This is a genomic window from Variovorax sp. Soil_C_26, from assembly GCF_057657075.1.
Genome location: NZ_JBDGJC010000001.1, coordinates 558995 through 666619, shown reverse-complemented (window position 1 = coordinate 666619; position 107625 = coordinate 558995). Strand labels below are relative to the sequence as shown.

Here is a 107625-nt window from a genome sequence, read left to right as displayed (position 1 = left end):
GTAGCCCACGAAGGCCAGGCTGTACTTGTACTCGGGGTTCTCCGAGGTGCGCAGCAGGTTCATGCCGAGGACCTTGGTATAGAAGTCGATAGATCGCTGCAGGTTGCCGACGCGCAGCATGGTGTGGAGAAGTCGCATCTCGTGGGTTCTCTCTCTGTGTCGTTGTGGGGGAAGGCGTCTATTCTCGGCCTTCGGCCAGGGTGAGCAAGTGCGCCTCGTGCTTGCGCAGGAATTCGCGCAGGTGCGCCGGGTATTCGGGCACCACTGCATGGCGCACGCTGGGCCGCGCGGCCAGCGCATGGCGCCAGGCAACGACCTTGGGCAGCGCATCGAACAGGTGCGAGTCACTGATGGCGTCGAACACCTCGAAGTAGCGGAAGACCGGTGCGAACACCGCATCGACCAGGCTGAAGTCCTGGCCTGCGAAGTAGGGGCCCGCGCCGAGCGCGGCCTCGACGCGCGCGAACTTGGCCGCGAGCGCTTGCCGCTTCTGCGCGAACACCTCGGCGTCGCGCGTGGTCTCGTAGCCCCACAGGTCGGCGAGGATCGCCGAGCCGAACTCCATCCATGCGCGGTGTTCGGCGCGTGCGAGTGGGTCCTGCGGATGCAGGCGCGGGCCCGGCTGCGTCTCTTCGAGGTATTCGCAAATCACGTTGCTCTCGAACAGAACGGCTTCGCCGCTACCGTCGCTGCGCTCGACTTTCAGCAGCGGCACCTTGCCGAGCGGCGAGATGTCCAGGAACCACTGCGGCTTGTTCGCAAGATCGATGACGATGCGTTCGAAGGGCTCGTTCTTCTCGAGCAGCGCGATGGCGGCACGCTGCACGTAGGGGCACAGCAGGTGGCTGACGAGGGTGAGGGACTGTGGCATGGCTTTGCGTTCTCGCTCGGGGTTGTGGTCGGTCGGCCGCGATTCTTGCGGCTTGCGAAAACCTTTTCCCGAAAAGCCCATCCGCCTTTTGGGCGGCTTGTGCTAAGGCGCGGCCGTGTCGAGCCAGTGCGTGATGCGCCCGCCATGCATCACGCCGATGCGGTCGGCCATCGCGTGGGCTTCGGCTTCGTTGTGCGTGACGAGGATGGCGGTCTGGCCGGCGCGCTTGAGGATGCCGCGCACCTCCTGCGTCAGGCGCTCGCGCGTGCCACCGTCGAGGTTGGAGAAGGGCTCGTCGAGCAGCAGCAGCGCGGGCGAAGGCGCCAGGGCGCGCGCGAGCGCGATGCGCTGCTGCTGGCCGCCCGAGAGTTCGTGCGGAAAGCGCTCGTCCGCATCGGCCAGGCCCACGAGCGCCAGCATCTCCGACACGCGCGCCTGCTGCTGCGCGCGCGCCAGCCGGCGCAGGCCGAAGGCCACGTTGCGGCCGGCCGAAAGGTGCGGAAACAGCGCGTACTCCTGGAACATCATGCCCACGTGCCGCTCTTCGGGCGGCAGGTGCACCTGGGGCGACGAGAGCAGCACCTCGCCGAGCCGGATGCTGCCCGCGCGTACGGGCTCGAAGCCCGCGATCGCGCGCAGCACCGTGGTCTTGCCGCAGCCCGACGGACCGAACAGGCAGGCGATGCCGCCGGCCGGCAGGTCCAGCGAGAAGTCGCTCACCACGGTGTGCAGGCCGCTTTTCGGCGTTTCGTACGCGAGCTGGATCGCTTCGATGGAAAGGGGAACGCTCATGGGGAATCCGGGGGCGGCAGCGCCGAAGGCGTGCCGAGTTGATGGCGGGCGAGCAGCACCACGGGCAGCAGGCCGGCCACCACGATGGCCAGCGCGGCGATCGCTCCTTCTTCGTAGGTGCCGCGCGCGGCCTCGGCATAGAGCCAGGTGGCGAGCGTGTCGAAGTTGGCCGGCCGCAGCAGCAGCGTGGCGGGCAGTTCCTTCATCGCATCGACGAACACCAGCAGTGCGCCCGTGGCGATGGCCGGCTGCAGCAGCGGCAGGTGCACGCGGCGCAGCGTGCCGCCCGTGGTTTCGCCGAGAAGGCGCGACGCCTGTTCGATCGCGGGCGGGATGCGCGCGAGACCGGCCTCGATGCCGCCGACCGGCATGGCCAGAAAGCGTATCGCGCAGGCCACCACCAGCACCACGCCCGCGGCCATCAGCGGCAGGCCCGGCAGGCCGAGCAGACCGGCCAGCGCGGCGTCGAAGGCGAGGGCGGGCGTGAGCAGTCCGATCGCGAGCACCGTGCCCGGCAGCGCATAGCCCAGCGTGGCCGCGCGGGCCTGCCAGCGCGCACGGTTGGGGCGCGTGCCCTGGCTGCGCGTGGCCCATGCCACGACGAGTCCGGCCGCCACCGCCACCACCGTGACGCCAGCGGCCAGCGTGATCGTGTTGCCGAGGCTGGCCAGCAGGCCCTGCGAGATGCCGCTGCCCTGGTGCAGCCGCTTGGCGCTTTCCCAGACCAGGTAGAGCGCGGGCGCCACGAAGCCGATCAGCACCGGCAGCGCAGCCGTGGCCGTGGCCAACCACGCGGCGCTGCCGTGCAGCCGCCGCGGCTGGATGGCGCGCATGCGCTGCGCCGAGCCGAAGCGCTGGTGGCGCCGGCCGTTGCGTTCGAGCCAGACCAGCGCCACCACCACGAGCAGCATGGCGCAGGCGATCTGCGCCGCGCCCGCGAGGTCGGAACGCGTGATCCAGGTGGTGTAGACCGCCACCGTGAGCGTGTTGACGCCGAGGAATTCCGAAGCGCCGATGTCGTTGAGCGTCTCGAGCAGCGCCAGGCTCAAGCCCACGGCGAGCGCGGGCCGTGCGAGCGGCAGCGCCACGCGGAAGAACGCGCCGCGCCGGCTTTCGCCCAGCGTGCGCGCGGCCTCCAGCAGGTGCGCGGGCTGCGTCATGAACATGGCGCGCGCGGTCATGTAGACGTAGGGGTACAGCACGAAGCCGAGTACGAAGATCGCCCCTGGCATCGAGCGCAGGTCGGGCAGGCGAAATTGCCTTGGGCTCTCGAAGCCCAGCATCCAGCGGATCGCGCCCTGCACCGGCCCGATGGGGTGCAGCAGGTCGAGGTAGGCGAAGGCGACGATGTAGGTCGGCATCGCGAGCGGCAGCAGCAGTGCCCAATGCAGGACGCGCCGGCCCGGGAAGTCGCAGGCCGTGACCAGCCAGGCGCAGCCGGTGCCGATGACCAGCACCAGCGTGCCGACGCCCGCCAGCAGCACGGCCGTGTTCAGTGCTGCGCTGGGCAGGACGTGCGCGAACAGCGGCCCCCAATGCGCCAGCCCGCCGCCCAGCGCGAGCCAGGCAAGCCCCGCCACCGGTGCAAGCACCCCGAGCGCGATGGCCAGCGAAGCCAGGCGCCAGGCCGGGCCCGCGGCCTGCAGCCCGCTGGACCCCATGAGACGCACAGCCTTCACAGGTATTCCGCTCCTTCGCGGAACACCGCGGAACCGGCTTTGCCGGGCCGCTGGTGTTGCCCCCTTGAGGGGGAGGCGGCTACACGAAGTGAGCCGCTTCGGGGGTGGGTCACTACTTATCGAAACCGACCTTGTCGACCAGCGCGCTGGCCTGCTTGCGGTGCTTGGCGATCTCCGTCAGCGGCAGCGGATCGACCTTCAGCTCGCCGATGGTCTGCCCGATGATGGGATCGAGCGCCACGCCCTTGCGCACCGGGTATTCGTAGTTGGCCTGCGCGTAGAGCGCCTGCGCCGGTTCGGACACCAGGAACTCGAGCAGCTTGACCGCGTTCTCGCGCTGGGGCGCGTTCTTCGCCACGGCCGCGCCGCTGATGTTGACGTGCGTGCCGCCGCTCTTGGCGCTGGCGAAGGTCGGGCGCACCACCTTGATGGCATCGCCCCACTTGCGCGCGTCGGTGCCTTCCTTGGCGCTCTTCATCTGGCCGACGTAGTACGAGTTGGCCAGGCCGACGTCGCAGATGCCGCCGAGGATGTCGCGCGCCACGTCGCGGTCGCCGCCCGTGGCCTTGCGCGCGAGGTTGGCCTTCACGCCGCGCAGCCACTGCTCGGTCTTGGCTTCGCCGTCGTGCGCGATCATGGCCGCGATCAGCGCCGTGTTGTAGGGGTGCTGGCCGGCGCGGATGCAGACCTTGCCCTTGTACTTGGGGTTCGCCAGGTCTTCATAGCGGAAGCTGGTGATCGGCTGGGTCTTGTCGGCGTAGAGCACGCGCGCGCGCAGCGAGAGCGCGAACCATTGGCCGTCGGCGCCGCGCAGGTTGGCCGGCACAGCCGATTCGAGCGCGGTCGACTTCACGGGCTGCGTCACACCGCCGTCGACCAGGTCGATGAGGTTGCCGATGTCCACCGTCATCAGCACGTCGGCCGGCGAGCGCGCGCCCTCGGCCTTGACGCGTTCGAGCAGGCCGTCCTTCACGAAGACCGTGTTCACCTTGATCTTGCTCTGGGCGCTGAAGGCCGAGATCAGCGGCTGGATCAAACCGGGCTCGCGCGTCGTGTAGAGCGTGAGCTCGTCGTTGGCGGCATGGGCGGGCAGCGCGGCAACTGCCAGCCAGGCGGCGCTCACGCCGATCAGTGCGCGTGCGGCGCGGCCTTGAATGCCGAAGCGGTCGGTCATGAAGGAATCCTCCTGTGCGGGTGTGTGTTTTGGAAACCATCGCCACAAATCGCTGACGATGCGAATCATTATCACTGCGTACGACGGGAATCGACTGCCTTGGACTTAAATGGCAGTGGGCTACTCGACCCAGCGACAGGCCTCGGCCGGCGCGGCGCGCGAAGTTCGGAAGCCATTGGCCGGATGTGACGGATCCTCGAAGCCGAACGCGATGCCGCACACCACCTGGCGGTCGTCGGGAATGTCGAACCAGCGGCGCAGGAAGCGGGCGCGCGAGGCGACGGCGGCCTGGGCGATGCTCGCGACGCCCAGGCTGCGCGCGGCCAGCATGAAGTTGTGCACGTAGGCGCCGCAATCGAGCACGCCGTAGATGCCGAGCGCGGCCTCGGTGGTGACGAGCGCCAGGTGGGGCGCGCCGAAGAACTTGAAGTTCTGCTGCGCCTGACGCTGCGAGGCTTCGCGGTCGCCGCGCGCGACGCCGACGCTCTCATAGAGCTGGAAGCCGCACTCGCGGCGGCGCGCCTGGTACACGCCGCGGTATTCCGCAGGCGGCGCGATGTCGTAACCGACCTCGGCCGCGGCTTCGGGTGTATCGAAGGCCTGGCGCAAGCGCTCGGTGGCCGCGGCGCTGGTCACGATCACCTGCCACGGTTGCGAATTGCACCAGGACGCGGTGCGCTGCGCCGCTTGAAGGATCGCGTCGATGGTGTCGCGCGGCACCGGCTGCGGCAGGTACCCGCGGCAGCTGTAGCGCTCGGCGAGCAGCGCCTGCAGCACGGCGGCGGGCGAGGGCGCCGGCCCGGGGCTGGACGGCATGGCGGAGTCCGGGCTCATGGTTTGGCCGGCGGCGCTTCGAATACCAGGCAGGTCGTGGTGGCGTGCGCATACAACGTGCCGTCGGGCCCGACGAGCCGTGCCTCGGCGGTGGCGAGCTGCCGGCCGCAGTGGATCACCTTGCCCTCGGCGCGCACGCGTTGCACCTTGGGCGTGAGGCCCTTGACGTAGTTCACGCTGAGTTCGGCGGTGGTGTAGCCGCGCCCGGGCGGCATCATGGTGTGGACCGAGCAGCCCAGCGCAGAGTCGAGCAGCGTGGCGGCCCAGCCGCCATGGATGGTGCCGAGCGGGTTCAGGTGCTGCGCGAGCGGTGTGCCCTGGAACACCGCAAGGCCGGGGCCCACCGACAGCAGCATGAAGTCGAGCGTCTTCGCGATGGCGGCAAACGGGATCTCGCCGTTCAGCATCGCCTGCATCGTCTCGAGCCCGGTCTTGCCGGCGATCTGCTCGGGGCGGGCCAGGCCCGGGCCGGGGCCGTTCTCGATCCGTTCGGCGACCTGCCGCTCTTCGGCGATCCATGCATCGAGTTGGGATGTGGTTGTCATTCCTGAGTCTCTCCTGTGGTCATTGTCGCGCATGGTGGCTTGCATATGCAACGGTTGTACCTACAATCGCGCTCCATGGACACCCCAACCAAGCCTCGCGGCTGCACCAGCTTCAAGGTGCGGCAGCTCACGCGCCGCCTTTCGCAGTACTACGACGCCGAGGTTTCGAAGAGCGGCCTCAAGACGACGCAATACTCGCTGCTGTCGAACCTGCGGCGGCTGGGCCCGGTGCGGCCGGTCGACTTTGCGGCCGAGCTCAAGATGACGGCTTCGACGCTGAGCCGCAACCTGCAGCCGCTGATCGCCGCAGGCTGGGTGGAGCAGGGTGCGGGCGCCGATGCACGCAGCCGTCTGCTGGTGCTCACGCCCGAAGGCGACACCAAGTGGCGCGAGGCGCAGCAGCACTGGAAGACCGCGCAGCAGAACCTGAATGCCCTGCTCGGCCTGGAGCGCGTGCTGGCGCTGCACCAGCTGATCGACGAGTCGCTCGACCTGCTGGGCGCCGATGGCGCGCCGGACCTGCCGGACTGAAGCCACGGCACACGCGCCCGTTTCGCTTCGATCCATTCCCACGACAAGCAGAAGAAGAGGTTCCATGTTCGCCCACACCGTTTCCGCCTGGCTGCAGCGCCGTGGCATCCACTATGGCTGGGTCGTCGCCGCAGTCACCTTCCTGACCATGCTGACGATGTCGGCCGCGCTGGGCCTGCCGGGCGCGATGCTGCAGCCGCTGGGCAAGGAATTCGGCTGGAGCACCGAGCAGATTTCCTCGGCACTCGCACTGCGCTTTGCGCTGTTCGGACTCATGGGCCCGTTCGCCGCCGTGCTGATGGAGCGCTATGGCCTGCGCGCGGTGATGTGCAGCGGGCTGGCGCTGGTCGGGCTGGGCATGGCGCTGGTCACGACGGCTTCGCAGCTGTGGCAGCTGTTCGTGCTCTGGAGCCTGATGCTGGGGCTCGGCACCGGCCTCACGGCGCTGGTGCTCGGCGCGGTGGTGGCCAACCGCTGGTTCGTCGCGCGGCGCGGGCTGGTGATCGGCATGCTCACGGCCAGTGCAGCGACCGGGCAGCTGGCCTTTCTGCCGTTCGCGGCCTGGATGATCGAGCACTGGGGCTGGCGCTCGGCCATCGTTCCGGTCGTGATCGGCAGCGCGCTGATCGGCGTGCTGGCGCTGTGCCTGGTGCGCAACCGGCCTTCGGACGTGGGCCTGCTCCCCTATGGCGAGAAGGCCGTGCCCGGCAGCGCGCCGCCCGCAGCGGCACCCGCGGCGACGATGAACTTCGCCACGCCGTTCCGCGTGCTGAAGGAGGTCTCGACCAACCGCACCTTCCTGATCCTGGCGGGCACCTTCTTCATCTGCGGCCTGAGCACCAACGGCCTGGTGCAGACGCACTTCATCTCGCTGTGCAGCGACTTCGGCATGGCTGCGGTGCCGGCCGCTTCGGTGCTCGCGATGATGGGGGCCTTCGACTTCGTGGGCACCATCCTGTCGGGCTGGCTCTCGGACCGCTACGACAACCGCAAGCTGCTCTTCTGGTACTACGGCCTGCGCGGGCTGTCGCTCTTCTGGCTGCCGCATTCCGAGTTCACGATCTACGGCCTGGGGCTGTTCGCGATGTTCTACGGGCTCGACTGGATCGCCACTGTGCCGCCGACCGTCAAGCTCGCGGGCGCCGAGTTCGGTCCGGCGAAGGTCGGCATGGTGTTCGGCTGGATCTTCGCGGCCCACCAACTGGGCGCCGCCACAGCCGCCTATGGCGCGGGCTTCGTGCGCACGCTGCTGCTCACCTACACGCCGGCGCTGTACGCGGCGGGCGCGGCCTGCCTGGTCGCCGCGGTGGTGGTGCTGGCGATTCGCCGGCCGGCAAAGGCGGTCGGCGGTCCGGCAACGGCCGCGGCACGGGCCTGACCGGCCGCAGGAGACGCACCATGAACAACAGCCCGCTCCAGGCCGAACAACTCGATCCGCGCACGCGCCGCCTGCTCGAGGCGCCGATCGTGCCCACGCTGCTGCGCCTTGCCGCGCCCAATGTGCTCGTGATGGTGGCGCAGGCGGCGGTCGGCCTGATCGAGACCTACTTCGTGGGCAAGCTCGGCACCGATGCGCTCGCGGGCATGGCGCTGGTGTTCCCGATCGTCATGCTGATGCAGATGACGTCGGCCGGCGCGATGGGCGGCGGCATCGCCTCGTCGATCGCACGCGCGCTCGGGGCGCGCCGGCGCGGCGATGCCGATGCGCTCGTGTGGCATGCGGTGGTCATCGCCATCGGCTTCGGGCTTTGCTTCACGCTGGCGCTGCTGGCGGGCGGACGCTGGCTCTACGGGGTGATGGGCGGCAGCGGTGCCGCGCTCGATGCGGCGCTGACGTACTCGAACTGGGTGTTCGCGGGCGCGGTGCTGGTGTGGCTCTTCAACTCGCTCTCGGCCGTGATCCGCGGCACCGGCAACATGGCGGTGCCGGCCCGGGTGACGGTGGCAGGCGTGTTCTTCCTGGTGCCCGCCTCGCCGCTGTTGATCTTCGGCTGGGGGCCGCTGCCGGGCATGGGCATCGCGGGCGGCGCGATGGCGCTGCTGCTGTATTACCTGCTGGGTTCGATCGCGCTCATCGTCTACCTGCGCTCGCCGAAGAGCCTGCTGCGCCCCAGGCTGGCGGCCATGCAGTTCCGCTGGCCATTCTTTCGCGACATCCTGCGCATCGGGCTGGTGGCGGCGATCGCCACGGTGGCCACCAACCTGTCGATCGGCATCGCCACCGCGCTGTCCGGGCACTTCGGCACGGGTGCGCTCGCCGGCTACGGCACCGCGTCGCGGCTCGAGTACCTGCTGGTGCCGCTGGTCTTTGGGCTCGGCGCGCCGCTGGTCGCGATGGTGGGCACCTGCATGGGTGCGGGCCAGCGCGAGCGCGCGCTGCGTGCCACCTGGGCCGGGGCGGGGCTGGCCTTCGCATTGACCGAGGCCATCGGCCTCGCGGCGGCCCTGTTTCCACGCCCCTGGCTGCTGCTGTTCGGCAGCGATCCCGCCATGCTCGAGACCGGCGCCCAGTACCTGCGCCTGGTCGGACCGTTCTACGGTTTCTTCGGTGTCGGGCTGGCGCTGTACTTCGCTTCGCAGGGGGCGGGTCGCCTGCTGTGGCCGGTGCTCGGCAATGTGGCGCGCCTTGTGGTCGCCGGGCTCGGCGGCTGGCTGGTGCTGCACTGGGGCGGCGGGCTCGCGAGCGTGTTCGCGGTGCAGGGCGCGGCGCTCGTGGTGTACGGCATTTTGATCGCCTCGGCGATCGCCGGCGGCGCATGGTTCGGCCGCGTCGGCTGGCCGCGCACGCCGGGCGGCCTGCTGCGGCGCATGGCGCAGGCCTGAACCATTGTTCTAAAACCGGGACCCTGGTCCCTGAAAGGCGCTCCATGCAAATCAAGGACTCGGTTGTCTTCATCACCGGCGCCAACCGCGGGCTCGGCCTCGCGTTCGCCAAGGCGGCGCTCGCGGCAGGGGCGCGCAAGGTCTATGCGGCCGCGCGAGATGCGAAACAGGTCGCGCTGCCCGGCGTGGTGCCGGTCACGCTCGATGTGACGCAGCCCGCGCAGGTCGAGGCGGCCGTGCGCGGCTGCGGCGATGTCACGCTGCTGGTCAACAACGCAGGCATCTCGCGCGGCAGCACCCTGCTGGGCGACGGTTCGATGGAAGCGGCGCGCGAGGAATTCGAAACCAATTTCTTCGGCGTGTGGGCGCTGGCCAAGGCCTTCGCGCCGGTGCTCGCGGCGAATGGCGGCGGTGCGATGGTGAACGTGCTGTCGGCGCTGAGTTGGACCACGTTCCCGGCCGTGGCGACCTACAGTGCCACCAAGTCGGCTGCATGGTCGCTGAGCAATGGGCTGCGCAACGGATTGGCGGGGCAGGGCACGCAGGTCACGAGCGTGCACGTGGCCTTCATGGACACCGACATGGCCACGCACGTGCCGGGCCCCAAGGCGTCGCCCGATGAGGTGGCCGCGCAGGCACTCGCGGCGGTGGAACAGGGCTTGCCCGAAGTGCTGGCCGACGCGGTCACGCGCCAGCTTAAGCAAAGCCTGTCGAGCGACGCGCCGGGCTACGCCGCGGTGCGCCTCGCCGCGTAGGTGTTACCGGCACGCGCGGCGCGGTCAGTAGCGGTACGGATTGTTGGGGCGGCGGTCGTAGCGGTTGGGTACGCCGTCGCCGTCGCGGTCCCGGCGGCCGTAACGGCGGTTGTCACCATGGCGATGCCGATGGTGGTAGCCGTGGTTGCGGTAGTAGCCCGGTCCGTAATGATGACGCGGCGGCGGCGGCGCATGGTAGCGGTGGCGCGGCGGCGCGGCGGGGACCACGTACACCTGGGCCTGGATGATGGGGCCGCCGGCACGGGCCTGGGCGGGCGCGGTGAGCGCGGCGAGCGAGAGCAGCGCGGCGGCACCGAGGGCGAACGAGAGCTTTTTCATGGCGACTCCGATGGAGTGGTTGGAAGCCCTATCGTCGGGGCGCCATGTGAACGCTTTGTAAGGCTGGAGCGAAATCCCATGAAGAGCTGTAAGCCGCAGCACCGTCCGGAATTCAGCGCGGCGCGGGAAGCAGGCGCCGCAGCGCCTCGAAAAACAGGTCGGACTGCTCGCGCTCGCCCTGGATCTGCTTGGACACATGCGCGGCCATTGCGGGATCGACCGGAACCAGCGGCCGGCCCGTGGACTGCGCGATCACCTGGTGCAGGCAGGCGCGTTCCAGGTAGTAGAGATCGTCATAGGCATGGGCGATCGTGGCGCCGGCCACGACCACGCCATGGTTCGCGAGAAAGGCCACGTCCTTGCCCGTCATGGCGCGCGCAATGCGCTCGCCCTCGGCATCGTCGAGCGCGAGGCCGTTGTACACCGCGTCGATCGCGATGCGGTTCATGTAGCGCATCGCGTTCTGGCTCAGGGTCGGGTCGAGCGCGCGGTCGGCCGTCAGCGTGAGCGCGGTGGCATAGGGCATGTGGCAATGCAGCACCACCGCATGGCCGGTCAGCCGGTGCACCGCGCCATGGATGAACAGCGCGGTCGGCTCGACGCGGTGGCGGCCGGCCAGCACCTCGCCATGCACGTCGATCAGCACGATGTCGTCGGGCCCGACCTCGCTCCAGTGCAGGCCGCGCGGGTTGATGAGGTAGCGGTCCTGGGCGCCCGGCAGCATGACGCTGAAATGGTTGCACACCCCTTCGGACAGGCCGTGGTGGGCGGCAGCGCGCAGTGCGAGCGCAAGGTCTTCGCGCAGGGTGCGCACGGCGGGGCTGGCGTATTGCTGATCTGCGGACATCGCGCTTTCCTCTTGGACGTGAATGAATGGATGAAGCGAAGGGTGTTCAGGCGCGGGTCGCGCCCGTGTATGCGGCGACGAAGCGCTCGGCATCGGCACGCACCTGCGCTGCCGACTTGCCAGGCTTGTAGAGCGCGGAGCCGATGCCGAAGCCGGCCGCGCCGGCCGCGCGCCATTCGCCCATGTTGGCCGGCGTGATGCCGCCCACGGGCATCAACGGCGTGCCCGGCGGCAGCACAGCGAGCAGGGCCTTGACCACCGCCGGCGACGCGAGTTCGGCCGGAAACAGCTTGAGCCCGGTCGCGCCCGCCGCCAGCGCGCCGAAGGCCTCGGTCGGCGTCATCACGCCGGGCAGGCAGACCATGCCGAGCCGCACGGCCTCGGCGATCACGTCGGCATTGAAGTTGGGCGCCACCACCAGTTCGCCGCCGGCGTCGTGCACATGGCGCACCTGCTGCACGTCGAGCACGGTGCCGGCGCCCACGAGCGCGGCCGGAAAGCGCGCGCGCATCAGCGCGATGCTGGCGTAGGGATCGGGCGAATTGAGCGGCACCTCGAGCAGCCCGAAACCCGACGCGACGATCGCATCGCCGATGTCGGCGGCTTCGGGCGGCGTGAGGCCGCGCAATATCGCGACGAGCGGCAGCGCGCGCATCGCTGTATCGAATTTTTCGCGGGGCGTGGTTGTCATGACGTCGAGCTCCTGTCTGCGTCGAGAAAGCCGGACAGCGCGTGCAGTCCGGCCCATGTGGCTTCGGCACCGAGCGTGCGCGTGGCGACGCCCGTGGTGCGCAGTGCGAGGGCATAGCGCTCGGTCAGCGCCGGCGCGCCGATCAGCACCACCTCGCCGAAGGCGTGCAGCGATTGCGTGCGCAGCTCTTCGCCGATCAGCAGGCCCGACAGATAGCTCGAGACCTCCTGCGCGGGCAGGCGGTCGAACAGCGCAAGCGTGCGTGCGCCGAAGGCGTTGTGCAGCAGGCCTTGGCCGTTGTCGGCGCGCGCCACGCCTTGCGCGAACGCGGCCTCGTCGAGCGGCGCATCGGCCCGGAGCGTGCGCGCGAGGATCGAATGCTGGCTCAGCAGCGCATAGAACTCGCCCGTCATGAAGGTGCGAAAGCCCGTCACGCGGCCTTTCTTGACCGTGGCCCACTTGTTGTGCGTGCCGGGCAGCACGAAGACGCCTTCGTCCACGCCCATGAGCGCCACCGCGCCGAGGATTTGCACTTCCTCGCCGCGCATCACGTCGGGCACGCCGTCGTGCGCGTCGCTGAGGCCCGGCACGATGGCGACGCGCGCACCAGGCAGGCCAGCATCGATGTCGATGATGCTGCGCCCGATCTCGACCCGGCCCGCCGGACACGCGCAGTAGGGCGCCTCGACCCATCCCTGCTTGCTGCCGGCCATGCCGGAGATCAGGCAGCGCGTGCCGGCCGGCTGCATCCAGTCGGCGAACAGGGATTCGAACACCGCGGCAAAGCCGCCCGCAGGCACTTTGAGGATGCCGCGCGGATCGCTGCGCTCTTCGAGCACCTTGCCGCCGGCATCGAGCAATGCGCCGCGCAGCGAGCTCGTGCCCCAGTCGATCGCGACCAGCCTCTTTTCCATTCAGTGCCCCATGGCACGACGCGCCACCCGCATCGCATCAAACCCGACAGGCGCAAGCCAGTGCACCCGCGGAACTGGCTTTGCCAGGCCGCTGGGTGCGCCCCCCAGTGGGGGGAGGCGCCGCAGGCGCTTCGGGGGGCGTTCCATCCTAGTGGTTGTCGCGTGGCACGAAGGGGCCGCGCCGGCCACGCAGGAACGCGAGGTCGGCGCCCTGGTCCGCCTGCAGCACCGTGTCGACATAGAGCTTCCAGTAGCCCGAATCGAGCGGCGCCTTGGGCGCAACCCATTTCTCGCGCCGCTTCGCGAGCTCTTCGTCGCTGACGTGCAGATGCAAACGGCGGTTCGGCACGTCGAGCTCGACGATGTCGCCGTCCTGCACAAGCGCCAGCGGCCCGCCCGCCGCGGCCTCGGGCGCCGTGTGCAGCACCACGGTGCCGTAGGCGGTGCCGCTCATGCGTGCGTCGCTGATGCGGACCATGTCGGTGATGCCTTTGCGCAGCACCTTCGGCGGCAGCGGCATGTTGCCGGCCTCGGCCATGCCGGGGTAGCCCTTGGGGCCGCAGTTCTTGAGCACCATGATGCAGTGCTCGTCGATGTCGAGGGCCTCGTCGTCGATGCGCTTGTGCAGGTCGTCGGCGCTCTCGAACACCACCGCGCGGCCCTTGTGCACCAGCAGCCCGGGCGTGGCCGCGCTCGGCTTGATGATCGCGCCGTTGGGCGCGAGGTTGCCGCGCAGCACGCAGATGCCGGCCTTGTCCTTGAAGGGCTCGGCCAGCGGGCGGATGACCTGGGCGTTGTAGTTCTCGGCGTCCTTCACGTTCTCCCAGAGCGTCTGCCCGTTCGCGGTGATCACGTCCTTGTGCAGGAGGTCGGCGATTTCCTTCATCACCACCGGCAGGCCGCCGGCGTAGCAGAAGTCCTCCATCAGGAACTGGCCCGAGGGCTGCAGGTTCACCAGGCAGGGCAGCTCGGAGGCGAGGCGGTCGAAGTCGTCGAGTGTGAGTTCCACGCCGATGCGGCCCGCGATGGCGAGCAGGTGGATCACGAAGTTGGTCGAGCCGCCGATGGCCGCGTTGACCTTGATCGCGTTCTCGATCGCCTGGCGCGTGAGGATCTTCGACATGTGGAGGTCTTCATGGACCATGTCGACGATGCGCCGGCCCGCCATGCGCGCAAGCACGTTGCGGCGGCCGTCGACGGCGGGGTAGGCCGCATTGCCCGGCAGCCCGATGCCCAGCGACTCGACCATGCTCGCCATGGTGCTGGCGGTGCCCATGGTCATGCAGTGGCCGTGGCTGCGGTGCATGCAGCTCTCGGCCTCGAAGAAGTCCTGCAGCTTGAGCGTGCCCGCACGCACCTGCTCGCTCATCTGCCATACGCCGGTGCCAGAGCCGAGTTCCTGGCCGCGCCACTTGCCCGAGAGCATCGGGCCACCCGAGACGCCGATGGTCGGCAGGTCGACGCTGGCGGCGCCCATCATGAGCGCGGGCGTGGTCTTGTCGCAGCCCATGAGCAGCACCACGCCGTCGAGCGGATTGCCGCGGATGCTCTCTTCCACGTCCATGCTCGCGAGGTTGCGGTACAGCATGGCGGTGGGACGCAGCAGCGTCTCGCCGAGCGACATCACCGGAAACTCGAGCGGGAAGCCGCCGGCCTCGTAGACGCCGATCTTGACCTGCTCGGCGAGCGTGCGGAAATGCGAGTTGCAGGGCGTGAGTTCGCTGAAGGTGTTGCAGATGCCGATCACCGGGCGGCCGTCGAACTGGTCGTGCGGCACGCCCTTGCCCTTGACCCAGCTGCGGTAGATGAACCCGTCACGGTCGGTGCGGCCGAACCATTGCTGGCTGCGCAGTTCTTCGGGTTTCTTCTTCTTCGGTGGCGTGCTCATCGTTGTCTCCGTGGCTGGAAGGAATGCCGGCAGGTCAGGGTTTTTCCTGCCGTTAACAATTTTCAATCATCATATGATAAGCGCGACACGCCATCCGCCGTTCAGGGTTTCCGAGCGGCCGGACCAGGGACCGGACAACAACCACAACGCACGCAGGCATGATCAAGAACGTCCACGGCAACACGGTCGACCGCATCGGCAGCGACATCGTTGCGGGTCGCTATGCGCCCGGCGCGTCGATCCCGCCGGAGCCGCTCTTGTGCGAGGCGCTCGGCGTGAGCCGCACCGTGGTGCGCGAGTCGATCAAGTCGCTGATCGCCAAGGGGCTCGTGACCAGCGGCCCGAAGGTGGGCACGCGCGTGCAGCCGTCGGACCAGTGGAACTGGTTCGACGCCGACGTGATCGTCTGGCAGACGCAGGCCGGCCTCTCGGCTGAGTTCCTGCGCGACCTGCAGGACCTGCGCCGTGTGGTCGAGCCTGCCGCGGTCGGGCTGGCCGCGCTGCGCGCCACGGCCGCGGACATCGCCGAGATGGAAGACGCCTACGCGGGCATGAAGCGCGCCATCGAGTTCGGCGGCGACTACATCACGCCCGACCTGCGCTTTCACCAGGGACTTATCCGCTCCAGCCACAACCGCATGCTGGTGCAGATGAGCCGTGCGCTGGGCGCGCTGCTGCGCACCAGCTTCGAGATCTCCACCAGCCGAAAAGACGGGCCTGCCACGTCGCTGCCGCTGCACCGCGCAGTGCTCGACGCCGTGATCGCGCGCGAATCGGCCCGCGCCGAGAAGGCCGTTCTGGTTCTGATTGACGGCGCGCGCCATGACATCGAGCAGGTGCTGGCGTCGCGCAAGAAGCTGCCGCGCATCAGCCGGCCGGCCACGCAGCTCAAGGCCTTTCCGCTCTAGCGAGCGGACGGCGACCCATTCCATAACAACACCGCAAGACAGGAGAGAAGGTGATGAAGAGCGCAGTCGACGGTTTTTTTCGCGTGCTGGAGTTCCTCGTGGTCGCGTGCATGGTGGCGATGGTCATCATGGTGTTCGGCAACGTGGTGCTGCGCTACGGATTCAACTCCGGCATCTCGGTGTCGGACGAGATGTCGCGCTACTGCTTCATCTGGCTCACGTACATCGGCGCCATGGTGGCCATGCGCGAGGGCGCGCATCTCGGGGTCGACACGCTCATCAAGCACCTGCCGCGCGGCGGCAAGAAGCTCTGCTTCTTCCTGAGCCAGGCGCTCATGCTGTTCTGCAACGTGCTGTTCTTCATGGGCACCTACCAGATGCACGAACTGCAGGTGACCAACATCTCGCCCGTGGTCGGCATTTCGATGATCTGGATCTACGGCATCGGCTACATCGTGTCGGTAGTGATGGCGCTCTTCAACATCGACAAGCTCTGGCGGCTCTTCAGGGGCCGCGTGCCCGACCATGAATTGATTCAGGTCAGGGAATCCGAAGACCAGGTGCTCGATGCCCCGGCGCAAGCAAAGGTGGCGCCATGACGGTCACGATCTTCATCGTCTCGTTGCTCGGCGCCATGGCGCTGGGCATCCCGATCTCGTACTCGCTGCTGGTGTGCGGCGTCTCGCTGATGGCATGGCTCGCCGCCACCGGCGGCCTGCCGGCCTTCGACAGTCAGATCATCGCGCAGCGCTTCGTCGACGGCGCCGACAACTTTCCGCTGCTTGCAGTGCCGTTCTTCCTCCTGGCCGGCGAGTTCATGAATGCCGGCGGCCTGAGCCGGCGGATCGTGAACCTCGCGATGGCCTGGGTCGGGCACTACCGCGGCGGCATGGGCTACGTGGCAGTGCTGGCGGCGATCATCATGGCCTCGCTTTCGGGCTCGGCCGTCGCCGACACCGCGGCCCTGGCCGCACTGCTGATCCCGATGATGAAGGCCGCCGGCTACCAGCTGAACCGCTCGGCCGGCCTCATCGCCGCGGGCGGCATCATCGCGCCGGTGATTCCGCCGTCGATCGGCCTCATCGTGTTCGGCGTGGCCGGCAACGTGTCGATCACCAAGCTGTTCCTCGCGGGCATCGTGCCCGGCATCCTGATGGGGCTGGCGGTCGGCGTCGCCTGGTGGATCGTGGCCAAGAAGGAGAACGTGCGTTCGTCGCCGCGCGTGCCATGGGGCGAACGGCTCAAGGTCACGGCGCAGGGCAGCCTCGCGCTGGCGCTGCCGGTCATCATCATCGGTGGCATGAAGTTCGGCGTGTTCACGCCCACCGAGGCGGCCGTGGTGGCCGCGGTGTACTCGCTTCTCGTCGGCGTTTTCGTTTACGGTGAACTGAAGGTGCGCGACCTCTACCGCCTGACGCTCGCGGCCGGCAAGACGACGGCAGTGGTGATGTTCCTCGTCGCGGCCGCGATGGTCAGCGCCTGGCTGATCACGGTGGCGAACATTCCCGCCGAGGTGGTTTCGCTGCTCGAGCCGTTCCTGGACAACAAGATCCTGCTGATGTTCATGATGATGGTGCTGATCGTCATCGTGGGCACCGCACTCGACTTCACGCCGACCGTGCTGATTCTCACGCCGGTGCTGATGCCGGTGGTGCTCAAGGCCGGCATCGACCCGGTGTACTTCGGCGTGATGTTCATCATGAACAACGCCATCGGCCTGATCACGCCGCCTGTTGGTACGGTGCTCAACGTGGTGAGCGGCGTGGCGCGCATCTCGATGGATGATGCCTTCAAGGGCGTGATGCCGTTCTTCATCGCGCACCTGGTCGTGCTGTTCGCGCTGGTGTTCTTCCCGCAACTCGTGACCGTGCCGCTCCAGTGGTGGATGGGGCGCTAGTTTTTATCCTTTCTCTGTCAGTCCATTCAATCAACCAACCCTTGCAATCGAAGGAGACAAGCATGCTGTTTCGCAGAACCCTAATGACCGCCGCCCTCGTGGCCGGCGGCCTGCTCGCATCGACCGGTGCCATCGCCCAATTTGCCGAACGCACGATCAAGTTCACCAACGGCGTGAACGAGGACCACCCGGTGGGCGTGGGCGTGAAGAAGATGCAGGAAGTGCTGGCCGCCAAGACTGGCGGCAAGATGAAGATCGTCGCCTTCTGGGGCGGTGCGGCGGGCGGCGACCTGCCGGCCACGCAGGCGTTGCGTGCGGGCACGCAGGAGATGGTGTGCACCTCGAGCTCGCCGCTGGTGGGCATCGTGAAGGAGCTCGGCGCCTTCGACCTGCCGTTCCTGTTCGCCAGCGAGAAGGAGGCCGACGCGGTGCTCGATGGTCCCGCGGGCGAGTACTTCAACAAGAAGCTCGAGGCCGCCGGCCTCGTGAACCTGGCCTACTGGGAGAACGGATTCCGCAATCTCACCAACAGCAAAAAGCCGGTCGCGAAGGCCGAGGACTTCGAAGGCGTGAAGCTGCGCGTGATGCAGAACAACATCTTCCTCGACTCGTTCAAGACGCTGGGCGCCAACGCCGTGCCGATGGCCTTCGGCGAGGTGTTCACCGCGCTCGAGACCCGCACCATCGACGGCCAGGAAAACCCCTTCGTGACGATCGAGACCTCGAAGTTCAGCGAAGTGCAGAAGTACCTGAGCGTCACGCGGCACGCCTATACGCCGTTCCTGATCCTCTACAGCAAGAAGCTGTGGGACCAGCTCAACCCGCAGGAGCAGGCCGTGCTGCGCGAAGCCGCCAAGGAAGGCCAGAAGGTCCAGCGCGAAGCCAATCGCGCGCTCAACGAGAAGTCGCTCGCGAACCTGCGCAAGACGATGACGGTCAACGAGGTCTCGGCCGCCGAGCAGAAGCGCATGCTCGAGAAGGTCAAGCCGGTGTATGACAAGAACGTGCCGACCATCGGCGCCGAGGCCGTGGGCGTCGTGACGGACGCTCTCAAGAAGGCACGCGGAGGCTGAGGCTTCCCGGCATGGCCTGAGTCCCCTGTGAAAGCCGCGCGGTGCGAGCCGCTGCGGCTTTTTCTTTTTTTGGACCCTCTTCATGAAAATCACGAAAGTCGAAACCATCCGCCTCGGCGAGTTCCCGAACATCCTGTGGGTGCGGCTGCACACCGACGAGGGACTGGTCGGCCTCGGCGAAACCTTCATGGGTGCAGAGGCCGTCGAGGCCTACCTGCACGAGTGGGCGGCGCACAAGCTGCTGGGCACCGATCCGCTGCAGATCGAGGCGCGCAACCGCGACATCACGGGCTACCTCGGATGGCGCGGATCGGGCGTGGAGACGCGCGGCAACTCGGCGGTGGACATCGCGCTCTGGGACCTGTTCGGCAAAGCCGCCAACATGCCGGTGCACACGGCGCTCGGCGGCAAGAGCCGCGACGCCATCCGCATCTACAACACCTGCGCGGGCTACCAATACATCCGTAGCGCCACCAACCAGACCAGTTCGAACTGGGGGCTCGCCAACAACAACGGCCCCTACGAAGACCTGCAGGGCTTCCTGCACCATGCGGACGAGCTGGCCGAATCGCTGCTGTCCGAAGGCATCACGGCGATGAAGATCTGGCCCTTCGACCCGGCCGCGGAGAAGAGCCATGGCCAGTACATCAGCAACGGAGACCTCGATGCCGCGCTGGAACCGTTCCGCAAGATCCGCAAGGCCGTGGGCGGCAAGATGGACATCATGGTCGAGTTCCACAGCCTGTGGCGATTGCCGATGGCGCAGAAGATCGCGCGGGCGCTGCAGGAGTTCGACACCTTCTGGCACGAGGATGCCATCCGCATGGACAGCCTCGACCTGCTCACGCAGTACGCAAGGGACTGCAAGGCGCTCGTCTGCGCGAGCGAGACGCTGAGCTACAAGTGGGGCTTCAAGGACTATCTGCAGACCGGCGTGGCCGGCGTGGCGATGCTCGACCTGAGCTGGTGCGGCGGCCTGACCGAAGCGCGGAAGATCGCCGCCATGGCCGACGCCTGGCAGCTGCCCGTGGCGCCGCACGACTGCACCGGGCCAGTGGTCTGGGCCGCCTCCACGCACCTGAGCCTGCATGCGCCCAATGCGCTGGTTCAGGAGAGCGTGCGCGCCTTCTTCACGGGCTGGTACCGGGAGCTCGTCACCGAGCTGCCGAAGGTCGAGAACGGCATGATCAGCCTCAACGACAAGCCGGGCCTTGGCCTCGAGCTGTTGCCCGACCTGCACAAGCGCGCCGATGCGATGGTGCGGGTGTCGAAGGCCTGAAGGCCGGGAAAGGGCGACCCGTCAGTCCGTGCGCAGCCGCAGCAGCGCACGCACGAAGCCGTGGTCCGAACGCGAGCGGTCGCGGCCTTCGTGCAGGTGATCGTTGAAGTAATCGACCCGGCGCACGTCGCCCAGGCTGTTGCGGCTCGTGGCGACGAATTCCTCGCTCACGAAGATCTGGTCGAGCACGGCCGGAAAGCCCTGGTGGATGTGCGAATAGGCCACGTCCTTCTTGAGCGCCGATTCGCCCTGCATCTCGTAGGCGTTGAAGAGCGCAACGTCGCGCGCCCCCTTGTCGTAGGCGACCTCGGCGGTGGCGGCCACCAGCTGGGTGGTCACGCTGTGCGGGTCGTCGTTGAAGTCGCCCATCACCACCAGCGGCACCCGGGTGTTCGCCAGCAGGTCGATCACGATGCAGCGCAGCGCGGCTGCCTCGGCGCCGCGCATCAGCAGCGAGCGCAGCGATGCCATCGCGCCGACCTTGCGGTCGTCGCGGTCCTCGAGTGGCTGGCCCGCTGCATCGAGCAGGAACTTCGGCCGCTTCGACTTCAGGTGCACCGTCAGCACGTGCACCGGCTGGCCATGCTTCATGCGCACCGTGACGAGGAACGGCGGGCGTTCGAATCGCGTGTGCTGCCCCAGCCCCGGCACCTCGACGCCGAAGCCCGGCGGGAAGTCGACGAACGACTGGGCATGCTCGACGCGAAGCCGCGTCGCGATGCCCACCCGCGGCGTGCCCTGTGCGCCGTTCAGCGGCGGCGTGTTCTCCGCGCCCGGCACCGAGACGAAGTCGTAGCGCAGGCCGCTGCGCGCGATGGCGGCCTTCAGCGCGGCCTCGTCCCAGACCTCCTGCACCGCGAGCACGTCGGCATTGAGCGTGCGGAAGCGTTCGCCCGTCCATTCGATCTTGCGCTCGTGGTCGCGTTCGTCGTAGGGCTCCTGGTTCTCGTAGAAGACCCGGTGCGGGTTGGCGAGATTCAGCAGGTTGCAGGTGGCGACGAAGAGGGTGGCGTAGTTGGGCGGGATGTGGGCCATGGCGTGCGATTGTGTCTTGTCGTCGTGCGGCCTGCCTGACGCCGATGCAAGGAAAAAAGGGCACCGAGAGGTGCCCTTTGTTGGTGTGAAGCGCGGGTGTTCGGCCCGCGCCTCGGCTCAGCGCCCGAACGAACGGCCGCCGCCGCCGCCCGAACGGTTTCCACCGCCACCACCACCGCCGCCACCGCCGTAGCCACCGCCACCACCCGAACGGCCACCGCCGCCCGAGCGGCTGCCGCCGTAGCCGCCGCCGCCACCCGGACGCCCGCCGCGTCCGCGGCCGCCGCCCATGTGGTCGACGCTCGTGCGCAGCGGATCGGGCTGGCCTGCCGCGCCTTCCACCGCTTCGGCGCGCAGGTGCGCCACCTGGTTGGCCTGCGTGGGGCTGTGGCTGTTGCCATGATGGCGCGGTTGGCGCTCTTCATGCGGCAGATGCTGGTGCGGCGCGTGCTGGTGCGGTGCGCTGCGCGCCGGCGCCTGGGGGCCGCGGCCCTGCGGCGGGCGGGCGCCCTGGCCGCGCGGACCCTGGCCTTGTCCCTGGCCGCCGGCATTGCGGCCTTGACCGCCACCGCCACCGCCTCCAGCACCGCGGCGCTGTCCGCCGCCATTGCCGGCACCGGCGTTGCCGCCACCGCCCTGGCCGGCCTTGTTCTCGCGGACCCGTTGCAGCATCTCGGTGCGGGCAGCCTTGGCGGCCGCCTGCATGACGTCGCGGCTCGGCGGACGGCCTGCGCCGCCCCAGATGGTCTGGCGGCCCATGGCGATCGGTTCGGCGCGTTCGCCTTCCTCGGGGCCGAAGCCTTCGATGAACTGCACCGGGATCGTCTGCTTCGTGAAGCGCTCGATCTCCTGCATGAAGCCTTCTTCGTCCATGCAGACGAAGCTCACGGCCTCGCCGCTCGAACCGGCGCGGCCGGTGCGGCCAATGCGGTGGACGTAGTCTTCGCTGACGTTCGGGATCTCGTAGTTCACGACGTGCGGCAGCTCGTCGATGTCGATGCCGCGGGCTGCGATGTCGGTGGCCACCAGCGCGCGGATGTCGCCGCTCTTGAAGCCGGCCAGCGCCTGCGTGCGCGCGCTCTGGCTCTTGTTGCCGTGCAGCGCCATGGCCTGGATGCCGTTCTTGGTGAGGAATTCGGCCACGCTGTTGGCACCGAACTTGGTGCGCGTGAACACGAGCACCTGGCTCCACTTGTTCTCGTTGATGATGTGCGCGAGCAGCGCCTTCTTCTTGCCGCGGCCCACGGGGTGGATCACCTGCGTGATGCGCTGCACGGTGGTGTTGCGCGGCGTGACCTGGATGCTCTGCGGATTCTTGAGCAGCGTGGCCGCGAGGTCGCGGATCTCGTCGCTGAAGGTGGCCGAGAACAGCAGGCTCTGCTTTTGCTTGGGCACCAGCGCGAGGATCTTCTTCACGTCGTGGATGAAGCCCATGTCGAGCATGCGGTCGGCTTCGTCGAGGATCAGGATCTCGACCTGGCCCAGGTCGAGCATGCCCTGCTGCTGCAGGTCGAGCAGGCGGCCCGGCGTGGCCACGAGGATGTCGACGCCCTTCTTGAGCTTGCTGATCTGCGGGTTCATGCCCACGCCGCCGAAGATCACGGTCGAATCGAGTTCGAGGTACTTGCCGTAGGTGCGCACCGATTCCTCGACCTGGGCGGCGAGTTCGCGCGTCGGCGTGAGCACGAGGGCGCGCACGCCGATGCCGCCGAACTTGTTGGTGGCGCGCGTGCTGGTGCTGAGCTTGTGCAGCATCGGCAGCGTGAAGGCGGCCGTCTTGCCGGTGCCGGTCTGGGCGCCGCCGAGCAGGTCGTGGCCCTCGAGAACGGCCGGGATGGCCTGTGCCTGAATGGGGGTGGGGGTGTCGTAACCGTGCTCGTGCACAGCCTTCAAGATGGCAGGGGCCAGCTTCAGTTCGTCAAAATTCATTGGAAACAATAAGCGCCATACACGGCGCAGTGACATCGGCCCGCTTGGCGTCATGGTGACGCCGAGCCAGTCAAGGCAGATGAAGGTCAGGGGTGGGAGCCGGAAAGTCCACCCTCGCAAGAGGGTTGATGGCGCTTGGGGTTGCCAAGGCTGGATGGGCTTTCTTCGTCCCCGGCAGAGAGCCGGCGTTGCGGGCAACTGGACCCGGCAACAGCGCTATTGTCGCATGAGTCGGCGTTTGGGGCGCCCATTACCTGCAATCGGTCACGCGTTCGAGCGTGGTGAGCAGCTTCCGGAACAGCCGGTCGCTGTAGGCCCGGCTCGGATGGATGCCGTCCTGCAGGTCGTCGGGACCATCGAAACGCACCGCGCCCCAATCGACGAAGGCCACTTTCCTGTCGAGTGCCACCAGGCGCGTGAGCTCGTCGTAGCGGGCACGCCGGATCAACTGGGGTTTGCGGATGTGCAGCGCGGGCATTTCGATCTGGCGCGAGAAGCCGGTGAGGATCGGCTCGCGGCCCTCCGCACGCAAGCCGTCGATGATGTCTTGCAGCGCCTGGACGTAGAGCGCGGGCTTCACATTGCGCCACGCGTCGATCACGCCGCTCTCGATCACGACCCAGCGGCCGCTGCGCGGCAGCTCGTCGAAGCGGCGCGCAAGGTCGGTCAACAGCACCTCGGGGGCCGAGTGATCGACGAAGGTCAGGGCCGGGTACTGTTTCTGAAGGGAGGCGATCGGACGTTCCTGCGTGCCGTTGTTGGCCATGATGCTGTCCGCGTAGACATCCACGGTACAGCGCAACGGCGCCGTGACTGACCGCGGCGCCCGCGGCCCGGCGGCGGGGACATGGGCGACGCTTCGGACGACGGGCGCCGCAGGTTGGCTGGTGGGGAGGCGGTTGGCGCTACCGCAGCCGGTCAGCACGATGAAGCCGGCGCAGAGCAGAACGCCCGACCAAGGTGGCGCGCTCCGGAGCGCGCGCGACAACGACTGCGACTTGCGCAGCCAGGCGTGTGTGAACATTGGTTTCCTGCTGAGCGATCGACGCGCCGGAAATTCGGCACCTCATCGGCCGCGCTTGGTGCGCGCGGCGATCTCTGTGACCTGAGCCTACCCATGCCTTTCGGGCGCGGCGGCCAGCAGAAGCAGGGGAATCGGGGGTTTTTCACGAATGCCTTTGCGAAAATGCAAAGGTGCTGCCATCAGCAGTCAGGTTTTTTCAATTGCGGCCAAATCAGGGCTGCACGGCGGGGCCGCCGGGGCCTCCAGCAGGCGCCCGGCATAATTTGCCCCAAGCTCCAACCGATTTTTCACCACACACACCATGGCTCAATACGTCTATTCGATGAACCGTGTCAGCAAGACCGTGCCGCCAAAGCGGCAGCTCTTGAAAGACATTTCCCTTTCCTTCTTCCCCGGCGCCAAGATCGGCGTGCTCGGCCTGAACGGCTCGGGCAAGTCCACGCTGCTCAAGATCATGGCGGGCGTCGACAAGGAGTTCGAGGGCGAGGCACTGCCCATGCCGGGGATGACGATCGGCTATCTGGAACAGGAACCCAAGCTCAACCACGAGCACACGGTGCGCGAATCGGTTGAAGAGTCGATGGGCGCAGTCTTTGCGGCCAAGGCGCGCCTCGAAGAGGTGTACATCGCCTACGGTGCCGAAGACGCCGACTTCGATGCGCTGGCGGCCGAGCAGGCTGAACTCGAAGCCATCATCGCGACCGCTGGCACCGATTCCGAACATCAACTGGAAATCGCCGCCGACGCGTTGCGCCTGCCGCCGTGGGACGCCAAGATCGGCCTGCTGTCGGGCGGTGAAAAGCGCCGCGTGGCACTGTGCCGCCTGCTGCTGTCCAAGCCCGACATGCTGCTGCTCGACGAACCGACCAACCACCTGGACGCCGAATCGGTCGAGTGGCTCGAAGTGTTCCTGCAGCGCTTCACGGGCACCGTGGTGGCCATCACCCACGATCGCTATTTCCTGGACAACGCGGCCGAGTGGATCCTGGAAATGGACCGCGGTCGCGGCATTCCGTGGAAGGGAAACTACAGCACCTGGCTCGAGCAGAAGGGCGAACGCCTGGCGCAGGAGCAGAAGAGCGAAGAAGCCCACGCCAAGGCCCTGAAGAAGGAACTCGAGTGGTCGCGCCAGAACCCGAAGGCACGTCAGGCCAAGAGCAAATCGCGCCTCGCCCGCTTCGAGGAGCTGAGCGACATGGAATACCAGAAGCGCAACGAGACCCAGGAAATCTTCATTCCGGTGGCGGAACGCCTGGGCCAGCAGGTGTTCGAGTTCCACAACGTCAGCAAGTCCTTCGGCGACCGCATGCTGATCGACAATCTGAGCTTCACCGTGCCGCCGGGCGCGATCGTCGGCATCATCGGCCCGAACGGCGCCGGCAAGTCGACGCTGTTCAAGCTGCTCGCGGGCAAGGAAAAACCGGATTCGGGCGAGGTCGTCATCGGCCAGACCGTGAAGATGGCCTTCGTCGACCAGCACCGCGACGAACTCGCCAACAACAAGACCGTGTGGGAAGACATCTCGAACGGCCTGGACATCATCAACGTCGGCAAGTTCCAGATGGCCAGCCGCGCGTACGCGGGCCGCTTCAACTTCAACGGCGCCGACCAGCAGAAGAAGGTCGGCACGCTGTCGGGCGGTGAACGCGGCCGGCTGCACCTGGCCAAGACGCTGATCGCGGGCGGCAACGTGCTGCTGCTCGACGAACCGTCGAACGACCTCGACGTGGAAACGCTGCGCGCGCTGGAAGACGCGCTGCTCGAGTTTGCCGGCACGGTCATGGTCATCAGCCACGACCGCTGGTTCCTCGACCGCATCGCCACCCACATCCTCGCGGCCGAGGGCGACAGCCAGTGGACCTTCTTCGACGGCAACTACCAGGAGTACGAAGCCGACAAGAAGAAGCGCCTGGGCGAAGAAGGCGCCAAGCCCAAGCGCATGCGCTACAAGGCCCTCAAGTAGCTCGTGCGCGGCCGCTTGCCTTTGCGAGCGGCCGAGGAGGGGACGCTGGGCGCCGTTGCGCGTACCGCGAGCAGTCCTCGCATCGCGTGGTGAGGTCGTGCCGGCAACTTCTTACGTGCGAGAGGAACGCCTGCGCGGCGTCCAGTTCCTGCTTCTGCCGCCGGATCGCCTGCAGCCTCCTGTCGATCACCTGCGCGCGCTCATGCTCGCCGCGGTGAAGAATACTGCGGATTTCGGCAAGGCTGAGGCCCACTTCCTGGCAGGCGCACACGATGCGCAGGCGCTGCAGGTGTTCATCGCCGTAGTCGCGATGGCCTGCGTCGGTGCGGGCCGGGACCACAACACCCTCGTCTTCCCAATGGCGAAGCACGTGGGCGGCGACGCCGATTTCTCTTGCGGCTAGACCGATCTTCATCGGCCGATGGTACCGCTTGACTTCAGGTCGACCTGAAGTTCCAGAATTGGTGCCATGCATCACACCCATGACCTCACGCTCCCTCGGTCCATGCCGGTCGAGATCGACGATGCGATCGTCGCCACCTATGTCGTCGCGCCGCGAGCAGGGGCCCTGGGCGATGTCGTGATCTGCCACGGCACGCCGTTCTCCGCGGCCGTCATGATGCCTGCCGCCCGACTTCTCATGGCCGCCGGCTATCGCGTCTTTCTTTGGGACATGCCCGGCTACGGCGCTTCCATCGGTCCTGCCGGCCAGATGGCCGATCTTCGGCGCCAGGGGCGTCGCCTTGCCGCGCTTCTGGATCACTGGGGGCTTGCCGAACCGCATGTCATTGCGCACGACGTCGGCGGTGCCGTGGCGCTCGGCGCACACCTCCTGGCGCAGCGTGATTTCGCGTCGCTGTACCTGTTGGATGCCGTCACGCTGGACCCTTGGGGTTCGCCGTTGTTCCGGCTCCTGGCGCAGAACCAGAACGTCTTCGCCGCACTGCCGCCGCGCTTTCACACCGCCATCGTGCGCGAATACATCGCGGGGGCGAGCGCCGCCTCGCGCGGCGCTGCGGATTGGGTCGATGCGCTCAGCCGTCCGTGGACGACCGAGGCAGGGCAGGCCGCGTTCTATCGTCAGATGGCACAGCTGACGCCCGAACACACCAGGCCCTTGGCCGCTCGACTGGGTGAGGTTCGTTGCGCGACACGCATCGGCTGGGGCGAGGATGATCCATGGCTGCCCGCTGCACAGGCCGCCGAACTGGCGTCGAGGCTGCCGGGTGACGTTGCGGTCACCGTGTTTCCAGGCGCCGGACACCTGGTCCCGCTGGAAGCCCCTGAAGCCTTGGTCGATGACTTCCTGGCGTCGCTGCCGGCCGCTCCAGCCGGAAGGCCGCGTTCGTCCCCCACGTGGCGACCAGCAGATGGCCGTCGGGCGTGCGGGTGAGCCCTACCGGGCTCGCGAGGCCGTCCGCCAGCACGGTGCGGCGGCCCTCGCGGTCGATGCGGCTCACCGTCGTGCCGCCATAGTCGACCACGTACGCGGCGTCGCTTTCTCGGTCTGCGACGATGCCGGGCCCCGGACTGCGCAGCCCATCATGGATGGTTCGTGCGCTTGCGCGTGCGCCGGGTCCGGCCAGCGAGATGCCGCCCGCGATGTTGCTGACCATCAACTCGCCGCTCGGCAGCTCGACCGCGCCGACCGGCGTCTGCAAGCCTTCGGCGACGACGTCGATCGTGCCGTCGGGATGCGCCGCGAGGATCTGGTGGGTGCGGCGGTTCGCGATCAGCAGCCGGCCCTTGCTGTCGAAGCTCAGGCCCGCCGGTGTCGCCAGGCCGCGCACGAACACGCTCTGCCTGCCGCCAGGCGTGAAGCGCCACACCAGGTCCTCGTTGTAGGAGGCCACGAAGATGTCGCCGGAAGGGCCGATGGCCAGCCCGCTCGGTCCGCTCAGGCCCGATGCGAACACCTTGCGGGTGCCGTCTGGTGCGAAGCGCAGCACGGTGCCGGCCGACCAGTTCGCGACATGCAGATGGCCTGCCGCGTCGTAGGCCATGCCGACCGGGGATGCCAGACCGGCATGCAGAGGCCGTGGCGCGAGCGTCCAGGCCGGCAGGGCGGGCGCCTCCATTGCGGGCCCAAGCAGCGCCAGACCGAGCAGCGGCAGGCGCACGCGGAAATCACGGTGCTTCATGCAGCCTCCTCCAGTTCGGTCTGCGCGGCGAACACCTCGCGCGCGGCTGCCAGCCCGTTCAAGGCGGCCGGAAAGCCCGCGTACACCGCCATTTGCATGATGGTCTCGATCACTTCGGTGCGCGTGACGCCGACATTGAGCGCACCCTGGATATGCACCCGGAGCTGCGGCGCGGCATTGCCCATGGCGGTGAGCGCGGCCACCACGGCGATCTCGCGCGAGCGCAGGTCGAGGCCGGGGCGCGAATAGATGTCGCCGAACGGAAACTCGATCAAGAGGCGAGCGAAGTCGGGTGCAATGCCGGCCAGGCTCTCGACGACCTTGACGCCGCCCTCACCGTCGATTTCGTGGAGCTTCGCCAGTCCGCGCCGGTAGCGCAGGTTGTCGTGGCCGTCGTGGTTCGCGTCGCTGGATTGAATGTCTGTCATCGCTCGTCTTTCCTTCGGGCGCGGTGCCCGGTGACGAGGGACGCTTCCTGTCGATGGCGCGGTAGTGCGCGATCTTGAGCGACAGCGCCTGTGTCGATTGCTGCAGCGCCGCCACCTTGGCCTGGACCTCGGCAAGATGCCGTTCGAGCATCTCGCGCCGTTCCCCGACACTGGCGTCCCCCTGGCTTCGAAGCCTGGCGAAGGCCCGCATGCCCTGGATGGACATGCCGGTCTCGCGCAGGCGCAACAGGAAAGCCAGCCAGTCGAGGTCGGCGCTCGCATAGCGGCGCTGGCCACCCGGTGCGCGGGGCACCGCGGCGATCAGTCCGATTCGCTCGTAGTAGCGCAGCGTGTGGGCCGTGAGGCCGGTGCGCTGTGCGACTTCCGCAATGGTCAGGCTGGCTTCCATGGCGGGAATTCTCGAAGTTCGAGCGCGCTCGAAGTCAAGCGCTTTCTGCAGGCCCTGCGGCCGCTGCCGCGCGCGGCGCGAAGTCGCCCGGCTGCGGCCAGCGCATCTGCACCCGCTTGCGCACCGTGTGGATGTTGTTGCGCAGCGCATAGAGCTCGTCGGCGTACGAGAGCGGAACGGCCACCTTGTTGACGACGCGGTCGAGCTCCTCGAGTTCTTCGAGCAATTCCTCGCGCTCGCCCTGGCGCGTGTCGACCTTGGTCTCGATGTCGCGCAGGCGCGCATACCAGCGGAACACGCGCCGCCTGACGCGGAACTGGTAGAGCGGCGGCACGACCCGGCTCAGCGGCAGCATCAGTACCAGCAGGCCGCCGAGCACGAGCCACATGCGCTCGATCAGGTTGCTGGCCCAGAAGGGCAGGTAGCGCTGCCAGAACGGCGGCGTGCCATTGATGGCGCGGTCGCCCTCGGGGCTCACCGGCAGTTCGCTGGTGCGCGTGTTCGGAAAATCGCGCGCGCGGTTGAACCAGCCGGCGTCGCTGTGCACGCCCTGCGCGGCTTCGGCGAACAGCTGCCGCAGGGCGGAATGGGTTTCCTCGCGCGATAGCAGCGAGGTGGTGGCGGCCAGCAGTGTCACGTCCGAGGGCGGCAGTTCGCGCGCGAGATCGACCACGCCGCGCGGCAGCGTGACCGCCGAGAGAAACGGAAAGCGCCGCGAGTAGGCGTCGGCCTGGCCGAAGTCCATCAGCTTGATGTCGCTCGCGCGCAGCAGCCGCTGCACCTGCGGCGATTCGGGCGCCGAGGCGAGCACGATGACGTCGAGCAGCCCGGCCTGGAGCGCCTCGGTGGCGGCGGCCTGTTCGAGGTTCGACAGCTGCAGCGCGTCGGCCTCGACGTGGTTGGCCCTGAAGAGTCGCTCCATGATCTCGGGCAGGCCGCTGCCCGCCATGTCGACGTTCACGCGCAGGCCGCGCAGCTGCGCGAGCGAGGTCAGCGTGCCGGTCTTGCGGTCGACCTTCTGCGCGGAGTCGGCGCGGTAGAAGAGCCAGATCGGTTCGAAGAACAGGCTGCCGAGCGAGGTGAGCCCGGCTTCCTCGTCGGCCACCGGATCGGCGCTCCCGCCGCGCACGAAAGCCACGTCGGCACCACCGTTGCGCAGCAGGTCGAGGTTCTCCGATGAGCCCGAGGTCGCCTTGAGCTCGACCTCGATGCCGCTCGCCTTGAGCGCCTCGGCATAGCGCTTGCCGAACTGCGAATAGGCGCTGCCGCTCGGCCCGGTGGCCAGCGTCACATGCCGCGGCGGCTGCGGATCGAGCCACCAGTAGGCGGCGATCAGCACGCCGATCACGAGGAAGACGACGGGACCGGCGGAGGCGACCAGGTCGCGGATCGACAGCAGGATCAGCTTCAATGTCTTGGGCATGGCCATGGCGGGATCAGTCTTTCGTTGCGGCCGCAAGGTCGGCTGCGGAAGGGAAGTGCAGCGCGCCGACCGTGACCGCGCGCGCAGCCAGCACGGCGCGCAGGGTGGCGCGCGCCACGACTTCGGCGGCCATGGTGCCGAGCACCGTCATGCCGGGCCGGGTACCGGCATCGGGTCCGTCGATGGGCACGCGGCCGGTGGCAAGCGCGAACAGCGTGTCGCCGTCGCTCATGGTGTGCACCGGGTTGATGGCGCGCGCCAGGCCGTCGTGCGCCACGCTGGCCAGGCGGTTCGCCTGCACCTTCGTGAGCACCGCATCGGTCGCGACCACGCCGATCGTGGTGTTGGTGCCGGCGAGCAGCGGCCGTGGCAGCTCGCCGCGCAGCAGGGCGCGGCGGGTGTCGCGCAGTGCATGGCCGTCTTCGGTGCGCGCGCCGGCCACCGGCTGCGCGGTGTCGGGGTCGATCACGTCGCCGAGCGCGTTCACCGCGATCAGCGCGCCCACCGTCACACCGCCCACCGTGACCGAGGCCGTGCCGATGCCGCCCTTCATGGCGCTCTGCAAACCGAACAGCTTGCCGACCAGGGCACCGCTGCCGGCGCCCACGTTGCCTTCGGCCGGCGCCGTGCGGCTTGCCGCCTCGCACGCGGCGTAGCCCGCCTCGGCATCGGGGCGGATGCGCGCATCGCCGAGCGGCAGGTCGAACAGCACCGCGGCGGGCACGATGGGCAGCGTGCCGAAACGCACGTCCAGCCCGACCCCACGTTCCTCGAGCCAGCGCATCGCGCCGTCGGCCGCGGCCAGGCCCCAGGCGCTGCCGCCTGCAAGCACGATGCCGTGCACCTGCTGCACCAGGTTGCCGGGCGAGAGCAGGTCGGTCTCGCGCGTGCCGGGCGCGGCCCCGCGCACGTCGACACCGGCCACGGCGCCTTCGCGCGCGAGGACCACGGTGCAGCCGGTGGGGCGGCGGGTGTCCGAGAAGTGGCCGACCTCGATGCCGGCGACATCGGTGATGGCGCCGGAGGACGGCGCAGCCGGCGAGGAGTGTGCGGGGGACGGAACGGGCATGGCGGCCGATTATGGGCTGCACACCCTCTACGATCAGCGTCATGACAGTTGCAAGAAGTTTCTCCACGCCCGCCGTCCTGCGCCATGCCGTCGTGATCGGCGCCGGCGCGGTTGGCAGCGCCACCGCCATCGAGGCCCTGCGCGCGGGGCTGCGCGTGACCGTGATCGAGCCTGGCGAACCCGGCGGTCCCCACGCGACGAGCTACGGCAACGCGGGCTGGCTGTCGTCGCATTCGGTGGTGCCGCCCGCGCTGCCCGGTGCCTGGCGCAAGGTGCCGGGCTGGCTCGCCGATCCGCTCGGGCCGCTGGCCGTGCGCTGGCGCCACCTGCCGCGCGCCTTGCCATGGCTGCTGCGCTATCTCGCCTCGGGCTGGACCGAGCCGCGCGTGCAGCGCACCGCCGACGCATTGCGCACGCTGCTGGCCGACGCTCCGGCCCTGCATGCACAACTGGCCGCCGAGGCCGGCGTGCCGCAGCTCATCGAGCAGCGCGGCCTGCTGCATGCCTACCGCTCGCGCGAGGAGTTCGAAAGCGATGCGCTCGCCTGGCGCGTGCGTGCGCGTACGGGCGTGCAATGGGAGGAATGGCCAGCGGCGGAACTGCGGCAGCGCGAGCCCGACCTCGCCGAGCGCTACACGCTCGGCATCTTCGTGCCCGAGGGGGGACACTGCCGCGATCCGGGTGCCTACGTGGCCGCGCTCGCGCGCCATGCGCAAGCCGCAGGTGCCGAGCGCGCCGCCACGCGTGCCACGGGTTTCCGCATCGAGGGCGGGCGCCTGCGCGCGGTGCAGACCGAGGCCGGCGAGATCGAATGCGACGCTGCGGCCATCTGCGCCGGCGCGCGCTCGGGGCCGCTTGCGGCGGCCGCGGGCTCGGCGGTGCCGCTCGAATCGGAGCGCGGCTACCACGTGGTCATCGAAGGCGCCACTGCCGGCCCGCGCACGCCCACGATGGCGGCCGACGGCAAGCTCATTGCGCACTGGATGGACGGCGGCCTGCGCGCTGCCGGCCAGGTCGAGATCGGCGGGCTCGAGGCCGCGCCCGACTGGCGCCGGGCCGAGATCCTGCGTCGCCACCTGCTGTCGATGTTTCCCGCGGCGGCGGCGCAGGCTGGTGATGTCGCGGTGACGCACTGGCTCGGCCATCGGCCCAGCCTGCCCGATGGCCTGCCGTGCATCGGGCCTGCGGCGGCCAGCCGCGATGTGGTGCTCGCCTTCGGGCATGGCCACGTCGGCCTGTGCGGCTCGGCGCGCACCGGCCGGCTGGCGGCGCAACTGCTGGCGGGTGTTGCGCCAGAGATAGCGCTCGACGCCTTCAGCCCGGCGCGCTTCGGCTGACCGGTGCCGCTGGATCAGCGGTAAGTCTGGTAGACCCGGCTGCGTCCGTCGGCCTGCACCAGCAGCACCTCGTAGGCATCGCGCCGGCCGCCATAGGCCGGGCCGTCCATTCCTGGCGAACCGATCGGCATGCCGGGCACCGCAAGGCCGATCGCCTTCGGTTTCTCCTGCAGCAGCCGGCGCACCTCGCGGGCCGGCACATGGCCTTCGAGCGCGTAGCCGCCGACCCGGCCGGTGTGGCACGAACCGAGCGCCGTCGGAATGCCGAGCCGTGCGCGCGCGGCGCCATTGCCGTCGTCGTGCACGCGGGTCGCGAAGCCGTTCGCCTCGAGGTGCGCAACCCAGTCCTGGCAGCAGCCGCAGTTCGGGTCTTTCCATATCTCGATCATTGGCGCGGCGGCCGCGGCGGAAAGCGGCCAGGTGGCGGTGGCGCCCAGCGCGAGCACAGGGGCGGCGCGCAGCAAGAGGGTGCGTCGTTGCATGGCAGGTTCTTTCGGAAACATCAGTCGATGAGTTGCGCGCGGGCCTTGTCGACCCACACCTGCAGGTTGTCGAGCAGGTCCTTCTGGCTGAAGGAGCAGCTTTCCTCGCTGAACAGCGCGCTCGATTCGAGCCTGTCGAGCAGGTTCAGCAGCACGTCGCCATAGCGCGGCGGCAGGCCCGCGAGCAGCTCGGTGCTGGCGCGGGCTTCGCCCGAGAACGCGGCGACCGAGCCGCCGCTGCCCTTGCGCAGCGCCTCGACCTGCGCGGCGATCGCGCCGAGCTGCCGTACTGCCTCGGCGTTCACGAAGCGGCCTTTCCGGGCGGCGGCAGCGACAGGCCGCGCTCGCGCATCAGGTCGCGCAGCACGTTGGGGTAGTCGGTGATGATGCCGTCCACGCCCCAGTCCATGAGCCGCAGCATGTCGGCCCGCTGGTTCACGGTCCAGGGCAGCACCTTCATGCCGAGGCCCTGCGCTTCGCGGACCGCCGCGGCCGTGAGGTCGGCGTGCGCCGGCGACCAGCTCACGGGCCCCGGCGAGGCGCCCGCCGCGGCCTTCACGAGCTGCGGCGTCGAGGCGAACGCCGCGGCATCGAGCCCGGCCGTCCAGCGGCGGTCCTTGAGCGTGCGCGCGGAGCTCAGATAGGCGCGCGGCAATTGGGGCGCAAGCTGTCCAACCAGCGCGAGCGTGCGCCAGTCGAAGCTCTGGACCGTCACGCGGCCGCCCATCTGCGCCTTGTCGATCTCCGCAAGCAACGCGCGCACCATCGGTTCCGGGGCGGCGGTCTCGTCGGGCCGTGTCGGATCGATCTTGGTCTCGATGTTGAAGCGCACCGTGGCGGCATGCGCGCCGCGCGCACGCACCAGGTCGAACACCGCGGCCAGCGTCGGAATGCGCTCGCCGTCGCGCGGCAGCTGCAGCGCGAACTGCTTGCCGTAGTTGCTCGCCGGGTTGAGGCGGCCCACGTCGTAGGCCTGCAGTTGCGCGGCCGTGAGCGCGCGGACCGCGGGCCCGCTCTTCGGCGCGAGCCAGGCGCCGTTCGCGTCGCGCGTGTGGTCGGGGTTGAGGCGGGTGTCGTGCGAAACCACGACCACGCCGTCGGCGGTGAGGCCGATGTCGAGTTCGAGCGTGGTCACGCCGAGGTCGAGTGCGTTCGAGAACGCGGCCAGCGTGTTCTCGGGTGCCAGGCCGCGGCCGCCGCGGTGGGCCTGCAGGTCGAAGTGCTGCTTGGCGTGGGGCATGATCGCCGCGCAGCCCGCGGCCAGCATCGCGCCGGCCAGGCAGGCCGCGACGATGGCACGCGGCTGGAAGAAAAGGGATGTCATTTGAGCTGTACCTTGATGCCGTCGTCCTGGACCGTGATGTCGCCGACCTCGTAGGTCTTGCGCCCGACCGTGAGCTCTTCGGCCGTGAAGCTGCGCAGCACCTGTCCGTGGAGCAGCTCCTGCGCCACCAGCGCTCCGATCTTCTGCAGCCGTTCCGCATCGCGGCCTTGCACGCCCTGCAATTCCAGACGTTCGGCCTTGGGCTGGTCGAGTCGCAGGGCGCGCGCCGCCGCGTCGTAGCGCAAGGCGCTGCTGACCGACACCAGGCCCTGCACCGGCGAGGCCGCCAGCAGCGGGCTCGCGATCGTCAACATCGCCGTGATGGCGGCGCGGTTGCTGCGTGCATCCAGGCCCAGCTGCGGATCGCGCAGGCCGACCATGAAGATCTCGGCATAGCGTTCGGCCACCGGAAAGCGCTTCGCGATCTGCGCCTGAAGCTCGTCGCGGGTCGCGGTGTATTCGCTCGTGAAGAAATTGAAGCCGGCCAGCGCCGAGAGCGGCAGCGGCAGGGCCGCGGCGGCACCCAGGACGCGCAGCAGCCGGCGCCGGGATGGGGAATGCCGAAGAGAAGAAGGAGGGGTCTGCATACGTTCCGGAGCTTGCCACAGGCTGTGCGGTTCCTGCGATTGTCGCGGCCGCCGGGCGGCCGGCCTGGCGACAGGGCATCTTCCTACGTGCACCCGCCGCCAGCCGAACGACAACGGCGAACCATGCAAGGCGAGACGCGGATCGGGATTTCGGGCTGGCGCTATGCGCCGTGGCGCGGCCGTTTCTACCCCGAGGGCCTGGCCCAGCGGCAGGAGCTCGAGTTCGCCTCGCGCATGCTGCCCACGATCGAGATCAACGGCTCGTTCTATTCGCTGCAGCGCCCCGCGTCTTACCGGGCATGGCATGACGCAACCCCCGACGGCTTCGTGTTCGCGGTGAAGGGGCCGCGCTACCTCACGCACATCCTGCGCCTTAAGGATGTGCGCACGCCGCTCGCCAACTTCCTGGCGTCGGGCGTGTTCGCGCTCGGGGCCAAGCTGGGGCCGATGCTGTGGCAGCTGCCGCCAACGTTCTCGTTCGACGCAGAGCGGCTCGACGACTTCTTCTCGCTGCTGCCGCGCAACGGCCGCTCGGCGCTCGCATTGGCGCGGCAGCACGACGACAAGGTCGAGGGTCGCGCCTTCCTCGAGGTGCCTGCGCGGCTGCGCCTGCGGCATGCGGTCGAGGTGCGGCATGCGAGTTTCGAGAACCCCGAGTTCATCGCGATGCTGCGCCGGCACGGCGTGGCGCTGGTGGTGGCCGACACGGCGGGGCGCTGGCCCCTGCTCGAAGACCTGTGCACCGATTTCGTCTACATGCGGCTGCATGGCGACAAGGAGCTCTACGCCAGCGGCTACGACGACGCGGCACTCGACCGCTGGGCTGCGCGCATCGATGCCTGGCGCCAAGGTCGCCAGGTGAAGGACGCACGGCTCGCGGGCCCGCGCCGCGGCGCGGGACGGAAGCCGCGCGACGTGTACTGCTACTTCGACAACGACGTGAAGGTGCATGCACCCTACGACGCCGCGCACCTCGCGGCACGCCTCGGCGTCGCGACCGGCCTCGGCGACGCGGCAATCAGGCCGAAAGCGTCGCCTTCAACGTGATCTCGGGCACGCTCGCGAGCGCCTTCGACAGCGGGCAGCCGGTCTTTGCTGCGGCGGCGATCTGCTGGAACTTCGCCTCGTCGAGCTGGGGCACGGCCGCGTCGAGCTCGAGCGCGATGCGATCGATCTTGAAGCCTTCGCCGTCCTTGGCCAGTCGCACGGCGGCGCGCGTGTCGATGCGGGTGGCCGTGAGCCCCTCTTTCTCGAGCGCGAAGGCAAAGGCCATCGTGAAGCACGCCGCGTGCGCCGCGCCGACGATTTCCTCGGGGTTGGTGCCGCGCCGGTCGTCCTCGAAGCGGCTCGCGAAGCCGTAGGGATAGTCCTTGAGTGCACCGGTCTCGGTGCTGATCTGGCCCTTGCCGGTCTTGCCGGCGCCTTCCCAGCGGACGCTCGCGTGCTTTTCTGCTGCCATGGGGTTCCTCTGATTCGAAGTTGAGAAGGCTCCTGTATCGCTCGAACAGCCCCGGCTGTCTGTAGTCGCGCATCTGGCCCGATCTCGGCCGATCGACCGGACTCATGCGCCCGAGGGTTTCTCCCAGGCTTGCAGACGCCCGCGGGCGCGATGTACTATTTATCAAACGATCATTTAAGACAATGGCTTACGGCTCCGCATGCGCTGAACCATTCTCGTAGATGACAATTTATTGATTGATCATTTGTATTGGAGCCCTATGCCCGTTAGAAAACTGGGTCACTACTCGGTCAGAACATCGAAGCTCGAAGCCTCGAAGAAGTTCTATGTCGAGATCCTTGGCCTGCGCGAGGGTTATCGACCCCGCCTCGACTTTCCCGGTGCCTGGCTCTACCAGGATGAAGATGAACAGGACCATGGCGTCGTGCATCTGATCGGCACCGCCGGCGACGGGAGTGGCCTTGCCGCCTACCTGGGCGCGAGGAAAGATGACGAACTTGGCACGGGCGTGATCGACCACCTTGCCTTTCTCGCCGACGGCCTTGAGGAATTCCGGGAAAGGCTGGAGGCTGGCGACATCAGCTACCGCGAACGAGCGGTGCCGGGCCTGGGCCTGCACCAGATGTTTCTCGAAGATCCGTCGGGCATCACGATCGAACTGAACTTCCCCGTCGAAACCCTCGAGTCGACCCGATCCTTTCCTGACCCCGCAACCACCCAGCCATCTTGAGCAAGGAGAAAGTGCAATGGACTACCCGGTAAAGAACGCGAGCAGCCATCTCGAAGGCGCCGAACTGGTGGCGAGGGCGCGGGAGATGATCCCGTTCCTGCGCGAGATGGCGCCGATGACCGACGCGATGCGCCGACCGCCCGAAGAGACGCGGCTGCGGCTCAAGTCTTCGGGGGTGGCCCGCCTGTGGCAGCCCAGGCGCTATGGCGGGGCCGAAGGTGGCTTGGTCGAAGGCGCCGACATCTTGCGGGAGGTTGGCCACGGTTGCGGTTCGACGGCGTGGATCCTGGCGCAGAACCTGCAGCACAACCTGATGCTCGCGAATTGGCCAGAGCAGGCCCAGGAAGAGGTCTGGGGCTCGGCGCCCGACGCGCTCCTGAGCGGCATCCTGATTCCCGGCATCGGCAAGGCGGTGAAGGTCGACGGCGGCTACCGGCTGACGGGGCGCTGGCCCTTCGTGAGCGGGGCCGAGATCGCCGACTGGGTGATCTTCACCGGCGACTGCATGGTGGACGATTCGGGCAAGCCGAAGGAACTGCATTTCGTCGTGCCGCGCAACGAGATCACGGTCCTGGACACCTGGTACACGATCGGGCTGCGTGGTTCGTCGAGCCATGACGTCACCTTCTCCGATGTCTTCGTGCCCGAGCACAGGGCGGTCGGCATGGACGACCTCAAGGGAGACGGCCGCAGCCCCGGTTCGAAGCTCAACACGAGCTGGCTGTACAAGGCGCCGCCGTACGCGATGTTCGGCTGCTTCATCGGATGCGCCCCGCTCGGCATCGCGGAAGCAGCGGTCGAGTACTACCTCGAGAACGCACGCAAGCGCGCTTCCACCATGTCGGGCAGCAATGTCGCGAGCTTCACGACACAGCAGGTCAAGGTGGCGCAAGCCAGGACCGAGGTGCTGGCCGCGCGCCAGCTCATCTACTCGGTGCTGGCGGAAATCGAAGTGCTCTACAAGGGCGGCGGCAGCGCGAGCGTCGAGGACAGGACGCGGTACCGGGCCATTGCCACCTACGCCGGAAAGCTCGCAGCATCGGCGGTGAACCTCGTGCTCGAAGCCGGCGGCGGCGGCGTGATCTACGAGCGCAACCCGATATCGCGCTGCGCAGTGGACATGACGGTGGCCAATCGCCACATCACGCAGAACTGGGATGTCAACGCGTCGACGTACGGCCGCGTCCTGCTCGGTCTCCCGTGCGGTGTCGAGGCGCTCGACGACTAACGGAAGGAAGATCAAATGCTTCAGACATTCCCGTCCCGGACCGCGTGCGAGGTGCCTTGCGCGCGGGATGCAGAGCCGGTCTCCAAGGAATCGTTCCTGTCGGCCATGCGCCAGGCAGCGTCGCCGGTCTGCGTGGTCACGACGATGGCCGACGGCCAGCGCATGGCACTGACGGTCAGCTCGTTCCTGTCCGTTTCCGCCGATCCGCCTTTGGTGTCGGTGTGCATCAACCGGAACAGCCGCATGTGCAGCGCCATGACGGCGACCGGATCATTTGCCGTGCACATCCTCGCCGACGACCAGGCGCACATTGCCGACATGTTCGCGGGACGGCCGCGATCGGGCGAACCCTACGATTTCTCTTGCGTCGAATGGATCAGCCAGGGCGCGGGGCGTGAGCCGCTGATGGCCGGTGGCGCCATCTCCGCCGAGTGCTCGGTGGTGTCGACCACCGATGCCGGGTCGCACCGGCTCTTCATAGCGGCGGTGAAGAACCTGTTGACCAGCGAGAGAAGGCCGCTCCTCTTCTGGAACAGGCTCTACACATCGCCGTCCGCGGTCGCAGGCGCCTGACCTGAACCGCGCGGCCCGGCGCTTCGATGCCGGAATGCCGCAATAACGCTTCAGCCCTTTGCAGGCGCACTCGTGGCGCCTGCAGGGCCGAGCCATGCCTGAATCTTCAACAACGGCGAGAGAGCATCATGAAAAATCGTTGGGCCGCACTGGCAATCATCTTCATTGCGTTCCTGCAGTTCACGCTGAACTGGTTCTGCATCGTTCCGGCGTTCGGCGAGATCGCGAAAGAGATGCAGCTGTCGTTTGCGCAGGTGGGCGTCATCGTGGGCACCTTCATCGCGGGATACGGCATTGCGCACATTCCCGGCGGCTGGCTGGCGGAGCGCTATGGGATGCGCAACGCGATGCTCTTCGGGATCGTGGTCGAGACGATCGGCGCGGCCGTCTCGGCCTGGGCGCCGTCCTACGAGATCCTTCTGGCGGGGAGGCTGCTTTGCGGCGTCGGCGGCTCGGTCTTCATCGGCAGCGCCATCGGTCTTACCGCCGCCTGGTTTCGCGGCAAGGAGCTCGCCACGGCCAACGGTGTGATCCAGGGCGGGGCCTTCACCCTGGGCGCCGCCATCGGCCTGTTCGGCTGGGGCCCGGTCGTTGCATCGCTCGGTTGGCGGGAGGGGTTGGCGATCGGGGCAGGCATCGGCCTGGCGACGCTGGTCTTCGTGCTGGCACTCTTTCCCACGCCACCGAGCGGGAGCGGCGATGTGCTCGAGGGCCATCACCTGGGCAAGAACTCGCTGCGCCGCGTCTTCGGCAATCCGACGCTCTGGGTCATGGGGTTGGCACTGCTGGGCGCGTACGGCAGCTACTTCAGCGCTGCGCAGCTGTTGCCGCACTACGCGCAGACGACGCTGAACGTCGACGCCTCCGTGGCCGAAGGCATCGGTGCCATCCTGATGTTCAGCGGCATCGCGGGTGGGTTCATCGGGGGGTGGCTGTCCGACCGCGCATTCGGGCTGCTTCCCACCTTCGTGGGCGCCTGCGCGGTCGAAGCGCTCATGTTTTTCCTGATCCCTCACCTGGACCTGCTGGGCCTCCAGATCGCTGCCGCTGTCATCGGGGCTTCACTTATCGCCGCATTCGTGCCGTGGGTGTCCATTCCGGGTGAGCGCGACAGCGGCTTCCTGATCTCCGATGTACCGACGGCGATCGGGCTGATGCTGAGCATCGTTGCCGTCGGTGGCGCCACCGTCCCGCCGTTGTTCACCATGATCGCGGACGGCTGGGGGTTCGACACCGCCTGGGCCTTCCAGGGCGCCATCACGATCGGCTTTGCATTCCTGGCTTTTCTGTCCAGGCCCAAGCGGGCGGTTCGGATCAAGCCGGCCTGAGCGCCAGGATCAGCGCTTGCCGGTGTCGGAGCCGGCAAGCGCTGCGGCGCGACCGGTCGTGGAAGAGGGGTGATCTCTCCCGATCTCGCGTGAGCGCTTCAGCACCTGCGGTGCGCCCAGCAGGAAGCTGTCGACGCGCATGTCGATCACCCGATCGATGCTCTTGGGCACCGGAAGCGCATAGATCCACTTGCGCACGCCGATGTAGAACACCCCCGAATGCATGGACCAGATCAGGTCGATCTCGTCCTCCAGCTCTTCCTCGCTGGTGGGCTCCGGGATGCCGTATTCCTTGCGCATCTCGCGCGCGATCACCAGGAAGTGTCGCTCCCGCAGGCGAGAGACATAGCGCTGGTTGATGCCTTCGCGCGAGAGGCCCGCCGAAATGAAAATGCGGACCCAGTCGCTCTTCAACACGAAGCGCGCATAGTCCTTCAGGTAGCGCTTGAGCCTGGCGGCCAGCGGTTGCGTGCTGTCGGACAGCCAGTCTTCCCAGACCGGATCCCATCTGCGCACGAACACTTCGTCGTAGACGCGCTCGACCAGCGCTTCCTTGGTCGGAAAGTAGTTGTAGAGCAGCGGCTGGGTGATGCCGAGCGCGCGCGCGATCTCGTGCGTGCTCGCGCTGAAGCCGCGTTCCGCGAAAACCTGGATCGCCTTCTGCACGATCTGCTGCTCGCGCGCCTCTTTCGAAAGGCGAGGCGTGCCGGTCCCCTTCTTGCCATCCGCGGGGATCTTGCGCGGGCTTTTTTTGGCGGGGGAGGTCGGTCCTGCTTCGTTTGCTTTCATTCCAGTCTCTGTAGGGCGCGTGCCGCTGCGGCCGGTCCGGTTCTAAGTCCTTTTTCGCAGTGTAGCGGCGCACTTGCGCCATGCCGGAAACGCGACGGCGTCGCCAAGGTGACGCCCCCGGGGGCTTCCCCGATGGGAGCGGCGCGCGGCTCGGCTTAGGCTGCGGCCTGCCTTTTTTCCTTGTCTTCTTTTCCCCGCCCGACCGACCATGCAAACACGCCCGCACCACGCGTTCTGGCCCAAGCGCCTGCCGCATTCGATCACCGTGCCCGCCACCTCGCTGTGGCACAACCTGGCGACTTCGGCGGCGCGCTACCCGGACAAGGCGGCGCTGGTGTTCTTCGGCCGGGTGACGTCGTACCGCGAGCTGGCCGACCAGGTCGAGCGCCTGGCCGGTGCGCTGCATGCGCTGGGCGTGAACCGCGGCGACCGCGTGGTGCTCGACATGCAGAACTGCCCACAGCTCGTGGTGGCGCACTTCGCGATCCTGCGCGCCAACGCGGTGGTGGTGCCGGTCAATCCGATGAACCGCGCCGAGGAACTCAAGCATTACATCGTCGATCCCGACGCCAAGGTGGCCATCACCACCGGCGATCTCGCGGGCGAATTGGCGAAGGCGAGCAATGCGCTGCCGCCTGAGGAGCGGCTGGCTCACCTTGTGGTGACGCAGTTCACCGATGCCTTCGACGCCGACGCGGGCGGCGACGACGCGCCCGCGCCGGCCTGGAAGGACTGGCTCTGCACGCGCCATGCGCTGCCCGAACTCGACGGCGGCCAGGTCACGGCCTGGACCGATGCGCTCGCGGCCGGCCATGCCGCGCCCGCGCACGTGGTGGGCGCCGACGACATGGCGCTGCTGCCCTACACCAGCGGCACCACGGGGCTGCCCAAGGGCTGCGTGCACCACCACTCGAACCTGATGCACAACGCGGTGGCGGGCCAGCTCTGGGGCCAGGCGACCTCCGAGGCGGTGGTGCTAGCGGTGGTGCCGATGTTCCACATCACGGGCGTGGTGAGCATGATGCACACCGCGATCCTCGCTGGAGCCACGCTGGTCGTCATGCCGCGCTGGGATCGCGAGGTGGCCGGGCGCCTGATCTCGCGCTGGAAGGTCACGAGCTGGACCAACATCCCGACCATGGTGATCGACCTCATGGCCAGTCCCAATTTCGCAGGCTACGACCTCTCGAGCATGAACTACATCGGCGGCGGCGGTGCCGCGATGCCGCAGGCCGTGGCGCAGCGCCTGTTCGAGCAGTACGGGCTCAAGTACCAGGAAGGCTACGGCCTCACCGAAACCGCCGCGCCCTCGCATACCAATCCGTCGGACCATCCCAAGCAGCAGTGCCTGGGCATTCCGTTCATGAGCACCGATGCGCGCGTGGTCGACCCCGACACGCTGGCGGAACTTCCGGTCGGCGAATCGGGCGAGATCATCATCCGTGGGCCGCAGGTGTTCCAGGGATACTGGAAGCGCCCCGACGCAACGCGGGCGACGTTCGTGGAGTTCGAGGGCAAGCGCTTCTTCCGCTCGGGCGACATGGGCCGCATGGACGAGGACGGCTACTTCTTCATCACCGACCGGCTCAAGCGCATGATCAATGCGAGCGGCTTCAAGGTCTGGCCGGCCGAGGTGGAACTGCTGATGTTCCGTCATCCGGCGATCCAGGAAGCCTGCGTGATCTCCACCAAGGACAGCTACCGCGGCGAGTCGGTGAAAGCGGTGGTGGTGCTGCGCCCCACGCACAAGGACACCACCGAGCAGGAGATCATCGACTGGTGCCGCGAGAACATGGCGGTCTACAAGATCCCGCGCAAGGTGCAGTTCGTCGACGCGCTGCCCAAGAGCGGCAGCGGCAAGGTGATGTGGCGGCTGCTCCAAGAGGACGAGAACGCCTCGGCCACACCCGCCGCCGCCGCGTAACAGGCGGTTCGCAGGCGCGGCCCCGGGCGCTTCGCGCGGAGAATCCGTGGCTTTCGCCGCCACGGTCTTCTCTTCATCGCCTGCCATGCCCCTGCGCCTCTTTCGCCATCTGCTCGCCTGCTGTGTCCTGGTGGCCCTGCCGCTCGCGTCGCAGGCCGCTGCGCGGACTTGCCTCGTGGTCGGCATCAGCGATGGCGATACGCTCACGGCGCGCTGCGGGCGCATCGGGTCGTACGAGGAGGTCCGGGTGCGCATCACGGCCATCGACGCGCCCGAATTCTCGCAACCCTACGGACGGCGCAGCAGGCAGGCGCTGAGCCGGCTGTGCTACCTCGAGCAGGCACTCATCACCGAGCGCGACACCGACCGTTACGGCCGCACCGTGGCCGACGTGCGCTGCGACGGCCAGGACGCCGCCACCTGGATGGTGACGGAAGGCTGGGCCTGGGTGTACGACTTCCATGGCAGCGCCGCGCGGCACGGCGGCAAGCTGGACGAGTTGCAGCGCAGCGCGCGCAAAAAGCGCGTGGGGCTGTGGGCTGGCGCCAGGCCCACGCCGCCTTGGAAGTGGCGCCAGCGCCAGCGCGAGAGCCGGTCCGAGGGCTTTGCGCCGTTCTGAGCTGCCGCGCTCAGCAGGCGCCGCCGTAGAGGCAGCGCAGCGACGGCACGAAGAGCCCCGCGACAAAGCTCACCGCACACACCACGAGCATCAGCAGCGCGAACATGCGCAGGCCTTCGGCGCTCCAGCGCGGCGCGAAGATGCTGACCAGGAAGCCGGAGGCAAAGGTGCCCTCGAGCCAGGCCGCGCCGCCCCAGCGCAGCACCCAGAGCCAGAACGCCGCATCGAGCGCATGCAACGCGATCCAGAAGGCCAGCGACATCTCAGGATTCGCTGCGGCCCTGCACGTCGGCGACCACGCGTGCATTGCGCTGGAAGCTCCAGTAGGCGCCCGCCCAGTCCATCATCACGACGATGCGGTTTCGAAAGCCGATCAGGAAGTAGGCATGCGCAAACAGCCAGAAGAGCCACGCGAGCCGGCCGCTGAATCGCAGCGGACCAAACGGCGTGCCGAGGTCCACCACTGCTGAATTGCGGCCGATGGTGGCGAGGTTGCCGTAGTCGCGGTAGCGAAAGGGCACGGTGGGCTCGCCGGCAATGCGGCGCAGGATGTTTGCGGCCGCCGCGCGGCCCATCTGCTTGGCGGCAGGCGACACGCCGGGCACGGGCTTCGGCACCTGGCCGGGCGCGTGGCTCAGCGCCGCCGCGAGGTCTCCGACCACGCTGATCTCGGGATGCCCGGCCAGGCTCAGGTCGGGCTCGACCTTGACGCGTCCCGCGCGGTCGCATTCGGCGCCGGTCACCTCGCCGAGCATGCGGCCGAGCGGCGAGGCCGCCACGCCCGCGGCCCACACCACGCAGCTGCTGTCGACGCGATAGCTGCTGGGCGGCGCGCCATCGGCGCCGCCGCCTCCGGACTGCACTTCGAGGCCATCGGCATCGATGGCCGTCACGCGCGCATTGAGCCGCACGTCGACGCCGAGCCGCTCGAGCTGCTCGAGCGCCTTCTGGCTCAGGCTCTCGGGCATCGCCTGCAAGACACGCGGGCCGCCTTCGATGAGCAGCACCTGCGCGCTGCCCGGATCGATGTGGCGGAATTCGCCCGCGAGCGTGTGGCGCGCGATCTCGGCCAGCGTGCCGGCCATTTCGACGCCGGTCGGTCCGGCGCCGATCACCGCGAAGGTCAGCCGTGCGCGGCGGCGCTGCGGATCGGTCTCGATCTCGGCCGCCTCGAACGACATCAGCACGCGGCGGCGGATCTCGAAGGCATCGGCCAGCGTCTTGAGGCCTGGCGCGAGCGGTGCCCATTCGTCATGGCCGAAGTAGCTGTGCGTGGCGCCTGCGGCCACGATGAGGTGGTCGTAGGCCACGCGGCTGCCGTCGGCCAGATGCACCGCACGTGCCGCCGGATCGATCGCGCCGACATCGCCGAGCAGCGTGGTGATGCGCGGCTGCCGGCGGAACAACGCGCGCACCGGGGCTGCGATCGACGGTGCCGCAAGGCCGGCCGTGGCCACCTGGTAGAGCAGCGGCTGGAACAGGTGATGGTTGGTCTTCTCGATCACCGTCACGTCCACATCGGCGCGTTCGAGCTTGCGGGCGGCTTCGAGCCCGCCGAAACCGCAGCCGACGATGACCACGTGCGCACGGGCGGGGGCATTGGGGCTTTGCATATCGAACGGATGATACGCAGCCGCCGTGCACGCCGCCGCGTCTTGTGCCAAAGTGGCCGTCCCTTGGCCGATCGCCGGACGTTGACATTCTTCCGGGCGAGCGAGCGAGTGCGCGAACTTGTCCTACGCGCCGCCGTCACGCCGATCGGCTACAACTTCCGGCTGACCCGACTGGAGACACCATGACGCTTTCCCGGCCGATCACCCCGGCGGCGAGCGCACTGCGCGACAGGTTTCGCGAGGTGCGGGCCGCCAGCCTGGCGCTCGCCGCGCCGCTCTCGGCCGAAGACCAGTGCATCCAATCGATGCCGGACGCGAGCCCGACCAAGTGGCACCTCGCGCACACCACTTGGTTCTTCGAGACTGTGCTGCTTCAACCGCATGCCGTGGGCTACACGCCGTTCGACACGCGCCTGCACTACCTCTTCAATTCGTACTACGAGGCGCTTGGCCCGCGCCATCCGCGCCCGCAGCGCGGGCTGCTCACGCGGCCTTCGGTCGACGAGGTGCGGGCCTACCGGCGCCATGTCGACGAGGCGGTGCTCGCATGGCTCGACAGCGACATCGGCGCGCAGGACTGGGCAACCATCGAGCCGATCCTGACGCTCGGCCTGCACCACGAGCAGCAGCACCAGGAGCTGCTGCTCACCGACATCCTCCATGCGCTGTCGTGCAACCCGCTGCTGCCGGCCTACAAGCCCGCCGCAGGCCCGGCCCTGCGGCTCGCGGCCGTGCCTGTGCCCATGCGCTGGCTGTCGCGGCCGGGCGGCGTGGTGCAGGTGGGCCATGAAGGCCCGCAGCGGGGTTTTGCCTTCGACAACGAGACGCCGCGCCACGCAGCGCTGCTGCAGCCGCATGCCATCGCCGACCGGCTCGTGAATTGCGGCGAGTACGCGCAGTTCATCGCCGACGGCGGCTACCGGCGTCCCGAGCTCTGGCTCTCCGACGGCTGGGCCGCGGTGCAGTCGCTGGGCTGGCGGCATCCGGCCTATTGGCTCGATGCCGACGACCCGCGGCTCGGCGCGACGGCGCAGCAGCACCAGGCCGGCTGGCATGTGTTCGGGCTACACGGCGTGCGGCCGATGGAGCCCGATGCGCCCGTGTCGCAGCTGAGCTTCTACGAGGCCGCGGCGTATGCCGAATGGGCCGGCGCGCGGCTGCCGACCGAGTTCGAATGGGAGGCCGCCTTCGACACGCCCGGCATCTCGCAGATGACCGGCCATGTCTGGCAGTGGACGCGCTCCTCCTACGACCCGTACCCCGGGTTCAAGCCCATGCCCGGCATCGCGGCCGAATACAACGGCAAGTTCATGGTCGGCCAGCTGGTGCTGCGCGGTGGCAGCCTCGCGACCCCAGCCGGGCACACGCGGCCCAGCTACCGCAACTTCTTCCCGCCGGCCGCGCGCTGGCAGTTTTCCGGGCTGCGGCTCGCCAAAGACCTTTGAATCATGCGCAATCCCTCCAGCTCGTCGTCTTCCTTGTCGTTCGCCACGGCGCAGCAGCAGCGCCAGCCTTCTACCGATGCCCCGCTGTCGGAATTCGGCCGCGCGATGCTCGCGGGGCTGTCGCGCCGCCCGCGCAGCATCTCACCCAAGTTCTTCTATGACGCCGCGGGCTCGCAGCTGTTCGACCGGATCTGCGATCTGCCCGAGTACTACCCCACGCGTACCGAGCTGCGCATCCTCGGCGAATGCGCAGCGGAGATCGCCGAGCAGGCCGGTCCGGGCGCCGAGATCGTCGAGTTCGGCGCGGGATCGCTGACCAAGGTGCGGCTGCTGCTCGATGCGCTCGAAGCGCCGAAGCGCTACCTGCCGATCGACATCTCGGGCGAGCACCTCGAAGCTGCCGCAGAACGTTTGAAGGCCGACTATCCCGCGCTGGCCGTGCAGCCGATCGCGGCCGACTACACGATGCCGCTGGTGCTGCCCGCGCCGCTGCCGGGTGCGGGCAAGCGCGTGGGCTTCTTTCCCGGCTCGACGATCGGGAATTTCGAGCCCGACGATGCGCTGGCCTTCCTGCAGCTCGCGGCGCGCATGCTGCGCGGCGGCGGGCTCCTGATCGGCGTCGACCTCGTGAAGGCCCCCGACCGGCTGCATGCGGCCTACAACGACGCGCAAGGCGTGACCGCGGCGTTCAACCTCAACCTGCTGCAGCGCGCCAATGCCGAGCTCGATGCCGACTTCGACATCGACGCTTTCGCGCATTCGGCGTTCTACAACGCGCCGAAGCAGCGCATCGAGATGCATCTGGTGAGCCGGCGGGCGCAGAGCGTGTCGCTGTGCGGCGAGCGCTTCGGCTTCGAGGAAGGCGAGACGATCCACACCGAGTACTCGCACAAGTTCACTGTCGACGGGCTGCGGACGCTGGCGGTGAAGGCGGGGTTTCGGCCGGGGAGGGTATGGACGGATCCGGAGAGGCTGTTCAGCGTGCATTGGCTGGGGGCTTGAGTTTTTCCGAGGCGCCGGGTCTCGTCCGGGCCTCCATTCGCGCCCGGCTGTTCTTGCTCCCTCTCCCTCCGGGAGAGGGCAAAAGAGGGCCGACCTGTAGCTCGCCCGCCGGGGCGAGACCCGACCCCGAAAAACAAGCCAGTCCGCGGATGCACAATACCCCCTCGCGGGCCAAAAAAGCCAAACACAGAAGCACCCGCACCCTGGAGAGCAGAACATGAAAGCAACCTGGAACGGCGTGACCATCGCCGAGAGCGACGACACCGTGCTCGTCGAAGGCAACCACTATTTCCCGATGGACTCGCTCCACCGCGAACACGTCACCTTCAGCAACCACAAGACCACCTGCCCCTGGAAGGGCATGGCCAGCTACTACTCGCTGCTGGTCAACGGCGAACTCCTCACGGATGCCGCCTGGTACTACACCGACCCCAAGCCCGAAGCCGATCAGATCCGCGACCGCGTGGCATTCTGGAAGGACGTGAAAGTCACTGCATCGTGACCACGGCCGCCTTCGCGCCGCCGTTCGTCGCGCCCGCCGAACTCACGGCCGCGCTGCGCGAGCAGGGCTATGCGGTGCTGAGCCCGCAGGCGGTGAGCGAATGGCTCGGCATGCCGCTCGACGCACTCGAGGCGCTGCATGCCGACTGGAGCGACCTTCCGCCCGACGAATACCTGAAGGACGGCGGCCGCTACCGCACGCGGCGCCACGCATGCTTCACGGTCGAGGGCGATGCGGTGGCGCAGGTGCCGCACCGCGCGCACTGGCAGCCGGTCGAATACAACGCGCTGCATGGCGGCATGCAGCGCTGGTTCGCGCCGATGCACGAGGCGACCATCGTGCAGCCGGCGTGGCAGCGGCTGATGCAGCGCCTCGCCGAGGCCGCGAGCGGCATGCGCGGCCATGCCGCGCGGCCCTGGTTCGTCGAGGCGCACCAGTTCCGCATCGACACAGCGGGCGGCATCGGCCGGCCCACGCCCGAGGGCGCGCACCGCGATGGGGTCGATCTCGTTGCGGTGGCGCTGGTGGGCCGCAGCGGCATCAAGGGCGGCGAGACGCGCGTCTTCGAGGCCAATGGACGGCGCGGGGAGCGCTTCACCATGACCGAGCCATGGACGCTGCTCCTGCTCGACGACGCGCGCGTGATCCACGAATCCACGCCGATCCAGCCGCTCGACGAGGGCAGCGCCGGCTGGCGCGACACGCTCGTCGTCACCTGCCGCGCTGAGGGTTTCCAGGGGGATTGATCCCGCTGGTCCGAGTCCTACAGTGTCTGCCCCGGCACAGGGGTTAAATTCGAGGGCCGGCTCCGCGCGAGCCGCGCCTGTCTGTATGCGAACGAAAGTGAGGTCCGCCAATGTTCAATCACATCCTGGTTCCGATCGACGGCTCCGAAACTTCCATGCTCGCCGTCAGCAAGGCCAGCGGCCTGGCATTGGCTTTCGGAAGTCGGATCACGCTGATCCACGTGATCGACAACTACCCCTTCATCGGCGTGGGCGCCGACTATGCGCTCGGCCAGAACGAATACCTTGCCGCCGCCACGGCCAGCGCCAATGCGGCGTTGGCGCGCGGCGTGGCCGCGCTCGCGGCCGAGGGCCTGCACAGCGACCAGCGCGTGATCGACGGCCATGTGGTGCATGAAGGCATCGTCGACACCGCGATCGCCATCGCGGCCGACCTGATCGTGATGGGCTCGCACGGCCGCAGCGGCATCGAGAAGCTGCTGCTCGGCAGCGTCACGCAGCGTGTGCTGCAGGACGCGCCGATGCCCGTGCTCGTGGTCAAGGGCGGGCTGTAGCAGGCCCGCAGAGCGCGGCGAGCGTGAAGTCCGGCGCACTGCGAAAGCGCACCGGCTGCTGCGTCGCCGGATGCACGAAGCCCAGTTCGCTCGCATGCAGCAGCAGCCGTGGGGCGCGTGCACGGACCTCGTCGCTGCCGTAGAGCGCATCGCCGAGGATCGGATGGCCGATCGACAGCAGATGCACGCGCAGCTGGTGCGAACGTCCAGTCAGCGGCTCGAGCAGCACATGGGTGGCCATCATCGCCGCGCCATCTGAAGAAGAACTCACAGCGGCCGAGCCGAGCTCACGCCAGCGCGTGAGGCTGGGCTTGCCCGCCGGGTCCACCTTCTGCAGCGGACGCCGCGGCCAGTCGGCCATCAGGGGCGCATCGATGACCGACCACGCCTGCTCCTTCTCGTGTTGTACCGGCATCGCGCCGTCGACAATGGCTTCGTAGCGCTTGTGCACGAGGCGGTCCGCAAAGGCATCGCCGAGCGCGCGCTGCACCGCGGGGCTGCGCGCCAGCAGCACGAGCCCGCTGGTCGCCATGTCGAGGCGGTGCACGATCAGCGCGTCGGGCCAGCGCCGCAGGGCGCGCGCGCTCAGGCAGTCCTGCTTGTCCTCGCCACGCCCGGGCACGCAGAGCAGGCCGGCGGGCTTGTCGAGCACCAGCAGGTGGGCGTCTTCGTGGACGAGGGTGATCGCATCGAGGTCGGTCATGGCTGCGCCGGAGTGTAGAGACCTGGCGCTCGGCTATCCTCAAACGAATGTCCGGCCCCGCCCCCGCTTCTTCTTCCGCACCCAGCTTTGCCGACCTCCGGCGCGAACGGCCCTTCATGCGGCTCTGGGTGGCGCGGCTCTTCGGCACCGCAGCCTCGCAGATGCTGATGGTGGCCATCGGCTGGCACATGTACGAGCTCACCGGCAGCGCCTGGGACCTCGGGCTCGTCGGCCTCTACCAGTTCGTTCCCGCGCTGCTGCTGGCGCTGCTGGCCGGTCACGTGGTCGACCGGCACCACCGCGGCCGCATCGTGGCGGCCTGTTTCGCGGTGCAGGGCATCGTGGCGCTGGCGTTGCTGGCCGCGGTGCTGCGTCAGGGTGACTCGCGCGGCCTGTTGCTCGGCCTGTCGCTGGTGCTCGGGGCGGTGCGCGCGTTCCAGATGCCGGCGCAGCAGGCGCTCACGCCGCTGCTGGTGCCGCCCACCATGCTGCCGCGTGCGATGGCCTTCAGCTCGGCCGGCATGCAGGGCGCGATCATCGGCGGGCCCGCGCTCGGCGGGCTGCTGTTCGTGGCGGGCATGGCGGTGGTGTACGGCGCGACGGTACTGTGCTTCGCGGTGGCCTGCACGCTCGTGCTGCGGCTGCGCTATGCCCACACGCCGGCCGCGCGCGAGCCGGTCACGCTCGCCACGGTGTTTGCGGGCGTCGACTTCATCTGGAAGCGCAAGCCCGTGCTGGGTGCGGTCTCGCTCGATCTTTTCGCGGTGCTGCTGGGCGGCGCGGTGGCGCTGCTGCCGATCTATGCCAAGGACATCCTGCACACGGGGCCGTGGGGGCTCGGGCTGCTGCGCAGCGCGCCGGCGGTGGGGGCGCTGGTGATGTCGATCGCGCTCACGCGCCGACCGATCGAGCGGAACGTCGGCCGCACGCTGCTGATGGCGGTCGGTCTGTTCGGGCTCTGCATGGTGGTGTTCGGCATCTCGCGCAGCTTTATCGTGTCGCTGATCGCGCTCGCGGTCTCGGGCGGTGCCGACATGGTCAACGTGGTGATCCGGCAGACGCTGGTTCAGCTGGAGACGCCCGATGCCATGCGCGGCCGGGTGAGCGCCGTGAATTCGATCTTCATCGGCGCCAGCAACCAGCTCGGCGAGTTCGAATCGGGCGCCACGGCGGCGCTGCTCGGGCCTGTGGGCTCGGTGGTGCTCGGCGGCGTGGGCACCATGCTGGTGGCGCTCGGATGGTTCCGGCTCTTTCCCTCGCTGGCGCAGCGCGACCGGCTGGTGGTGGCGTTGCAGCCGGTCGTGCGCAGGTAGCCGCGCCAGCGTTTCAGAAGTGCGAGAACGCCGCGGGCGCGTGGAGCGTGAGATCGCCCTGCGCCTCGGCCACGCAGGGCAGGATCCAGCCCTCGGCCTTTTCCTCGGCGCTCAGCCCGGGCCATTCGATGGTGTGGCGCGTGCGGCCCGAGACCACCTGGCAGATGCAGGTGCGGCAGGTGCCGTTGCGGCACGAGCTGGACATCTCGATGCCGGCCGCCGCGGCGGCTTTCAGCAGCGTGGTACCGGCCTCGGCGTCGAAGACCAGGCCCGACGGTTCGAGCCGGACCTTCACCGCGCGGGCCGCGCCTGGTGCTGCTGCTCGCGGCGTTGCTCGCGCAGCATGAAGAGGTACAGGCTCTCGACCTTCTCGCGCGCCCACGGCGTCTTGCGCAGGAACTTGAGGCTCGATGCCACGCTCGGGTCGGTCGTGAAGCAGCGCACCGGGACCATCTCGCCCAGGCGCTGCCAGCCATAGTGCGCGGCCAGCGCGCTGACGATGGCTTCGAGCGTGAGCCCGTGCAGCGGGTTGCGCGGTTGCGCCGGCGGCGGGGGCGCCACCGGGGTGCCGGGCGCTGGCGCGTCGCTCACTTGTTCTTGAGCTTGCCGCGCGGGATCACCGCGGTGGTGAGGGTGCGCACCGGCTCGATGCCGCCGCCCACCGGTTTCGGCGGCGCGTTGTCCTTCTTCGGTTTCTTGGCTTCCTTGCTCGTGCGTTGCTGACCTTTGGCCATATGGCGTCCTTCCGATGCCGCGTGCGGCGTTGATCAGCAGGCAGTTTAGCTGTGCGGCGACAATACGCGGTTCCATCCGATTCCCCAGCATCCATGTCCGATTACGAAGTTCGCCCCGCCACCATGCGCGACGCCAAGGCTGTCGCCGAGATCCACGCCGTGGCCGCCAAGGCTGCCTACGAAGGTATCCTGCCCGAAGAAGAGTTGCGCGCGCTGACGCCCGCCACGCGCGAAGCCAAGTGGCGCGAGGCCATCGAGTTCAGCGAACCGCAGGTTCAGGTGGCGGTGCACGACGGCGAAGTCGTCGGCTTCGTCGGCTTCGACCGCTCGCGCGACCCCAAGACGCCGTCCACCACGGGCGAGATCTGGGCCATCTACGTCAAACCCGAGCACTGGGGCAAGGGCGTCGGCGTCGCGCTCTGGGACGCCGCACGCGAAGGCCTCGAGGAAGAGGGCTGCACCACCGTCACCATCTGGGTCCCGATCCGCAATGAGCGCGCCATGCGCTTCCACGAGCTCGCAGGCTTCAAGCGCGAGATGAAGACCGCCAAGACCACCGCGCTCGGCACGGTGCGCATCGAAGAAATCCGGCTCAAGCGCAGCGTCGTCTGAGCGGCTTGCGGATAAGCTCTCCGCTTCCCTGTTCAACTTCCGACTCTCTCCATGGCCTCCAGCCTGCTTCTGCTGCTTGACGATATCGCGACCGTCCTCGACGACGTCTCGGTCCTCACCAAGGTCGCTGCCAAGAAGACAGCCGGCGTGCTCGGCGACGACCTCGCGCTGAACGCGCAGCAGGTCTCGGGCGTCAAGGCCGAGCGCGAGCTGCCGGTGGTCTGGGCCGTGTGCAAGGGCTCGCTCGTCAACAAGGCCATCCTCGTGCCCGCCGCCCTGGCGATCGGGACCTGGCTGCCATGGCTGGTGACGCCGCTGCTCATGGTCGGCGGCGCCTTCCTGTGCTTCGAAGGCTGCGAAAAGCTCGCCCACAAGTTCCTGCACAAGGAAGAGCACGCGGCCGACACCGCGCGCCACGAGCAGGCGGTGGCCGACGAAGCCGTCGATGTGGTCGCAGTCGAGAAGGACAAGATCAAGGGCGCTGTGCGCACCGACTTCATCCTGTCGGCCGAGATCATCGCCATCACGCTCGGCACCGTGCAGGGCCAGCCGTTCACCACCCAGCTCAGCGTGCTGGTCGGCATCGCGATGATCATGACGGTCGGCGTCTACGGCCTTGTCGCCGGCATCGTGAAGCTCGACGACGCGGGCCTGCACCTGAGCAAGAGCACGAGCGCGGCGGCGCGCGGCCTGGGACGCGGCATCCTGGCGGCGGCCCCCTGGCTCATGAAGGGGCTCTCGATCGCCGGCACGGCGGCCATGTTCCTCGTGGGCGGCGGCATCCTGGTGCACGGCGTGCCGAAGCTCGGCCATGCGGTCGAGGCCTGGGCCGAAGCCGCGGGCGGCGTGTTCGGCACGCTCGGCTCGATGGCGGCCAATGCGGCGGTCGGCCTCGTGGCCGGCGCCGTGGTGCTCGCGGTGGTCGAGCTCGTCAAGAAGCTCCGCCGCTGAGCCTCAGCGCCGCCCCTTGGCGCGCTGCACCAGGTCGACGACCACCAGCGCCACGCCGAGCACCAGCGCGAACCAGCCGACGAGGTAGGCGCCCGCGATCATCTCGAACCACCGTGTGCCTTGCAGGAAGCGCGGCGCCAGCAGCACGGCGGCGCCGATCACGATGCAGAGGATGCCGCGGTCGCGTGTGCGGAGTTGTTTGGAGGCCATGGTTGTTTCGGGCGAAAGCGGTGTGGGTGTGGAACGGGAGGTGCACCATTGTCGCAAGGAGAGGCCGGGCAGAATCGACAGCCCGCAGACATCGAAAAGCCGCCGCCATGACCCTCGAAATTCCGAAGGACGCCCGCCCGCAGGCCATTGCCTCCATCGAACGCTACGTTCGCGAGAACATGGACGAGCCGATCGGCAATGTCGCGGCAGGGGCGCTGCTGGGCTTCTTCCTGGAAGAGATCGGCCCCATCGTCTACAACAAGGCCGTGGCCGACGTGCAGGAGCGATTGCAAGCCCGGGTGTCCGAAGTGGACCTCGAGGTGCACGAGGACGAATTCCAGTACTGGCGCAAGTTCGATCGCCAAAAAAAGAGCCGGTAAGCCATTGGGGCGCCCTTGGCGATGCGTCCAGACGTTGCAGAATCACGGGCCATGCACCACCACCGCCGCCAGCCGTCCATCCTTTCTTCCCCCGTGCTGCGCCGAACGCTCGCCGCCTTGCCGCTCGTGCTGGCGGCCTCGCTGGCCAGCGCGCAGCAGCAGAGCCCTGCCGCCTTCCCGCTCGAAGCGGTCGGCTACCTCAACGAGGAACTGCCGCGCATGGAGGCGGCCGTGGCCGCCAGGGACCGCGGCTTCTTTCACGGCGCGATCGCCCGGACCGTCGAGTTCTCGGAGCGCTGGGGCTTCAAGGTAACCGCCAACCCCGAGCTTGCGCCCTACGCGATGTGCACCTCGGCGGTGATGGACTACACGGTGGTCGGCATGTGCCGGCTCATGCCCAACGACGACGCCTGCGAGCCGGGCCTTGCATCGCGCTTCGAGGCCGAGCTGCAGCGCTGCCGCGACATCGCGGCGGCGAAGAAGTAACACCGCCCCTTCGTGGGCATCGACGGAGACATGCCATGGACTACGCGCGCTACCAGACCCTTTCCATCACCCGCCGCGGCGCCAACGGTGCAGTGCTCGACATCCAGATGCGCGCCGCCAACGGCAAGCTGCCGACTGCCGGCCACGACGGCCACCGCGAGCTGGCCGAGATCTGGCGCGACGTGGCGGCCGACGACAGCGTGCGCTGTGCGGTGCTGCGCGGCGAGGGGCAGGGCTTCTCGGGCGGCGGCGACCTTGCGATGGTGCAGGACATGACCACCGACGACGTGGTGCGCCAGCGCGTGTGGAAAGAAGCGCGCGACCTGGTCTACAACATCATCAACTGCGACAAGCCGATCGTGAGCGCCATGCACGGCCCGGCGGTGGGCGCGGGGCTCGTGGCGGGGCTCCTGGCGGACATTTCGATCGCGGCGAAGAACGCGAAGATCGTCGACGGCCACACGCGCCTCGGCGTGGCCGCGGGCGACCATGCGGCCATCGTCTGGCCGCTGCTGTGCGGCATGGCCAAGGCCAAGTACCACCTGCTGCTGTGCGAGCCAGTGAGCGGCGAGGAAGCCGAACGGATCGGGCTGGTGTCGCTCGCGGTGGACGAGGCCGACCTGCTCGCGCGCGCCTACGAGGTCGCCGACCGGCTCGCGGCCGGCAGCCAGAGCGCGATCCGCTTCACCAAGTACGCGCTCAACAACTGGCTGCGCCAGGCGGGGCCGACCTTCGACGCCTCGCTCGCGCTCGAGTTCATGGGCTTCGCGGGCGCCGACGTGCGCGAGGGCGTGGCGTCGCTGCGCGAGCGGCGGGCGCCGAACTTCGGCTGAAAGAACTCGGCTGAGGAAGGCCGCCCGATGCGGGCCTTCAGGCCGCGCGCAGCCCCTGCAGCGTCTGCAGCAGCACCACGCGCGTTTGCCCGAGCACCATGCCCTTCCATTCGTCGTTGTCGCAGTAGAACGCGTCGCGCAGCTGGCGGCGGATCTCGCGCTGCTGCGATGCGGGCGCCTCGGGGTGGCGGCGCAGCCAGGTGTCGGCGCGCAGGCGCGTGAGCACCTCCAGGTCGGGCAGGGTGCCGAACTCCAGCCCCATGGGCGCGATGCGCGCGCCGGGGCACTCGTCGTAGGCGATGGACACCACCGGCCCCGACACGTCGGCCGACGCCGAGTCGCCCGCGAACGGCGCGAACACGTCGGCGCCCCACCAGGCGTGCGCCAGCGCGAGGTCTTCGGGCGTGTTGCGCCCCGGGTAGATCTTCTCGCCGTGGCCGTAGGGGCCGAGCCCGGTGTGGATGTCGATCCATCCGATGTGCGTGGCCGCGGCCGCGTAGCTGCGCAGGATCGCGCGCATCGTGCGGTTGCTCCACGACGGCGCGGTGCCGCCGTAGAAGAGCCCGTCGGGCGAGGTGTACTGGCCTTTGGTGACGGCTTCGCGGAAGGCGCGCATGCCGTGCTGCGCGATGTAGGCGGAAAGCGCCGCCTCGTCGGCGGGCGTCGGCGGCCAGCTGGCCGGCAGCACCAGCGGCTCGACCTCGGCATAGCCCGCGTTCACCGGCAGCGGCGCGCCGAAGTCGATGTGGTTGCGGTTGAGGTCGATGTTGTCTTCATTGGTGCGGTGCAGGTGCGAGAAGCCGTGCGGGTTCACCGCATGCACCAGCAGCAGCGCCACGCCGGCCTGCGCGAGGCGGCCCAGCAGGTCCGCGTCGTCGAGCGTGGCGACCTGCGCGCCCGAGCCGCAGAAGCCCTCGGGCCCATGCGTGCCGGAGGTCACGAGCAGCAGCTTCTTCGCGTCCTTCGCGCCGATGAGTGCCAGGTCGGTGGCCAATTCCTCGCCGAGCGCACCGCGGTGCGCGGGGTGCACGAAGCTCTCGATCGCTGCGCCGCGCGCGGAGGCTGCGTCGAGGAACTTGGCGCGGGCTTCGGCATAGGTGCCCGAGAAGTGGCGGGCGCTGCCGCCGGCGGATGTCTGCATGGGAGGAACTCCTGTTGTCGTGCGCGAATCATGGTGGAAAGACGATCCCGGGCGCGCCGGCTTGCCAAGGCGCATGCCTGTGCATGGCGCGCTCGAACAGCGCCGACGCGGTCCAGCCCGCCAGCCAGCGGTGCAGGTGCGGCCACGGCTGCATGCCGAACCATGCGGCATCGACCATCGCGAACTGCCGCACGAAAGGCATGACGGCGGCGTCGGCCAGCGCCGGCGCTGCACCGAAGAGCTGCCCCGCCGGCGCCAGCAGGGCGTCGAGCCGCAGCAGGAACTGCGCGCCGCGCTCGCGCGCATCGGGGGCCGCGTCCTCGAAGCGCTGCGGGTACTTGTAGCGGTCGAGCTGCGGCTTGAAGCCGTTGTCGCACTCGGCCACCAGCGCGAGCATGTCGCCGAGCGAGCCCGTGGCCGGCGCCAGCCAGTGCATCGGGTCGCTGCGCCCGAGCGCCCAGTGCATGATGTCCAGGCTCTGGTCGATCACCGTGCCGTCGGGCAGCACGAGCACCGGCACCGTGCCCTTGGGCGAGGCGGCGAGCATGTCGGCCGGCTTGTGCTTCAGCACCACTTCGCGCAGTTCGCAGCACTGGCCGCTTGCGAGCAGCGCAAGGCGCGCGCGCATCGCATACGGGCAGCGGCGAAAACTGTAGAGGACGGGCAGCGGCGGCTGTGGCATCACGCGTTCAGCCGCTGCATTCGCCGCAGGTGCCGTGCAGCGTGAACGCGGTCCGGCGGGCGTCGATGCCGTGCTTGCGCAGTTCCCGGCCCAGCCGACTCATGACCTTGGGCAGCTCGGGATCGGCGGGCAGTGCGAGCACCTTGTGGCACTGATCGCATTCGAAGCGGTGGCCCGATGCGGCGTCCACGTGGCGCGAGAAGCGGTTGGTGCGGTCGGCACCGACGCGGCGATCGCACAGGCCGGCCTCGACCAGGCGGTCGAGCACGCGATAGACGGTCACGCGGTCGGGCCGCGTGCCGGCTGCGGCGGTGTAGGCGGCGACCAGGTCGTCGTGCGTGAGTGGCTGGGAGGCCTGCGCCAGCAGCGCCAGCACCGTCTGCGCCGCGCGCGTCACGCGCAGGCCGGCGGCGCGCAGCAGGGCCTCGCTGTCGAACGGTGCGGCGGACGGGGAGGGCTTTGGGGGCGGGCGCATGGTTTTCTCGGAACGCCATTGTGTTGCATTCTGCGGGGTCCCGGACTGGCCGGTCCGAATGCGCTAAGGTCTGGTTCCTTGAGTCCTTTCGAATACCTTTTTGCCGACGACCATGTCCCGTCCCTCCATCGAAATAGAAACCGCACCTCATCCCACCGCCGCAGTCATCGTGATGCACGGCCTGGGTGCCGACGGCAACGACTTCGTGCCGATCGCGAACGAACTCGACCTGTCGTCCGTGGGCCCCGTGCGCTTCGTGTTTCCGAACGCGCCGATGATCCCGGTCACCATCAACGGCGGCTACCAGATGCCGGCCTGGTACGACATCGTGATGTCCGACCTCGGCAAGCGCGAGGACGAGGCCGGCCTGCGTCGCTCGCAGGCAACGATTGAGGCGCTGATTGCGAACGAGAAGGCGCGCGGCATCGCGGCGGTCCGCATCGTGGTGGCGGGCTTCTCGCAGGGCTGCGCGATGGCGTTGATGACCGGGCTGCGCCACACCGAGCGGCTGGCGGGCATCGTCGGTCTCTCGGGCTACCTGCCGATCGCCGCCACGACGGCGGCCGAACGCCATGCCGCCAACCACGAGACCCCGGTGTTCCTTGCCCATGGCCGGCAGGACCCGGTGGTGCCGCTGGCGCGGGCGCTGCAGTCGCGCGACGCGCTCGCCGCGCTGGGCCACGCGGTCGAGTGGCACGAGTACCCGATGGCGCATTCGGTCTGCATGGAGGAGATCGCCGACCTGAACCGCTTCCTGCTGCGCGTGCTCGCCTGAAGCCATGGTCCCAGCTATCGAAAATGTAGCGGGCGCGCAGCATAGCGGAAGCCGGGTTTCCCTGCACGAGCAGTGCCCGGGCGGCCGTGCTACCTTCCAGCCCCTCAGGAATTGACGGGCATAACAATATGAGCAGCAGATTGCAGGAGAGGCTGGGTGCGCTCTCGGCCGCGCGGTTGAAGGGGATGCGGCGCGGCATCGAGAAGGAGAGCCTGCGCGCGCTGCCCGACGGCAAGCTCGCGCTGACGCCGCATCCGGCTGCGCTCGGGGCGGCGCTGACCCACCCGCACATCACCACCGATTTCAGCGAATCGCAGCTGGAGCTCATCACGGGCGTGCATGCCGACGTCGAGGCGGCGGTCGACGAGCTGACCCGCGTGCACCAGTTCACCTACCGCGTGCTTGATTCGCTGGGCGACGAGCGGCTCTGGGTGTCGAGCATGCCCTGCGGCCTGCCGACCGACGAAACCATCCCGATCGGGCGCTACGGTTCGTCGAACGTGGGGCGCGCCAAGAGCGTCTACCGCATGGGGCTGAGCCACCGCTACGGCCGCCGCATGCAGACCATCTCGGGCATCCACTACAACTGGTCGCTGCCCGACGTGACGAGCGACCAGTACTTCGCGTTGATCCGAAACTTCCGCCGCCACGCCTTCCTGCTGTTGTACCTGTTCGGCGCCTCGCCCGCGCTGTGTTCGAGCTTCGTGGCGGGTCGCCCCCACGAGCTGCAGCCGCTCGGCGACGGCAGCATGTTCATGCCGCACGGCACCTCGCTGCGCATGGGGCGCCTGGGCTACCAGAGCGACGCGCAGGCCTCGCTCGCGGTGAGCTACAACAGCCTCGACGGCTACGGTGCCTCGCTGCAGGACGCCCTCACGCGGCCCTGGCCCGGCTACGAGGCGATCGGCATCCGCAACCTCGGCGGCGACTACAACCAGCTGGCCACGAGCCTGCTGCAGATCGAGAACGAGTTCTACGGCACCATCCGCCCGAAGCGCGTCATCCACCCCGGCGAGCGTCCGTTGCATGCGCTGCGCGAGCGCGGCGTCGAGTACGTCGAGGTGCGGCTGATGGACCTCGACCCGTTCGAGCCCGTCGGCATCAACGCGCAGACGATGCGCTTCATCGACGTGTTCCTGCTGCAGTGCCTGCTCGCCGACAGCCCCGACGACACGCCGCAGGAAATCGCCGAACTGGCCCACAACCAGCACCTCACCGCCGCGCGCGGGCGCGAGCCGGGCCTGCGCCTGCTGCGCGGGGGCCGCGAGGTGGCGCTGGCCGACTGGGGCGTCGAGCTGGTCGAACAGTGCCTGCCGATCGCCGGGGCGCTCGACGCCGCCCACGGCGACACGCAGCACGCCGAGGCGGTGCGCGCCGCGCTGGCGGCGCTGCAGGCACCAGACAGCCTGCCATCGGCCCGCGTGCTGGCGGCCGTCGAATCGCAGTACGGCAACTCCTTCATCGGCTTCGTGCGCGACCGCTCGGAAGCCGCGCGCGCCGCGATGCTCGCGCTGCCGTTCCCGCCCGAGCAGCAGGCCGGGTTCGAGCGCATGACCGAGGCCTCGATCCAGGAACAGAAGCGCATCGAGGCCGCCGACACAATGCCGTTCGAGATCTATCGCGAGCAGTACGTGTCGCCGGCGCGGCTGGGCATCGGCCACGCGAAGCTGCCCGTCGCGGCCTGAGGCCTCAGCCGCCCAGCACCCGCTCCGTGTCCTGGCCCAGGTTGGGCGCGGGCCGGTGGATCGCGGTAGGGGTCGCGGAGAACAGGGCGGTCGGCCGCGTCACCACCGTCGCGCCTTCCGTCGGATGCGCCACGGTCTGGAACAGGCCGGTGCTCTTTGCCTGGGGATGCGTCTTGATGTTGTGGATCGAGTAGAGCTCGGCCACGGGAATGTCCATCTCGCTGCAGACGTCCATCAACTCACGCGTCGTGTGCTGTGCGGTGATGTTGCGCAGTTCCGCGTAGATGGCCTGGATGTTCCTGTTGCGATCGGTGCGGCTCGCGATGTTGAACTGGTCGATGAACTCGCCGCGTCCGAAGTGGTGGAAGAAAGCCTTCCAGTGCTGCTCCGTGTAGGGCAGCAGGGCGATGTGCCCGTCCTTGGTGGGCGAGGGCTTGCGGCCGCCCTTGAGCAGCCGTGCGTAACCCGCTTCGGCGATCGGCGGCTCGAAGCCCTGGCCACCCAGGTGTTCCGTCATGGTGAAGGCGACCATGGTCTCGAACATCGGCACCTCCACGTACTGGCCTTCGCCGCTGCGCGCCTGGTGCACCAGCGCACCGAGGATGGCGTTGGCCGTGGCCAGGCCGGCGATCTTGTCGGCCAGCAGCGTCGGTGCGTATTCGGGCGCACCGCTCTCGTGGCCCATCAGGTGCGCCAGGCCGCAGGCGCCCTGGATGATGTCGTCGAACGCGGGCTGGCCCGCGAACGCACCGCCTTCGCCGAAGCCGGTGGCGGCGCAATAGACGATGCGCGGGTTGATCCGCCGCACTGCTTCGTAGCCGAAGCCCAGCCGCTCGATCGCCCTGACGCGGATGTTGTGCACCAGCACGTCGCACCGAGCGACGAGCCCGCGTAGCTGCGCGTTGCCCGCCTCGGTCTTCAGATCGATGCACACCGAACTCTTGTTGCGGTTGATGTTCATGAAGGTCGAGCTCATGCCGGGCGAGCGGCCCACGCCATTGGCACGCATCAGGTCGCCCTCGGGCGGCTCCACCTTGATCACGTCGGCCCCGTAGTCGGCCAGCACCTGCGTGGCCACGGGGCCGAGCACCACGGCGGTCAGGTCCAGCACCCGGATGCCATCGAGGGGGCCGCGGCGCGGGGGCCTGGCCGCGGGTGCCGCGTCGGTGGGTGTCGTCTCGTTCATGGCAGGGCCTCGCGTCTCATCGTTACTACCTACAGCGGAATGCTGATGATGAATATAGATTATTGCTTGATCGCAAGCAACTTAGGAAAAACATGGATGCATTGCGCATTTCGGTCGAAGACCTGCCCGCGGAATGCGAAGCGCTTCGACAGGAAGTCAGGGCCTTCGCCCAGGAGAACATGGCCCGGTACTCGAAAGCCCAGCGGGCGCAGAACTGGTCCGGCCGCGACCCGGCGTTCACGAAAAAGATGGCGGAGCAGGGCTGGCTCGGCATGACTTGGCCGACCGACATCGGCGGCGGCGGCAAGACCATGCTCGAACGCTACGTGATGCTCGAGGAACTGCTGGCCGTGGGCGCACCGATGGGCGCGCACTGGGCCTCCGACCGCCAGATGGGCCCGCTGCTCATCCGCTACAGCCGCGACAAGCTGGCGCCCAAGGTGGTGCCCGAGATCATCCGCGGCGAGGCCTTCATCTGCATCGGAATGAGCGAGCCCGACGCGGGCTCCGACCTGGCATCCATCCGCACCCGCGGCACCAAGGTGGACGGCGGCTGGAAGATCAACGGCCGCAAGGTCTGGACCTCGGGGGCGCATCACGCGCACTACATGGTCGCCCTGGTGCGCACCAGCGACCGCGGCGACGACCGCCACGCCGGCATGAGCCAGATCTTCATCGAGATGGACCGCCCGGGCGTCACCGTGCGGCCGATCGTCTCGCAGCTGGGCACGCGCATCTTCAACGAGGTCACGCTGGACGACGTGTTCGTCCCCGACGACCACCTGGTGGGCGAGGAGGGCAAGGGCTGGCGCCAGGTGATCAACGAGCTCAAGTTCGAGCGTTCGGGCGCCGAACGCTTCCTGAGCAGCACCCAGCTGCTGCTCGAAATGCTCGACGAGGCCGACGCCGGCAACCCGCAGCAGAGCGTGGCCATCGGCAAGGTGATTGCGCGCTACGCCAGCCTGCGCCAGATGTCGCAAGGCATCGCGCTGATGATGTCCAAGGGCGAAGACCCTTCGCTGGCCGCGTCGATCGTCAAGGACCAGGGCGCGCTGCTCGAGCAGTCGCTGCCCGACATCGCCTACGAGATATTTCCCGACAAGCTGGGTGACGGCAGCGCGTTCGACCAGGTGCTGAACTTCCTCACGCTGGCGGCGCCGTCCTTCTCGCTGCGCGGCGGCACGCGGGAGATCCTGCGCGGGATCATCGCCAAGGAACTGGGGCTGCGATGAACGACGACATGATCGGCCAGACCGTGCAGCGGCTGCTGTCCAACGAAGTGACGCGCGAGCGCCTGATCGCCGTGGAAGCCGGCGCCTTTGCCGACGACCTCTGGCGCACCATCACCGATGCGGGCATGACCAAGATCCTCTGCCGCGAGGCGCATGGCGGCATCGAAGCGTCGTGGGCCGACGCCATGCCGCTGTTCCACCAGGTGGGCTACACGCAGGCGCCGGTGCCGCTCGCGCAGGCGGTGGTGGGCCAGTACTTCGCGTCGCGCTGCGGCCTCGACCTGCCGGCCGAGAGCATCGTGGCCCTCGCCGCGGGCCTGCAGACCCGGGACCTGGCGCTCGCCCGCGGCGCAGAGGGGGCGCCGAGCAGCCTCACTGGCCGCATCAAGGCAGTGAAATGGGCGCGCCACGCCCAATGGCTGCTCGTGGAGCTGGCCGATGGCATCGGCCTGGTCGACGCCAAGGGGCCCTGTGTGGAGGTGGCGCATGGTGTGGACGCCGCCTCGCTCCCGGCCGACGCGGTGATGCTCTCGCAAGCGCCCGTGGCCCACATGCTCCCGGTGCGCATCGACGGACTCGCGCAACCGCTGGAGGCAGCCTATGCCGCCGTGATCGCGACGCAACTGACCGGCGCACTCGAATATGCGCTCGACCTGGCCGTGCAGTACGTGAAGGACCGCGTGCAGTTCGGCAAGCCCATCGGACGGAACCAGGCCATCCAGCAACAGCTGGCGGTCCTGGCGGGCGAGGTGGCATGCAGCCATGCGGCCAGCGCCACGGCCCTGAGGGATCTACCCGCCCTGGCGGACAGCGAGGCTCCGCGCGCCGAGTTCAGCGCCGCGGTGGCCAAGGTGACCGCGAGCGACGCGGTGAAGACCGGCGCGTCGATCGCTCATCAGGTGCATGGCGCCATCGGCTTCACGCACGAGTACCCGCTCAACTTCGCAACCCGCAGGCTCTGGGCCTGGCGCGCCGAGGCCGGCAGCAGCTCCGAATGGGCAGAGCGGCTGGGCCGCGCCTTCATCGCAGGCGGCGCGGTTGCGTTCTGGCCGCACCTGACTGCGCGCACCTTGCCGTCGCAGGCAGCAGCACCCCCCCTCAAACCCGAAAGGACCACCGGACATGCCTGACGCCGACACCTCCCAATCCGCCATCCTGAGCAGCCGCGACGGCCACGTGGCCGTGATCGAGTTGAACCGCCCGCCGCACAATTTCTTCGACGTGGAGATGATCGCCCGCATCGGCGACGAACTCGACCAGCTGCAAGCGGACAAGGCTTGCCGCGTCGTGCTGCTGCGCGCAGGTGGCAGCGCCTTCTGCGCCGGCGCGGATTTCGCGAGGCGAGAGGGCGCGAGCGTGCCGCGCAGCGCCTCGCGCATCAACCCGATCTACCAGGAGGCGCTGCGCATCTTCAGCTTCGGCAAGCCGATCGTCGCCGCCATCGAGGGCGCTGCGATCGGGGGCGGCCTGGGCCTGGCGCTGAGTGCGGATTTCCGTGTGTCGTGCGCCGAGGCCCGCTTCTGCGCCAACTTCAACCGGCTGGGCTTCCATCCCGGCTTTGCGCTGTCGCACACCTTGCCCGCACTCGTCGGCAAGCAGAAGGCGGCATGGATGCTCTACACCGGCGCGCGCGTCGGCGGCGAGCAGGCCAAGGCCATCGGACTGGTGGACTTCCTCGTTTCCAAGCCCGACGTGCGCACCGCCGCCATGAACCTCGCGCGGGAGATCGCCGTCTCCTCGCCGCGCGCCGTGCAATCCACGCGCCGGAGCGTCCAGGGCGATTCGCTCCACCACATCCTCAGCGCGCTCTCGCGCGAGAGCGCGGCGCAGTCCGAGCAGTTCGCCGGCCCCGACCTGGCCGAGGGCGTGCAGGCGATGGCGCAGCGGCGACCGCCCGTTTTCGAAGACTGATCAGCAAGTTCACAACAGGAGGCAAGAGATATGCAACGCAGACAATTCGGCGCCAGCGTGCTGGCGGGCGCATCGGCGCTGGCCTTTCCCTCGATCGCGCTCGCGCAGCCGCCAGCGATTCGCATCGTCGTTCCCTTTACCGCGGGAAGCGGTTCCGACGAGGGCGCGCGCTTCTATGCCGAGCAGTTGTCGCGAAAGATCAACCGCCCGGTCATCGTCGAGAACAAACCCGGTGCCAGCGGCGTGATCGCCGTGCGCACGGTGCTGGCGGAACCGGCCGACGGCAACACCATCCTGCTCGGCAGCAACTCTCTGATCGCGGTGAACCCGGTGATGGTGAAGGACCTGGGCTACGACCCCTTCAAGGACCTGGCACCGCTGCATGGACTGGGCATCTCGGCCGCGGCCTTCATCACCAGCAACGACTCACCCTACAACAGCATCGCCGACGTGGCGGCGGGATATAAGGCGAAGGGCCAGCCCATTTCGGTGGGCAACTATTCCGAAGGCTATCGCCTGGTCGGCGAGTGGCTGGCCCAGGAACTCGCGATCAAGATCACGCCCGTACGCTACAAGGGCGGTGCGCCCATGGTGACCGATGTGATCGGCAACCGGCTCGACGTCGCGCTCAACGACATCACCGGCATCGCCGCGATGCAAAGGGCCAGGAAGCTGCGCGTGCTGGCCATCACCGGCGCCGAGCGCGACAGGCTGCTGCCCGACACCCCGACGATGAAGGAACTGGGGCACACCGAGTTCGAGACCTATGTCTGGTCGTCGCTGTCGATGAAAGCCGGCACGCCCGCAGACAAGATGAAGGCGTTGGCCGAGGCGATCACCGCTGTGCAGGGCACCGAGGCCGCCAAGGCGTACCAGTCGGCCCGGGCTGGTACATTCCTGTCCAAGTCACTGGCGGAGCTGGGCGAGTTCCAGCGCTCGGAATATCTGCGATTCAAACGCGTGGCCGAGCGGGCTCACATCGTCCCGTCCTGACGTTCCAAACGAAATCGGCTCGCGGGCCGATTTTTTCATGGCATCCGCCATGGCCGAGATCTGCAACGCAACACGACATCTGCTGCCCATGAAGGAAACCACAGGCCGTACGCAGGAGCAGCGCCGCGAGGAATCGGTGAACGGCATGGTGCAGGCCGCCATCGAACTGATCGCCGAAAAAGGCGTGAGCGGGCTCACCATGGCCGAAGTCGGCATCAAGGCCGGCTACAGCCGCGGGCTGGCGCACCTGCACTTCGGTTCCAAGGACAAGCTGCTGTCGCAGTGCCTCGAATACCTCTGGCGCGACTTCAACACCCAGCGCAAGAAGGGCGGCGCCGACACCACCGGCCTCGCCGGCATCTATTCGCTGGTCGACGCCTACACCCAGCGCGCGGAAGATGCCGTGAAGAGCATCCGTGCCATGTTCTTCATCGTGCTGGATTCATCGGTGGCCGATTCGTCGCTGTACGGCTTCGTGCACGACTACAACGAGAAGATCGTGGCCTATGCCGAGTTCAAGCTGAACGAGGCCAAGGCACTGGGCCAGATCGAGCAGGACGTCGATACGCAGTCGGCCGCCTTCATCATCATGAGCCTGCTTCGTGGTATTTCCGTGCATCGCCTGAACAACGCGACCATGGACGCGGGGCGGGTAAAAGACGAGATCCTGCGGATGGTGGGGAGGTGGCTGGTGCGATAGCCTATCGGCCGCCGCGGCTGTCCTCCGCTTCCCACTGGGCCCGCGCAACCATGACGACAGGCGCGGGCGCCAATCGCCTACAGGCATTGGCCTGCATCGCTCACCGTGGCTGCGCGCACCGCGGCGACCATGGAGCCATGCAGCTTCCAAGATCCCGCAATCCACACTTCAGGCGCCTGGCCGTGCCGGAGATGCCGGCATGACTGTCAAGGCCTACCTCGTCGAGGACAGTGCCCTCATCCGCGACAACCTCGTCGGGTTCCTCCATGACGTGGCCGATGCGGACGTGGTGGCCTGCGCCAGCACCGAGGAGGAGGCCGTCAACTGGCTCGACACCCACCACGACGACTGGGACCTGACCATCGTCGACCTGTTCCTCGAGCGCGGCAACGGCCTCGGGGTGGTGCGGGCCTGCCGCAATCGCCGCGCCAGGCAGAAGGTGGTGGTGCTCAGCAACTACGCGACGGCCGACATGCGCAGGCGCTCGGCCCAGCTCGGCGCCGACGCCTTCTTCGACAAGTCGGCCGAACTCGACCAGCTGGTGGCCTACTGCGACACCCTGCGTCACGCGCGCGACTGAAGGGGCGGGCGGCCGCTCGTGCCGCTGCGCTTTTCTGGGGTAAAAGAGCGACCCATGAGCAACAGTACCATCGACTTCCACGGCCGCGTGGCCATCGTGACGGGCGCCGGCGGCGGCCTGGGCCGCCAGCATGCGCTGGCGCTTGCGGCGCGCGGCGCCAAGGTTGTGGTCAACGACCTGGGCAGCGCCGCCGACGGTTCTGGCGGCTCGTCGAGCGCCGCCGAAAGCGTGGTCGCCGAGATTCGCGCAGCGGGCGGCGAGGCCATCGCCAACGGTGCTTCGGTGACGGACTTCGCCGCGGTGCAGGCGATGGTGCAGCAGGCAGTGGATGCCTGGGGCCGCGTCGACATCCTGGTGAACAACGCCGGCATCCTGCGCGACAGGAGCTTCGCCAAGATGGACCTCGCCGACTTCAGGCTGGTGCTCGACGTGCACCTGATGGGCGCGGTGAATTGCACCAAGGCCGTCTGGGCGCTCATGAACGAGCAGAAGTACGGCCGCATCGTCATGACCACCTCGTCCTCGGGGCTCTACGGCAACTTCGGCCAGAGCAACTACGGCGCCGCCAAGCTCGCGCTCGTGGGGCTGATGCAGACGCTGAGCATCGAGGGCGCGAAGAACGACATCCGGGTCAACTGCCTCGCGCCCACCGCCGCCACGCGCATGACCGAAGGCCTGATGCCGCAAGAAGTGCTCGATGCGCTCAAGCCCGAGGCGGTGGTGCCGGCCATGCTGGTGCTGGCCTCGGCGGACGCACCGAACCGCACCATCCTCTGCGCGGGCGCCGGCACTTTCGAGGCTGCGTACATCACGCTGACGCAGGGCGCCTGGCTCGGCATTGGCACCGACACGCCCGAGCAGTTGGCCGAGCGGCTCGCCGACGTGATCTCGCGCGAGGGAGAGACCGTGCCGCAAAGCGGTGCCGCGCAAGGCACCAACGAGGTTGGCAAGGCAATGAAGGCGAACGCGGCGCGGGGCTGAGCCGCTGCCGGGGCCGCGCTGCCGTTACTCGGCGATGAAACCCGGATCCTTGCGAATCGATTCGCGGTCGCGGTGGCTGTGCAGCCGCCCCAGCGTGTGGTCGAGCAGGCGTTTGAGCTTCTCGGTCGCACCGCGGAAGGCCTCGTCGAGCCCGGCGGCATGCTGGGTCACGGCCAGCGGCTGGTGGTGCGCGAGGCGCGCTTCCATCGTGCAGCACTTGTCGGCTGCGCCAGCCTTGTCGTGGTTCTCGTCGCTCAGGTGCACCTCGACGCGTGTCACCTCTCCCGCGAAGCGGCTCAGCTGTTGCTTTATCTCGGTATCGGCCCAACGCTCCAGCGTTTCCTTGTTGTCCACGCCATTGCTCGTGTTGACCTGAATCTGCATGCGAAAACTCCCTGCTCGGATGAATTGGACGAAGGCCCACTTTGCACCCGGATCGGTGCCGTCCGGCGTAGGCGTGTGCCCCTACCTGGGGACAGGCGGTGTTCAGCTCTGGATATAGGTTGTGAGCTGCGCGATGGTTTCCTCGTGGTCGGAAATGATGTCGTCCATCAGATCCTGGATCGAGATCATGCCCACCACCTTGTCGCCGTCGACCACCGGCAGGTGGCGGAACTTGCGCTGGCTCATCAGCGCCATGCAGGCACGGGTGCGGGTCTGTGGTGTCACGGTCATCACGTCGGGCGTCATGATCTCGGAGACCTTCACTTCCTTGGAATTCTTGCCCTGCAGCGCCACCTTGCGGGTGTAGTCGCGCTCGGACAGGAAGCCCACGAGCTTCTCGCCGTCCATCACCATGAGCGCGCCGACCTCGAAGCGCGCCAAGGTCTCGAGCGCGTCGAACACGCTGGCATCGGGCGAGGTGCGCCATGCGGCGGACTGGTGGCGCTTGAGCAGTTCGGAGACCGGTTTCATCGCTTGCACTCCATCTATCAAGAATTCTGGCTCGACCGACGCACCGATGCGCCGCCCTCGAGCAAATGATAGGCGCGGAAGCGCGCACGGCGATGTAAAAAACTTCTGCGCACGGCGGGGCGCGCTTGCTGCGAACTAAGGTGTCGGTTGCCTGCCCGCAAAGGCCTGCACGATCCCGGGCCACAATGCAGCCCCCGTACCTCAAGGAAAGAACACCCACCGATGGCGATCCAGTGGTTCCCCGGTCACATGCACCTGACCCAGAAGGCCATCACCGAGCGCGTGAAGGACATCGACGTGGTCATCGAGCTGCTCGATGCGCGCCTGCCGGGCTCCAGCGCCAATCCGATGCTTGCCGAGCTCACGGCCGGCCGGCCCGCGCTGAAGGTGCTCAACAAGCAGGACCTGGCCGACCCGGCGCGCACCGCCGCCTGGCTGGCGCACTACAACGCGCTGCCCGCCACGCGCGCGATCGCGCTGGACGCGAGCCTGACCACGCCCGCGCAGGCGATCGTGCGCGCCTGCCACGAGCTCGCGCCCAACCGCGGCGGCATGGCCAAGCCGATGCGCGTGCTGATCTGCGGCATTCCCAACGTCGGCAAGTCGACGCTCATCAACACGCTCACGGGCAGCCGCAAGGCCAAGACCGGCGACGAGGCCGGCATCACCAAGCTGGAGCAGCGCATCACGCTGGCCGACGACTTCTACCTGTGGGACACGCCGGGCATGCTGTGGCCGCGCATCGTGGTGCCCAAGAGCGGCTACAACCTCGCCGCCAGTGGCGCGGTGGGCCGCAATGCCTTCGACGAGGAAGAGGTCGCGCTCGAACTGCTCGGCTACCTGAAGGCGCACTATGCCGGCGGCATCGGCGTGCGCTTCAAGCTCGAAGACGACGCCGCCAGCCTCGCCGCCATGACGGACGAGGAACTGCTCGAGGCCATCGGCCGCAAGCGCGGTGCGCTGCTCGGCAAGGGGCGCGTCAACCTGCAGAAGGCAGCCGAGATCGTGATGCACGAATTCCGCGCGGGCAATCTCGGGCGCATCACGCTCGAGACGCCCGAGGAGTTCGCGGCCTGGCTGGCCGAGGGCCAGCGCATCGACGCCGAGCGCGCCGCGAAGAAGGCGGCGCGGGGCAAGCGCGGCAAGGCCGGTCCGCAAGCCACGGCAACGCCGGACGCCTGACCGGAGCAGGCCGGTGTCTTCTGAACCCGCGGATTGCAACTGGATGCAGGCGCTGGTGCGGCGCTTTCCCGAACTCGACGCTTGCGCGCTGGCCGCTCTGGCGGGCCAGGCGCAGCGCACCACGCTCGCGCCGCATGCCACGCTGCTCCCGGCGGGCGCGCCGTGGCAGCATGCTTTCTGGGTCGAACGTGGGATCCTGCGGTTGTTCTACATCGACCGCGAAGGCCGCGAGTCGAACAAGAACTTTCATGCGGAGGATGCCTTCATCTGGCCCGTGACCGATGCGCTGCGTCGCGAGCCGGCGGCCTTCTTCATTGCGGCACTGGAGCCGTCGGCCGTGCGGTGCCTGCCGTTCCCCGCGCTCGAAGCGGCCGTGGCCGGCCTGCCGTCGTGGACCGCGGTGCGGCTGCAGGCGCTCGCGGGCCTGCTCGACGACAAGATGCGGCGCGAGCAGGCCTTCCTGCAATGCACGGCGCGCGAGCGCTACGAGGCACTGCTGCGCGAGCGCCCCGAATGGACCGGGCGCATCCCGCTGAGGCATCTGGCCTCGTACCTGGGCATGACGGACGTCTCGTTGTCGCGGCTGCGCGCGTCCATGGGTCTTATCGGCGGTTAAGGCGCCGCGGCGGCGACGCTGCGACAGTGGCGCTTTTTATTCGACGAGGCACCCCATGTTCCGTTTTCCGCCGATGTCCGTGCAGCTCGGGCTGCACGCGCTCGCCGTCTTCTGCCTGGGCGTGATGGCCGGCTTCTTCTGGACCTACAGCGCCAACGTCAACTTCGCGACGCTGCAGATGGACGGCAACACCTATGCGCAGGTGCAGTCCAGTCTCAACCGAAACGTGCGCCATGCGATGTTCTTCGGCTTCTTTTTCGGTCCGCCGCTGCTGTGCGCGTTGGCGGTGCTGGCGGCATGGCCGGCATGGCGGGAGCGCTGGTTCTGGTGCCTGGCGGCTGCGGGGTTGCTGTATGCGCTGGGCATCGTGCTCTTCACCGCGCGCGTGAACCTGCCGCTCAATGCCTATACCGAGTCGTGGGACCCGCTGGCGCTGCCGTCCGATTGGGCGCAGGTGCGCGAGCGCTGGAATGCCGCGAACCTGTGGCGCGCCTGGGCCGGTTCGACGGCCTTCGGTTTGGCGCTTGCGGCGCTTTGCTTGCGCGGTCCTGTCGCCAAGGCAACTCCTCGCACCGGATCCGTCGCGGGCGCGACCGCAGGCCAAGGCTGCCGTTCGTAGAGTGGCTCCATCCACTTTTCGAAAGCGAGACCGCCATGCTCGACACCATCCAGGCCATCAACAAGATGGCTGCCTTCAACCGCTGGGCCGGCTTCGAGGTCACGCGTGCCGAAGCCGGCGAAGCCGAGCTGCGCATGGCGTGGCGCGAGGAAGACATGGGCCAGTACGCCGGCTTCCTGCATGCCGGGATGATCGGCGCGCTGCTCGACACCGCCTGCGGCTTCGCGGCCTCCACGGTGTCGGGGCGGGTGCTGGCGTCGCAGTTCTCGGTCAACTGCCTCTCACCCGCGATCGGCCGCGTCTTCGTGGCGCGCGGCAAGGTGGTGAAGGCCGGGCGCAAGCAGGTGTTTGCCGCGGCCGAACTCTATGGCCAGGGCGAAGGCGACAGCCTCAAGCTCGTGGCGACCGGGAACGCCATCCTGGTGCCGGTGGCGCCGGAGCAAGCGGCGCCGCAGCAGCCCCGCGCCGGCGCTTGAGGCCGAACAGCGGCCGAAGCCAGCCGAGGCGGCGGATCAGCCCGTCGGTCAGCAGCCAGCAGCCGCCGAAGGTCAGCGCCACGAGCAGCGTCGGCTCCAGCATCGGGCCCAGCGCCAGCGGCGCCAGCAGCACGATGCCCGCCACGATCAGCGTCTGGTGCAGCATGTACCAGGGAAAGACCGATTCGTTGGCCCAGCGCAGCCACGCCCAGGGCCGGTTCAGGTGGCGGTATGCATGGCCGAGGATCGTGGCGAGCGCAGACCACAGGTAGAGCATGCGCAGCAGATCGATCACCGCGGGCGGCGGCGTCCCGGTGCGGAGCCTTAGCAGGACGAAAGCACCGAAGGCCGCGGCCGCGAGCGCAAGCGAGGCCCAGCGCAGGCGCTCCAGCTCGCGCCAGATGCCGCTCGCCATCTCTGTGCCCATCCACCAGCCATACAGGAACACCGTGAAGTAGATGCCGTGCAGGTAGACGTCGTGCACGAGGTCGTGCGTGGGTGGAAAGTGCCGGGCCAGCAGCATCGTCCACGCCACCAGCGGCAGGGCCGGCAAGAGCATCAGCTTCGCACCGCGCAGCCCGTTGAAGCCGTCGCCGAGCCGGCGCCCCGCGCGCGAACGCCAGAGCGGCAGCGTCAGCGCGACCAGCGCGGTGTAGGCGAACAGATAGGGCAGGTACCAGAGATGGTTCCAGGTGATGCCGAACGCCGCACCCGTGAAGGCGTCGGGCGGCCAGGGATCGTTCATCGGCAGGTAGCGCAGCAGGAAGGCGCCGAAGCCCGGCGCGACCAGGCCCCTGGCCATGCCTTCCGCATAGGCCTGGTACGGCACCACTACCGCCATGCCGAAGGCCAGCGGCAGCATCAGCCGCAATCCGCGGCCCCGCAGCAGCTGCCAGGTGCCCTGGCCGCGACACAGGAAAGCCAGCGACACGCCAGAGATCAGGAACACCAGGTCCATGCGCCAGATGTTGAGCGCGCGCATCGGCCACTGCAGCCATTCGGCCGCGTGCGGGCTCTTGAGGTGCCAGGGCCAGTCGGCCACGTAGTACATCGCCACGTGGTAGAGGATCACGAGCCCGAAGGCGAGTGCACGCAGCGCATCGATGTCGTGGCGGCGCGAGGGCGGGGCGGGGTTCGGATTCATGCGCTGCATGGTGGCGCCTCCCCGCCCGCTGCGGGCTGCCCGGTGACGAAGCGGCGGGCTTTTGTGACGAGCGGTGGCCAGCGAGGGACGGAATTCACCGGCCCCGTAGCCCGAAGGTCGCGAGAATGCCGGCCATGAGCGATGCCTCCCGCAACCTGTACGAGCGCTACGAACCCGTCCGACGGCGCGTCGAGGTGGGTTTCTGGATCGTCTTCATGGCGCTGCAGGCGCTTTTCAACACCACAGTGGCGCTGGTCGACGCGCGCGACCGCTCAGTGCCGCGCGCGGGTTGGGAGATCGTGACCTGGGAGGTCTCGAGCCATCTGGTGCTGTTGGCGCTGGTGCCGGCCGTGGTCGCGCTCCAGCGCCGGCTTGCGCCGCTCGCGCGCAACCGGCTGCTGCACTACCTGGCCTGGCACCTGGCCGGCAGCGTGGTGTTCAGCCTGGTGCACGTGGCCGCGATGTTCGCGCTGCGGGCCCTGGTCTATGCGGCCGCCGGCGAACGCTACGACTTCGCTGGCTGGACCGGCCGCTGGGGCTACGAATACCTCAAGGACGTGCGCGCCTACCTGGCGATGGTGTTCGGAATCTGGGTGTACGGCGTCTTCATGCTGCGGCTGCAGGGCGAGGCGCGCGTGCTCGATGCGCCGGAGCCGGCGCCATCGACAGCGCCCGAGGAAAGGCCAGCTTCGGCGGCACCGCCGCCACCAGCGCGGCCGGAGCGCTTCCTGGTGCGCAAGCTGCGGCGCGAATTCCTGATCGCCGCGGGCGACATCGACTGGCTCCAGGCCCAGGGCAACTACGTCGGCCTGCACGTCAACGGCCACGACTACCTGCTGCGCGCCACGCTGACCGACTTTCTGGGCCAGCTCGATCCGGCGCTCTTCGTGCGCGTGCACCGCAGCCATGCGGTGAACGTCTCGCGCGTGAAGGAGATCGAGCCGCTCGACGGCGGCGATGCGCGGCTGCACATGCACGACGGCAGCACCGTGCCCTGCAGCCGCCGCTACCGCGAAGCGTTGCGCGGCACGGCCGCCTGAAAACCGGATGCGGGCGCACCGCGATGCGGCGCCCGTTTCGGTGCGCGCGCACCACAGAGACGCTCTTTGGGCACCGTTTTTGCTTCTGCGGTCCGCCGTGCTGCCGAATGGTGGCGCGGCGCACCAAATCCAACCACAACAAGGCAAGAAGCTCCAATGGACGCACTCAAACAGGGCGCAGACGCGCTGTTCATCCTTCTCGGCGCGATCATGGTCCTGGCCATGCACGCGGGCTTTGCCTTTCTGGAACTCGGCACCGTGCGCAAGAAGAACCAGGTCAACGCGCTCGTGAAGATCCTGGTCGACTTCTCGGTGTCGACCCTCGTCTACTTTCTCGTGGGCTACGGCGTCGCCTACGGTGCCCATTTCTTCGTGGGCGCGACCGAACTGGCGGCAAAGAGCGGCTTCGAGCTCGTGAAGTTCTTCTTCCTGCTGACCTTCGCGGCGGCCATCCCGGCCATCATCTCGGGCGGCATCGCTGAGCGCGCCAAGTTCTGGCCGCAGCTCATCGCCACCGCCGTCATCGTGGGCCTGGTGTATCCGTTCTTCGAGGGCATCGCCTGGAACAAGCATTTCGGCATCCAGGCATGGATCGCCGCCGTCACCGGCCATGAATTCCACGACTTCGCCGGGTCGGTGGTGGTGCATGCGATGGGCGGCTGGCTCGCGCTGCCGGCGGTCATGCTGCTCGGCGCCCGCCGCAACCGCTACCGGGGCGACGGCTCGCTCTCGGCGCACCCGCCGTCGAACATCCCGTTCCTCGCGCTCGGCGCCTGGGTGCTCTGCGTGGGCTGGTTCGGCTTCAACGTGATGAGCGCGCAGACCATCGACAAGATCTCGGGCCTGGTCGCCGTCAACTCGCTGATGGCAATGGCTGGCGGCACGCTGGTGGCGCTGGCCATGGGCCGCAACGACCCCGGCTTCGTCTACAACGGCCCGCTCGCGGGACTGGTCGCGGTGTGTGCGGGCTCCGACCTGATGCATCCGCTCGGCGCGCTGGTGGTCGGTGGCGTGGCGGGCGCGATCTTCGTCGCCATGTTCACGCTCACCCAGAACAAATGGAAGATCGACGACGTGCTCGGCGTCTGGCCGCTGCACGGCCTGTGCGGCACCTGGGGTGGCATCGCGGCCGGCATCTTCGGCACGCAGGCGCTCGGCGGCATCGGGGGCGTGAACGTGGGCGCGCAGCTCATCGGCACCGCGATGGGTGTCGCCTGGGCCCTGGTGGGCGGCTTCGCGGTGTACGGCGTGCTCAAGGCGACCATGGGGCTGCGGCTCACGCAGGAAGAGGAATACGACGGCGCCGACCTGTCGATCCACCACATCTCGGCCACGCCGGAGCGCGAAGTCAACTGGTGAGGCTCATCAGCACTTCTGGAAGCGCTTGCACTCCGCCGCGGCGCGCAGGGCGACCACGGTGTTCTCGCCGTCGATGCGGCGCGCGACGAACTCCACGGGCGAGCCATCGGGGATGCCATCCAGCAGCGCGCGATCGGCGAGCCTGAAGGTCTGCGTGGAAAACGGCAGCTTGGCGCGCGGCAGCAGCGTGAGGCGGACGTAGGGCTTGCCGGCGTCCTCGTGCGCGGCGACGAAGCGCGCGCGCGTGAACACCGGTTGCTGCTGTGTTTCGGCCGCGGGCGGGTCCGGTCGCCGAGCGGCGTCCTGCGCGTTGGTGGCCGTGGCCAGCACCAGGCTGAGCCAGGCAATCGACAGGTGGCGGGGCGACGGGAACGGCATGCGCGGGCTCCGTGGTGTTGCGGGCATCGCATTGTCGATCGTGCAAGCTTCGGCAAAGCCAAAGCCAAAGACGCAGGGCGGCGGCTGTAGCAAACTCGCGCCACATCCGCTCCTTCACCACCGGCCGCCATGACCCAGACCCCGCCCACCTTTGAAGTCCTCCCGCGCGATCTTTCCGCCTACCGCGAGGGCAATGTCGGCATCGACTACGTGCACCGCTTCGAATCGGGCCGACCCGGCCCGCACGTGCTCATCAACGCGCTCACCCACGGCAACGAGATCTGCGGCATGACGGCCGCCACGCACCTGCTCGACAACGCGGTGCGACCGAAGATCGGCACGCTCACGGTGAGCTTCGCGAACATCGACGCCTACGAATCGTTCCAGGAAGCGTCGCCCTACGACAGCCGCCAGATCGTGCACAACCTCAATCGCGTCTGGTCGCCCGAGTGGCTCGACGGCGCCGAAGACAGCCCGGAACTGCGCCGCGCGCGCATCCTGCGGCCCGTGGTGGAGGCGGCCGACCACATTCTCGACATCCATTCGACGAGCCAGCCCGTGGTGCCGTTCTGGGTCTACCCGGCCTTCGAGCGCAACGCCAGGGTCGCGATGGCGATCGGCCACCCGCCGGTGCACCTCGTGATGCCCGACGGCCTGGGCTCGGGCACGCCGCTGATCCAGTACGGCCGCCATGGCGGACCCGACGGCGAGGGCGTGGCGATGGTGGTCGAGTGCGGCCAGCATTTCCTACGTTCCGCATCGGACCTGGCCACCGAGGTCGCCCATGACTTCCTGGCCTTCTTCGGCCTCATCGACCCGCGCCCCGACACCCCCGCACCGGGGCCGCAGCGGCGCTTCCAGCTGCTGCAGACGCATGTGATCCAGAGCGAGGACTTCGCCTTCGTGCGTCCGCTGATCGGCTTCGAGACCTTCGCCAAGGGAGAGCTGATCGCCACCAATGGGCCCGAGGAGATCCGCGCGCCCGTGGACGACTGCACGGTGTTCATGCCCGCGCAGAAGGTGATCGTGGGACGCGAGGCGGTGTATCTGACGAAGCCGATCTGAGCGGCGGGCACGAGGCGCAGTCTCGTGCGGTCTCGTCAGCCCCCAATGAACAGCGCCGGGTCCACCATCGCCCGGTTCAGCATCACCGACCAGTGCAGGTGCGGCCCCGTCACGCGGCCGGTCGCGCCGACCGCGGCGAGCTGTTCGCCGGTCTTGAGCAGGTCGCCCACCTTCACGTCGATGCGGCTCAGGTGGCAGTACATGGTCAGGAGGCCGCCGCCATGGTCGAGCCAGACGGTGCCGCCGTTGAAGAAGTAGTCGCCGGTGTCGATCACGCGGCCGGCGAGCGGCGCGACGACGGGCGTGCCGGTGGCGGCGGCGATGTCCATGCCGCTGTGCGGATTGCGCGGCTGGCCGTTGAACACGCGGCGCAGGCCGAACGAGCCCGAGCGCCGGCCGGGCACGGGCACGCGCATCTGCAGCGCGGCGTCGGGGCGCAGCGCGGTGCGGGTCGCGGTCACGGTGGCGAGGTGGTCGCGCTCGCGCTCGAAGCGCGCCTGGTCCTCGGCCGAGAGGTCGACGGTGCGCGGCGCCACGTTCAGGCGCTGTTCCCGATATCGCTTGTCGGCCACGGTGTAGGCGACCTGCCGGTCGCTGCCGTGGTCGGTGCGCACCGTGATGTGCGCCTCGCCGGGCGTGGCCGCGAGGGGAATGCCGACGATGGCGGTCCATTCGATCGCGTCGCCCAACACGAGCAGCGGCTGCTCGCCCGAGAAGGCCGCCGGCCGCTCGGTGGCGGGTCCGAGCGACAGGCGCGCCACGCCGCCGGGCACCTGGCTGGGCTGTGGCCAGACGCCGGCGTGCGCCGGCTGTTGCCTTGCCGGCGCGGCTGCGGAGGCTGCGGGGACGGCGAACAGGCCCAACGCGCCGAGCAATGCCAGGCGGCGGGTCAGTGCGGGGGCGAGAAGGTCGGGGGCGGTGTGGGGTCGGATGTCGTGCATGGAGATCGAATAAAAAAACTGCTGCAACCTGCAACGCATTGCCGCCTGCCGCGCTACGCGCGCCAGGCGCCCGGCGCCAGGCCCTCGAGCGTGTGCGGCCCGATGGCCACGCGAACCAGGCGAAGCGTGGGCAGGCCCACGGCGGCGGTCATGCGCCGTACCTGCCGATTGCGGCCTTCGCTGATCGCAAGTTCCAGCCAGGTCGTCGGAATGTTCTTTCGCTCCCGAATGGGCGGCTGGCGCGGCCATACGTCGGGGGTGGTGTCGAGCACGCGGGCGCGGGCCGGCCGCGTAGGACCGTCGTTGAGCTGCACGCCGTCGCGCAGCGCGGCCAATGCGGCGTCGGTTGGCATGCCTTCAACCTGCACCCAGTAGGTTTTCTCCAGCTTGAAGCGCGGATCGGCGATGCGCGCCTGGAGCCGGCCATCGTCGGTGAGCAGCAGCAGGCCTTCGCTGTCGGCGTCGAGGCGGCCGGCCACGTACACACCCGGCACCTCGATGAACTCTTTCAACCCCCGCCAGCGGCCCTCGGGCGTGAACTGGCTGAGCACGCCGTAGGGCTTGTTGAAGCGTATGAGCAAGGTCGCTTTCTGTCTTGCCTACTTGCTCCAGCCGTCCCGCATGCCGGCCGCCCGGTTGAACACCCGCTTGCCTGCCGCATCGGCCTTGCTGTCGGCCACGAAATAGCCATGACGCTCGAACTGGATGGCCACGCCGGGCTCGGCCGTCGCCAGCGAAGGCTCCACGTATGCCGGGCAAACCTGCAGGCTCTGCTTGTTGAGCTCGTCGAGCAGTTCGCCGCTGCCCGGATTCGCCGCGGCGAAGAGCCGCTCGTACAGCCGCACCTCGGCCTGCAGCGCATCGGCCGCGGCCACCCAGGTGATGTTGCCCTTGACCTTGACCGCGTCGGCGCCCGGCGTGCCGCTCTTGGTGTCGGGCACCAGCGTGGCCTGCACCTCGACGAGCCGGCCTTCGGCGTCGCGCGTGCCGCCGGTGCATTCGATGACGTGGCCGTACTTGAGCCGGACCTTGTTGCCGGGGAACAGCCGGAAGAAGCCCTTGGGTTGCACGTCCTCGTAGTCGGTGCGCTCGATCCAGACCTCGCGGCCGAGCTTGAACGCGCGCTTGCCCATTTCGGGATGGTGCGGGTGCACGGGCGCCGAGCACTCGTCGAACACCTCGTCGCCCCCCATCAGTTCGCCCCAGTTGGTGATGACGAGCTTGACCGGGTCGAGCACCGCCATGGCACGCGGGGCTATCGGGTCGAGCGTGTCGCGCAGCGCGGCTTCGAGGCTCGCATAGTCGATCCAGCCGCCCGACTTGGTGGTGCCGCTGCGTTCGCAGAACAGGCGCAGCGCCTCGGGGGTGTAGCCGCGGCGGCGCAGGCCCGCGAGCGTGGGCATGCGCGGATCGTCCCAGCCGTCCACGTGCTTCTCTTCGACCAGCTGGCGCAGCTTGCGCTTGCTCGTGAGCACATGCGTGACGTTGAGCCGCGCGAACTCGTACTGGCGCGGATGCGGGCTCGCGATCAGGCCGCCTTCGGCCAGGCGGTCGAGCAGCCAGTCGTAGAAGGGGCGCTGGTCCTCGAACTCGAGCGTGCAGATCGAATGGGTAATCTGTTCGAGCGCATCCTCGATCGGGTGCGCATAGGTGTACATCGGGTAGATGCACCACTTGTCGCCGGTGTTGTGGTGCGTGGCGCGGCGGATGCGGTAGAGCGCCGGATCGCGCATGTTGATGTTGGGGCTCGCCATGTCGACCTTCGCGCGCAGCGTGGCGGCGCCGTCGGCCAGCTTGCCGTCGCGCATCTCGCGAAAGCGCGCCAGGTTCTCTTCGGGCGTGCGGTCGCGGAACGGGCTGTTCCTGCCGGGTGTGTTGAAGTCGCCGCGGCTCGCGCGCATCTCGTCGATGCTCTGCTCGTCGACGTAGGCCAGGCCGGCGCCGATCAGGTATTCGGCCGCGCGGTACATGAAGTCGAAGTAGTCGCTCGCGAAGTACTCGTGCGGCTGCAGCGTGCCGGGCGCGCTCGGGCGGTCGGCGAGCAAGGTTTCGTAGCCCAGCCACTGGACCGCATCGCGGATCGCGTCGACGTATTCCTGCTCTTCCTTCTCCGGGTTGGTGTCGTCGAAGCGCAGGTGGCAGACGCCGCCGTATTCGCGGGCCAGTTCGAAGTTGAGCCAGATGCTCTTGGCGTGGCCGATGTGGAGGTAGCCGTTGGGTTCGGGCGGAAAGCGCATGCGGACCTTGGCCGGGTCGGGCATGCCGTCGGCATGATGGGCGGCGTCACCGGGCGAGCCGCCCCATTGGCGGCCGGAATAAGCCCCCTGCGCGAGGTCGTTCTCGATCACGTGGCGCAGGAAATTGCTCGGGGCAGCGGCGGTTTTCGCGCTGTCTTTGTCGGTCGGGGAGGTCATTGCGGCATTCTAGATTGCGCTCTTTTGCCGTTACCTTTGGCAACGTTCTTCACATTCGCGCGGGCAACCGGTTTGCATTTGGCGCGTTCAATACCTACATGGGCGGCAACGCCCCAACCAGGAGTTCCAGATCATGAGCCTCACACGTTCAACCTTCTTCAAATGGACCGGCGCAGGTCTCGTGGCCTTCGGCGCCTTGTTTGCGGCCACTTCGGCCAGCGCCCGCGGCGACGTGAGCTGGTCGATCGGCGTGGGCATCCCGGGCGTGGCCGTGGGTGTGGGCGCCCCGGCCTACTACCCGCCGCCGGCGCCCGTGTACTACGCGCCGCCCCCGCCGGTGTACTACCGCCCGCCGCCGCCGGTCTATTACCGTCCGGCCCCGGTGTACTACGCGCCGCCGGCCTACTACGCACCGCGCGGCCACTACCGCCATCATCGCCACCACCGCCATCAGCACTGGCGTTGAGCGGTGCGGCATCGCCAGACGGTGCCTTCCCGCAAGATCAGAAAGCCGGTCCCTCGACGGGGCCGGCTTTTTTCATGGCCGTTTCACATGGCGCGAAACAGATGGGCATAGAGCCGGCTGACGGGGATCTTCTCGGGCCGGCCGCGCAGCGCGAGATTCAGCTTGCCGGCCTCGTCGCGGTGCACTGCCTCGATGGCGGCGCTGCGCACGACCACGGCGCGGTGCACCTGCCAGAAGGCCTGCGCATCGAGCTGGGGCAGCAGCTGCTTGAGTGGGGTGCGGATGAGGTATTCATGGCGCTCGGTGAGCACGCGCACGTACTTGTCCGCGGCCTCGAAATACAGCACCTCGTCGACCGGCACCATGCGCACGGTGGCGCCGCCGGTCTCGCTCGCCGCGATCATCCGCAGCGGCGCCGCGACGGGTGACTGCGCGGGGGGGCCACCGGCACCGGCACCGGCGGCGAGCAGCCGCCGCCACTGCGCGAGCGTCTGCTCGAGCGTTTCGTCGCTGGCGGTGGCGGTAGGGCGCTGGGTGTCGAGCGCCAGCCGCAACCGCTGCACGGTCTTCTGCAGCCGCGCGGGCTGCACGGGCTTGAGCACGTAGTCGATGGCCTGGGTCTCGAAGGCGCGGGCGGCGTATTCGCCGTAGGCGGTCACGAAGACGAGCTGCGGCAACGGCGCTTCGTCCGCCGGCCAGCGGTCGGCCAGTTCGGCGGCGGCGCCGAGGCCGTCCTGGCCGGGCATGCGGATGTCGAAGAAGAGCACCTGCGGCAGCAGGCGCAGCGCCTCGTGCACTGCGGCGTTGCCGTCGCGCGCGATCGCGAGCACCTGGAGTTCGGGCCAGGCCGCGGCGAGTTCGGCCTGGAGGGCCTGGGCGAGCAGCGGCTCGTCTTCGGCGATGAGGGCGGTGGGGTTCATGCGTGGGGCTGCAACGGAAAGCGCAAGGTGGCGCGGGTGCCGCCCGCGGGGCCGGTCGTCAAGTCCATGCGGCCCCGGTCGGCGTACATGGCAGCGAGCCGCTCCCGAACCTGGCCGAGCCCGAAGCCGCCGCCATCGCCCAGCGCGCCGGGGTGTGCAGCATCGAAGCCCCCACCGGTGTCGCTGACTTCGATCACGAGCTCTGTGTCGATCCGCCGCGCGCGCACTGCGATCTCGCCGCCTTCGACCTGCGGCTCGAGCCCGTGGCGGATGCTGTTCTCCACCAGCGGCTGCAGCAGCAGCGGCGGCACGGCCGCGTTGCGCAGCTCGTCGGGCAGCTCGAGCGTGTAGCGAAGTCGCTCGCCCATGCGCACCGACATCAGTTCGAGGTAGTCGGCCAGCCGGTCGAACTCGGCCGCGAGTGGGTGCGAGAGCGCGCGCGAGCCGCCGAGCGTCATGCGCAGGTAGCTGTTGAGGCGGTCGAGCATGGCCACGGCCCGCGGCGGATCGGTGGCGATCAGCACGCGCAGGTTGGCCAGCGTGTTGAACAGCATGTGCGGCTCGAGTTGGCTTTCGAGCAGCTTGAGCCTCGCCTCTGTGGCATTGCGCTGGGCCAGATCGAGCTGCTCCTGCATGTACCGGCCCTTGCCCAGGGTATAGAACAGGTACGACATGCCGGCCGTGGTGCCCAGCGTGACGGCGATGGTGGCGATCAGTTGCGCCCGGCCGAGCTTGTAGAACGTCAGTATCGGTCGCCCGCTCCATGCGTCGCCGATGGTCTGGCCGACGAGGAAGCCGATCGTCACGCTCACGGCCACCAGGACGATGCCGCGTGCGCCATGGGGCCAGCGAACCTGCTGGCCGCGGGTCAGCAGCAGCCGGCCCATGTCGATGAACAGCCAGCTCACAAGCCCGATCGAGAGCGAGTAGACGAGCTGCTTGTCCCAGGCGCCGTCCGGCCCGTGCATCGTGGCGGCCATGACGGCGGCGATGACGCAGCAGCAGGCCGCCGTGATCAGGCCGTGCCGCAGCATGCTGCGCAACGTGTCGGCACCGAACAGCGGGGCCGGCATGGGCGCCCCGCCTGCTACCAAGGATCGCCTCCCTGCAGCGCACGGCGTTCGCGCGCCACGAGCCGGTCGTACACGCCGCCACCGGTGGCGACGAACCAGACCACGGCGCCGTGGATCAGCAGCCCGAGGCCCCAGCCCAGCAGTGGGTACACCGCCCAGCTGTGGCCGCGCGAGGCCGAGAGGGCGACCAGGCCGAGGTTCACCAGCACATAGACGAAGGCATGGATGAACCAGCCGAGTTTGGCGCCGGCGCGGCGCCGGGCGAGCCGCTCGAGTTCGGAGGCAGAAGCGTGGGTGTGGGGCTGTGCAGGGTTCATGACGGTTCTCCGTGAGGGGGTTGAAGAAAAATGTCGATGAAGCGGCTGGCGATCTTAGGCCGGGCGCACTTCGGGTGCCATGGCGGCGGTGCGGAGCGCCAGTTTCCACAGGCGCAGGGCCCGCGCGGCGAAGATGCCGCTGAAGGCGCCATACAGCATCGGAATGCCGACCGCGAAGGCGGCCTGTCGGTGCAGCGCGGGGTGCAAGGCCAGCGCCACGCCGACCGCATACTTGGTGAAGAAGATGCCCATCATCAGCACCAGCGGCACGGCGCTGCCGGGCAGGTGGAAGCTGCGCGCGGCGGGGTCGTAGCGGACGCCGGCGGGCAGTGCAGCCTGCAGCACCGCCAGGCCCATGGCGGCCGCCGCGAGGCTCCAGCCGAGCAGGGCACCGGGCGAAGGGCCGAAGGCCGTGAGCACGCCCGCCAGCGACAGGCCGGTCATGCCGACCGACACCGCGGTCAGCCGGCCGAGTCCGCTGCGGCCTGGCAGCAGCTGCCTTGCGCCCAGCCACAGCAGGAGCACGAAGACGGCGAAGACCCACTTCGGGGGGTGAAGAATGATCTCGAGCAGCATGGCGGTTCCAGAAAGAAAGCTTCGATGGAGCGGACTGTGCCGATCGGTGGCCGGCGCGGCCATCGGCGTGCGACGAAATGCGCCACGGCGGCGCGAGGCGCGGCGACGGTGTGCGAAACGTGGGCATTCTTTGCAGCTTTACCGTCGCTTTACGGTCCGACAGACAGGCGCGCTACGATCCAGCGGTCCACTAGCGGCTGTACTGCGCACTGCCCCACCCCATGGAATCACCGACCTCCGAGCCTTCTTCCGGCGATTCGCCTGCTGCCCCACCGGCACACCCCGTCCCTTCTCCCTCTCCGCGTCCGCCTTCGCGCCGCCGGCGCTGGCTGGGCAGCCTGCTCGCGCTGCTGTTGCTGCTGGCTGTCGGTGCGGGGGCCTGGTACCTCATCAACCGCAAAGACAGCGCTGCAGGCGCGTCGCGCTTCGGCGGCGCGACCGTCACGGTCGGCCATGCCGCGGCGCGCGAGACCGAGCTGCCGGTCACCATCGATGCGCTCGGCACCGTCACGCCGCTCGCCACCGTCACGCTCCGGGCCCAGGTCGGCGGCGTGCTGACCGAGGTGATGTTCACCGAAGGCCAGACCGTGGCCAAGAACCAGCTGCTCGCGCGCATCGACCCGCGCCCCTACGAGCAGGCGCTGATGCAGGCCCGTGGCACCCGGGAACGCGACGAGGCGCAGCTCGCGGCCGCGCGCGTCACCCTTGCGCGCTACCGCACGCTGCTCGGGCAGGACTCCATCGCGCGGCAGGAGGTCGACACCCAGGCCGCGCTGGTGCGGCAGCTCGAAGGCACGGTCACCACCGACCGGGCCGCCGAAGCCTCGGCCAGGCTGAACCTCGACTGGACCCGCATCACCGCCCCCGTGGCCGGCCGCATCGGGCTGCGCGCGGTCGACCCGGGCAACACCATCACCGCCAACGCGACCACCGGCATCGCGGTCATCACGCAGATGAACCCGATCGACGTCCAGTTCTCGGTGCCGCAAGACCGCGTGCCCGACATCCAGGCCCAGCTCGCGCGCGGCGAACCGCTGCCCGTGACCGCGTTCGACCGCACGCGCGCGGCGACGCTCGACACCGGCACCTTCTCGACGCTCGACAACGTGGTCGACACCACCACCGGCACCGTGAGGGCCAAGGCCCGCTTCGCCAATGCGCAGACCACGCTGTTCCCGAGCCAGTTCGTCAACGTGCAGCTGCTGCTGCGCAAGCTGCGCGCCGTGGTGGTGCCGGTCACGGCGGTGCGCACCGGCCCGAATGGCGACTACGTGTATGTGATCAACGAGGACCGCACGGTCTCGATGCGCGCGGTGAAGCGCGGCGAGGCCAATGCCGAGGTGGTAGCGATCACCTCGGGCCTGCGTGCCGGCGAGAACGTCGTGACCGAAGGCGGCGACCGCATCAAGGACGGCGCGGTGGTGCAGTTGCAGGGTGATCGGCCCGGCGCCGGCCCGCGTGGCGGTGCGGCCGGCCCGCGTGGCGCGGCATCGGGTCCGCGTGGTGGAGAGCGCCGTCGCCAGCGCCCGCCGCAGTGATCGAGGTTGAGGTGCCCGCGCGATGAGCCCGTCCCGTCCCTTCATCGAACGGCCGGTGGCCACGGCACTGCTGATGCTGGCCATCGTGCTGGCCGGCTTCGTGGGCCTGCGGCTGCTGCCGCTGGCCGCGCTGCCGCAGGTCGACTACCCGACCATCCAGGTGCAGACGCTCTATCCGGGCGCGAGCCCCGAGGTCATGAGCCGCACCGTCACGGCACCGCTCGAGCGCCAGTTCGGCCAGATGGCGGGGCTCAACCGCATGAGTTCGGTCAGCTCTGCGGGCGTCTCGATCGTCACGCTGCAGTTCGCGCTCGACGAGACGCTCGACGTGGCCGAGCAGCAGGTGCAGGCCGCCATCAATGCCGGCGGCTCGCTGTTGCCGGCCGACCTGCCGGCGCCGCCGGTGTATGCCAAGGTCAATCCAGCCGACGCACCGATCCTGTCGCTGGCCGTCAGTTCCGGGACCATGCCGCTGACCGAGGTGCAGAACCTTGTGAACACGCGGCTCGCGCAGAAGATCAGCCAGGTCGGCGGCGTCGGGCTGGTGTCGCTCTCGGGCGGGCAGCGCCCGGCCGTGCGCATCCAGGCCGACACCAATGCGCTCGCGTCGGTGGGCATCGGCCTCGACACGCTGCGCAGCGCCATCAGCGCAGCCAACGCCAACAGCGCCAAGGGCAGCTTCGACGGGCCGCAGCGGGCCTACACCATCAACGCCAACGACCAGCTGCTCGCGGCGGACGACTACAAGAACCTGATCGTCGCCTGGAAGAACGGCGCGCCCATCCGCATGACCGACGTGGCGCGCGTGGTCGACGGGGCCGAGAACACGCAGCTCGGCGCCTGGGCAGGCTTGCGCGGCGAGGATGCGTCGGCACCGGCCGAGCCGCCGCCGGGCCGCCCCAAGGCGGCGAGCGCCCCCTCGGGGGGCAGCGAGGACACGCCAGTGCCGAGCGTGGGGGCAGGCATGTACCCGGCGATCATCCTGAACGTGCAGCGCCAGCCGGGCGCGAACGTGATCGGCACCGTCGAAGCGATCAAGCAGCAGCTGCCTGAACTGCGGGCCTCGCTGCCTGGCTCGCTCAAGGTCGAGGTGCTGAGCGACCGCACCACCGGCATCCGCGCTTCGGTCTCGCACGTGCAGCTCGAGCTGGCGCTGGCGGTGGTGATGGTGGTGCTGGTGATCTTCTTCTTCCTGCACAGCGTGCGCGCGACGGTCATCGCGAGCCTCGCGGTGCCGATCTCGCTGATCGGCACCTGCGGGCTGATGTACCTGCTGGGCTACAGCCTCAACAACCTGAGCCTGATGGCGCTGACGATCGCCACTGGCTTCGTGGTGGACGACGCGATCGTGATGATCGAGAACATCGCTCGCTACCTCGAGGAGGGCGACCCGCCGTTCAAGGCCGCGATCAAGGGCGCCACGCAGATCGGCTTCACCATCATCTCGCTCACGGTGTCGCTGATCGCGGTGCTGATCCCGCTGCTGTTCATGGGCGACGTGGTCGGCCGGCTGTTCCGCGAGTTCGCCGTCACGCTGGCGATCACCATCCTGATTTCCGCCGTGGTCTCGCTCACGCTGGTGCCGATGATGTCGGCGCGCTGGCTCCGGCCGCAGGCGGAGGAGGGCGGGCGCTTTGGCGCGAGCGTGCAGCGCTTCTTCGACCGCGTCATCGCGCGCTACGACGTGTGGTTGATCTGGGTGCTGCGGCACCAGCCGCTCACGCTCGTGGTGGCCGTTGCCACGCTGGCGCTCACCGTGTTGCTTTACGCGGTGATTCCGAAGGGCCTCTTTCCGACCCAGGACACGGGCCAGCTGAAGGCGCGCATCGAGGCCGCGCAGGATGTCTCGTACACGCGCATGGCCGCGCTGCAATTGCAGGCCGCCGACGCGATCCTGGCCGACCCCGAGGTGGCGAGCGTGAGCTCGGTGGTCGGCGTGGACGCGGCCAACAACACCGCGCTCAACACCGGCAGCATGCTCATCAACATGCGGCCCGATCGCGGCGACCAGGAGGCCACGATGCAGCGCCTGCGCGAGCGCGTGCGCGCCGTGGCGGGCGTCACGCTCTACCTGCAGCCCACGCAGGACCTTACCATCGATGCCGAAACCGGGCCGACCGAATTCCGCGTTTCGCTCGAAGGCGTGGACACCACCACGGTGGACACCTGGGCCCAGAAGCTGGCCGAGCGGCTGCGCGCCGAGCCGCTGGTGCGCAATGCCACCACCACCGCCGGCGCGACGGGGCTCGCGGCCTACGTGGACATCGACCGCAACACCGCCTCGCGCCTGTCGATCACGGCCAGTTCGGTGGATGACACGCTCTACAGCGCCTTCGGCCAGCGCATCGTCTCGACCATCTTCACCGAGACCAACCAGTACCGCGTGATCCTCGAGGCCCAGCGCGAGGCGCTGTCGTCGCCGCAGCTGCTCGGCAACCTGCAGCTGCGCACCGGCAGCGGTGCGGCCACCACGCTGTCGTCGATCGCCACCGTGCGCGAACAGCCCGCGCCGCTGGCGGTGACCCACGTGGCGCAGTACCCTTCGGCCACGGTGGGCTTCGACACCGCCCAGGGCGTGGCGCTCGGCAAGTCGGTTGCGGCGATCCGCGCGGCCGCCAAGGAGATCGGCATGCCCGCGAGCATGACCATGACCTTCCTGGGTGCCGCTGGCGCGTACGAGAAGTCGCTCACCAACCAGCTGTGGCTCATCCTTGCGGCCGTGGTGTGCGTGTACATCGTGCTCGGCGTGCTGTACGAGAGCTACATCCATCCGCTGACCATCCTTTCGACATTGCCCTCGGCCGGCGTGGGCGCGCTGCTCGCGCTCATGCTCACGGGCAACGACCTGGGCGTGATCGGCATCATCGGCATCATCCTGCTGATCGGCATCGTCAAGAAGAACGCGATCATGATGATCGACTTCGCGATCGACGCCGAGCGGCGCGAAGGCAAGTCGCCGCAGGAGGCCATCCACCAGGCGGCCTTGCTGCGTTTCCGACCCATCTTGATGACCACGCTGGCGGCGCTGTTCGCGGCGCTGCCGCTGATGTTCGGCTGGGGTGAGGGCGCCGAGCTGCGCCGGCCGCTCGGCCTTGCGATCTTCGGCGGGCTGGTGGTGAGCCAGGTGCTCACGCTGTTCACCACGCCGGTGGTCTACCTGGCCTTCGACCGGCTGGGCCGCCGCTTCGGGCGCCAGCGGGAGGCCGTGGCCGAATGAACCTGTCGCGGCCCTTCGTCGAGCGTCCAATCGCCACGGTGCTGCTGACCGTCGGCATTGCGCTGGCCGGCATCGCGGCCTTTTTCGCGCTGCCGGTGTCGCCGCTGCCGCAGGTCGACTACCCGGCCATCTCGGTCACGGCCAGCCTGCCGGGGGCGAGCCCGAGCACCATGGCGTCGAGCGTGGCGACGCCGCTCGAGCGCCGGCTCGGCGTGATCGCGGGCGTCAACGAACTCACCTCGACCAGTTCGAACGGCTCGACGCGCATCAGCCTGCAGTTCGACATGTCGCGCAACATCGACAGCGCTGCGCGCGAGGTGCAGGCCGCCATCAACGCGGCGCGCGCCGACCTGCCCGCCACGCTGCGGCGCAACCCGACCTACCGCAAGCGCAATCCGACCGCCGCGCCGATCGCGATCCTGGCGTTGACGTCGAAGACGCGCACGCCGGGCCAGATCTACGAGGCCGTGTCGAACATCGTGAGCCAGAAGCTCTCGCAGGTCGATGGCGTGGGCGAGGTCGAGATCGGCGGCGGCTCGCTGCCCGCGGTGCGCGTCGAGCTCGAGCCGTTCTCGCTCAACCGCTACGGCATCAGCACCGAGGACGTGCGCGCCGCGATCCAGTCCAACAACGCCAACCGGCCCAAGGGCGCGATCGAGGGCGACGAGCGCCGGCTCCAGATCTACACGCCCGCGCCGGGGCGCCATGCGGCGGAATACCGCGACATGGTGATCGCCTGGCGCAACGGCGCGGCCGTGCGCCTCGGCGACGTGGCGCGCGTGATCGACAGCGTGGAGAACACGCGCACGCTGGGCCTGTTCAACGGGCAGCCGGCGGTGATCGTGCTGGTCACGCAGGAGCCCGGTGCCAACATCATCGAGACGGTCGACGGCGTGCGCGAGCTGCTGCCCGAGCTCCGTGCGCAGCTGCCGCAGGACATCGAGGTGCAGGTGGCCTCGGACCGCACCAACTCCATCCGCGCGTCGCTGCGCGAGATCGAGGCCACGCTGATGATCTCGATCGTGCTGGTGGTGCTCGTGGTCGGCCTCTTTTTGCGCCGCGCACGCGCCACCATCATTCCCGCGGTGGCCACCGTTGTGTCGCTGCTCGGCACCTTCGGCGTGATGCACCTGCTGGGCTACAGCCTCAACAACCTGAGCCTCATGGCGCTCACGGTGGCCACCGGCTTCGTGGTGGACGACGCCATCGTGGTGCTCGAGAACACCAGCCGCCACATCGAGGCCGGCGTGGGCCGCATGGAGGCCGCGCTGCGCGGCGCGCGCGAGGTGGGCTTCACCGTGCTGTCGATCAGCCTGTCGCTGGTGGCGGTGTTCATTCCGCTGCTGTTCATGGACGGGCAGATCGGACGGCTGTTTCGCGAGTTTGCCGTCACGCTGTCGGTCGCGGTGCTGATCTCGCTGGTGATCTCGCTCACCACCACGCCGATGATGTGCGCCATGCTGCTGCGGCCCGAGACGCCCGGCGGCAAGCCGCCCGGCCGGTTCGCGCGCATGGCCGAGCGCGGCTACCAGTGGAGCCTGCGCACCTACGCCTACAGCCTCGACTGGGCGCTGGCGAGCAAGGCCGTGGTCATGGTGCTGCTGCTCGCGGTGGTCGGCCTCAACGTGTACCTGTTCACCGCCATTCCGAAGGGCTACTTCCCCGAGCAGGACAACGGCCAGCTCAACGCGGGCCTGCGTGCCGACCAGAGCATCTCGTCGGTGGCACTGGCCGAGAAGCTGCGGCAGGCGGTCGACATCATCCACAAGGACCCGGCGGTCGACACCGTGGTGGGCTTCTCGGGCGGCAGCCGCTCGGGCGGCGGCTTCATGTTCGTCAACCTCAAGCCGGCCTCCGAGCGCAAGGAGAAGACCGCCACGGTCATCGCCCGGCTGCGGCCGCAGCTGGGCCAGCTCACCGGCCTGCGCGTGTTCCTGAGCCCGGTGCAGGACCTGCGCATGGGCGGGCGCTCGAGCAACTCCACCTACCAGTACACGCTGAAGGGCGACAGCCTGGGCGACCTGCGCACCTGGACCGCGAGGCTCGCCGACCGGTTGCGCCAGGAGACTGCGCTGACCGACGTCGACAGCGACCAATCGGACAACGGCGTGGAGACCTTCGTCGAGATCGACCGCGACAGCGCGGCACGGCTCGGCGTGACCGCCAGCGCGGTCGATGCCGCGCTCTACAACGCCTTCGGCCAGCGCTCGGTCGCCACCATCTACGACGAGCTCAATCAGTACTCGGTCATCATGGAATGGGCGCCGCGCTACCAGCGTGCGCCCGTGGTGCTGAAGGACCTGTACGTGCCGTCGACGCTCACCGCAGCCACCAGCGCGAACGGTGCGGCCACGGTGAGTTCGCTCGCCAGCCACACCGACGCGAGCACCGGCACTTCGACCACCACCTCGGCCAACCCGGGCCTGCGCACGGCCTCCACAGGCCAGGCGCTGGCGGCCAACACCACGCAGATGGTGCCGCTCTCGGCCATCGCCAAGGTCAGCGAGCGCGCGGTGCCGAGTTCCATCGATCACCAGGACACCGAGCTGGCGAGTACCGTCTCGTTCAACCTGAGCGAGGGCACCACGCTGGACGATGCGCGCCGCATCGTGGCGCAGGCCGAGGCCGACATCGCCATGCCCACCAACGTGCGCGGCAGCTTCCAGGGCACGGCGCTCGCGGCGCAGCAGTCACAGGGGCAGCAGCTCGCGCTGATCCTGGCGGCCATCGTTGTCATCTACATCGTGCTGGGCGTGCTCTACGAGAGCCTGGTGCACCCGGTCACCGTGCTGACCACGCTGCCCTCGGCCGGCGTGGGCGCCGTGCTCGCGCTGCTGCTGTTCCGCATGGAGTTCTCGATCATCGCGTTGATCGGGCTGTTCCTTTTGATCGGCATCGTGAAGAAGAACGCGATCCTGATCATCGACTTCGCGCTCGAGGCCGAGCGCGCGCGCGGCATCTCGGCCGTGGAAGCGGTGCGCGAAGCCTGCCTGCTGCGCTTCCGCCCGATCCTCATGACCACGCTCGCCGCCGCCCTGGGCGCGCTGCCGCTCGCCGTCGGCTTTGGCCAGGGCGCCGAACTGCGGCAGCCGCTCGGCGTGGCGATCATCGGCGGCCTCGTCGCGAGCCAGCTGCTCACGCTGCTCACCACGCCGGTGGTCTACGTGCTGCTCGACAAGCTGCGGCGGCGTTCGGGCAACGAGCGGCACCTGAGCCGCGCGGCCGGCGCGCAGACCTGAAGAGAATGAACGAGACCCTGCCATGACACATCGCCGCCCCCGCATCCTTTCGCTGTCCGCGCTCGCCCTGGCGGCGGTGCTGGCCGGCTGTGCCGTGGGGCCTGCCTACCAGGCGCCCGCTGCGGTCATGCCCGCGGGCTGGAAAGAGCAGCCGGCCGCCGACGGCTGGCTGCCCGCCGCGCCGGCCGACGCGCTCGACCGCGGCGAATGGTGGAAGCTCTTTGCCGACCCCACGCTCGACGAGCTCGCCGCGCGCGTGAACGTCTCGAACCAGAACATCGCCGCGGCCGTGGCCAACTTCGCCCAGGCCCGCGCACTGGTGCGCGGCGAACGCGCGGCGCTGTTCCCGTCGGTCGCGATCGACGGCAGCGGCCGGCGCAGCGGCAACCTCGGAGGCAGCAGCAATGCGTCGAGCGCCTTCGCAGCCAACCTCGGCGTCGACTGGGCGCCCGACGTCTGGGGCCGGTTGCGGCAGGCCGTGGGCAGCGCCCAGGCCAACGCGCAGGCCAGCGAGGCCGACCTGGCCTCGGCGCGGCTCTCGGCCGTCGGCGATCTGGCCACCAACTATTTCTCGCTGCGCGAAACCGACGCCGAGATCGTGCTGCTCGACCAGACCATCGAAGGCTACCAGCGCGCCTTCGAGATCACGAGCAACCGCTATGCGGCCGGCATTGCGGCGCAGACCGACGTGCTGCAGGCGCAGACGCAGCTCGTCAATGCGCAGGCCGAGCGCGTGGGCCTGCAGCGCACGCGCGCCACGTTCGAGCATGCCATCGCCATGCTCGTCGGCGTGGCGCCGGCCGACTTCAGCTTGCCGCCCGCGCGCTGGACGCCCACCGTGCCCGGCGTCCCGACCGGCGTGCCGTCGACGCTGCTGCAGCGCCGGCCCGACATCGCGGCGGCCGAGCGCGCGGTGGCCGCGGCCAATGCGCAGATCGGCATCGCGCGTTCGGCCTACTTTCCGAGCTTCAGCCTCAGCGCCTCGGTCGGCGGCAACGCGAGCCGCGTGAAGGACCTGTTCGATGCGTCCAACATGCTCTGGGCGCTGGGGCTGTCGGTGGCGCAGGTGGTGTTCGACGCCGGTGCGATCGGCGCGTCGGTCGATTCGGCCAGGGCGGCCCACGACGCGAGCGTGGCGCGCTACCGCCAGACGGTGTTGGGCGCGTTCCAGGCGGTCGAAGACCAGCTCACGGCCGGCGCGGCGCTCGCGCAGCAGGAAGGCCTGCGGCGCGAGGCCTCGGCCGCCGCCGACAGGACCGAACAGCAGTTTCTCAACCGCTACCGTGCGGGCCAGTCCGGCTACACCGAAGTGGTGACCGCACAGGCGGCCGCGCTCAATGCGCGCCGCGCGCTGGTGCAGGTGCAGGTCGATCGGCAGACCGCCGCCGTCGCGCTGATCCAGGCGCTGGGCGGCGGATGGCAGGCCGGCTGGACCGGCGCCTCGGCGCCCTAGGCGCGCGGGCTCCGCGGGCGCAGGTAGGCGCCCGACTCGAACAGCTGCGCCGCGGCCTCGTCGATGCGCCGCATGCCCGGTTTGCCGGCGCGGCTCGCGAGCAGCTCGACCAGTGCTTCGGCCAGCGCAACGCCCGCAGCGACCGAAGGAAAGAACGACGGGCTCTGGATCGTGAACAGCAACGTCTCGTCGGCGAGCAACGACAGCGGGGATGCCGTGCTGTCGGTCAGCGCGACGATGCGCAGCCCCGCTGCCTTGGCGGCCTGGGCCACCTGCAGCGCCTCGCGCGAGTAGGGCGCGAAGCTGGCGACCACCAACGCATCGCCTTTGGCGAAGGCGCGCTGCTGCATCTCGAGCGAGCCGCCCGGGCCGTCGACCAGGTGCACGCCGGTGCGGAACAGCCGGTACGCATAGACGAACGAGAACGCGATCGGAAAGCAGGCGCGGAAGCCCGCGGCATGCACCGCGCCCGCCTTCTCGAGCAGCACGCATGCCTTGCGCAGCGCGTCGGCGCATTGCCGGTGCGTGGCTTCGAGGTTGCGGCGCTGCACTTCGAAGATCTCACCCGCGAGGCCCTGGTTCTGGACACGGCCGACGAGCTGCTTCGCATGTCCGCCAAAAAGGTCGGAGCCGAGCCCCATGTCGCCCGCGAAGGCTTCCTTCAGCTGGGGCCAGCCCGCATAGCCCAGTTGCTGCGCAAAGCGCACCAGCGTGGCGGGCGTGCTCTGCGCGCGCGCACCCACGCTGCGCATCGAGGCCGTGACGACCTCGTTCGGATGGTCGAGCACATAGCGCGCCACCTGCTGCAGCGCGGGGCTCAGTTCGTTGAAGCGTTGGCGGATCTGGTCTCTGGCAATCGTCATTGGAACAAATGTACCGGAACGCAAGCGCATTCGCGGTTGGGTGAAACATGTATTCCAATGATAATTCGGCCGCATGACCCGCATCGCCCTGATCCACGCGCTGGCGCATTCCGTGGCGCCCATCAACGCCGCCTTCGAGCGCGACTGGCCCGAGGCCCGGCGCATGAACCTGCTCGACGACAGTCTCTCGGCCGACCTGGCGCGCAGCGGGCAGGGGCTCGATGCCGCGATGCACGAGCGCTTCCAGCGGCTCGCGCAGTACGCGGTCGATGCGGGGGCCGAGGGCATCCTCTTCACCTGCTCGGCCTTCGGGCCGTGCATCGAAGCGGTGGCCCGGCGGCATGCGGGCATTCCGGTGCTCAAGCCGAACGAAGCCATGGTGGCCGAGGCGGTGCAGGGCGCGTCGGGCCGGCTCGGGCTCATCGCCACCTTTGCGCCGACGCTGGCCTCGATGCCGTCCGAGTTTCCGGCCGGGACCGCGCTCGAGCCGGTGCTGGCCGAAGGCGCACTCGAAGCGCTCGACGCCGGCGACACCGCGCGCCACGATGCGCTGGTCGCCGCCCAGGCCGCCGCGTTGCGCGCGCGCGGCTGCACCCGCATCGCGCTCGCGCAGTTCAGCATGGCGCGTGCGCGCAGCGCCTGCGAAGCGGCCAGCGGACTGCCCGTGCTCACCACGGTCGACAGCGCGGTGCGGGCGCTGCGACAGCGCACGCGTCAAGCGGCCGGCTAATCCCCGCGGCGCCCGGGGGCCGGCCGAAGGGCCTGTCGCCATGCCTCGCCATAATTGCGGCTCTTTAAAGGAGTAAGCGTGGACATCGTTTTGCTGGTGAAGGCCGCCATCATGGGCATCGTCGAAGGGCTGACCGAGTTTCTGCCGATCTCGTCGACCGGGCATCTGATTCTTGCGGGCGCGCTGCTCGGCTTCGACGACGCGAAGGCCAAGGTCTTCGACATCGCCATCCAGACCGGCGCGATCTTCGCGGTGATCCTGGTGTACTGGCAGAAGATCCATTCGACCATCGTGGCGCTGCCGCGCCAGCCCAAGGCGCGGCGCCTGGCCATCAACGTGGTGCTGGGCTTCCTGCCGGCGGTGGTGCTGGGCCTGGTGTTCGGCAAGATGATCAAGGAACACCTCTTCACGCCCGTGGTGGTGGCCAGCACCTTCATCATCGGTGGCTTCATCATCCTGTGGGCCGAGAAGCGCCCGCCCGGTTCGGTGCGCGTCGAGCACGTCGACGACATGACGATGTGGGATGCGCTCAAGGTCGGCCTGGTGCAGTGTTTCGCGATGATCCCGGGCACCAGCCGCAGCGGCTCGACCATCATCGGCGGCATGCTGCTGGGCCTGTCGCGCAAGGCGGCCACCGATTTCTCGTTCTTCCTGGCGATCCCCACGCTGATCGGTGCCGGCGCCTACAGCCTCTACAAGGAGCGGGCGCTGCTGACGATGGCCGACATCCCGATGTTTGCCGTAGGCCTGGTGTTCTCGTTCGCGAGCGCATGGCTGTGCGTGCGCTGGCTGCTGAAGTACATCAGCACGCACGACTTCATCCCGTTCGCGTGGTACCGCATCGCCTTCGGCATCGTGGTGCTGACCACTGCGTGGACCGGCGCGGTGGTCTGGGCCGAATAAGCGCGCGAAGGAACAGCAAGGCGCGCGGCCGTCAGGCTGTGCCGCCGTGGCCGAGCAGGGCGCTCGCGGCGTCGGCCTCGCGCCGCACTGCGCCCGCGATCGGGCCGTCGATCGCCGGGTCGAAGCCGCCGGTGGCGCCCAGCGCCGTCAGCACCGCGCACACGCGCCCCGCATAGTCGACCACCGGCGCGGCCACTGCGCTGATGCCGCGCAAGTAGGTGTCGCGCACGATCGCGCAGCGTGCCTGCTGCACCTCGCGCCGCAACTGGCCGATCGGGTCGGCCGCGTCGAGCGTGGCGCGCATGTCCGGCGGTGCCTCGGCGAGTTCCTGTTCGGCCAGGGCGCGCACGCGCGATTCGTCGAGCAGGCCGAGGAAGGCGCGGCCCGTGGCCGACCAGAGCATCGACATCACCGAGCCGGCGCGCACGTTCACCGTGACCGGCAGGCCCGGTTCCTCGAAACGCACGATGGTCGGCCCCTTGTTGCCCATCACCGCGACGAAGCAGGTCACCTCGAGCGATTCCCGCAGGCGCAGCAGGCAGGGCTCCGCCGCGCGGATCGGGTCGGCCTGGCGCATCGCCGCCAGCCCGATCTGGATCGCCGCCGTGCCCAGGTAGTAGTGCAGCGAGGCCGCGTCCTGCAGCACCAGCCCTTCTTCCATCAGGCTCGCGAGGTAGCGGTGCACCTTGGCCGGGCTCTCGGCGACGTGCGCGGCCAGCGCGGTGAGACTGCTGCGGCCGCCCAGGTGGGCCAGCCCCTTGAGCACCGCCATGCCGGTTTCGGCCGACTGGACGCGCTGGCGCCGCTCGCGGCCGGCGGCGGGAACGGGAGGGACTTCCGGGGCTTGGGTCATGTGGGCGGGGATGTTACGTGCTCGGCGCGGGCGCCGGACGCCTCGGGTTAGACCTGAGTTCATGATTACGCAATGCGTATGATACTTACGCAATAAGGAACAAACCGAGGCAATTCCCATGACAAAGCACTTCCTTCGTTGCATCGCGGCCCTGGCGCTGGTGGCCGCCGCCGGCGCCAGCGCGCAGACCGCCTTCCCGTCCAAGCCGATCCGCTGGATCGTTCCCTACGCGGCGGGCGGCGGCTCCGACTTCCTCGCGCGCACGGTGGCGCAGACGTTCTCCACGCAAGTGGGGCAGCCCGTGCTGGTCGACAACAAGCCCGGCGGCAACACCGCGCTGGCTGCCGCCGAGACCGTGCGCTCGCCGGCCGACGGCTACACGGTGCTCTCGGCCGACAACGGCACGCTGGTGTTCAACCCGGCGCTCTACAAGTCGCTGAGCTACAGCCCCACGAAGGACCTGGCGCCGGTCACGCTGATGGGCAAGTTCCCGATGATCCTCGTGGTCGGCAACGACGCCGGCTTCGCCACGGCCAAGGACTTCATCGCCAAGGCAAAGGCCAAGCCCGGCGGCATGAACTACGCCTCGGCCGGTGCGGGCAGCCCGCACCACCTCGCGATGGAGCTGCTCAAGGTCGAGGCGGGCCTGTTCATGGTGCACGTGCCGTACCGCGGCGCCGCGCCCGCGCTGGCCGACGTGGCGGGCGGCCAGTTGCCGGCCATGATGGTCGACCTGGCCGCGGGCGCCGGCTTCATCAAGGGCGGCAAGGTGCGCGCGCTCGCGGTGGCCAACCCCACGCGCCTGCCGCAGCTGCCCGACGTGCCCACCTTCGCCGAACTCGGCTACAAGAACGTCGAGGCCGCCGCGCTGGTCGGCGTGGTGGTGCCCTCGGCCACGCCGCCCGAGGTGGTGAACACGCTCAACCGCCAGCTGGTGGCGGCCATCAACGAGCCCGCGGTGCGCAAGCGCATGATCGACTTCGGCGTGGAGCCGGTGGCCAATACGCCCCAGCAGTACGCCGCGCTGCTCAAGAGCGAGACCACGCGCTGGCACAAGCTGATCCGTGATCTGAAGATCACGCTGGACTGATGACGAGGCCGCGCACCTCCGGTTGCCCCGTCGCGCATGGGCCGCTGTCGTCGGAGCGCACGCCCACGGGCTGCCCCGTGAGCGCCCGTGCAGCCGAGTTCGACCCCTTCGAGGACGGCTACCAGCAAGACCCGCCCGAGTACGTGCGCTGGGCGCGCAAGAAGGAGCCGATCTTCTACAGCCCGAAGCTCGGCTACTGGGTGGTCACGCGCTACGACGACATCAAGGCGGTGTTCCGCGACAACATCACCTTCAGCCCCTCGAACGCGCTCGAGAAGATCACGCCCACGAGCGACGAGGCCAATGCGGTGCTCGCCTCGTACGGCTTTGCGCTGAACCGCACGCTGGTCAACGAGGACGAGCCCGCGCACATGCCGCGCCGCCGCGTGCTGATGGACCCGTTCACGCCCGAAGCGCTCAAGCATCACGAACCGATGGTGCGCGAACTGGCGCGCAGCTACGTCGACCGCTTCATCGACGACGGCCGCGCCGACCTGGTCGACCAGATGCTCTGGGAGATCCCGCTCACGGTCGCGCTGCACTTCCTCGGCGTGCCCGAGGAGGACATGGACACGCTGCGCAAATACTCGATCGCGCACACCGTCAACACCTGGGGCCGGCCAAAGCCCGAAGAGCAGGTGGCCGTGGCGCATGCGGTCGGCAACTTCTGGCAGTACGCGGGCAAGGTGCTCGAGAAGATGCGCCAGGACCCGGACGCGCCGGGCTGGATGCAATACGGCATCCGCAAGCAGAAACTGCATCCCGAGATCGTGACCGACTCGTACCTGCATTCGATGATGATGGCCGGCATCGTGGCCGCCCACGAGACCACCGCCAACGCGACCGCCAATGCGATGAAGCTGTTGCTGCAGCACCCGCACGTGTGGCAAGAGCTCTGCGAGGACCCGGGGCTTATTCCGAACGCGGTGGAAGAGTGCCTGCGCCACAACGGATCGGTCGCCGCCTGGCGCCGCCTCGTCACGCGCGACACGCAGGTCGGCGGCGTGGACCTGCCGGCCGGCTCGAAGCTGCTGATCGTCACCTCGTCGGCCAACCACGACGAAGGGCACTTCGCCGATGCCGACCTGTTCGACATCCGCCGCGACAACGCGAGCGACCACCTGACCTTCGGCTACGGTTCGCACCAGTGCATGGGCAAGAACCTCGCACGCATGGAGATGCAGGTCTTCCTGTCGGAGTTCACCCGGCGGTTGCCGCACATGCGCCTTGCCGAGCAGCGCTTCACCTACGTGCCGAACACCTCGTTCCGCGGGCCCGAGCACCTCTGGGTCGAATGGGACCCGGCCGCCAACCCCGAACGCCGCAACCCCGCGCTGCGCGAGGTGCAGGTGCCGGTGCGCATCGGCGAGCCCTCGCGGCATGCGGTGACGCGGCCCGTGGTGGTGGAGCGCGTCACGCGCGTGGCCGACGGCATCGTGGGGCTGCGGCTGGTGTCGCCCGACGGCAAGCCGCTGCCGCGCTGGACGCCCGGCTCGCACATCGACGTGGAATGCGGTTCGAGCGCGCTGTCGCGCCAGTATTCGCTGTGCGGCGATCCCGACGAGACGGGCGTGCTCGAGATCGCGGTGCTGCACGAGCCCGAGGGCCGCGGCGGCTCGGCCTGGGTGCATGCGAACGTGAAGGCCGGCGACCGGCTGCGCATCCGCGGCCCGCGCAACCACTTCCGGCTCGACGAATCGCTGCAGAAGGCCATCTTCATCGCCGGCGGCATCGGCATCACGCCCGTGAGCGCCATGGCGCGCCGCGCGAAGGCGCTGGGCATGGACTACGAACTGCACTACAGCGGTCGCAGCCGTACCAGCATGGCCTTCCTCGACGAACTGGCGGCGCTGCATGGCGAGCGGCTGCATGTGCATGCAGGCGACCAGGGCCGTCGCAACCACCTGCGCGCGCTGCTCGCCGAGCCGGTGCCGGGTGCGCAGGTGTACGCCTGCGGACCGCTCAGGATGCTCGAGGCGCTCGAGGACTGCTGCGCGGCCTGGCCCGAGGGGGCGCTGCGCGTCGAGCATTTCGAATCGACCCTGGCCACGCTCGATCCTTCGAAGGAACAGGCGTTCGAGGTGGAGCTCAAGGACTCCGGCCTCGTGCTCACCGTGCCGCCGGACCGGACCCTGCTCGCCACGCTGCGCGCCGCCAATGTCGACGTGCAAAGCGATTGCGAGGAGGGCCTGTGCGGCTCGTGCGAGGTGCGGGTGCTCTCGGGCCAGGTCGACCACCGCGACGTGGTGCTGACGCGCGCCGAGCGCGACGCCCACACCCGGATGATGGCCTGTTGCTCGCGCGCCTGCGGGGGGCGGCTGGTGCTCGAGCTCTGAAGGCGGCGCCCGTGCGCTACGCCATCGCCTCGGCGTGCACGGTGACCGCCAGCTTGCGGTAGATGTTCTTCGTGAGGCAGGCCACCGTCAGCCGGGAGAGCGACAGCGACTCGGCCATCTCGTGATGGCTCTGGCCTTGCGAGACGAGTTCGAGGATCTTGCGCTCCTGCGATGCGAGCGCAACGGGCACTGGTGCGTCGTCCGTCGCGGGGGCCGCGGCCGACGGCCTGGCCCCGAGCCAGGCCAGGATGCAGCGTGCGATGGTGAGGTCGATCGGTGCGCCACCCTGTTCGATGCTGCGCAGGGCAATGCTCAGTTCGAGGTCGTCGTTTTCCTTCAGCAGGTAACCGATCGCGCCCGCGCGCAGCGCCGCGAAGACGATCTGCTCCATGCGCCGGTCCGCCACGGCCACCGTAGGCACCTGCCGGTGGTGCGTCTGCATCCAGCCGATCAGTTCGACCGCGCCGCCGCCGGGCAGGCCCACGTCGACCAGCACCACGCCGTAGGCCTGGGCGCCGCGGCGGCGGTGCTGCGCATCGAGCAGTTCCCTGGCCGCGGCAACGCTGTCGGCCCACGCGATCTCCGGCTCGTCGCAGCCCAGTGTCGACAGCACATAGGCCAGCCGCTCGCGCATGGCCGGATCGTCCTGGACTACCAGCGGGGGGCTCAGGGTCACGGCTTCGACTTCTTCCAGCAGCAGGTCCGGCATGACGGCAGCGTTGCGATGTGACGCGTGTTTGTAGGTCGTTCTAGTTGGTTTCTGCTGGATTTTGACAGATTGGCATCATTTGTTTCCTTCAATCCCTCCGCCGATAAGGGGAAAGTTCGCCGACCGGAAATAGGGCCATCATCGACAATCGCCGCATGCCGGACCTCCACGAACTCATGCGGCAGTTCCCGCGCACTGGCCGGCTCGACGCGATCTTGCTGCGCCCGGCCCGCCGGGTGGCGGTTCAATCGGTGCAAGCGGCCAGGGCGCTCGACGGCCGGGGCCTCGAAGGCGACCGCAGCAGCGCCGCCGCACGCGCAGGCGGCAAGCGGCAGGTCACGCTGATTCAGCAGGAGCACCTGCCGGTGATCGCCGGGCTCGTGGGCCGGCCCCGCGTCGATGCAGAAGGCTTGCGGCGCAACCTGGTCGTGTCGGGCTTGAACCTGCTGGCGGCGCGTTCGCTGTTTGCCGACCAGCCGCTGGTGCTGGCCATCGGTGCCGAGGTGCTGCTTGAGATCAGCGGCCCCTGCGAGCCCTGCTCGCGCATGGAGGAACTGCTGGGCCCCGGAGGCTACAACGCGATGCGCGGCCATGGCGGCGTGACGGCGCGGGTGCTGCGCGGCGGCGTGCTGCGCGTGGGCGACGGCATCTGGTGCCGGCCGGCTTCAGAGCAGGTTGCGTAGCGCCGCTTCGATCGCCGCCGCGGTGGCGAGCGGCTTTTCCATCGGGAACAGGTGGCTGCCGTCGAGCATCGTGATGCGCCCCTTGGTCACCCGCTCGGTCATCGCCATGCCGACCTGCTTCATCTCGACCGACTGCCGCCCGCCGATGAAGGCCGCCTTGCACTTGAGCGGATGCCGGCGCAGCAGCGCGGCCAGGTTGTGGGGCAGGGTGTTGTAGATCGCGGTCTCGACGTCGCGGTCGAAGCTCAACTGGCGGTTGTCGTCGCCGCCGTCGAAGGTGCCGTGGTCGATGTAGTCGTGCAGCACCTGCTCGTCCCACTTGGCGAAGGCCTTCTTGCTGCGGAAGTGCTCGAACACCGCCTCGCGGTGGGCCCAGGTGTTCTTGCGCTTGCGGCTGATGGCGCCGGGCGAGATGCTCTTCATGAGCGGCGTGCGCTTGACCATGTTGAGCGTGTTGGCGCGCCAGCCGCCGAGGATCGGCGAATCGACCATCACCACGCCGCAGGCGAGCGCCGGATGCTCGGCCGCGCACATCAGGCTCAGGAAGCCGCCGAGCGAATGGCCGACCAGCAACACTGGGCTGCCCGCGCGGTCGGCGCGCGCCTGCGCGAAGTCGGCCAGCTGCTGCACCAGGTGCGGCCAGTTGTCGGTGACGGGGTACTTCGGGTCGTGGCCGAACTTCTCGATCGCATCGACCTCGAAGCCGCGGTTGCGCAGGCTGTCGAGCATGACGCGGTAGGTGCTCGCAGGAAAGCTGTTGCCGTGCGAGAAGACGACCGGGGGCAGGGCCATGGGAAGAGCCGCTGTCAGATGAGCTTTTCGTCGGGCGTCGAGATCTTGCGCAGCGGGCTGTGCCGCGTGACGGGCATGCGCAGCGGATGCGCGGTGGCGCCGTCGTCCCACACCGGGTCCTCGATGCTGTCGAACACCTCGCGCAGCTTCTGGCCCCAGCTGTTGTGCATCATGCGGTAGTAGGGGTTTTCGTGGTCGATGCAGATCACGCGGTCGGTCTCGAGCTTGTTGGCTTCGTACACCACAAGGTCGAGCGGCAGGCCCACCGAGAGGTTCGACTTCATGGTCGAGTCCATCGACACGAGCGCGCACTTGGCGGCCTCGTCGAGCGGCGTTTCGGGCGTGAGCACGCGGTCGAGCACCGGCTTGCCGTATTTCGACTCGCCGACCTGGAAGTACGGGGTCTCGGTGGTGGCCTCGATGAAGTTGCCGGCCGCATAGACCAGGAACAGCCGCATGCCTTCGCCCTTGACCTGGCCGCCGAAGATGAAGGAGACGTTGAAGTCGAGGCCCGCATGCTTGAGCGCCTCGGCATCGCGGTCGTAGACGTGGCGCACCGCCGAGCCGAGCACGCGCGTGGCGTCGAACATGCTCTTGGCGTTCCAGATGGTGATCGGATCGCCCAGCGTGCCGTCTTCGCGGGTTTCACGCAGCTCCTCGACCTGCAGGATCTCGCGCACCGACTGCGAGATGCTCAGGTTGCCCGACGACAGCAGCACCATGAAGCGGTCGCCCGGCTGCTCGTAGACGATCATCTTGCGGAAGGTGCTGATGTGGTCCACACCCGCATTGGTGCGGGAGTCGGAGAGGAACACCAGCCCGGCGTTGAGTTTGATGCCGACGCAGTAGGTCATTGTGGGGTCTCGCAAGGCGGATGCCGGTTCACGCGGCGCTGCGTTCGCGCGCGTTCAGTTTTTGCAGTGCATAGAGCGCGTCGAGCGCCTCCCGCGGCGTCATGGCGTCGGGGTCGAGCGCGGCCAGCGCGGATTCTACGGCGCTGGCCATCGGCGTTTCGGCGGCCGGCGGCGGCGCGAACAGGTCGACCTGAGCGCGGGTCTGCGCATGCTGCGACTCCAGCGCCTCGAGCGCCTGCCGCGCATGGTTGACTACCGCGGCCGGCATGCCCGCGAGCCGCGCCACCTGGATGCCGTAGCTCTTGCTGGCGGGGCCGGGCTGCATCTCGTGCAGGAACACGATGTCGCGGCCCGCCTCGGTCGCGCTCACATGCATGTTGACGGCGCAGTGGTGGGTGGCGGGAAACTCCGTCAGCTCGAAGTAGTGGGTCGCGAACAGCGTGAAGGCCTTGCTGCGGTCGTGCAGCTGCGCCGCGATGCCGGCGGCCAGCGCGAGGCCGTCGAAGGTGCTGGTGCCGCGGCCGATCTCGTCCATCAGCACCAGCGACTGCGCGGTGGCACTGTGCAGGATCTGCGCGGCCTCGGTCATTTCGAGCATGAAGGTCGACTGCGCGTTGGCGAGGTCGTCGGCCGCGCCGATGCGCGTGTGGATCGCGTCGATCGGCCCGAGCCGGCAGCCCGCCGCCGGCACATGCGAGCCGATGGATGCCAGCAGTACGACGATCGCCACCTGCCGCATGTAGGTCGACTTGCCGCCCATGTTGGGCCCGGTGATCACCTGCATTCGCTGCTGCGGCCCGAGCTGCGTGTCGTTGGCGATGAAGCCGCCCGAGGATTTTTCGGCGAGCCGCGCCTCCACCACTGGATGGCGCCCTTGCTGGATCTCGATGCACGGGTGCGAGACGAAGCTCGGCGCCCGCCAGTGCAGCGTGTGCGACCGCTCGGCCAGCGCGCAGAGCGCATCGAGCGCGGCGAGCGCGCCCGCCAGCTGCGTGAGCGCCGGCACCGAGGGCTGCAGCGCGTCGAGCAGCTGTTCGTAGAGCCACTTCTCGCGCGCCAGCGCGCGGTCCTGCGCGCTCAGCGCCTTGTCCTCGAAAGCCTTCAGCTCGGGCGTGATGAAGCGCTCGGCGTTCTTCAGCGTCTGGCGGCGGCGGTAGTTGTCGGGCACCTTCGAGAGCGCGCTCTGCGTCACCTCGATGTAGAAGCCGTGCACGCGGTTGAACTGCACGCGCAGGTTCGAAATGCCGGTGCGCTCGCGCTCGGTAATCTCCAACTGGAGCAGGAAGTCGTCGCAGTTCTCGCTGATGGCGCGCAGCTCGTCGAGCTCGGCATCGTGGCCGGTGGCGATCACGCCGCCGTCGCGCACCAGCGCCGACGGATCGGGCTTGACCGCACTCGCGAGCAGCTCCGCGCAGCCCGGCGGTGGTGCCAGCCGCTCGGCGATGCGCTCGAGCAGCGCGGCCGCCGGCGGCAGCAGCGGCGCGAGCTGCCCGGCCTTGGAAAGCGCGAGTTGCAGTGCCACCAGCTCGCGTGGGCGCACCTGGCGCAGCGCGATGCGCGCCGCGATGCGTTCCACGTCGCTCGTATTCTTGAGCTGCTCGCGCAGCATGCGCCAGGGCGCGGCCGTGCCGCCCAGCACCGTGGACTGCAGCGCGCCGATGGCCTCGAGCCGCGCCTCGGCATCGTGGCGGTCGCGCCGCGGCGACAGCAGCCAGCGCTTCAGCAGGCGGCTGCCCATGCCGGTCATGCAGGTGTCGAGCAGCGAGAACAGCGTGGGCGCGTCTTCGCCGCGCAGCGTCTGCACCAGTTCGAGGTTGCGCCGCGTGGTCGGCGGCAGTTCGATCAGCTCGCCGTCGCGCTCCACCGACAGGCGCTGCACGTGCGACAGCGCGCGCCCCTGCGTGTGTTCGGCATAGCCGAGCAGTGCTGCCGCCGCGGCATGCGCATTGACGAGCGCTTCGGCGTTCCAGGCCGCAAGGCCCTGGCTGCCCATCTGCTCGCTGAGCTTGCGCTCGCCCAGGCCGCCATCGAACTGCCAGGCCGGGCGGATCGACAGCGTGAACGGCGTGGCCGCGCGCGCGGCCTTCAGGCGTTGCTCGAAAGCGGGCGTGACCTCGGCGCTGTAGAGCAGCTCGCTGGGCGCAATGCGTGCGATCCAGATCTCCAGCGCATCGGCCGGGCATTCGGCCAGCCGCAGTTCGGCCCCGGTGACGCTGAGCCAGGCCAGCCCGCAGAAGTTGCGCGTGCCCGCATGCACCGCCAGCAGCAGCGATTCGCTCTTGTCGTTGAGCAGTTCGGCGTCGGTGAGCGTGCCGGGCGTGACCACCCGCACCACCTTGCGTTCGACCGGCCCCTTGCTGGCACCGACCTCACCCACCTGCTCGCAGATGGCCACCGACTCGCCGAGCTTGATGAGCCGTGCGAGGTAGGTGTCGACCGCATGGAAAGGCACGCCGCACATCACCACCGGCTGCCCCGCGGACTGCCCGCGCTGGGTCAGCGTGATGTCGAGCAGGCGCGCGGCTTTTTCGGCGTCGGCCCAGAACAGCTCGTAGAAATCGCCCATCCGGTAGAACAGAAGGGTGTCCGGATGGTCGGCTTTCAGGCGCAGGTACTGCGCCATCATGGGGGTGTGCGCAGCAAGTTCTATTTTATCCATTTAAATCAACAACTTATAGATTCTGCCGTGGTGCAAGTATGGGGCACTTTGTGCCATGTATTGCATGGCCTCCCAGATGCACTCCGGGGCGAAATTTACAGGTGTCTCGTTTTCGGCCGCTCGAACGTCTAGGCAGGGAGAGAGACAGAAAGGTGCCACTGGAAAAAACAGGGCCCTCTTCCGTTCTCAAATGGTAATAAGTCTTATTTACATCTTTGCCCTTGAATACGTCAGGAGTACCCATGGATCTGTCGCTTTCCCCGTCCGCGCCCACGCTGGGGGAAGTCTTCATCGCGAACCGCGCCCAGCTCCAGCGCGTCGCGCAAAAGATCGTCCGGACCGCCGACCTGGCCGATGAAGTCCTGCAGGACGCCTACCTGAAGCTCGCCGACGGCGCTTCGGTGCGCGATGTCCGCAAGCCGCTCGGCTATTGCTGCCAGGTGGTGCGCAACGTGGCGGTCGACTACCACCGTCACCATTCCATCGAAGCCAGCTACCGCACCTACTGCGACGACGTGGAACTCGTGAGCCTGCCCAGCAGCAACGACGCGCCCGACCGCGTGCTCGGCGGCCGGCAGGCCTTGGTGGCCATCGACCGCGTGCTCGAAGCGCTGGCGCCGCGCACGCGCCTCGCGTTCGAACTCAACCGCCTCGGCGGCCTGACCCAGCGCGAGATCGCCACGCGCCTGGGCTGCTCCGCCACCCTCGTGAATTTCATGATCAAGGACGCCGACGCCGCACTCGAAAGCTGCCGCTACCTCGTGCAGGCCGGCTGAGTTTTCCGATGCCCCTCATCGGCGCTACGATGGCGGCCGATGAGCAGCAGCAACGACACGCAAAGCGACCCCACTTGGCAGACCGCCTGGGCGTGGGTCCGCCGCCAGCACGCCGGTGAGGGCGCGCTGGATGCCGCCGCGAGCGCCGAGCTTGCGCAATGGCTCGCTGCCGATTCCGCCCATCGTCAGACCTACGCCGAGGCGGCCCGTCTCTGGCTGTTCGTCGGCCTGGTGCCGCCCGCGCACGACGTCCATACGCCCGACGCCGAAGACGCGGCCCGCTAGCCCGCTCCCTCTTTTTTTCGCAGCTCCCCAGCGGGCCCGCCGCGGCGCTGCCGTGCGCAGTTTTCATGCATGGGGGACTAAACACCCGGCCTCGCGGCGCGTCTTGTATCGCAAGGGCAAACCCTGCCCGTCATTGCACTTATCAAGAGGACCGCCCATGTCTACCAACTGTTTCGACCGCGAGGACGAGACCTTCATCGTGCTCGTCAACCACGAAGCGCAGTATTCCATCTGGCCGCACTGGAAGGCCGTGCCCGGCGGCTGGAGCGCTGTCGACGGCGTCAAGGGCGACAAGAAGACCGTGCTCGACTACGTCGAAGCCCAGTGGACCGACATGCGCCCCAAGTCGTTGCGCGACTGGATGGCCGCGCAACAGTCGCAGCAGCAACCCGACAACGCCTCCGCCTGACGCGCATGCAGGCATCGCTGCCCCTGCTGTGCCTGCCTTGCGCGGGCGCCAGCGCCACCATGTACCTGCGCTGGCGGCGGGCGCTGCCGCGCTGGATCGAGGTCGTGCCGGTCGAGCTGCCGGGCCGCGGCGGGCGCCTGGGTGAAAACTTCGTCGACGACTTCGACCGCACGGTCGCGCTGCTGTGCGCCGAACATGAAGGCGTGCTGCGCGGCCACTACGCGCTCTTCGGCCACAGCATGGGCGCGTTGCTCGCCTGGGGCATGGCGCAGCACCAGCGGCAGCAGCACCGGCCATTGCCGTGCGCGCTGATCGTCTCCGGCAGTGCGGCACCCTCGCAGCGCGACCCCGACCGCTTCCTCGACATCACCGACGACGCGGCCCTCGTCGCCGACCTGCGCAAGCAGGGCGGCACGCCCCAGGAGCTGTTCAACAGCCCCGAGCTGCTGCGCATGACGCTCGACACCCTCGGCGCCGACTACCGCCTGTGCCGCAGCTTCGTGCACACCGATCCCACGCCGCTGTCCGTGCCGCTGCATGTGCTGGCTGGCCGCCAGGACGACATCGCCCCGTGGCGCATGCAGGCCTGGGCCACCGAGAGCGCGCACGCGCGCTTCACGCTCGACTGGTTCGAGGGCGGCCATTTCTTCATCCGCCAGCACGAGACCT

The 107625-nt window shown here is 68.7% G+C and carries 114 protein-coding genes (2 of these 114 only partly in view); 60 read left to right on the top strand and 54 right to left on the bottom strand.

Features of this window, described 5'->3' with window-relative positions; translation table 11 throughout:
- The 7 genes from gloA to AC3A6G_RS03025 all read right to left on the bottom strand — a co-directional run.
- Positions 1-138, bottom strand: partial view of a lactoylglutathione lyase gene (gloA, locus tag AC3A6G_RS03055; RefSeq protein ID WP_487858223.1) — the beginning only. Its footprint begins 276 nt before the window's first position; the window shows 138 of its 414 coding nt (coding positions 1-138); the start codon lies at positions 136-138; its stop codon lies beyond the left edge, outside the window.
- 40 nt (positions 139-178) lie between these two features.
- Complete coding sequence (locus AC3A6G_RS03050; RefSeq protein ID WP_487873011.1) at positions 179-871, bottom strand: glutathione S-transferase family protein; 693 nt, start codon at positions 869-871, stop codon at positions 179-181.
- A gap of 102 nt (positions 872-973) precedes the next feature.
- Positions 974-1663: an ABC transporter ATP-binding protein gene (locus AC3A6G_RS03045; protein ID WP_487858221.1), complete on the bottom strand. Its 690-nt coding sequence runs from the start codon at positions 1661-1663 to the stop codon at positions 974-976.
- Positions 1660-3324: an ABC transporter permease gene (locus tag AC3A6G_RS03040; RefSeq protein WP_487864143.1), complete on the bottom strand. Its 1665-nt coding sequence runs from the start codon at positions 3322-3324 to the stop codon at positions 1660-1662. The genes AC3A6G_RS03045 and AC3A6G_RS03040 overlap by 4 nt, the downstream gene beginning before the upstream one ends.
- 130 nt (positions 3325-3454) lie before the next feature.
- On the bottom strand, positions 3455-4516 hold the full coding sequence (locus AC3A6G_RS03035) for a Fe(3+) ABC transporter substrate-binding protein (RefSeq protein WP_487864043.1): 1062 nt from the start codon (positions 4514-4516) through the stop codon (positions 3455-3457).
- 120 nt (positions 4517-4636) lie between these two features.
- Positions 4637-5332, bottom strand: a complete 696-nt coding sequence (locus AC3A6G_RS03030) for a nitroreductase (RefSeq protein WP_487864142.1) — start codon at positions 5330-5332, stop codon at positions 4637-4639.
- 14 nt (positions 5333-5346) lie between these two features.
- The gene (locus AC3A6G_RS03025) at positions 5347-5895 is read right to left on the bottom strand and encodes a PaaI family thioesterase (protein ID WP_487873010.1); all 549 of its coding nucleotides are present in this window, start codon (positions 5893-5895) and stop codon (positions 5347-5349) included.
- A gap of 75 nt (positions 5896-5970) precedes the next feature.
- On the opposite strand from AC3A6G_RS03025, the gene AC3A6G_RS03020 reads away from it, so the two are divergent.
- From AC3A6G_RS03020 to AC3A6G_RS03005, 4 genes are all read left to right on the top strand, one after another.
- Positions 5971-6426, top strand: a complete 456-nt coding sequence (locus tag AC3A6G_RS03020) for a MarR family winged helix-turn-helix transcriptional regulator (protein ID WP_487858216.1) — start codon at positions 5971-5973, stop codon at positions 6424-6426.
- A 64-nt stretch (positions 6427-6490) separates the two neighbouring features.
- Complete coding sequence (locus tag AC3A6G_RS03015; protein WP_487864041.1) at positions 6491-7804, top strand: MFS transporter; 1314 nt, start codon at positions 6491-6493, stop codon at positions 7802-7804.
- Between the two features lie 20 nt (positions 7805-7824).
- Positions 7825-9249, top strand: a complete 1425-nt coding sequence (locus AC3A6G_RS03010) for an MATE family efflux transporter (protein ID WP_487858214.1) — start codon at positions 7825-7827, stop codon at positions 9247-9249.
- A 44-nt stretch (positions 9250-9293) separates the two neighbouring features.
- Positions 9294-10004, top strand: a complete 711-nt coding sequence (locus AC3A6G_RS03005; protein ID WP_487873009.1) for an SDR family oxidoreductase — start codon at positions 9294-9296, stop codon at positions 10002-10004.
- Between the two features lie 24 nt (positions 10005-10028).
- Here the strand turns inward: AC3A6G_RS03005 and AC3A6G_RS03000 are convergent, their stop codons facing one another.
- The 5 genes from AC3A6G_RS03000 to AC3A6G_RS02980 form a co-directional block, all read right to left on the bottom strand.
- Positions 10029-10343, bottom strand: a complete 315-nt coding sequence (locus AC3A6G_RS03000; RefSeq protein ID WP_487873008.1) for a hypothetical protein — start codon at positions 10341-10343, stop codon at positions 10029-10031.
- 112 nt (positions 10344-10455) lie between these two features.
- Entirely contained in the window at positions 10456-11190 is a 735-nt protein-coding gene (locus tag AC3A6G_RS02995) for an aldolase (protein WP_487873007.1), read from the bottom strand.
- Positions 11191-11236: 46 nt separating this feature from the next.
- Positions 11237-11881, bottom strand: a complete 645-nt coding sequence (locus AC3A6G_RS02990; protein WP_487873006.1) for a 2-dehydro-3-deoxy-6-phosphogalactonate aldolase — start codon at positions 11879-11881, stop codon at positions 11237-11239.
- Positions 11878-12795, bottom strand: a complete 918-nt coding sequence (locus tag AC3A6G_RS02985; RefSeq protein WP_487873005.1) for a 2-dehydro-3-deoxygalactonokinase — start codon at positions 12793-12795, stop codon at positions 11878-11880. The genes AC3A6G_RS02990 and AC3A6G_RS02985 overlap by 4 nt, the downstream gene beginning before the upstream one ends.
- A 148-nt stretch (positions 12796-12943) precedes the next feature.
- Positions 12944-14683, bottom strand: a complete 1740-nt coding sequence (locus AC3A6G_RS02980) for an IlvD/Edd family dehydratase (protein WP_487873004.1) — start codon at positions 14681-14683, stop codon at positions 12944-12946.
- A 158-nt stretch (positions 14684-14841) separates the two neighbouring features.
- Here AC3A6G_RS02980 and AC3A6G_RS02975 point away from each other — a divergent pair, with 158 nt between their 5' ends.
- The 5 genes from AC3A6G_RS02975 to AC3A6G_RS02955 all read left to right on the top strand — a co-directional run bounded on the left by AC3A6G_RS02975 (position 14842) and on the right by AC3A6G_RS02955 (position 19840).
- Positions 14842-15591: a FadR/GntR family transcriptional regulator gene (locus AC3A6G_RS02975; RefSeq protein ID WP_487858208.1), complete on the top strand. Its 750-nt coding sequence runs from the start codon at positions 14842-14844 to the stop codon at positions 15589-15591.
- A 53-nt stretch (positions 15592-15644) separates the two neighbouring features.
- On the top strand, positions 15645-16190 hold the full coding sequence (locus AC3A6G_RS02970; protein WP_487858207.1) for a TRAP transporter small permease: 546 nt from the start codon (positions 15645-15647) through the stop codon (positions 16188-16190).
- Positions 16187-17488: a TRAP transporter large permease gene (locus tag AC3A6G_RS02965; protein WP_487858206.1), complete on the top strand. Its 1302-nt coding sequence runs from the start codon at positions 16187-16189 to the stop codon at positions 17486-17488. Before AC3A6G_RS02970 ends, AC3A6G_RS02965 begins: the two co-directional genes overlap by 4 nt.
- Before the next feature lie 62 nt (positions 17489-17550).
- A complete protein-coding gene (locus tag AC3A6G_RS02960) occupies positions 17551-18561 on the top strand; it encodes a TRAP transporter substrate-binding protein (protein ID WP_487858205.1) in 1011 nt (336 codons plus the stop codon).
- A gap of 82 nt (positions 18562-18643) precedes the next feature.
- Positions 18644-19840 carry a mandelate racemase/muconate lactonizing enzyme family protein gene (locus AC3A6G_RS02955; RefSeq protein ID WP_487858204.1) on the top strand — a complete coding sequence of 399 codons (1197 nt, stop codon included), beginning with the start codon at positions 18644-18646 and terminating at the stop codon, positions 19838-19840.
- A gap of 21 nt (positions 19841-19861) precedes the next feature.
- On the opposite strand, the gene AC3A6G_RS02950 is transcribed toward AC3A6G_RS02955, so the two are convergent.
- The 3 genes from AC3A6G_RS02950 to AC3A6G_RS02940 all read right to left on the bottom strand — a co-directional run bounded on the left by AC3A6G_RS02950 (position 19862) and on the right by AC3A6G_RS02940 (position 23828).
- On the bottom strand, positions 19862-20875 hold the full coding sequence (locus tag AC3A6G_RS02950; protein ID WP_487864036.1) for an endonuclease/exonuclease/phosphatase family protein: 1014 nt from the start codon (positions 20873-20875) through the stop codon (positions 19862-19864).
- Between the two features lie 117 nt (positions 20876-20992).
- Complete coding sequence (locus AC3A6G_RS02945; protein WP_487858202.1) at positions 20993-22804, bottom strand: DEAD/DEAH box helicase; 1812 nt, start codon at positions 22802-22804, stop codon at positions 20993-20995.
- A 250-nt stretch (positions 22805-23054) separates the two neighbouring features.
- Positions 23055-23828, bottom strand: a complete 774-nt coding sequence (locus AC3A6G_RS02940; RefSeq protein ID WP_487864035.1) for an SGNH/GDSL hydrolase family protein — start codon at positions 23826-23828, stop codon at positions 23055-23057.
- Between the two features lie 301 nt (positions 23829-24129).
- On the opposite strand from AC3A6G_RS02940, the gene ettA reads away from it, so the two are divergent.
- Positions 24130-25791, top strand: a complete 1662-nt coding sequence (gene ettA / locus AC3A6G_RS02935; RefSeq protein WP_487858201.1) for an energy-dependent translational throttle protein EttA — start codon at positions 24130-24132, stop codon at positions 25789-25791.
- Here the strand turns inward: ettA and AC3A6G_RS02930 are convergent.
- A complete protein-coding gene (locus tag AC3A6G_RS02930) occupies positions 25784-26206 on the bottom strand; it encodes a MerR family transcriptional regulator (protein ID WP_487858200.1) in 423 nt (140 codons plus the stop codon). The two genes, ettA and AC3A6G_RS02930, sit on opposite strands and share 8 nt — an antisense overlap.
- A gap of 90 nt (positions 26207-26296) precedes the next feature.
- Between AC3A6G_RS02930 and AC3A6G_RS02925 the strand changes: the two genes are divergently transcribed.
- Complete coding sequence (locus tag AC3A6G_RS02925) at positions 26297-27184, top strand: alpha/beta fold hydrolase (RefSeq protein WP_487873003.1); 888 nt, start codon at positions 26297-26299, stop codon at positions 27182-27184.
- Between the two features lie 744 nt (positions 27185-27928).
- On the opposite strand, the gene AC3A6G_RS02920 is transcribed toward AC3A6G_RS02925, so the two are convergent.
- Genes AC3A6G_RS02920 through AC3A6G_RS02905 form a run of 4 tightly spaced genes read right to left on the bottom strand, consistent with a single transcriptional unit; the run spans position 27929 to position 31261 of the window.
- The gene (locus AC3A6G_RS02920) at positions 27929-28360 is read right to left on the bottom strand and encodes a carboxymuconolactone decarboxylase family protein (RefSeq protein WP_487858198.1); all 432 of its coding nucleotides are present in this window, start codon (positions 28358-28360) and stop codon (positions 27929-27931) included.
- The gene (locus AC3A6G_RS02915; protein ID WP_487873002.1) at positions 28266-28769 is read right to left on the bottom strand and encodes a MerR family transcriptional regulator; all 504 of its coding nucleotides are present in this window, start codon (positions 28767-28769) and stop codon (positions 28266-28268) included. The genes AC3A6G_RS02920 and AC3A6G_RS02915 overlap by 95 nt, the downstream gene beginning before the upstream one ends.
- A gap of 34 nt (positions 28770-28803) precedes the next feature.
- Positions 28804-30198: a TAXI family TRAP transporter solute-binding subunit gene (locus AC3A6G_RS02910; RefSeq protein WP_487873001.1), complete on the bottom strand. Its 1395-nt coding sequence runs from the start codon at positions 30196-30198 to the stop codon at positions 28804-28806.
- A gap of 7 nt (positions 30199-30205) precedes the next feature.
- A complete protein-coding gene (locus AC3A6G_RS02905) occupies positions 30206-31261 on the bottom strand; it encodes a P1 family peptidase (protein ID WP_487858195.1) in 1056 nt (351 codons plus the stop codon).
- 41 nt (positions 31262-31302) lie between these two features.
- On the opposite strand from AC3A6G_RS02905, the gene AC3A6G_RS02900 reads away from it, so the two are divergent.
- Positions 31303-32598 (top strand): NAD(P)/FAD-dependent oxidoreductase, encoded by a 1296-nt coding sequence (locus AC3A6G_RS02900; protein ID WP_487873000.1) that lies wholly within the window; start codon positions 31303-31305, stop codon positions 32596-32598.
- 14 nt (positions 32599-32612) lie between these two features.
- On the opposite strand, the gene AC3A6G_RS02895 is transcribed toward AC3A6G_RS02900, so the two are convergent.
- Genes AC3A6G_RS02895 through AC3A6G_RS02880 form a run of 4 tightly spaced genes read right to left on the bottom strand, consistent with a single transcriptional unit; the run spans position 32613 to position 34991 of the window.
- Positions 32613-33080, bottom strand: a complete 468-nt coding sequence (locus AC3A6G_RS02895; RefSeq protein ID WP_487872999.1) for a DUF411 domain-containing protein — start codon at positions 33078-33080, stop codon at positions 32613-32615.
- Between the two features lie 20 nt (positions 33081-33100).
- Positions 33101-33331, bottom strand: a complete 231-nt coding sequence (locus AC3A6G_RS02890) for a hypothetical protein (protein WP_487873253.1) — start codon at positions 33329-33331, stop codon at positions 33101-33103.
- 50 nt (positions 33332-33381) lie between these two features.
- The gene (locus AC3A6G_RS02885) at positions 33382-34404 is read right to left on the bottom strand and encodes a glycerophosphodiester phosphodiesterase (protein WP_487872998.1); all 1023 of its coding nucleotides are present in this window, start codon (positions 34402-34404) and stop codon (positions 33382-33384) included.
- Entirely contained in the window at positions 34401-34991 is a 591-nt protein-coding gene (locus AC3A6G_RS02880) for a DUF1439 domain-containing protein (RefSeq protein WP_487872997.1), read from the bottom strand. Before AC3A6G_RS02880 ends, AC3A6G_RS02885 begins: the two co-directional genes overlap by 4 nt.
- A gap of 123 nt (positions 34992-35114) precedes the next feature.
- Between AC3A6G_RS02880 and AC3A6G_RS02875 the strand changes: the two genes are divergently transcribed.
- Positions 35115-36038: a DUF72 domain-containing protein gene (locus AC3A6G_RS02875; protein ID WP_487858190.1), complete on the top strand. Its 924-nt coding sequence runs from the start codon at positions 35115-35117 to the stop codon at positions 36036-36038.
- Here AC3A6G_RS02875 and AC3A6G_RS02870 read toward each other — a convergent pair.
- Entirely contained in the window at positions 36010-36450 is a 441-nt protein-coding gene (locus AC3A6G_RS02870) for an OsmC family protein (protein WP_487858189.1), read from the bottom strand. The two genes, AC3A6G_RS02875 and AC3A6G_RS02870, sit on opposite strands and share 29 nt — an antisense overlap.
- A 259-nt stretch (positions 36451-36709) precedes the next feature.
- Between AC3A6G_RS02870 and AC3A6G_RS02865 the strand changes: the two genes are divergently transcribed.
- The 4 genes from AC3A6G_RS02865 to AC3A6G_RS02850 are packed head-to-tail and all read left to right on the top strand — an operon-like array spanning position 36710 to position 40309.
- Entirely contained in the window at positions 36710-37180 is a 471-nt protein-coding gene (locus tag AC3A6G_RS02865) for a VOC family protein (protein ID WP_487858188.1), read from the top strand.
- Between the two features lie 16 nt (positions 37181-37196).
- On the top strand, positions 37197-38408 hold the full coding sequence (locus AC3A6G_RS02860; protein WP_487872996.1) for an acyl-CoA dehydrogenase family protein: 1212 nt from the start codon (positions 37197-37199) through the stop codon (positions 38406-38408).
- Positions 38409-38423: 15 nt separating this feature from the next.
- The gene (locus AC3A6G_RS02855; protein WP_487858186.1) at positions 38424-38981 is read left to right on the top strand and encodes a flavin reductase family protein; all 558 of its coding nucleotides are present in this window, start codon (positions 38424-38426) and stop codon (positions 38979-38981) included.
- 26 nt (positions 38982-39007) lie between these two features.
- A complete protein-coding gene (locus tag AC3A6G_RS02850; RefSeq protein WP_487858185.1) occupies positions 39008-40309 on the top strand; it encodes an MFS transporter in 1302 nt (433 codons plus the stop codon).
- Positions 40310-40318: 9 nt separating this feature from the next.
- On the opposite strand, the gene AC3A6G_RS02845 is transcribed toward AC3A6G_RS02850, so the two are convergent.
- Positions 40319-41098 carry a TetR/AcrR family transcriptional regulator gene (locus AC3A6G_RS02845; RefSeq protein ID WP_487872995.1) on the bottom strand — a complete coding sequence of 260 codons (780 nt, stop codon included), beginning with the start codon at positions 41096-41098 and terminating at the stop codon, positions 40319-40321.
- A gap of 208 nt (positions 41099-41306) precedes the next feature.
- Here AC3A6G_RS02845 and AC3A6G_RS02840 point away from each other — a divergent pair, with 208 nt between their 5' ends.
- Positions 41307-43022 carry a long-chain fatty acid--CoA ligase gene (locus AC3A6G_RS02840; protein WP_487858183.1) on the top strand — a complete coding sequence of 572 codons (1716 nt, stop codon included), beginning with the start codon at positions 41307-41309 and terminating at the stop codon, positions 43020-43022.
- Between the two features lie 85 nt (positions 43023-43107).
- Complete coding sequence (locus tag AC3A6G_RS02835) at positions 43108-43641, top strand: thermonuclease family protein (protein ID WP_487864022.1); 534 nt, start codon at positions 43108-43110, stop codon at positions 43639-43641.
- A gap of 10 nt (positions 43642-43651) precedes the next feature.
- Here AC3A6G_RS02835 and AC3A6G_RS02830 read toward each other — a convergent pair whose 3' ends face one another.
- Together AC3A6G_RS02830 and AC3A6G_RS02825 are read right to left on the bottom strand one after the other, a co-directional pair.
- On the bottom strand, positions 43652-43903 hold the full coding sequence (locus AC3A6G_RS02830; RefSeq protein WP_487858181.1) for a hypothetical protein: 252 nt from the start codon (positions 43901-43903) through the stop codon (positions 43652-43654).
- A 1-nt stretch (position 43904) separates the two neighbouring features.
- The gene (locus AC3A6G_RS02825; RefSeq protein ID WP_487864021.1) at positions 43905-45254 is read right to left on the bottom strand and encodes an NAD(P)/FAD-dependent oxidoreductase; all 1350 of its coding nucleotides are present in this window, start codon (positions 45252-45254) and stop codon (positions 43905-43907) included.
- Positions 45255-45436: 182 nt separating this feature from the next.
- On the opposite strand from AC3A6G_RS02825, the gene egtB reads away from it, so the two are divergent.
- The 5 genes from egtB to AC3A6G_RS02800 all read left to right on the top strand — a co-directional run bounded on the left by egtB (position 45437) and on the right by AC3A6G_RS02800 (position 49503).
- Positions 45437-46699 (top strand): ergothioneine biosynthesis protein EgtB, encoded by a 1263-nt coding sequence (egtB, locus tag AC3A6G_RS02820; protein WP_487864020.1) that lies wholly within the window; start codon positions 45437-45439, stop codon positions 46697-46699.
- Positions 46700-46702: 3 nt separating this feature from the next.
- Positions 46703-47701 (top strand): L-histidine N(alpha)-methyltransferase, encoded by a 999-nt coding sequence (gene egtD / locus AC3A6G_RS02815; RefSeq protein WP_487864019.1) that lies wholly within the window; start codon positions 46703-46705, stop codon positions 47699-47701.
- Positions 47702-47918: 217 nt separating this feature from the next.
- Positions 47919-48203, top strand: a complete 285-nt coding sequence (locus tag AC3A6G_RS02810; protein ID WP_487858177.1) for a DUF427 domain-containing protein — start codon at positions 47919-47921, stop codon at positions 48201-48203.
- A complete protein-coding gene (locus AC3A6G_RS02805) occupies positions 48200-48949 on the top strand; it encodes a 2OG-Fe dioxygenase family protein (RefSeq protein ID WP_487858176.1) in 750 nt (249 codons plus the stop codon). Before AC3A6G_RS02810 ends, AC3A6G_RS02805 begins: the two co-directional genes overlap by 4 nt.
- Positions 48950-49059: 110 nt before the next feature.
- Complete coding sequence (locus AC3A6G_RS02800) at positions 49060-49503, top strand: universal stress protein (protein WP_015866434.1); 444 nt, start codon at positions 49060-49062, stop codon at positions 49501-49503.
- Here the strand turns inward: AC3A6G_RS02800 and AC3A6G_RS02795 are convergent.
- Positions 49487-50206 (bottom strand): RluA family pseudouridine synthase, encoded by a 720-nt coding sequence (locus AC3A6G_RS02795; RefSeq protein WP_487858175.1) that lies wholly within the window; start codon positions 50204-50206, stop codon positions 49487-49489. The two genes, AC3A6G_RS02800 and AC3A6G_RS02795, sit on opposite strands and share 17 nt — an antisense overlap.
- A 116-nt stretch (positions 50207-50322) precedes the next feature.
- Between AC3A6G_RS02795 and AC3A6G_RS02790 the strand changes: the two genes are divergently transcribed.
- Complete coding sequence (locus tag AC3A6G_RS02790) at positions 50323-51519, top strand: MFS transporter (RefSeq protein ID WP_487858623.1); 1197 nt, start codon at positions 50323-50325, stop codon at positions 51517-51519.
- A gap of 13 nt (positions 51520-51532) precedes the next feature.
- On the opposite strand, the gene AC3A6G_RS02785 is transcribed toward AC3A6G_RS02790, so the two are convergent.
- Genes AC3A6G_RS02785 through AC3A6G_RS02775 form a run of 3 tightly spaced genes read right to left on the bottom strand, consistent with a single transcriptional unit; the run spans position 51533 to position 52253 of the window.
- Entirely contained in the window at positions 51533-51814 is a 282-nt protein-coding gene (locus AC3A6G_RS02785) for a 2Fe-2S iron-sulfur cluster-binding protein (RefSeq protein WP_487858174.1), read from the bottom strand.
- Positions 51811-52110, bottom strand: coding sequence for a VF530 family protein (locus tag AC3A6G_RS02780; protein ID WP_487858173.1), 300 nt, complete (start codon positions 52108-52110; stop codon positions 51811-51813). Before AC3A6G_RS02780 ends, AC3A6G_RS02785 begins: the two co-directional genes overlap by 4 nt.
- On the bottom strand, positions 52107-52253 hold the full coding sequence (locus AC3A6G_RS02775; protein ID WP_487858172.1) for a hypothetical protein: 147 nt from the start codon (positions 52251-52253) through the stop codon (positions 52107-52109). Before AC3A6G_RS02775 ends, AC3A6G_RS02780 begins: the two co-directional genes overlap by 4 nt.
- Before the next feature lie 93 nt (positions 52254-52346).
- On the opposite strand from AC3A6G_RS02775, the gene AC3A6G_RS02770 reads away from it, so the two are divergent.
- Together AC3A6G_RS02770 and AC3A6G_RS02765 are read left to right on the top strand one after the other, a co-directional pair.
- Entirely contained in the window at positions 52347-52865 is a 519-nt protein-coding gene (locus tag AC3A6G_RS02770; RefSeq protein ID WP_487858171.1) for an N-acetyltransferase family protein, read from the top strand.
- A gap of 51 nt (positions 52866-52916) precedes the next feature.
- Positions 52917-53816 carry a DUF808 domain-containing protein gene (locus AC3A6G_RS02765; protein WP_487872994.1) on the top strand — a complete coding sequence of 300 codons (900 nt, stop codon included), beginning with the start codon at positions 52917-52919 and terminating at the stop codon, positions 53814-53816.
- Between the two features lie 3 nt (positions 53817-53819).
- Here AC3A6G_RS02765 and AC3A6G_RS02760 read toward each other — a convergent pair whose 3' ends face one another.
- Positions 53820-54026, bottom strand: coding sequence for a hypothetical protein (locus AC3A6G_RS02760; protein WP_487864017.1), 207 nt, complete (start codon positions 54024-54026; stop codon positions 53820-53822).
- Positions 54027-54133: 107 nt separating this feature from the next.
- On the opposite strand from AC3A6G_RS02760, the gene AC3A6G_RS02755 reads away from it, so the two are divergent.
- The 3 genes from AC3A6G_RS02755 to AC3A6G_RS02745 are packed head-to-tail and all read left to right on the top strand — an operon-like array spanning position 54134 to position 55725.
- Positions 54134-54406: a DUF2164 domain-containing protein gene (locus AC3A6G_RS02755; protein WP_487872993.1), complete on the top strand. Its 273-nt coding sequence runs from the start codon at positions 54134-54136 to the stop codon at positions 54404-54406.
- 51 nt (positions 54407-54457) lie between these two features.
- Complete coding sequence (locus AC3A6G_RS02750; protein ID WP_487872992.1) at positions 54458-54892, top strand: hypothetical protein; 435 nt, start codon at positions 54458-54460, stop codon at positions 54890-54892.
- Between the two features lie 35 nt (positions 54893-54927).
- A complete protein-coding gene (locus tag AC3A6G_RS02745) occupies positions 54928-55725 on the top strand; it encodes an enoyl-CoA hydratase/isomerase family protein (protein ID WP_487872991.1) in 798 nt (265 codons plus the stop codon).
- Positions 55726-55762: 37 nt separating this feature from the next.
- Here AC3A6G_RS02745 and AC3A6G_RS02740 read toward each other — a convergent pair whose 3' ends face one another.
- Genes AC3A6G_RS02740 through AC3A6G_RS02730 form a run of 3 tightly spaced genes read right to left on the bottom strand, consistent with a single transcriptional unit; the run spans position 55763 to position 58023 of the window.
- A complete protein-coding gene (locus tag AC3A6G_RS02740; RefSeq protein ID WP_487858165.1) occupies positions 55763-56866 on the bottom strand; it encodes a M14 family metallopeptidase in 1104 nt (367 codons plus the stop codon).
- A gap of 28 nt (positions 56867-56894) precedes the next feature.
- On the bottom strand, positions 56895-57548 hold the full coding sequence (locus AC3A6G_RS02735; protein ID WP_487872990.1) for a glutathione S-transferase: 654 nt from the start codon (positions 57546-57548) through the stop codon (positions 56895-56897).
- A 7-nt stretch (positions 57549-57555) separates the two neighbouring features.
- On the bottom strand, positions 57556-58023 hold the full coding sequence (locus AC3A6G_RS02730; RefSeq protein WP_487858163.1) for a Fur family transcriptional regulator: 468 nt from the start codon (positions 58021-58023) through the stop codon (positions 57556-57558).
- Between the two features lie 112 nt (positions 58024-58135).
- Between AC3A6G_RS02730 and AC3A6G_RS02725 the strand changes: the two genes are divergently transcribed.
- Complete coding sequence (locus AC3A6G_RS02725; RefSeq protein ID WP_487872989.1) at positions 58136-58798, top strand: alpha/beta hydrolase; 663 nt, start codon at positions 58136-58138, stop codon at positions 58796-58798.
- Positions 58799-58926: 128 nt separating this feature from the next.
- Positions 58927-60483 (top strand): glutamate--cysteine ligase, encoded by a 1557-nt coding sequence (gshA, locus tag AC3A6G_RS02720; protein ID WP_487872988.1) that lies wholly within the window; start codon positions 58927-58929, stop codon positions 60481-60483.
- 4 nt (positions 60484-60487) lie between these two features.
- Here the strand turns inward: gshA and AC3A6G_RS02715 are convergent, their stop codons facing one another.
- On the bottom strand, positions 60488-61669 hold the full coding sequence (locus AC3A6G_RS02715; protein WP_487872987.1) for a CaiB/BaiF CoA transferase family protein: 1182 nt from the start codon (positions 61667-61669) through the stop codon (positions 60488-60490).
- A 92-nt stretch (positions 61670-61761) separates the two neighbouring features.
- Between AC3A6G_RS02715 and AC3A6G_RS02710 the strand changes: the two genes are divergently transcribed.
- The 7 genes from AC3A6G_RS02710 to AC3A6G_RS02680 all read left to right on the top strand — a co-directional run bounded on the left by AC3A6G_RS02710 (position 61762) and on the right by AC3A6G_RS02680 (position 68066).
- A complete protein-coding gene (locus AC3A6G_RS02710; RefSeq protein ID WP_487872986.1) occupies positions 61762-62901 on the top strand; it encodes an acyl-CoA dehydrogenase family protein in 1140 nt (379 codons plus the stop codon).
- Positions 62898-64031, top strand: a complete 1134-nt coding sequence (locus AC3A6G_RS02705) for an acyl-CoA dehydrogenase family protein (RefSeq protein WP_487872985.1) — start codon at positions 62898-62900, stop codon at positions 64029-64031. Before AC3A6G_RS02710 ends, AC3A6G_RS02705 begins: the two co-directional genes overlap by 4 nt.
- The gene (locus AC3A6G_RS02700) at positions 64024-64812 is read left to right on the top strand and encodes an enoyl-CoA hydratase/isomerase family protein (protein ID WP_487864009.1); all 789 of its coding nucleotides are present in this window, start codon (positions 64024-64026) and stop codon (positions 64810-64812) included. Before AC3A6G_RS02705 ends, AC3A6G_RS02700 begins: the two co-directional genes overlap by 8 nt.
- Before the next feature lie 30 nt (positions 64813-64842).
- Complete coding sequence (locus AC3A6G_RS02695; protein ID WP_487864008.1) at positions 64843-65805, top strand: tripartite tricarboxylate transporter substrate binding protein; 963 nt, start codon at positions 64843-64845, stop codon at positions 65803-65805.
- 88 nt (positions 65806-65893) lie between these two features.
- Positions 65894-66505, top strand: coding sequence for a TetR/AcrR family transcriptional regulator (locus AC3A6G_RS02690; RefSeq protein WP_487864007.1), 612 nt, complete (start codon positions 65894-65896; stop codon positions 66503-66505).
- A 199-nt stretch (positions 66506-66704) separates the two neighbouring features.
- The gene (locus AC3A6G_RS02685) at positions 66705-67085 is read left to right on the top strand and encodes a response regulator transcription factor (RefSeq protein ID WP_487858160.1); all 381 of its coding nucleotides are present in this window, start codon (positions 66705-66707) and stop codon (positions 67083-67085) included.
- 54 nt (positions 67086-67139) lie between these two features.
- Positions 67140-68066 carry an SDR family NAD(P)-dependent oxidoreductase gene (locus AC3A6G_RS02680; RefSeq protein ID WP_487872984.1) on the top strand — a complete coding sequence of 309 codons (927 nt, stop codon included), beginning with the start codon at positions 67140-67142 and terminating at the stop codon, positions 68064-68066.
- A 24-nt stretch (positions 68067-68090) separates the two neighbouring features.
- On the opposite strand, the gene AC3A6G_RS02675 is transcribed toward AC3A6G_RS02680, so the two are convergent.
- Positions 68091-68450 carry an HPF/RaiA family ribosome-associated protein gene (locus tag AC3A6G_RS02675; RefSeq protein ID WP_487864005.1) on the bottom strand — a complete coding sequence of 120 codons (360 nt, stop codon included), beginning with the start codon at positions 68448-68450 and terminating at the stop codon, positions 68091-68093.
- 102 nt (positions 68451-68552) lie between these two features.
- Positions 68553-68981: a CBS domain-containing protein gene (locus AC3A6G_RS02670; RefSeq protein ID WP_487858157.1), complete on the bottom strand. Its 429-nt coding sequence runs from the start codon at positions 68979-68981 to the stop codon at positions 68553-68555.
- 222 nt (positions 68982-69203) lie between these two features.
- Between AC3A6G_RS02670 and ylqF the strand changes: the two genes are divergently transcribed.
- The 4 genes from ylqF to AC3A6G_RS02650 are packed head-to-tail and all read left to right on the top strand — an operon-like array spanning position 69204 to position 71874.
- Positions 69204-70163, top strand: a complete 960-nt coding sequence (gene ylqF, locus AC3A6G_RS02665) for a ribosome biogenesis GTPase YlqF (RefSeq protein WP_487858156.1) — start codon at positions 69204-69206, stop codon at positions 70161-70163.
- A 13-nt stretch (positions 70164-70176) separates the two neighbouring features.
- Complete coding sequence (locus AC3A6G_RS02660) at positions 70177-70779, top strand: Crp/Fnr family transcriptional regulator (RefSeq protein WP_487872983.1); 603 nt, start codon at positions 70177-70179, stop codon at positions 70777-70779.
- Positions 70780-70834: 55 nt separating this feature from the next.
- On the top strand, positions 70835-71398 hold the full coding sequence (locus tag AC3A6G_RS02655) for an anthrone oxygenase family protein (protein ID WP_487858154.1): 564 nt from the start codon (positions 70835-70837) through the stop codon (positions 71396-71398).
- A gap of 35 nt (positions 71399-71433) precedes the next feature.
- Positions 71434-71874: a PaaI family thioesterase gene (locus AC3A6G_RS02650; protein WP_487858153.1), complete on the top strand. Its 441-nt coding sequence runs from the start codon at positions 71434-71436 to the stop codon at positions 71872-71874.
- Here AC3A6G_RS02650 and AC3A6G_RS02645 read toward each other — a convergent pair.
- The gene (locus AC3A6G_RS02645) at positions 71789-73018 is read right to left on the bottom strand and encodes an acyltransferase family protein (RefSeq protein ID WP_487873252.1); all 1230 of its coding nucleotides are present in this window, start codon (positions 73016-73018) and stop codon (positions 71789-71791) included. The two genes, AC3A6G_RS02650 and AC3A6G_RS02645, sit on opposite strands and share 86 nt — an antisense overlap.
- A gap of 134 nt (positions 73019-73152) precedes the next feature.
- Here AC3A6G_RS02645 and AC3A6G_RS02640 point away from each other — a divergent pair, with 134 nt between their 5' ends.
- Both AC3A6G_RS02640 and AC3A6G_RS02635 read left to right on the top strand, forming a co-directional pair.
- Entirely contained in the window at positions 73153-74058 is a 906-nt protein-coding gene (locus AC3A6G_RS02640; protein WP_487858152.1) for a LytTR family DNA-binding domain-containing protein, read from the top strand.
- Between the two features lie 156 nt (positions 74059-74214).
- A complete protein-coding gene (locus AC3A6G_RS02635; RefSeq protein WP_487858151.1) occupies positions 74215-75417 on the top strand; it encodes an ammonium transporter in 1203 nt (400 codons plus the stop codon).
- A 6-nt stretch (positions 75418-75423) separates the two neighbouring features.
- On the opposite strand, the gene AC3A6G_RS02630 is transcribed toward AC3A6G_RS02635, so the two are convergent.
- A complete protein-coding gene (locus AC3A6G_RS02630; RefSeq protein ID WP_487864003.1) occupies positions 75424-75795 on the bottom strand; it encodes a hypothetical protein in 372 nt (123 codons plus the stop codon).
- A gap of 129 nt (positions 75796-75924) precedes the next feature.
- Between AC3A6G_RS02630 and AC3A6G_RS02625 the strand changes: the two genes are divergently transcribed.
- A complete protein-coding gene (locus tag AC3A6G_RS02625; protein ID WP_487864002.1) occupies positions 75925-76860 on the top strand; it encodes a M14 family metallopeptidase in 936 nt (311 codons plus the stop codon).
- Positions 76861-76895: 35 nt separating this feature from the next.
- Here AC3A6G_RS02625 and AC3A6G_RS02620 read toward each other — a convergent pair whose 3' ends face one another.
- Genes AC3A6G_RS02620 through AC3A6G_RS02610 form a run of 3 tightly spaced genes read right to left on the bottom strand, consistent with a single transcriptional unit; the run spans position 76896 to position 80215 of the window.
- Positions 76896-77801, bottom strand: coding sequence for a peptidoglycan DD-metalloendopeptidase family protein (locus AC3A6G_RS02620; RefSeq protein ID WP_487872982.1), 906 nt, complete (start codon positions 77799-77801; stop codon positions 76896-76898).
- Positions 77802-77854: 53 nt separating this feature from the next.
- Positions 77855-78382, bottom strand: coding sequence for a pseudouridine synthase (locus tag AC3A6G_RS02615; protein ID WP_487858145.1), 528 nt, complete (start codon positions 78380-78382; stop codon positions 77855-77857).
- Between the two features lie 18 nt (positions 78383-78400).
- Complete coding sequence (locus tag AC3A6G_RS02610; RefSeq protein ID WP_487872981.1) at positions 78401-80215, bottom strand: glutamine--tRNA ligase/YqeY domain fusion protein; 1815 nt, start codon at positions 80213-80215, stop codon at positions 78401-78403.
- Positions 80216-80348: 133 nt separating this feature from the next.
- Between AC3A6G_RS02610 and AC3A6G_RS02605 the strand changes: the two genes are divergently transcribed.
- Positions 80349-80681 carry a hypothetical protein gene (locus AC3A6G_RS02605; RefSeq protein WP_487858143.1) on the top strand — a complete coding sequence of 111 codons (333 nt, stop codon included), beginning with the start codon at positions 80349-80351 and terminating at the stop codon, positions 80679-80681.
- Positions 80682-80764: 83 nt separating this feature from the next.
- Here AC3A6G_RS02605 and AC3A6G_RS02600 read toward each other — a convergent pair whose 3' ends face one another.
- From AC3A6G_RS02600 to AC3A6G_RS02585, 4 genes are read right to left on the bottom strand one after another with little or no spacing between them, the layout of a single operon-like run.
- Positions 80765-81601, bottom strand: a complete 837-nt coding sequence (locus AC3A6G_RS02600; protein WP_487858142.1) for a LytR/AlgR family response regulator transcription factor — start codon at positions 81599-81601, stop codon at positions 80765-80767.
- Entirely contained in the window at positions 81598-82674 is a 1077-nt protein-coding gene (locus AC3A6G_RS02595) for a sensor histidine kinase (RefSeq protein ID WP_487872980.1), read from the bottom strand. Before AC3A6G_RS02595 ends, AC3A6G_RS02600 begins: the two co-directional genes overlap by 4 nt.
- Positions 82675-82688: 14 nt before the next feature.
- A complete protein-coding gene (locus AC3A6G_RS02590) occupies positions 82689-82991 on the bottom strand; it encodes a 2TM domain-containing protein (RefSeq protein ID WP_487863997.1) in 303 nt (100 codons plus the stop codon).
- 54 nt (positions 82992-83045) lie between these two features.
- On the bottom strand, positions 83046-83567 hold the full coding sequence (locus tag AC3A6G_RS02585) for a DUF6622 family protein (RefSeq protein ID WP_487872979.1): 522 nt from the start codon (positions 83565-83567) through the stop codon (positions 83046-83048).
- 221 nt (positions 83568-83788) lie between these two features.
- On the opposite strand from AC3A6G_RS02585, the gene AC3A6G_RS02580 reads away from it, so the two are divergent.
- Genes AC3A6G_RS02580 through AC3A6G_RS02565 form a run of 4 tightly spaced genes read left to right on the top strand, consistent with a single transcriptional unit; the run spans position 83789 to position 93014 of the window.
- On the top strand, positions 83789-85105 hold the full coding sequence (locus AC3A6G_RS02580) for an efflux RND transporter periplasmic adaptor subunit (RefSeq protein WP_487858138.1): 1317 nt from the start codon (positions 83789-83791) through the stop codon (positions 85103-85105).
- Positions 85106-85127: 22 nt separating this feature from the next.
- Complete coding sequence (locus AC3A6G_RS02575) at positions 85128-88322, top strand: efflux RND transporter permease subunit (RefSeq protein WP_487872978.1); 3195 nt, start codon at positions 85128-85130, stop codon at positions 88320-88322.
- Positions 88319-91561, top strand: coding sequence for an efflux RND transporter permease subunit (locus AC3A6G_RS02570; protein ID WP_487872977.1), 3243 nt, complete (start codon positions 88319-88321; stop codon positions 91559-91561). The genes AC3A6G_RS02575 and AC3A6G_RS02570 overlap by 4 nt, the downstream gene beginning before the upstream one ends.
- 22 nt (positions 91562-91583) lie before the next feature.
- Complete coding sequence (locus AC3A6G_RS02565) at positions 91584-93014, top strand: efflux transporter outer membrane subunit (RefSeq protein ID WP_487872976.1); 1431 nt, start codon at positions 91584-91586, stop codon at positions 93012-93014.
- On the opposite strand, the gene AC3A6G_RS02560 is transcribed toward AC3A6G_RS02565, so the two are convergent.
- Positions 93011-93877, bottom strand: a complete 867-nt coding sequence (locus AC3A6G_RS02560; RefSeq protein WP_487872975.1) for a MurR/RpiR family transcriptional regulator — start codon at positions 93875-93877, stop codon at positions 93011-93013. The two genes, AC3A6G_RS02565 and AC3A6G_RS02560, sit on opposite strands and share 4 nt — an antisense overlap.
- A 73-nt stretch (positions 93878-93950) precedes the next feature.
- On the opposite strand from AC3A6G_RS02560, the gene AC3A6G_RS02555 reads away from it, so the two are divergent.
- Complete coding sequence (locus AC3A6G_RS02555; protein ID WP_487858133.1) at positions 93951-94607, top strand: aspartate/glutamate racemase family protein; 657 nt, start codon at positions 93951-93953, stop codon at positions 94605-94607.
- A gap of 78 nt (positions 94608-94685) precedes the next feature.
- Positions 94686-95510 (top strand): undecaprenyl-diphosphate phosphatase, encoded by an 825-nt coding sequence (locus tag AC3A6G_RS02550; RefSeq protein ID WP_487858132.1) that lies wholly within the window; start codon positions 94686-94688, stop codon positions 95508-95510.
- A 31-nt stretch (positions 95511-95541) separates the two neighbouring features.
- Here AC3A6G_RS02550 and AC3A6G_RS02545 read toward each other — a convergent pair whose 3' ends face one another.
- Positions 95542-96363: an IclR family transcriptional regulator gene (locus AC3A6G_RS02545; RefSeq protein WP_487872974.1), complete on the bottom strand. Its 822-nt coding sequence runs from the start codon at positions 96361-96363 to the stop codon at positions 95542-95544.
- A gap of 118 nt (positions 96364-96481) precedes the next feature.
- Here AC3A6G_RS02545 and AC3A6G_RS02540 point away from each other — a divergent pair, with 118 nt between their 5' ends.
- Together AC3A6G_RS02540 and AC3A6G_RS02535 are read left to right on the top strand one after the other, a co-directional pair.
- A complete protein-coding gene (locus AC3A6G_RS02540) occupies positions 96482-97453 on the top strand; it encodes a Bug family tripartite tricarboxylate transporter substrate binding protein (protein WP_487872973.1) in 972 nt (323 codons plus the stop codon).
- Complete coding sequence (locus AC3A6G_RS02535; protein ID WP_487872972.1) at positions 97453-99789, top strand: cytochrome P450; 2337 nt, start codon at positions 97453-97455, stop codon at positions 99787-99789. The genes AC3A6G_RS02540 and AC3A6G_RS02535 overlap by 1 nt, the downstream gene beginning before the upstream one ends.
- Before the next feature lie 16 nt (positions 99790-99805).
- On the opposite strand, the gene AC3A6G_RS02530 is transcribed toward AC3A6G_RS02535, so the two are convergent.
- Positions 99806-100498, bottom strand: a complete 693-nt coding sequence (locus AC3A6G_RS02530; protein ID WP_487872971.1) for a response regulator — start codon at positions 100496-100498, stop codon at positions 99806-99808.
- Between the two features lie 155 nt (positions 100499-100653).
- Between AC3A6G_RS02530 and AC3A6G_RS02525 the strand changes: the two genes are divergently transcribed.
- Positions 100654-101181: an MOSC domain-containing protein gene (locus tag AC3A6G_RS02525; RefSeq protein ID WP_487872970.1), complete on the top strand. Its 528-nt coding sequence runs from the start codon at positions 100654-100656 to the stop codon at positions 101179-101181.
- Here the strand turns inward: AC3A6G_RS02525 and AC3A6G_RS02520 are convergent.
- Genes AC3A6G_RS02520 through mutS form a run of 3 tightly spaced genes read right to left on the bottom strand, consistent with a single transcriptional unit; the run spans position 101164 to position 105453 of the window.
- The gene (locus AC3A6G_RS02520) at positions 101164-101973 is read right to left on the bottom strand and encodes an alpha/beta hydrolase (protein WP_487872969.1); all 810 of its coding nucleotides are present in this window, start codon (positions 101971-101973) and stop codon (positions 101164-101166) included. The genes AC3A6G_RS02525 and AC3A6G_RS02520 overlap by 18 nt on opposite strands.
- A 14-nt stretch (positions 101974-101987) precedes the next feature.
- Positions 101988-102827 (bottom strand): proteasome-type protease, encoded by an 840-nt coding sequence (locus AC3A6G_RS02515; protein WP_487863986.1) that lies wholly within the window; start codon positions 102825-102827, stop codon positions 101988-101990.
- A gap of 28 nt (positions 102828-102855) precedes the next feature.
- Complete coding sequence (gene mutS, locus AC3A6G_RS02510; RefSeq protein ID WP_487872968.1) at positions 102856-105453, bottom strand: DNA mismatch repair protein MutS; 2598 nt, start codon at positions 105451-105453, stop codon at positions 102856-102858.
- 275 nt (positions 105454-105728) lie between these two features.
- Here mutS and AC3A6G_RS02505 point away from each other — a divergent pair, with 275 nt between their 5' ends.
- From AC3A6G_RS02505 to AC3A6G_RS02490, 4 genes are all read left to right on the top strand, one after another.
- A complete protein-coding gene (locus AC3A6G_RS02505) occupies positions 105729-106262 on the top strand; it encodes a sigma-70 family RNA polymerase sigma factor (RefSeq protein WP_487863984.1) in 534 nt (177 codons plus the stop codon).
- Positions 106263-106301: 39 nt separating this feature from the next.
- Entirely contained in the window at positions 106302-106547 is a 246-nt protein-coding gene (locus AC3A6G_RS02500; RefSeq protein ID WP_487858122.1) for a DUF4880 domain-containing protein, read from the top strand.
- 157 nt (positions 106548-106704) lie between these two features.
- The gene (locus tag AC3A6G_RS02495) at positions 106705-106956 is read left to right on the top strand and encodes an MbtH family protein (RefSeq protein WP_487858121.1); all 252 of its coding nucleotides are present in this window, start codon (positions 106705-106707) and stop codon (positions 106954-106956) included.
- A gap of 5 nt (positions 106957-106961) precedes the next feature.
- Positions 106962-107625: the 5' portion of a thioesterase II family protein gene (locus tag AC3A6G_RS02490; protein WP_487863983.1), read on the top strand. It continues 80 nt past the right edge of the window; the window shows 664 of its 744 coding nt (coding positions 1-664); it begins with the start codon at positions 106962-106964; the stop codon falls past the right edge of the window.

Coding starts and splice junctions, on each gene's coding strand:
- AC3A6G_RS03050 (WP_487873011.1), bottom strand. CDS start 871: ATGCCACAGTCCCTCACCCTCGTCAGCCACCTGCTGTGCCCCTACGTG.
- AC3A6G_RS03045 (WP_487858221.1), bottom strand. CDS start 1,663: ATGAGCGTTCCCCTTTCCATCGAAGCGATCCAGCTCGCGTACGAAACG.
- AC3A6G_RS03040 (WP_487864143.1), bottom strand. CDS start 3,324: ATGGGGTCCAGCGGGCTGCAGGCCGCGGGCCCGGCCTGGCGCCTGGCT.
- AC3A6G_RS03035 (WP_487864043.1), bottom strand. CDS start 4,516: ATGACCGACCGCTTCGGCATTCAAGGCCGCGCCGCACGCGCACTGATC.
- AC3A6G_RS03030 (WP_487864142.1), bottom strand. CDS start 5,332: ATGCCGTCCAGCCCCGGGCCGGCGCCCTCGCCCGCCGCCGTGCTGCAG.
- AC3A6G_RS03025 (WP_487873010.1), bottom strand. CDS start 5,895: ATGACAACCACATCCCAACTCGATGCATGGATCGCCGAAGAGCGGCAG.
- AC3A6G_RS03020 (WP_487858216.1), top strand. CDS start 5,971: ATGGACACCCCAACCAAGCCTCGCGGCTGCACCAGCTTCAAGGTGCGG.
- AC3A6G_RS03015 (WP_487864041.1), top strand. CDS start 6,491: ATGTTCGCCCACACCGTTTCCGCCTGGCTGCAGCGCCGTGGCATCCAC.
- AC3A6G_RS03010 (WP_487858214.1), top strand. CDS start 7,825: ATGAACAACAGCCCGCTCCAGGCCGAACAACTCGATCCGCGCACGCGC.
- AC3A6G_RS03005 (WP_487873009.1), top strand. CDS start 9,294: ATGCAAATCAAGGACTCGGTTGTCTTCATCACCGGCGCCAACCGCGGG.
- AC3A6G_RS03000 (WP_487873008.1), bottom strand. CDS start 10,343: ATGAAAAAGCTCTCGTTCGCCCTCGGTGCCGCCGCGCTGCTCTCGCTC.
- AC3A6G_RS02995 (WP_487873007.1), bottom strand. CDS start 11,190: ATGTCCGCAGATCAGCAATACGCCAGCCCCGCCGTGCGCACCCTGCGC.
- AC3A6G_RS02990 (WP_487873006.1), bottom strand. CDS start 11,881: ATGACAACCACGCCCCGCGAAAAATTCGATACAGCGATGCGCGCGCTG.
- AC3A6G_RS02985 (WP_487873005.1), bottom strand. CDS start 12,795: ATGGAAAAGAGGCTGGTCGCGATCGACTGGGGCACGAGCTCGCTGCGC.
- AC3A6G_RS02980 (WP_487873004.1), bottom strand. CDS start 14,683: ATGAGCACGCCACCGAAGAAGAAGAAACCCGAAGAACTGCGCAGCCAG.
- AC3A6G_RS02975 (WP_487858208.1), top strand. CDS start 14,842: ATGATCAAGAACGTCCACGGCAACACGGTCGACCGCATCGGCAGCGAC.
- AC3A6G_RS02970 (WP_487858207.1), top strand. CDS start 15,645: ATGAAGAGCGCAGTCGACGGTTTTTTTCGCGTGCTGGAGTTCCTCGTG.
- AC3A6G_RS02965 (WP_487858206.1), top strand. CDS start 16,187: ATGACGGTCACGATCTTCATCGTCTCGTTGCTCGGCGCCATGGCGCTG.
- AC3A6G_RS02960 (WP_487858205.1), top strand. CDS start 17,551: ATGCTGTTTCGCAGAACCCTAATGACCGCCGCCCTCGTGGCCGGCGGC.
- AC3A6G_RS02955 (WP_487858204.1), top strand. CDS start 18,644: ATGAAAATCACGAAAGTCGAAACCATCCGCCTCGGCGAGTTCCCGAAC.
- AC3A6G_RS02950 (WP_487864036.1), bottom strand. CDS start 20,875: ATGGCCCACATCCCGCCCAACTACGCCACCCTCTTCGTCGCCACCTGC.
- AC3A6G_RS02945 (WP_487858202.1), bottom strand. CDS start 22,804: ATGAATTTTGACGAACTGAAGCTGGCCCCTGCCATCTTGAAGGCTGTG.
- AC3A6G_RS02940 (WP_487864035.1), bottom strand. CDS start 23,828: ATGTTCACACACGCCTGGCTGCGCAAGTCGCAGTCGTTGTCGCGCGCG.
- ettA (WP_487858201.1), top strand. CDS start 24,130: ATGGCTCAATACGTCTATTCGATGAACCGTGTCAGCAAGACCGTGCCG.
- AC3A6G_RS02930 (WP_487858200.1), bottom strand. CDS start 26,206: ATGAAGATCGGTCTAGCCGCAAGAGAAATCGGCGTCGCCGCCCACGTG.
- AC3A6G_RS02925 (WP_487873003.1), top strand. CDS start 26,297: ATGCCGGTCGAGATCGACGATGCGATCGTCGCCACCTATGTCGTCGCG.
- AC3A6G_RS02920 (WP_487858198.1), bottom strand. CDS start 28,360: ATGACAGACATTCAATCCAGCGACGCGAACCACGACGGCCACGACAAC.
- AC3A6G_RS02915 (WP_487873002.1), bottom strand. CDS start 28,769: ATGGAAGCCAGCCTGACCATTGCGGAAGTCGCACAGCGCACCGGCCTC.
- AC3A6G_RS02910 (WP_487873001.1), bottom strand. CDS start 30,198: ATGGCCATGCCCAAGACATTGAAGCTGATCCTGCTGTCGATCCGCGAC.
- AC3A6G_RS02905 (WP_487858195.1), bottom strand. CDS start 31,261: ATGCCCGTTCCGTCCCCCGCACACTCCTCGCCGGCTGCGCCGTCCTCC.
- AC3A6G_RS02900 (WP_487873000.1), top strand. CDS start 31,303: ATGACAGTTGCAAGAAGTTTCTCCACGCCCGCCGTCCTGCGCCATGCC.
- AC3A6G_RS02895 (WP_487872999.1), bottom strand. CDS start 33,080: ATGCAACGACGCACCCTCTTGCTGCGCGCCGCCCCTGTGCTCGCGCTG.
- AC3A6G_RS02885 (WP_487872998.1), bottom strand. CDS start 34,404: ATGACATCCCTTTTCTTCCAGCCGCGTGCCATCGTCGCGGCCTGCCTG.
- AC3A6G_RS02880 (WP_487872997.1), bottom strand. CDS start 34,991: ATGCAGACCCCTCCTTCTTCTCTTCGGCATTCCCCATCCCGGCGCCGG.
- AC3A6G_RS02875 (WP_487858190.1), top strand. CDS start 35,115: ATGCAAGGCGAGACGCGGATCGGGATTTCGGGCTGGCGCTATGCGCCG.
- AC3A6G_RS02870 (WP_487858189.1), bottom strand. CDS start 36,450: ATGGCAGCAGAAAAGCACGCGAGCGTCCGCTGGGAAGGCGCCGGCAAG.
- AC3A6G_RS02865 (WP_487858188.1), top strand. CDS start 36,710: ATGCCCGTTAGAAAACTGGGTCACTACTCGGTCAGAACATCGAAGCTC.
- AC3A6G_RS02860 (WP_487872996.1), top strand. CDS start 37,197: ATGGACTACCCGGTAAAGAACGCGAGCAGCCATCTCGAAGGCGCCGAA.
- AC3A6G_RS02855 (WP_487858186.1), top strand. CDS start 38,424: ATGCTTCAGACATTCCCGTCCCGGACCGCGTGCGAGGTGCCTTGCGCG.
- AC3A6G_RS02850 (WP_487858185.1), top strand. CDS start 39,008: ATGCCGGAATGCCGCAATAACGCTTCAGCCCTTTGCAGGCGCACTCGT.
- AC3A6G_RS02845 (WP_487872995.1), bottom strand. CDS start 41,098: ATGAAAGCAAACGAAGCAGGACCGACCTCCCCCGCCAAAAAAAGCCCG.
- AC3A6G_RS02840 (WP_487858183.1), top strand. CDS start 41,307: ATGCAAACACGCCCGCACCACGCGTTCTGGCCCAAGCGCCTGCCGCAT.
- AC3A6G_RS02835 (WP_487864022.1), top strand. CDS start 43,108: ATGCCCCTGCGCCTCTTTCGCCATCTGCTCGCCTGCTGTGTCCTGGTG.
- AC3A6G_RS02830 (WP_487858181.1), bottom strand. CDS start 43,903: ATGTCGCTGGCCTTCTGGATCGCGTTGCATGCGCTCGATGCGGCGTTC.
- AC3A6G_RS02825 (WP_487864021.1), bottom strand. CDS start 45,254: ATGCAAAGCCCCAATGCCCCCGCCCGTGCGCACGTGGTCATCGTCGGC.
- egtB (WP_487864020.1), top strand. CDS start 45,437: ATGACGCTTTCCCGGCCGATCACCCCGGCGGCGAGCGCACTGCGCGAC.
- egtD (WP_487864019.1), top strand. CDS start 46,703: ATGCGCAATCCCTCCAGCTCGTCGTCTTCCTTGTCGTTCGCCACGGCG.
- AC3A6G_RS02810 (WP_487858177.1), top strand. CDS start 47,919: ATGAAAGCAACCTGGAACGGCGTGACCATCGCCGAGAGCGACGACACC.
- AC3A6G_RS02800 (WP_015866434.1), top strand. CDS start 49,060: ATGTTCAATCACATCCTGGTTCCGATCGACGGCTCCGAAACTTCCATG.
- AC3A6G_RS02795 (WP_487858175.1), bottom strand. CDS start 50,206: ATGACCGACCTCGATGCGATCACCCTCGTCCACGAAGACGCCCACCTG.
- AC3A6G_RS02790 (WP_487858623.1), top strand. CDS start 50,323: ATGCGGCTCTGGGTGGCGCGGCTCTTCGGCACCGCAGCCTCGCAGATG.
- AC3A6G_RS02775 (WP_487858172.1), bottom strand. CDS start 52,253: ATGGCCAAAGGTCAGCAACGCACGAGCAAGGAAGCCAAGAAACCGAAG.
- AC3A6G_RS02770 (WP_487858171.1), top strand. CDS start 52,347: ATGTCCGATTACGAAGTTCGCCCCGCCACCATGCGCGACGCCAAGGCT.
- AC3A6G_RS02765 (WP_487872994.1), top strand. CDS start 52,917: ATGGCCTCCAGCCTGCTTCTGCTGCTTGACGATATCGCGACCGTCCTC.
- AC3A6G_RS02760 (WP_487864017.1), bottom strand. CDS start 54,026: ATGGCCTCCAAACAACTCCGCACACGCGACCGCGGCATCCTCTGCATC.
- AC3A6G_RS02755 (WP_487872993.1), top strand. CDS start 54,134: ATGACCCTCGAAATTCCGAAGGACGCCCGCCCGCAGGCCATTGCCTCC.
- AC3A6G_RS02750 (WP_487872992.1), top strand. CDS start 54,458: ATGCACCACCACCGCCGCCAGCCGTCCATCCTTTCTTCCCCCGTGCTG.
- AC3A6G_RS02745 (WP_487872991.1), top strand. CDS start 54,928: ATGGACTACGCGCGCTACCAGACCCTTTCCATCACCCGCCGCGGCGCC.
- AC3A6G_RS02740 (WP_487858165.1), bottom strand. CDS start 56,866: ATGCAGACATCCGCCGGCGGCAGCGCCCGCCACTTCTCGGGCACCTAT.
- AC3A6G_RS02735 (WP_487872990.1), bottom strand. CDS start 57,548: ATGCCACAGCCGCCGCTGCCCGTCCTCTACAGTTTTCGCCGCTGCCCG.
- AC3A6G_RS02730 (WP_487858163.1), bottom strand. CDS start 58,023: ATGCGCCCGCCCCCAAAGCCCTCCCCGTCCGCCGCACCGTTCGACAGC.
- AC3A6G_RS02725 (WP_487872989.1), top strand. CDS start 58,136: ATGTCCCGTCCCTCCATCGAAATAGAAACCGCACCTCATCCCACCGCC.
- gshA (WP_487872988.1), top strand. CDS start 58,927: ATGAGCAGCAGATTGCAGGAGAGGCTGGGTGCGCTCTCGGCCGCGCGG.
- AC3A6G_RS02715 (WP_487872987.1), bottom strand. CDS start 61,669: ATGAACGAGACGACACCCACCGACGCGGCACCCGCGGCCAGGCCCCCG.
- AC3A6G_RS02710 (WP_487872986.1), top strand. CDS start 61,762: ATGGATGCATTGCGCATTTCGGTCGAAGACCTGCCCGCGGAATGCGAA.
- AC3A6G_RS02705 (WP_487872985.1), top strand. CDS start 62,898: ATGAACGACGACATGATCGGCCAGACCGTGCAGCGGCTGCTGTCCAAC.
- AC3A6G_RS02700 (WP_487864009.1), top strand. CDS start 64,024: ATGCCTGACGCCGACACCTCCCAATCCGCCATCCTGAGCAGCCGCGAC.
- AC3A6G_RS02695 (WP_487864008.1), top strand. CDS start 64,843: ATGCAACGCAGACAATTCGGCGCCAGCGTGCTGGCGGGCGCATCGGCG.
- AC3A6G_RS02690 (WP_487864007.1), top strand. CDS start 65,894: ATGAAGGAAACCACAGGCCGTACGCAGGAGCAGCGCCGCGAGGAATCG.
- AC3A6G_RS02685 (WP_487858160.1), top strand. CDS start 66,705: ATGACTGTCAAGGCCTACCTCGTCGAGGACAGTGCCCTCATCCGCGAC.
- AC3A6G_RS02680 (WP_487872984.1), top strand. CDS start 67,140: ATGAGCAACAGTACCATCGACTTCCACGGCCGCGTGGCCATCGTGACG.
- AC3A6G_RS02675 (WP_487864005.1), bottom strand. CDS start 68,450: ATGCAGATTCAGGTCAACACGAGCAATGGCGTGGACAACAAGGAAACG.
- AC3A6G_RS02670 (WP_487858157.1), bottom strand. CDS start 68,981: ATGAAACCGGTCTCCGAACTGCTCAAGCGCCACCAGTCCGCCGCATGG.
- ylqF (WP_487858156.1), top strand. CDS start 69,204: ATGGCGATCCAGTGGTTCCCCGGTCACATGCACCTGACCCAGAAGGCC.
- AC3A6G_RS02655 (WP_487858154.1), top strand. CDS start 70,835: ATGTTCCGTTTTCCGCCGATGTCCGTGCAGCTCGGGCTGCACGCGCTC.
- AC3A6G_RS02650 (WP_487858153.1), top strand. CDS start 71,434: ATGCTCGACACCATCCAGGCCATCAACAAGATGGCTGCCTTCAACCGC.
- AC3A6G_RS02645 (WP_487873252.1), bottom strand. CDS start 73,018: ATGAATCCGAACCCCGCCCCGCCCTCGCGCCGCCACGACATCGATGCG.
- AC3A6G_RS02640 (WP_487858152.1), top strand. CDS start 73,153: ATGAGCGATGCCTCCCGCAACCTGTACGAGCGCTACGAACCCGTCCGA.
- AC3A6G_RS02635 (WP_487858151.1), top strand. CDS start 74,215: ATGGACGCACTCAAACAGGGCGCAGACGCGCTGTTCATCCTTCTCGGC.
- AC3A6G_RS02630 (WP_487864003.1), bottom strand. CDS start 75,795: ATGCCGTTCCCGTCGCCCCGCCACCTGTCGATTGCCTGGCTCAGCCTG.
- AC3A6G_RS02625 (WP_487864002.1), top strand. CDS start 75,925: ATGACCCAGACCCCGCCCACCTTTGAAGTCCTCCCGCGCGATCTTTCC.
- AC3A6G_RS02620 (WP_487872982.1), bottom strand. CDS start 77,801: ATGCACGACATCCGACCCCACACCGCCCCCGACCTTCTCGCCCCCGCA.
- AC3A6G_RS02610 (WP_487872981.1), bottom strand. CDS start 80,215: ATGACCTCCCCGACCGACAAAGACAGCGCGAAAACCGCCGCTGCCCCG.
- AC3A6G_RS02605 (WP_487858143.1), top strand. CDS start 80,349: ATGAGCCTCACACGTTCAACCTTCTTCAAATGGACCGGCGCAGGTCTC.
- AC3A6G_RS02600 (WP_487858142.1), bottom strand. CDS start 81,601: ATGAACCCCACCGCCCTCATCGCCGAAGACGAGCCGCTGCTCGCCCAG.
- AC3A6G_RS02595 (WP_487872980.1), bottom strand. CDS start 82,674: ATGCCGGCCCCGCTGTTCGGTGCCGACACGTTGCGCAGCATGCTGCGG.
- AC3A6G_RS02590 (WP_487863997.1), bottom strand. CDS start 82,991: ATGAACCCTGCACAGCCCCACACCCACGCTTCTGCCTCCGAACTCGAG.
- AC3A6G_RS02585 (WP_487872979.1), bottom strand. CDS start 83,567: ATGCTGCTCGAGATCATTCTTCACCCCCCGAAGTGGGTCTTCGCCGTC.
- AC3A6G_RS02580 (WP_487858138.1), top strand. CDS start 83,789: ATGGAATCACCGACCTCCGAGCCTTCTTCCGGCGATTCGCCTGCTGCC.
- AC3A6G_RS02575 (WP_487872978.1), top strand. CDS start 85,128: ATGAGCCCGTCCCGTCCCTTCATCGAACGGCCGGTGGCCACGGCACTG.
- AC3A6G_RS02570 (WP_487872977.1), top strand. CDS start 88,319: ATGAACCTGTCGCGGCCCTTCGTCGAGCGTCCAATCGCCACGGTGCTG.
- AC3A6G_RS02565 (WP_487872976.1), top strand. CDS start 91,584: ATGACACATCGCCGCCCCCGCATCCTTTCGCTGTCCGCGCTCGCCCTG.
- AC3A6G_RS02560 (WP_487872975.1), bottom strand. CDS start 93,877: ATGACGATTGCCAGAGACCAGATCCGCCAACGCTTCAACGAACTGAGC.
- AC3A6G_RS02555 (WP_487858133.1), top strand. CDS start 93,951: ATGACCCGCATCGCCCTGATCCACGCGCTGGCGCATTCCGTGGCGCCC.
- AC3A6G_RS02545 (WP_487872974.1), bottom strand. CDS start 96,363: ATGACCCAAGCCCCGGAAGTCCCTCCCGTTCCCGCCGCCGGCCGCGAG.
- AC3A6G_RS02540 (WP_487872973.1), top strand. CDS start 96,482: ATGACAAAGCACTTCCTTCGTTGCATCGCGGCCCTGGCGCTGGTGGCC.
- AC3A6G_RS02535 (WP_487872972.1), top strand. CDS start 97,453: ATGACGAGGCCGCGCACCTCCGGTTGCCCCGTCGCGCATGGGCCGCTG.
- AC3A6G_RS02530 (WP_487872971.1), bottom strand. CDS start 100,498: ATGCCGGACCTGCTGCTGGAAGAAGTCGAAGCCGTGACCCTGAGCCCC.
- AC3A6G_RS02525 (WP_487872970.1), top strand. CDS start 100,654: ATGCCGGACCTCCACGAACTCATGCGGCAGTTCCCGCGCACTGGCCGG.
- AC3A6G_RS02520 (WP_487872969.1), bottom strand. CDS start 101,973: ATGGCCCTGCCCCCGGTCGTCTTCTCGCACGGCAACAGCTTTCCTGCG.
- AC3A6G_RS02515 (WP_487863986.1), bottom strand. CDS start 102,827: ATGACCTACTGCGTCGGCATCAAACTCAACGCCGGGCTGGTGTTCCTC.
- mutS (WP_487872968.1), bottom strand. CDS start 105,453: ATGATGGCGCAGTACCTGCGCCTGAAAGCCGACCATCCGGACACCCTT.
- AC3A6G_RS02505 (WP_487863984.1), top strand. CDS start 105,729: ATGGATCTGTCGCTTTCCCCGTCCGCGCCCACGCTGGGGGAAGTCTTC.
- AC3A6G_RS02500 (WP_487858122.1), top strand. CDS start 106,302: ATGAGCAGCAGCAACGACACGCAAAGCGACCCCACTTGGCAGACCGCC.
- AC3A6G_RS02495 (WP_487858121.1), top strand. CDS start 106,705: ATGTCTACCAACTGTTTCGACCGCGAGGACGAGACCTTCATCGTGCTC.